Origin of the sequence: Burkholderia sp. HI2500 (assembly GCF_002223055.1) — a bacterium.
Lineage (GTDB): Bacteria > Pseudomonadota > Gammaproteobacteria > Burkholderiales > Burkholderiaceae > Burkholderia.
On sequence record NZ_NKFL01000006.1, the window covers coordinates 2,626,543 to 2,739,438 of the forward strand.

At 65.4% G+C, this 112,896-nt stretch carries 107 protein-coding genes and 6 pseudogenes (2 of these 113 cut by a window edge); 53 read left to right on the forward strand and 60 right to left on the reverse strand.

All coding sequences use genetic code 11. The features are described from left to right. Positions 1–1,117 carry the 3' portion of an EAL domain-containing protein gene (locus CFB45_RS29535; RefSeq protein ID WP_089428585.1) on the forward strand. The gene continues 458 nt to the left of window position 1, outside the view, so only the last 1,117 of its 1,575 coding nucleotides appear in the window; its start codon lies beyond the left edge, outside the window; the stop codon is at positions 1,115–1,117. A gap of 89 nt (positions 1,118–1,206) precedes the next feature. On the opposite strand, the gene CFB45_RS29540 is transcribed toward CFB45_RS29535, so the two are convergent. The 10 genes and pseudogenes from CFB45_RS29540 to CFB45_RS39835 all read right to left on the reverse strand — a co-directional run. Beyond that, entirely contained in the window at positions 1,207–1,500 is a 294-nt protein-coding gene (locus CFB45_RS29540) for a hypothetical protein (RefSeq protein WP_144025241.1), read from the reverse strand. 67 nt (positions 1,501–1,567) lie between these two features. Further along, entirely contained in the window at positions 1,568–1,774 is a 207-nt protein-coding gene (locus CFB45_RS29545) for a hypothetical protein (protein WP_089428587.1), read from the reverse strand. A 9-nt stretch (positions 1,775–1,783) separates the two neighbouring features. Continuing rightward, positions 1,784–1,996 (reverse strand): 30S ribosomal protein S21, encoded by a 213-nt coding sequence (rpsU, locus tag CFB45_RS29550; RefSeq protein WP_006754722.1) that lies wholly within the window; start codon positions 1,994–1,996, stop codon positions 1,784–1,786. A 33-nt stretch (positions 1,997–2,029) separates the two neighbouring features. Beyond that, positions 2,030–2,239: a hypothetical protein gene (locus CFB45_RS29555; RefSeq protein ID WP_089428588.1), complete on the reverse strand. Its 210-nt coding sequence runs from the start codon at positions 2,237–2,239 to the stop codon at positions 2,030–2,032. A gap of 47 nt (positions 2,240–2,286) precedes the next feature. Then, a complete protein-coding gene (locus CFB45_RS29560; RefSeq protein ID WP_089428589.1) occupies positions 2,287–2,565 on the reverse strand; it encodes a hypothetical protein in 279 nt (92 codons plus the stop codon). A 402-nt stretch (positions 2,566–2,967) separates the two neighbouring features. Next, the gene (locus CFB45_RS39190) at positions 2,968–3,123 is read right to left on the reverse strand and encodes a hypothetical protein (RefSeq protein ID WP_174975490.1); all 156 of its coding nucleotides are present in this window, start codon (positions 3,121–3,123) and stop codon (positions 2,968–2,970) included. Between the two features lie 233 nt (positions 3,124–3,356). Further along, complete coding sequence (locus tag CFB45_RS29570; protein WP_089428591.1) at positions 3,357–3,560, reverse strand: cold-shock protein; 204 nt, start codon at positions 3,558–3,560, stop codon at positions 3,357–3,359. Positions 3,561–3,833: 273 nt separating this feature from the next. Then, a complete protein-coding gene (locus tag CFB45_RS29575; RefSeq protein WP_089429199.1) occupies positions 3,834–4,118 on the reverse strand; it encodes a hypothetical protein in 285 nt (94 codons plus the stop codon). 307 nt (positions 4,119–4,425) lie between these two features. After that, positions 4,426–5,343 carry a hypothetical protein gene (locus tag CFB45_RS29580; protein WP_089428592.1) on the reverse strand — a complete coding sequence of 306 codons (918 nt, stop codon included), beginning with the start codon at positions 5,341–5,343 and terminating at the stop codon, positions 4,426–4,428. A gap of 116 nt (positions 5,344–5,459) precedes the next feature. After that, positions 5,460–5,751, reverse strand: a pseudogene (locus CFB45_RS39835) (DUF6396 domain-containing protein); the annotation flags it as partial. Between the two features lie 270 nt (positions 5,752–6,021). On the opposite strand from CFB45_RS39835, the gene CFB45_RS29590 reads away from it, so the two are divergent. The 4 genes from CFB45_RS29590 (at position 6,022) to CFB45_RS29605 (ending at position 10,774) form a co-directional block, all read left to right on the forward strand. Continuing rightward, complete coding sequence (locus CFB45_RS29590; RefSeq protein WP_306427044.1) at positions 6,022–6,441, forward strand: hypothetical protein; 420 nt, start codon at positions 6,022–6,024, stop codon at positions 6,439–6,441. A gap of 140 nt (positions 6,442–6,581) precedes the next feature. Next, entirely contained in the window at positions 6,582–8,966 is a 2,385-nt protein-coding gene (locus CFB45_RS29595; protein ID WP_089428594.1) for a DNA polymerase II, read from the forward strand. An 87-nt stretch (positions 8,967–9,053) separates the two neighbouring features. Next, a complete protein-coding gene (locus CFB45_RS29600; protein ID WP_089428595.1) occupies positions 9,054–10,175 on the forward strand; it encodes a J domain-containing protein in 1,122 nt (373 codons plus the stop codon). 275 nt (positions 10,176–10,450) lie between these two features. Next, entirely contained in the window at positions 10,451–10,774 is a 324-nt protein-coding gene (locus CFB45_RS29605; protein WP_089428596.1) for a DUF4148 domain-containing protein, read from the forward strand. A gap of 109 nt (positions 10,775–10,883) precedes the next feature. Here CFB45_RS29605 and CFB45_RS29610 read toward each other — a convergent pair whose 3' ends face one another. Further along, positions 10,884–12,260 (reverse strand): pectin acetylesterase-family hydrolase, encoded by a 1,377-nt coding sequence (locus CFB45_RS29610; RefSeq protein WP_089428597.1) that lies wholly within the window; start codon positions 12,258–12,260, stop codon positions 10,884–10,886. Positions 12,261–12,326: 66 nt separating this feature from the next. Then, entirely contained in the window at positions 12,327–13,043 is a 717-nt protein-coding gene (plcR, locus tag CFB45_RS29615; RefSeq protein WP_089428598.1) for a phospholipase C accessory protein PlcR, read from the reverse strand. 430 nt (positions 13,044–13,473) lie between these two features. Here plcR and CFB45_RS29620 point away from each other — a divergent pair, with 430 nt between their 5' ends. From CFB45_RS29620 to CFB45_RS29640, 5 genes are all read left to right on the forward strand, one after another. Next, a complete protein-coding gene (locus CFB45_RS29620) occupies positions 13,474–14,700 on the forward strand; it encodes an amino acid deaminase/aldolase (RefSeq protein WP_089428599.1) in 1,227 nt (408 codons plus the stop codon). A 75-nt stretch (positions 14,701–14,775) separates the two neighbouring features. Then, positions 14,776–16,194: a D-arabinono-1,4-lactone oxidase gene (locus CFB45_RS29625; RefSeq protein ID WP_089428600.1), complete on the forward strand. Its 1,419-nt coding sequence runs from the start codon at positions 14,776–14,778 to the stop codon at positions 16,192–16,194. Next, complete coding sequence (locus CFB45_RS29630; protein WP_089428601.1) at positions 16,191–17,381, forward strand: MFS transporter; 1,191 nt, start codon at positions 16,191–16,193, stop codon at positions 17,379–17,381. The genes CFB45_RS29625 and CFB45_RS29630 overlap by 4 nt, the downstream gene beginning before the upstream one ends. A 135-nt stretch (positions 17,382–17,516) precedes the next feature. Continuing rightward, positions 17,517–18,713 carry a porin gene (locus CFB45_RS29635; RefSeq protein ID WP_089428602.1) on the forward strand — a complete coding sequence of 399 codons (1,197 nt, stop codon included), beginning with the start codon at positions 17,517–17,519 and terminating at the stop codon, positions 18,711–18,713. A 99-nt stretch (positions 18,714–18,812) separates the two neighbouring features. Beyond that, positions 18,813–19,835, forward strand: a complete 1,023-nt coding sequence (locus CFB45_RS29640; protein ID WP_089428603.1) for an AraC family transcriptional regulator — start codon at positions 18,813–18,815, stop codon at positions 19,833–19,835. A 61-nt stretch (positions 19,836–19,896) separates the two neighbouring features. Here CFB45_RS29640 and CFB45_RS29645 read toward each other — a convergent pair whose 3' ends face one another. The 5 genes from CFB45_RS29645 to CFB45_RS29665 form a co-directional block, all read right to left on the reverse strand. Further along, positions 19,897–20,256 (reverse strand): BON domain-containing protein, encoded by a 360-nt coding sequence (locus tag CFB45_RS29645; protein WP_089428604.1) that lies wholly within the window; start codon positions 20,254–20,256, stop codon positions 19,897–19,899. A 41-nt stretch (positions 20,257–20,297) separates the two neighbouring features. Then, on the reverse strand, positions 20,298–21,356 hold the full coding sequence (locus CFB45_RS29650) for a porin (protein WP_089428605.1): 1,059 nt from the start codon (positions 21,354–21,356) through the stop codon (positions 20,298–20,300). Positions 21,357–21,511: 155 nt separating this feature from the next. Further along, positions 21,512–22,858 (reverse strand): PhoPQ-activated protein PqaA family protein, encoded by a 1,347-nt coding sequence (locus CFB45_RS29655; RefSeq protein ID WP_089428606.1) that lies wholly within the window; start codon positions 22,856–22,858, stop codon positions 21,512–21,514. Further along, entirely contained in the window at positions 22,855–24,201 is a 1,347-nt protein-coding gene (locus tag CFB45_RS29660) for an MFS transporter (protein WP_089428607.1), read from the reverse strand. The genes CFB45_RS29655 and CFB45_RS29660 overlap by 4 nt, the downstream gene beginning before the upstream one ends. Further along, complete coding sequence (locus tag CFB45_RS29665) at positions 24,198–25,310, reverse strand: CaiB/BaiF CoA transferase family protein (protein WP_089428608.1); 1,113 nt, start codon at positions 25,308–25,310, stop codon at positions 24,198–24,200. The genes CFB45_RS29660 and CFB45_RS29665 overlap by 4 nt, the downstream gene beginning before the upstream one ends. A gap of 172 nt (positions 25,311–25,482) precedes the next feature. Here CFB45_RS29665 and CFB45_RS29670 point away from each other — a divergent pair, with 172 nt between their 5' ends. Next, positions 25,483–26,457, forward strand: coding sequence for a LysR substrate-binding domain-containing protein (locus CFB45_RS29670; RefSeq protein WP_089428609.1), 975 nt, complete (start codon positions 25,483–25,485; stop codon positions 26,455–26,457). 100 nt (positions 26,458–26,557) lie between these two features. On the opposite strand, the gene CFB45_RS29675 is transcribed toward CFB45_RS29670, so the two are convergent. The 6 genes from CFB45_RS29675 to CFB45_RS29700 all read right to left on the reverse strand — a co-directional run bounded on the left by CFB45_RS29675 (position 26,558) and on the right by CFB45_RS29700 (position 32,117). Further along, positions 26,558–27,463 (reverse strand): LysR family transcriptional regulator, encoded by a 906-nt coding sequence (locus CFB45_RS29675; RefSeq protein WP_089428610.1) that lies wholly within the window; start codon positions 27,461–27,463, stop codon positions 26,558–26,560. A gap of 76 nt (positions 27,464–27,539) precedes the next feature. Next, entirely contained in the window at positions 27,540–28,784 is a 1,245-nt protein-coding gene (locus tag CFB45_RS29680; RefSeq protein WP_089428611.1) for an acyl-CoA dehydrogenase family protein, read from the reverse strand. A 33-nt stretch (positions 28,785–28,817) separates the two neighbouring features. Beyond that, a complete protein-coding gene (locus tag CFB45_RS29685; protein ID WP_089428612.1) occupies positions 28,818–29,576 on the reverse strand; it encodes an SDR family NAD(P)-dependent oxidoreductase in 759 nt (252 codons plus the stop codon). A gap of 7 nt (positions 29,577–29,583) precedes the next feature. After that, positions 29,584–30,348 (reverse strand): SDR family oxidoreductase, encoded by a 765-nt coding sequence (locus CFB45_RS29690; protein ID WP_089429201.1) that lies wholly within the window; start codon positions 30,346–30,348, stop codon positions 29,584–29,586. Positions 30,349–30,391: 43 nt separating this feature from the next. After that, positions 30,392–31,423, reverse strand: a complete 1,032-nt coding sequence (locus tag CFB45_RS29695; RefSeq protein ID WP_089428613.1) for a phosphotransferase — start codon at positions 31,421–31,423, stop codon at positions 30,392–30,394. A gap of 19 nt (positions 31,424–31,442) precedes the next feature. Beyond that, on the reverse strand, positions 31,443–32,117 hold the full coding sequence (locus CFB45_RS29700) for a histidine phosphatase family protein (protein ID WP_089428614.1): 675 nt from the start codon (positions 32,115–32,117) through the stop codon (positions 31,443–31,445). A 208-nt stretch (positions 32,118–32,325) separates the two neighbouring features. Between CFB45_RS29700 and CFB45_RS29705 the strand changes: the two genes are divergently transcribed. Continuing rightward, on the forward strand, positions 32,326–32,481 hold the full coding sequence (locus CFB45_RS29705) for a DUF3309 family protein (protein ID WP_089428615.1): 156 nt from the start codon (positions 32,326–32,328) through the stop codon (positions 32,479–32,481). A gap of 350 nt (positions 32,482–32,831) precedes the next feature. On the opposite strand, the gene CFB45_RS29710 is transcribed toward CFB45_RS29705, so the two are convergent. Further along, positions 32,832–33,332 (reverse strand): GNAT family N-acetyltransferase, encoded by a 501-nt coding sequence (locus CFB45_RS29710; protein ID WP_089428616.1) that lies wholly within the window; start codon positions 33,330–33,332, stop codon positions 32,832–32,834. Between the two features lie 218 nt (positions 33,333–33,550). On the opposite strand from CFB45_RS29710, the gene CFB45_RS29715 reads away from it, so the two are divergent. From CFB45_RS29715 to CFB45_RS29740, 7 genes and pseudogenes are all read left to right on the forward strand, one after another. Beyond that, positions 33,551–34,288 carry a response regulator gene (locus CFB45_RS29715; protein WP_089428617.1) on the forward strand — a complete coding sequence of 246 codons (738 nt, stop codon included), beginning with the start codon at positions 33,551–33,553 and terminating at the stop codon, positions 34,286–34,288. 1 nt (position 34,289) lies between these two features. Further along, the gene (locus tag CFB45_RS29720; protein WP_089428618.1) at positions 34,290–35,375 is read left to right on the forward strand and encodes an ATP-binding protein; all 1,086 of its coding nucleotides are present in this window, start codon (positions 34,290–34,292) and stop codon (positions 35,373–35,375) included. A 238-nt stretch (positions 35,376–35,613) separates the two neighbouring features. Further along, entirely contained in the window at positions 35,614–35,763 is a 150-nt protein-coding gene (locus CFB45_RS39195) for a hypothetical protein (protein WP_174975508.1), read from the forward strand. Positions 35,764–36,141: 378 nt separating this feature from the next. Continuing rightward, a pseudogene (locus CFB45_RS39645) lies at positions 36,142–36,345 on the forward strand (PAAR domain-containing protein); the annotation flags it as partial. 345 nt (positions 36,346–36,690) lie between these two features. Then, positions 36,691–37,995 (forward strand): DUF6402 family protein, encoded by a 1,305-nt coding sequence (locus CFB45_RS29730; protein WP_089428619.1) that lies wholly within the window; start codon positions 36,691–36,693, stop codon positions 37,993–37,995. Next, entirely contained in the window at positions 37,992–38,630 is a 639-nt protein-coding gene (locus CFB45_RS29735) for a hypothetical protein (RefSeq protein ID WP_256976832.1), read from the forward strand. The genes CFB45_RS29730 and CFB45_RS29735 overlap by 4 nt, the downstream gene beginning before the upstream one ends. A 51-nt stretch (positions 38,631–38,681) precedes the next feature. After that, positions 38,682–38,933: pseudogene (locus tag CFB45_RS29740) on the forward strand (transposase); the annotation flags it as partial. Between the two features lie 141 nt (positions 38,934–39,074). Here the strand turns inward: CFB45_RS29740 and CFB45_RS29745 are convergent. Further along, on the reverse strand, positions 39,075–39,761 hold the full coding sequence (locus CFB45_RS29745) for a hypothetical protein (protein ID WP_089428621.1): 687 nt from the start codon (positions 39,759–39,761) through the stop codon (positions 39,075–39,077). Positions 39,762–39,963: 202 nt separating this feature from the next. Between CFB45_RS29745 and CFB45_RS29750 the strand changes: the two genes are divergently transcribed. Next, positions 39,964–41,241: an MFS transporter gene (locus tag CFB45_RS29750; protein WP_089428622.1), complete on the forward strand. Its 1,278-nt coding sequence runs from the start codon at positions 39,964–39,966 to the stop codon at positions 41,239–41,241. Positions 41,242–41,658: 417 nt separating this feature from the next. On the opposite strand, the gene CFB45_RS29760 is transcribed toward CFB45_RS29750, so the two are convergent. Beyond that, positions 41,659–42,606: a LysR family transcriptional regulator gene (locus tag CFB45_RS29760; RefSeq protein WP_089428624.1), complete on the reverse strand. Its 948-nt coding sequence runs from the start codon at positions 42,604–42,606 to the stop codon at positions 41,659–41,661. Between the two features lie 115 nt (positions 42,607–42,721). On the opposite strand from CFB45_RS29760, the gene CFB45_RS29765 reads away from it, so the two are divergent. The 6 genes from CFB45_RS29765 (at position 42,722) to CFB45_RS29790 (ending at position 49,319) form a co-directional block, all read left to right on the forward strand. Beyond that, positions 42,722–43,777, forward strand: coding sequence for a 4-hydroxythreonine-4-phosphate dehydrogenase PdxA (locus CFB45_RS29765; RefSeq protein WP_089428625.1), 1,056 nt, complete (start codon positions 42,722–42,724; stop codon positions 43,775–43,777). 67 nt (positions 43,778–43,844) lie between these two features. Beyond that, positions 43,845–45,017: an L-rhamnonate dehydratase gene (locus CFB45_RS29770; RefSeq protein WP_089428626.1), complete on the forward strand. Its 1,173-nt coding sequence runs from the start codon at positions 43,845–43,847 to the stop codon at positions 45,015–45,017. A gap of 8 nt (positions 45,018–45,025) precedes the next feature. Continuing rightward, entirely contained in the window at positions 45,026–45,943 is a 918-nt protein-coding gene (locus tag CFB45_RS29775) for a dihydrodipicolinate synthase family protein (RefSeq protein ID WP_089428627.1), read from the forward strand. Between the two features lie 122 nt (positions 45,944–46,065). After that, positions 46,066–47,358 (forward strand): MFS transporter, encoded by a 1,293-nt coding sequence (locus CFB45_RS29780; RefSeq protein WP_089428628.1) that lies wholly within the window; start codon positions 46,066–46,068, stop codon positions 47,356–47,358. A gap of 52 nt (positions 47,359–47,410) precedes the next feature. Further along, positions 47,411–48,358 carry a YncE family protein gene (locus tag CFB45_RS29785; protein ID WP_089428629.1) on the forward strand — a complete coding sequence of 316 codons (948 nt, stop codon included), beginning with the start codon at positions 47,411–47,413 and terminating at the stop codon, positions 48,356–48,358. Between the two features lies 1 nt (position 48,359). After that, positions 48,360–49,319: an amidohydrolase family protein gene (locus tag CFB45_RS29790; RefSeq protein ID WP_089428630.1), complete on the forward strand. Its 960-nt coding sequence runs from the start codon at positions 48,360–48,362 to the stop codon at positions 49,317–49,319. A 131-nt stretch (positions 49,320–49,450) separates the two neighbouring features. Here CFB45_RS29790 and CFB45_RS29795 read toward each other — a convergent pair whose 3' ends face one another. Both CFB45_RS29795 and CFB45_RS29800 read right to left on the reverse strand, forming a co-directional pair. After that, the gene (locus tag CFB45_RS29795) at positions 49,451–49,816 is read right to left on the reverse strand and encodes a DUF1493 family protein (protein WP_089428631.1); all 366 of its coding nucleotides are present in this window, start codon (positions 49,814–49,816) and stop codon (positions 49,451–49,453) included. Positions 49,817–49,819: 3 nt separating this feature from the next. After that, positions 49,820–50,211, reverse strand: a pseudogene (locus CFB45_RS29800) (STM2901 family protein). 308 nt (positions 50,212–50,519) lie between these two features. Between CFB45_RS29800 and CFB45_RS29805 the strand changes: the two are divergent. The 8 genes and pseudogenes from CFB45_RS29805 to CFB45_RS29840 all read left to right on the forward strand — a co-directional run bounded on the left by CFB45_RS29805 (position 50,520) and on the right by CFB45_RS29840 (position 59,377). After that, positions 50,520–51,782, forward strand: a complete 1,263-nt coding sequence (locus tag CFB45_RS29805; protein WP_373558427.1) for an ABC transporter substrate-binding protein — start codon at positions 50,520–50,522, stop codon at positions 51,780–51,782. Continuing rightward, positions 51,766–52,734, forward strand: coding sequence for a carbohydrate ABC transporter permease (locus CFB45_RS29810; protein ID WP_241022388.1), 969 nt, complete (start codon positions 51,766–51,768; stop codon positions 52,732–52,734). The genes CFB45_RS29805 and CFB45_RS29810 overlap by 17 nt, the downstream gene beginning before the upstream one ends. Continuing rightward, the gene (locus CFB45_RS29815; protein ID WP_089428633.1) at positions 52,722–53,561 is read left to right on the forward strand and encodes a carbohydrate ABC transporter permease; all 840 of its coding nucleotides are present in this window, start codon (positions 52,722–52,724) and stop codon (positions 53,559–53,561) included. The genes CFB45_RS29810 and CFB45_RS29815 overlap by 13 nt, the downstream gene beginning before the upstream one ends. Positions 53,562–53,571: 10 nt before the next feature. Beyond that, positions 53,572–54,606 carry an NAD(P)-dependent alcohol dehydrogenase gene (locus tag CFB45_RS29820; RefSeq protein ID WP_089428634.1) on the forward strand — a complete coding sequence of 345 codons (1,035 nt, stop codon included), beginning with the start codon at positions 53,572–53,574 and terminating at the stop codon, positions 54,604–54,606. A 3-nt stretch (positions 54,607–54,609) separates the two neighbouring features. Then, positions 54,610–55,803, forward strand: coding sequence for an ABC transporter ATP-binding protein (locus tag CFB45_RS29825; protein WP_089428635.1), 1,194 nt, complete (start codon positions 54,610–54,612; stop codon positions 55,801–55,803). A gap of 30 nt (positions 55,804–55,833) precedes the next feature. Then, positions 55,834–56,769 (forward strand): AraC family transcriptional regulator, encoded by a 936-nt coding sequence (locus CFB45_RS29830; protein ID WP_089428636.1) that lies wholly within the window; start codon positions 55,834–55,836, stop codon positions 56,767–56,769. Then, on the forward strand, positions 56,766–58,232 hold the full coding sequence (gene xylB, locus CFB45_RS29835; protein WP_089428637.1) for a xylulokinase: 1,467 nt from the start codon (positions 56,766–56,768) through the stop codon (positions 58,230–58,232). Before CFB45_RS29830 ends, xylB begins: the two co-directional genes overlap by 4 nt. A 119-nt stretch (positions 58,233–58,351) precedes the next feature. Then, a pseudogene (locus CFB45_RS29840) lies at positions 58,352–59,377 on the forward strand (MerR family transcriptional regulator). Positions 59,378–59,393: 16 nt separating this feature from the next. Here CFB45_RS29840 and CFB45_RS38665 read toward each other — a convergent pair. Next, the gene (locus CFB45_RS38665; protein WP_143329857.1) at positions 59,394–59,831 is read right to left on the reverse strand and encodes a hypothetical protein; all 438 of its coding nucleotides are present in this window, start codon (positions 59,829–59,831) and stop codon (positions 59,394–59,396) included. Between the two features lie 431 nt (positions 59,832–60,262). Then, positions 60,263–61,675 (reverse strand): MocR-like pyridoxine biosynthesis transcription factor PdxR, encoded by a 1,413-nt coding sequence (pdxR, locus tag CFB45_RS29845; protein WP_089428638.1) that lies wholly within the window; start codon positions 61,673–61,675, stop codon positions 60,263–60,265. 84 nt (positions 61,676–61,759) lie between these two features. Here pdxR and CFB45_RS29850 point away from each other — a divergent pair, with 84 nt between their 5' ends. Together CFB45_RS29850 and CFB45_RS29855 are read left to right on the forward strand one after the other, a co-directional pair. After that, positions 61,760–62,209 (forward strand): GNAT family N-acetyltransferase, encoded by a 450-nt coding sequence (locus CFB45_RS29850; RefSeq protein WP_089428639.1) that lies wholly within the window; start codon positions 61,760–61,762, stop codon positions 62,207–62,209. Next, complete coding sequence (locus tag CFB45_RS29855; protein WP_089428640.1) at positions 62,209–62,829, forward strand: FMN-dependent NADH-azoreductase; 621 nt, start codon at positions 62,209–62,211, stop codon at positions 62,827–62,829. Before CFB45_RS29850 ends, CFB45_RS29855 begins: the two co-directional genes overlap by 1 nt. Positions 62,830–62,915: 86 nt before the next feature. On the opposite strand, the gene CFB45_RS29860 is transcribed toward CFB45_RS29855, so the two are convergent. Together CFB45_RS29860 and CFB45_RS29865 are read right to left on the reverse strand one after the other, a co-directional pair. Continuing rightward, a complete protein-coding gene (locus CFB45_RS29860; protein WP_089428641.1) occupies positions 62,916–63,731 on the reverse strand; it encodes an alpha/beta hydrolase in 816 nt (271 codons plus the stop codon). Positions 63,732–63,744: 13 nt separating this feature from the next. Beyond that, complete coding sequence (locus CFB45_RS29865) at positions 63,745–65,040, reverse strand: MASE1 domain-containing protein (RefSeq protein ID WP_089428642.1); 1,296 nt, start codon at positions 65,038–65,040, stop codon at positions 63,745–63,747. A 308-nt stretch (positions 65,041–65,348) separates the two neighbouring features. Here CFB45_RS29865 and CFB45_RS39770 point away from each other — a divergent pair. Then, positions 65,349–65,903 (forward strand): annotated as a pseudogene (locus CFB45_RS39770) (hypothetical protein); the annotation flags it as partial. A gap of 194 nt (positions 65,904–66,097) precedes the next feature. On the opposite strand, the gene CFB45_RS29880 reads toward CFB45_RS39770, so the two are convergent. Further along, positions 66,098–66,988 (reverse strand): LysR substrate-binding domain-containing protein, encoded by an 891-nt coding sequence (locus tag CFB45_RS29880; RefSeq protein WP_089428643.1) that lies wholly within the window; start codon positions 66,986–66,988, stop codon positions 66,098–66,100. Between the two features lie 228 nt (positions 66,989–67,216). On the opposite strand from CFB45_RS29880, the gene CFB45_RS29885 reads away from it, so the two are divergent. Next, entirely contained in the window at positions 67,217–68,254 is a 1,038-nt protein-coding gene (locus CFB45_RS29885) for an LLM class oxidoreductase (RefSeq protein ID WP_373558422.1), read from the forward strand. Between the two features lie 117 nt (positions 68,255–68,371). Here the strand turns inward: CFB45_RS29885 and CFB45_RS29890 are convergent, their stop codons facing one another. Then, positions 68,372–68,872, reverse strand: coding sequence for a lipocalin-like domain-containing protein (locus CFB45_RS29890; RefSeq protein WP_089428645.1), 501 nt, complete (start codon positions 68,870–68,872; stop codon positions 68,372–68,374). A gap of 162 nt (positions 68,873–69,034) precedes the next feature. Here CFB45_RS29890 and CFB45_RS29895 point away from each other — a divergent pair, with 162 nt between their 5' ends. Together CFB45_RS29895 and CFB45_RS29900 are read left to right on the forward strand one after the other, a co-directional pair. Further along, positions 69,035–69,940, forward strand: a complete 906-nt coding sequence (locus tag CFB45_RS29895) for a LysR substrate-binding domain-containing protein (RefSeq protein WP_089428646.1) — start codon at positions 69,035–69,037, stop codon at positions 69,938–69,940. Positions 69,941–70,070: 130 nt separating this feature from the next. Continuing rightward, a complete protein-coding gene (locus tag CFB45_RS29900) occupies positions 70,071–70,508 on the forward strand; it encodes a GNAT family N-acetyltransferase (protein WP_089428647.1) in 438 nt (145 codons plus the stop codon). A gap of 33 nt (positions 70,509–70,541) precedes the next feature. On the opposite strand, the gene CFB45_RS29905 is transcribed toward CFB45_RS29900, so the two are convergent. The 3 genes from CFB45_RS29905 to CFB45_RS29915 form a co-directional block, all read right to left on the reverse strand. Further along, the gene (locus CFB45_RS29905; protein WP_089428648.1) at positions 70,542–71,381 is read right to left on the reverse strand and encodes a peptidylprolyl isomerase; all 840 of its coding nucleotides are present in this window, start codon (positions 71,379–71,381) and stop codon (positions 70,542–70,544) included. A gap of 353 nt (positions 71,382–71,734) precedes the next feature. Continuing rightward, a complete protein-coding gene (locus tag CFB45_RS29910) occupies positions 71,735–73,669 on the reverse strand; it encodes an SMP-30/gluconolactonase/LRE family protein (protein WP_089428649.1) in 1,935 nt (644 codons plus the stop codon). Between the two features lie 544 nt (positions 73,670–74,213). After that, positions 74,214–75,518 carry a dicarboxylate/amino acid:cation symporter gene (locus CFB45_RS29915; protein ID WP_089428650.1) on the reverse strand — a complete coding sequence of 435 codons (1,305 nt, stop codon included), beginning with the start codon at positions 75,516–75,518 and terminating at the stop codon, positions 74,214–74,216. 605 nt (positions 75,519–76,123) lie between these two features. Here CFB45_RS29915 and CFB45_RS29920 point away from each other — a divergent pair. From CFB45_RS29920 to CFB45_RS29930, 3 genes are read left to right on the forward strand one after another with little or no spacing between them, the layout of a single operon-like run. Further along, positions 76,124–77,269 (forward strand): glycosyltransferase family 4 protein, encoded by a 1,146-nt coding sequence (locus CFB45_RS29920; RefSeq protein WP_089428651.1) that lies wholly within the window; start codon positions 76,124–76,126, stop codon positions 77,267–77,269. Beyond that, a complete protein-coding gene (locus tag CFB45_RS29925) occupies positions 77,269–77,835 on the forward strand; it encodes a hypothetical protein (RefSeq protein WP_226207417.1) in 567 nt (188 codons plus the stop codon). Before CFB45_RS29920 ends, CFB45_RS29925 begins: the two co-directional genes overlap by 1 nt. Positions 77,836–77,858: 23 nt before the next feature. Next, complete coding sequence (locus CFB45_RS29930) at positions 77,859–78,593, forward strand: polysaccharide deacetylase family protein (RefSeq protein WP_089428652.1); 735 nt, start codon at positions 77,859–77,861, stop codon at positions 78,591–78,593. Positions 78,594–78,599: 6 nt separating this feature from the next. Here CFB45_RS29930 and CFB45_RS39650 read toward each other — a convergent pair whose 3' ends face one another. The 3 genes from CFB45_RS39650 to CFB45_RS29945 form a co-directional block, all read right to left on the reverse strand. Beyond that, positions 78,600–78,722, reverse strand: coding sequence for a hypothetical protein (locus tag CFB45_RS39650; RefSeq protein ID WP_256976831.1), 123 nt, complete (start codon positions 78,720–78,722; stop codon positions 78,600–78,602). A 208-nt stretch (positions 78,723–78,930) separates the two neighbouring features. Next, a complete protein-coding gene (locus CFB45_RS29940) occupies positions 78,931–79,815 on the reverse strand; it encodes an alpha/beta fold hydrolase (protein ID WP_089428654.1) in 885 nt (294 codons plus the stop codon). 29 nt (positions 79,816–79,844) lie between these two features. Continuing rightward, positions 79,845–80,900, reverse strand: coding sequence for a sugar phosphate isomerase/epimerase family protein (locus tag CFB45_RS29945; RefSeq protein WP_089428655.1), 1,056 nt, complete (start codon positions 80,898–80,900; stop codon positions 79,845–79,847). A 110-nt stretch (positions 80,901–81,010) separates the two neighbouring features. Here CFB45_RS29945 and CFB45_RS29950 point away from each other — a divergent pair, with 110 nt between their 5' ends. Further along, a complete protein-coding gene (locus CFB45_RS29950; protein ID WP_089428656.1) occupies positions 81,011–81,616 on the forward strand; it encodes a TetR/AcrR family transcriptional regulator in 606 nt (201 codons plus the stop codon). Between the two features lie 125 nt (positions 81,617–81,741). On the opposite strand, the gene CFB45_RS29955 is transcribed toward CFB45_RS29950, so the two are convergent. After that, positions 81,742–82,824, reverse strand: coding sequence for a porin (locus CFB45_RS29955; protein WP_089428657.1), 1,083 nt, complete (start codon positions 82,822–82,824; stop codon positions 81,742–81,744). 32 nt (positions 82,825–82,856) lie between these two features. Here CFB45_RS29955 and CFB45_RS38670 point away from each other — a divergent pair, with 32 nt between their 5' ends. From CFB45_RS38670 to CFB45_RS29970, 4 genes are all read left to right on the forward strand, one after another. Further along, positions 82,857–83,288 (forward strand): hypothetical protein, encoded by a 432-nt coding sequence (locus CFB45_RS38670; RefSeq protein WP_144025242.1) that lies wholly within the window; start codon positions 82,857–82,859, stop codon positions 83,286–83,288. A gap of 363 nt (positions 83,289–83,651) precedes the next feature. Further along, a complete protein-coding gene (locus CFB45_RS29960; RefSeq protein ID WP_144025243.1) occupies positions 83,652–86,378 on the forward strand; it encodes a LuxR C-terminal-related transcriptional regulator in 2,727 nt (908 codons plus the stop codon). A 217-nt stretch (positions 86,379–86,595) separates the two neighbouring features. Next, positions 86,596–86,790: a hypothetical protein gene (locus CFB45_RS29965; protein WP_089428659.1), complete on the forward strand. Its 195-nt coding sequence runs from the start codon at positions 86,596–86,598 to the stop codon at positions 86,788–86,790. Between the two features lie 204 nt (positions 86,791–86,994). Continuing rightward, complete coding sequence (locus CFB45_RS29970) at positions 86,995–87,447, forward strand: glycine zipper domain-containing protein (RefSeq protein WP_089428660.1); 453 nt, start codon at positions 86,995–86,997, stop codon at positions 87,445–87,447. Between the two features lie 1,401 nt (positions 87,448–88,848). On the opposite strand, the gene CFB45_RS29980 is transcribed toward CFB45_RS29970, so the two are convergent. The 10 genes from CFB45_RS29980 to thrS form a co-directional block, all read right to left on the reverse strand. Continuing rightward, positions 88,849–89,973, reverse strand: a complete 1,125-nt coding sequence (locus CFB45_RS29980; RefSeq protein WP_089428662.1) for a porin — start codon at positions 89,971–89,973, stop codon at positions 88,849–88,851. 572 nt (positions 89,974–90,545) lie between these two features. Further along, positions 90,546–91,436, reverse strand: a complete 891-nt coding sequence (locus CFB45_RS29985) for a gamma-glutamyl-gamma-aminobutyrate hydrolase family protein (protein ID WP_059791126.1) — start codon at positions 91,434–91,436, stop codon at positions 90,546–90,548. A gap of 10 nt (positions 91,437–91,446) precedes the next feature. Then, complete coding sequence (locus CFB45_RS29990; protein ID WP_089428663.1) at positions 91,447–91,833, reverse strand: GFA family protein; 387 nt, start codon at positions 91,831–91,833, stop codon at positions 91,447–91,449. Positions 91,834–91,869: 36 nt separating this feature from the next. Beyond that, complete coding sequence (locus CFB45_RS29995; RefSeq protein WP_089428664.1) at positions 91,870–93,024, reverse strand: trans-sulfuration enzyme family protein; 1,155 nt, start codon at positions 93,022–93,024, stop codon at positions 91,870–91,872. Beyond that, positions 93,021–94,232, reverse strand: a complete 1,212-nt coding sequence (locus CFB45_RS30000) for an MFS transporter (protein WP_059791125.1) — start codon at positions 94,230–94,232, stop codon at positions 93,021–93,023. Before CFB45_RS30000 ends, CFB45_RS29995 begins: the two co-directional genes overlap by 4 nt. Positions 94,233–94,236: 4 nt before the next feature. After that, positions 94,237–95,610 (reverse strand): peptide ligase PGM1-related protein, encoded by a 1,374-nt coding sequence (locus CFB45_RS30005; protein ID WP_059791123.1) that lies wholly within the window; start codon positions 95,608–95,610, stop codon positions 94,237–94,239. Beyond that, on the reverse strand, positions 95,603–96,526 hold the full coding sequence (locus tag CFB45_RS30010; RefSeq protein WP_174976016.1) for a fatty acid desaturase family protein: 924 nt from the start codon (positions 96,524–96,526) through the stop codon (positions 95,603–95,605). The genes CFB45_RS30005 and CFB45_RS30010 overlap by 8 nt, the downstream gene beginning before the upstream one ends. A gap of 2 nt (positions 96,527–96,528) precedes the next feature. Continuing rightward, a complete protein-coding gene (locus CFB45_RS30015) occupies positions 96,529–97,305 on the reverse strand; it encodes a hypothetical protein (RefSeq protein ID WP_059791120.1) in 777 nt (258 codons plus the stop codon). A 233-nt stretch (positions 97,306–97,538) separates the two neighbouring features. Next, on the reverse strand, positions 97,539–98,228 hold the full coding sequence (locus CFB45_RS30020) for a helix-turn-helix transcriptional regulator (protein ID WP_174976017.1): 690 nt from the start codon (positions 98,226–98,228) through the stop codon (positions 97,539–97,541). Positions 98,229–98,419: 191 nt separating this feature from the next. Continuing rightward, positions 98,420–99,628, reverse strand: a complete 1,209-nt coding sequence (gene thrS, locus CFB45_RS30025; protein WP_081053821.1) for a threonine--tRNA ligase — start codon at positions 99,626–99,628, stop codon at positions 98,420–98,422. Between the two features lie 1,471 nt (positions 99,629–101,099). Between thrS and CFB45_RS30030 the strand changes: the two genes are divergently transcribed. Both CFB45_RS30030 and CFB45_RS30035 read left to right on the forward strand, forming a co-directional pair. Further along, a complete protein-coding gene (locus CFB45_RS30030) occupies positions 101,100–101,714 on the forward strand; it encodes a LysE family translocator (protein WP_089428667.1) in 615 nt (204 codons plus the stop codon). A gap of 110 nt (positions 101,715–101,824) precedes the next feature. Next, complete coding sequence (locus CFB45_RS30035) at positions 101,825–102,073, forward strand: hypothetical protein (protein WP_089428668.1); 249 nt, start codon at positions 101,825–101,827, stop codon at positions 102,071–102,073. A 59-nt stretch (positions 102,074–102,132) separates the two neighbouring features. Here CFB45_RS30035 and CFB45_RS30040 read toward each other — a convergent pair whose 3' ends face one another. The 7 genes from CFB45_RS30040 to pobA all read right to left on the reverse strand — a co-directional run bounded on the left by CFB45_RS30040 (position 102,133) and on the right by pobA (position 109,075). Further along, positions 102,133–103,491, reverse strand: a complete 1,359-nt coding sequence (locus CFB45_RS30040; protein ID WP_089428669.1) for an MFS transporter — start codon at positions 103,489–103,491, stop codon at positions 102,133–102,135. 183 nt (positions 103,492–103,674) lie between these two features. Further along, complete coding sequence (gene pcaC / locus CFB45_RS30045; protein WP_046548861.1) at positions 103,675–104,061, reverse strand: 4-carboxymuconolactone decarboxylase; 387 nt, start codon at positions 104,059–104,061, stop codon at positions 103,675–103,677. A gap of 10 nt (positions 104,062–104,071) precedes the next feature. Further along, on the reverse strand, positions 104,072–104,857 hold the full coding sequence (pcaD, locus tag CFB45_RS30050) for a 3-oxoadipate enol-lactonase (RefSeq protein WP_089428670.1): 786 nt from the start codon (positions 104,855–104,857) through the stop codon (positions 104,072–104,074). Then, entirely contained in the window at positions 104,857–106,230 is a 1,374-nt protein-coding gene (locus CFB45_RS30055) for a 3-carboxy-cis,cis-muconate cycloisomerase (protein WP_089428671.1), read from the reverse strand. Before CFB45_RS30055 ends, pcaD begins: the two co-directional genes overlap by 1 nt. An 88-nt stretch (positions 106,231–106,318) precedes the next feature. Then, positions 106,319–106,975 carry a CoA transferase subunit B gene (locus CFB45_RS30060; RefSeq protein WP_034189746.1) on the reverse strand — a complete coding sequence of 219 codons (657 nt, stop codon included), beginning with the start codon at positions 106,973–106,975 and terminating at the stop codon, positions 106,319–106,321. Between the two features lie 11 nt (positions 106,976–106,986). Continuing rightward, positions 106,987–107,700 carry a 3-oxoacid CoA-transferase subunit A gene (locus CFB45_RS30065; RefSeq protein WP_011356717.1) on the reverse strand — a complete coding sequence of 238 codons (714 nt, stop codon included), beginning with the start codon at positions 107,698–107,700 and terminating at the stop codon, positions 106,987–106,989. A 142-nt stretch (positions 107,701–107,842) separates the two neighbouring features. Then, on the reverse strand, positions 107,843–109,075 hold the full coding sequence (gene pobA / locus CFB45_RS30070; RefSeq protein WP_089428672.1) for a 4-hydroxybenzoate 3-monooxygenase: 1,233 nt from the start codon (positions 109,073–109,075) through the stop codon (positions 107,843–107,845). A 116-nt stretch (positions 109,076–109,191) separates the two neighbouring features. Here pobA and CFB45_RS30075 point away from each other — a divergent pair, with 116 nt between their 5' ends. From CFB45_RS30075 to CFB45_RS30085, 3 genes are all read left to right on the forward strand, one after another. Then, on the forward strand, positions 109,192–110,118 hold the full coding sequence (locus CFB45_RS30075; RefSeq protein ID WP_069250399.1) for a LysR family transcriptional regulator: 927 nt from the start codon (positions 109,192–109,194) through the stop codon (positions 110,116–110,118). Between the two features lie 94 nt (positions 110,119–110,212). Next, positions 110,213–110,845 (forward strand): GTP cyclohydrolase I FolE, encoded by a 633-nt coding sequence (gene folE, locus CFB45_RS30080; RefSeq protein ID WP_089428673.1) that lies wholly within the window; start codon positions 110,213–110,215, stop codon positions 110,843–110,845. Further along, entirely contained in the window at positions 110,845–111,648 is an 804-nt protein-coding gene (locus CFB45_RS30085; protein ID WP_089428674.1) for an SDR family oxidoreductase, read from the forward strand. Before folE ends, CFB45_RS30085 begins: the two co-directional genes overlap by 1 nt. Before the next feature lie 44 nt (positions 111,649–111,692). Here the strand turns inward: CFB45_RS30085 and epsC are convergent, their stop codons facing one another. Both epsC and CFB45_RS30095 read right to left on the reverse strand, forming a co-directional pair. Continuing rightward, complete coding sequence (epsC, locus tag CFB45_RS30090) at positions 111,693–112,613, reverse strand: serine O-acetyltransferase EpsC (protein ID WP_046548857.1); 921 nt, start codon at positions 112,611–112,613, stop codon at positions 111,693–111,695. Positions 112,614–112,750: 137 nt separating this feature from the next. Continuing rightward, on the reverse strand, positions 112,751–112,896 hold the 3' portion of the coding sequence (locus CFB45_RS30095; RefSeq protein WP_011356723.1) for a hypothetical protein. Its footprint extends 88 nt past the window's final position; the window shows 146 of its 234 coding nt (coding positions 89–234); the start codon falls outside the window, past its right edge; its stop codon occupies positions 112,751–112,753.

Here is a 112,896-nt window from a genome sequence, read left to right on the forward strand (position 1 = left end):
CATCCCGGTGCTGCCCGTGTTTTACGCGACCGCACCCGGCGCGGGGGTGCTCTACCTGATCGAAGGCGACTACGTGGCCGACGCGCTCGCGCATGGCGCCCGCTACGGGACGGAAACCGCGACGCTGTCGATCGCGGGTTCGGGCCATCTCGACCAGCACGGGAAATTCACGCCGGAGTCGGCCACGGAGCCGGTCGTTGGAAGCACGATCGTGTCACCCCGCTGGCCGTTCACGGTGCGGGTTGCCGCATCCACGCACTATGCGTCGCAGGTCCGGCAGCACTATCGGCTGATCGCCATCACGATCGTGCTGCTGGCGGACGGCCTCGTGATGGCGGCCTACCTGCTCGCGATGGCGCCGCGCCGGCTGCTGCTGAAGGCCGTGCGCAACGCACTCAGGCGCGACGAGCTCCACGTCGTGTACCAGCCGATCGTCGATGTCGAGACGCGCATGACCGTCGGCGTCGAGGCGCTGTTGCGCTGGCAGCACCCCAAGTGGGGGGCCATCAGCCCGGCCGTGTTCATCCCGCAGGTCGAATCGAGCGCGGTGCTGCCGAAAGTGACCGAATTCGTGCTGCGGACAGCCGTGTCGGAACTGTCCGCGCTGACGCCGTGCGCGCCGCTGCGCATCGCCGTCAACATCGCGCCGAAGGATCTCGAGCGCACGGGGTTCGTGTCCGTCGTCGAGGAGGCGATCCGCGCGCTGCCGCCGGGCTTTACGCTGGTGCTCGAAGTCACCGAGCGCATCCTGCTCGAGAAGAATGCGCGCACCACCGCGATGTTCCATGCGCTGCGAGCGAAAGGCGCGAAGTTCGCGATCGACGATTTCGGCACGCATCACAGCAATCTCGACTTGCTGTCACGCTTTCCGTTCGACTACGTGAAGATCGATCGCCAGTTCGTCTCGCAACTGAACGGCGGCAGTGCCGGGTTGATCGAAGGGATCGCGTCCGTGGCGCATCACTACGACCTGAAGATCATCGCGGAAGGCGTGGAAACGGAAGCGCAGCATCGCGCGCTGCATACGGTCGGGATTCAGTATGCGCAGGGGTATCTGTATCAGCGGCCGCAGCGGCTGGAGCATTTGAAACAGGATTTTGCGTGGGTAGCGGTGTAGCGGCGTAGTCGCATGCACGATCCCGCCTGACTGACGCCGGCTCGACGCCGACCGGCACCCGCGTGCCGCCCGTGCGAGCGCGGCCACGCTCAGACATGCTCCCGCAGGTAGCGGATGCACTTCATCCGCAAACTCAACCGGTCTGCCAGCGCATCCCGTGGCGCGCCCGTCCCCGTCGATTCAGCGTCGTCGACCGGGCGGGCCGCCTTCGCGATCTGAAGGGAAGCATGACCTATCCAGACACGATCGCGCCAATCGCATTTCGCACGATGGATAACCAGCCAGCCTTGCAGCGATTCGACGAGTTGAAACGACGACAGCCACTCGTGCGTCTTCCGTTGCGTCACGAGTTGCAATACAACGAGGAAATGGAGCAGATCCACGTACTTCGTCGTGACACGCATGGTTCGCCCTTGGGTTGTCGATGCTCGCGAGCGTGTCGTCGTCAGCTCATCCCTGGACGCTGAGCGCCTTCTCCAGCGCGGCAATCAACTTGAACGCATCGTCGCGTCCGATCAGAAAACCGCGGCTGGTGTACTCGCATCCGAACGCATAGAAGCTCGGCAGCAGCGTCACCATGTCCGTCTGCCGATCGAGATCGACCTGGCATTTGGTCAGCGGGAAAAACGGCGGCGCCTCGGCCGGCATGGTGTACATGATGCCCTCCTAGTACATTTTGCGCGGCGGCAACATGCGCTTCGCGCGCAAGCGCTGTCTGGCCACGGCGCTCGCCTTTTTCCGCTTGCGTTCCGTCGTGGGCTTTTCATAGCCCGTGCGACTGCGCAACTCCCGAATCAGCCCGGTTTTCTCGATATCGCGCCGAAATCGTCGCAGCGCGACATCGATCGGTTCGTTGACCTTCAGCGTAACGGTTGTCATGGTGATCCTGTTTTCGAATGGTTGAACGGCACACTAGCCGAGTCGTGTCATGACGGCACTCGCGATCTCGTCGGACTCGAACTCCGAATATCCGGCTCCGATCGACAACGCGCGTACCGCCACGAACATTTGCAGTTCCTGCTGATGGCACCGCGCCGAATCGCCGATTCCGGTGGGCAGGACGGCGTCGGTCCTGATGACCTCATGCCGCCTGATCAGGCCGAGCAGTTCATCGATGATCATTTCGTCCTCCGAATTGACAACACATCGCGTTGCCTTGGCGGTTTGCCTCAAGGCGTGCCGGAAAAGAAGCCTTGTTTGTCGCGATTGTCGTCGATGATGTTTTCCGCGTAGCGCAGCGAAGCACGACGTGCATCGCCCGCACTGCCGAACGGGGCGTTGTCGCGCAACCTGAAAGTCTGGCTGTGCGTCAGCGTATCGCCGCGCAGGCAAATCTTGACTGCCGCATCGAAACCGGCATCGTAGTTGTGCGGGCTGCCATCCAGCGCCGGCGCGTGAGGGTAAATCAGTGGATAGATCTCGAATCCACGGTAGATATGCATGCTCATGACAAGCTCCTGGCGTCCGGCCGCGACGAATCGCACGGGCGAACAGGGCCGGCCAGCATCCCCGTTACGGGGCGGGCCAGTGAGGTGAAAGGGACAACGTTGCAGCGCGGAGGCGGGGCGATGCAGCAAACGGGTAGGTGGAGGAGCGAGCGACCGGCTTACCAGGGTCGATCGGATGAACCCATCATACGCGCATCATTTGCCGAGCGCCCAACTTATTCCGGATGACGCACAAAACCCATGGACGCGCCGCAGGTGCACGATGTCGGGTTGCGAGGTGTCGCGCGGAGCGCGTCGCCTGGTCCCGACGAAGACGGTCGCGATCGGGCCGGCGTCGCCAGAATCGCTCTCCTGGCGACGCAGCCGGTTGCCGCCTCTCGACTGACGGAATGATCCGGATCGCTATTGCGGAGCCGGCGTGCGCTTTTTCGGACCCGATTGCGTATCCAGGGCCGGCTTCGGCGGCACCCAGTTCAGTGCCGTGCCGAGCTTGGGCAGCACCACGGCCGGCTTGACGCGCGGCGGCGCCTTGTTGCTGCGTGACTGACTTCGGGTCATGCGATTCTCCTGCTGCGCGGTGTACACGATCCGATGAGCGCTGCTCGTCCGATCGTGTACATGCTACGAAAGCGGTTGGCGCGCAGGTGTGCACGCGGGCTCGACATCCCGATGCGCAACGGCTGGCCCTGCCGGGCCTGCATCGGCACACGCGGCGCCCGCGACGGCGGCACGTAGCGCAAGAAGCGGCGATTGCGCGCCGCTCCGTGAACGAGGCGGACAGCTCCGGGCGATTACAGCGGGGTGATGTTCGATGCCTGCAGGCCTTTGGGGCCGCTCTTCGTTTCGTAGCTGACTTTCTGGCCTTCGGCGAGGGTCTTGAAGCCGTCGCCGCGAATCTCGGAGAAGTGCGCGAACAGATCGTCGCCGCCCTTGTCGGGCGTGATGAAGCCGAAGCCCTTGCCATCGTTGAACCACTTGACGGTACCGGTATCCATGTTAGATCTCCTGAAAATGAACGTGCGTAACGCACCCTGACGGGTTCGGGAAAGAATCAAGGAGGGGGAGGACAACGAATACCGCAGGCTACGGTCGATGATGAGCAGCAATCGCGCTTCTTGAATACTTCACCGACCGACAGTACGTGCCATCACAGAGCGTGTCAAGCGCTTTCGGCGCAAGGGCGGACTGCGCCGCCGCCGTCCGGGCGTCACCAATCGACGATCCGTCGGGACGCGCATTCGTCGACCACGGCCATCCCTGCGGCGACATCAGAGGGTGGCCAGCAAACACAGTTGATGCTCTGTCTCGGTTCCATTGATCAGCGCAAAGAACCCGGTCTCCCGACGCTCGACCACAGAAAGGCCCTCGGCGGCGGAGAAGACGTTCCACGCGACGTCATCGACATGCGCGAACCCTCCGCGCGCGCGTGCGAACGCGCGCAACATCGGGCTCGCTTCGCGGCGGAGCACCAGGCGGTCCGCATTCAATACATAGGGGGGCCAGCCGGCGCGAAGGACGAGGTAGCAGGGAATGGAGCTGCGATCGATTTTCATGGGGGCGCCGTTTAGTCCGGATCCGGTTCGTGCAAGCCAGGGCACTGCCTGCTTCAAAGTCGACGACACATCCACCATGCCGACCCGGGGCATCGATGCCCCCGCACGCCCCAACGCCCGGACGATGTCACGCCTGAATACGAGGACTGTTCCATGGAACCGGCGACAAGGCTAGCCCCACTATACGCGCTGCCGCCGTCGCGCACACCTTCGCGGCGACCCGGCAGGAAGGAACCCGTGCGATTCAGTTTGTCATGGTTCCGATTCGATCCGGCCCCTCAAACGACTCGCGCGCGACAACCTGAAGCTACGGCGACGGCATGCCCTGCGGGGTTTCAACCGTGACGCGGCTCACGGACGCGTAGAACACGCGGAACCACACCCAACAAGCCACAAAGGCACTGCCAAGAACAACGATCGCCATCATTCCGGACAACACGCCCGCCCCCAGCATGCCGCCAAGCAACTGCACCGCCAAATAGAACACCACCGAAGTGGATGCCATCGCCGCGAGCGACGCGCCCAGCAGACGCCAGCCGTGCAGTCGCACGAGGTCGCGAGGCAGGCCGAGTCGCGTTCCCGCAAAGACCAATGCCGCGGGAACGGCAACCGCGCCAACGTAGCCGAACATCATGCGCGCGAGGTCGTCGTCAAAATAGTCGAGCAACATCGGCACCGTCGTCGTCATCAAGAGCAGACATACGCTGGCGAACAGCCACGCCGCGAGCCCGGCAACGGGCCGCGCCGCGCGACCGCGCGGCGCCTCGGGGAGCGCATCGTGGCGAAACATGCGCGTGACGAGCCGCCATGCAAACCAGGCTACGAGCGCATAAAGGGCGGCGCTCACCGGCGCGATGAGGTTCACGATGACCGTCAGATGGGTGCCATTTCTGACCAGACTCAGCAGCGCCACCTGGACGATGAATATCTGTGCGATCTGCCAGACCAGCAGGCATAACGCATAGCTCGCGAGCAGCCTCGCGGGGCGACGGAACGCAAGCTGATCGCGATGCTCCCCGTGCCATCGGACAATCAGATAAACCAGGCCCGTTCGAAATACCAGGTTCTGGATGAAACTGGCCAGTTGCAACGCCAGCATCTGCGTGTCCATCGAGAACCCCGTCCACTGCGCGTAGAGGCCGGACAGAAACAGCGCCGTGATGATGAACGCTGCGACGAGTGCGGCGGCACCGGGTAACGAGACGGGCCGAGTGGGTGAATTCATGTGGACTCCGGGGTCGATGAAGTTGTCAGTTGTACGGCGCCGGACCTGCCGGCCTGTTCTTGAGAAACCGGCGCTGCGTATCGTCAGGGTGTCGCGCACTTTATGCCGGGTTGCAGTCAGGTCTGATCGATCTGCGCGACCGTATCCAACCTCAAACGGGATGCGACGTCTGCTGGTGGGTCAGTCTCATGAGGCCTTGTCCGCCGATCCCGAAAGCGGCAGCCCCGTCGCGGGATCGAGATCCCTGGCTTTCGCCATCTTGTTGATGAGTTCGTCCGAAGGCTTCAGCGGCGGTGTCGCCGCATGCCGATCCTTTTTCCATTGGAATGTGCCGTCCCATGGGGGATGCTTTGCGGGTGGCAGTGGAACGATCTTGTCGATGTCGGGAACCTGCGGGTGACGGCCATCGCGCGCGTAACGAAACAAGCTGTCAGCTTGTGGATCGAGTGGCGGCAAGGTGTCCGCTTGATGCGTGCAGGTGAATACCAGATTGGCGCGCACGGCACTCGTGTCGGGCAATGACGTCGCCAAGGGCTCCCGTTTCGTGCACGCACACGACAGAACAGCCAACACGACAACCCAGAGGTGTCGGTTCATGGCTCAATCGCGACCACCAGACAGTGCGCAACCATGGCGTCTCTCTCAGAATGATATTGTTCTTGATCGGCGATTCTACGAATGATGATTCCGTGGCGTCAATCGGGCGCCATTCAAATCGTTGAACGCCTGGATTTGCCCCTCGTATTCGTGAATGCCGCCAGCGGTCCCCCCTGCCGCACCACGACGTCCGGAGTGCTTTCGATGCCCACCGCCCTGCTGCTCCGCGCAACCCGTTCACACCTGTACCCCGGCAGCATCGTCACGCTCGACCACGACGCGCCGCGCTCCGGGAAGCCGCACCCGGCCGTGGTCGAGTTCGCCGATGGATCAGGCGCGACCGCGACGCTCGTGCGCATCGATGGCGAAGCGCTCGAACTCGCCGTCGACGCATACGTGACGCAAAAACGGCACGCGGTAGCGGCGCGACGCTGGTTGCTCAAACCTTCCGGTACAGCGCGCACCGAATGGCGCGTCGCGCAACGGCTCGCCGCTGCCTGATTCCGCGCGGGACGGCGGGCACTCACCGAATGCACACCGGGGGCGAGCGAGACGCGCACAATGTCGTGCATGCCATTCCGGCAAGCCCCCCGCCCAAGCGCTAAAATCCGCCGCCTGGGCATCCACCACGAGCAAGCGTTTTGACGGCGTTCGAGCAGGGTTTCATCCTCACCCGCCACTGGCGGGACACCGCATCCGGCATCGAGATCGAGTTCTGGCTGGCAACCGAACACGGTCCGCGCCGCGTACGGCTGCGCCCGCAGGAAGCCATCGCGTTCATTCCGGCCGAACAGCAGGCGCTCGCCGAACGCGCGCTGGCCGGCGAGCGCGAGGCCGAGTTGCGCCCGCTCGCGCTGCGCGACTTCCGGCAGCGTCCGGTCGTCGGCCTCTATTGCAAGCGCTATCGCCATCTGTCCGGACTGCAGAAGCGTCTCGCGGCAGCCGGCGTCGACGTCTACGAAGCCGACGTGCAGCCGCCCGACCGCTACGCGATGGAGCGCTTCATCACCGCGTGCGTGCAGTTTCGCGGGCAGCCCGGCCCCGACGGCACGCTGGCCGGCGCCGAGCTGAAAACCGCCGACGGCTATCGCCCGGCGCTGCGCTGCGTGTCGCTCGACATCGAAACCAGCGTGCACGGCGAGCTGTATTCGATCGCGCTCGAAGGCTGCGGGCAACGGCAGGTCTACATGCTCGGGCCGCCGAACGGAGGCGACGGCGACGACGCAAACGCCGTCGACTTCAACCTCGACTACTGTGACAGCCGGCCCGCGATGCTCGCGCGGCTCAACGAATGGTTCGACGAACACGATCCCGATGCGGTGATCGGCTGGAACCTCGTGCAGTTCGACCTGCGCATCCTGCATGCCCATTCGGAGCAATACGGCGTCCCGCTGAAACTCGGCCGCGGCGGCAGCGTGCTCGACTGGCGCGCGCACGGCCAGCAGCCCGACCACTTCTTCGCGGGTGCGGCCGGCCGGCTGATCCTCGACGGCATCGACATGCTGAAATCCGCGACGTGGACGTTCCCGTCGTTCAGCCTCGAATACGTGTCGCAGGCGCTGCTCGGCGAAGGCAAGTCGATCGACAACCCGTACCAGCGGATGGACGAGATCCAGCGCCGCTTCGATCACGACAAGCCGGCGCTCGCGCGCTACAACCTGAAGGACTGCGAGCTCGTCACGCGCATCTTCGACAAGGCCGACCTGCTGTCCTTCGCGCTCGAACGCGCGAGCGTGACCGGTCTCGCGGCCGATCGCACCGGCGGGTCGGTCGCAGCCTTCACGCATCTGTACCTGCCGCGCATGCACCGGCTCGGCTATGTCGCGCCGAACCTCGGCGACGTGACAGGGCAGAACAGCCCCGGCGGCTTCGTGATGGATTCGCGCCCCGGGCTGTACGACTCGGTGCTCGTGTTCGACTACAAGAGCCTCTATCCGTCGATCATCCGCACCTTCCTGATCGATCCGGTCGGGCTGATCGAAGGGCTCGCGCATCCCGGCGACGACGCGTCGGTGCCCGGCTTTCTCGGCGCGCGCTTCTCGCGTACCGCGCACTGCCTGCCCGATATCGTGCGCCGCGTGTGGGAAGGCCGCGACGACGCGAAGCGGCAGCGCAACGCGCCGCTGTCGCAGGCGCTGAAGATCATCATGAATTCGTTCTACGGCGTGCTCGGCTCGACGGGCTGCCGCCTCTTCGACCCGCGCCTCGCGTCGTCGATCACGATGCGCGGCCACGAGATCATGCACCGCACGCGCGAGCTGATCGAAGCGCAGGGTTACGAAGTGATCTACGGCGATACCGATTCGACGTTCGTGTGGCTCGGCCGCGTGCACGACGACGACGCAGCCGGCACCAAGGGCCGCGCACTCGTCGAGCACGTGAACCGCTGGTGGCGAACGCACCTGCGCGAAACCTTCGGGCTCGAGAGCGCGCTGGAGCTGCAATACGAGCGGCACTACCGCCGCTTCCTGATGCCGACCGTGCGCGGCGCGGAAGAAGGCAGCAAGAAGCGCTACGCGGGGCTCGCGGCGGCGGCCGACGGTGGCGAGGACCTCGTCTTCAAGGGGCTCGAAACGGTGCGCACCGACTGGACGCCGCTCGCGCAGCAGTTCCAGCGCGAGTTGTACCGGCGCGTGTTCAGCCGCGAGCCGTACCAGGATTTCATCCGCGACACCGTGCGGCGCACGCTGGCCGGCGAATTCGACGACCAGCTCGTCTACCGCAAGCGCGTGCGCCGGCCGCTGCGCGAGTACGAGCGCAACGTGCCGCCGCACGTGCGCGCGGCGCGGATCGCCGACGAGTTCAACCAGGCACAGGGCCGGCCGCTCCAGTATCAGCGCGGCGGCTGGATCAGCTACGTGATGACGACGGCCGGCCCCGAGCCGCTTGAAACGATGCGTTCGCCGATCGACTATGCGTTCTACCTGAGCCGCCAGTTGCAGCCCGTGGCCGACGCGATCCTGCCGTTCCTGCGCGACGACTTCGAGCGCGTGATCTCCGGGCAGGGGCAGTTGTTCCTGGAGTAGCCGCGCCACGTCGGGCAAGGAAGACACGGCGGGCCGGTTAAAATACCGCGCTGCTGCGCGTCCTGCCGCAGCCGAAGGAGATTCATCATGACCGCACGTCGCGGAACAGCGGTCGCCATCGCGCCCGGCCACGAGGCAGCCAGCCTGTCGAACGCCCAGAAAGCATTCAATACGCTCGTCCAGCAGATCGAGAAGCGGCGCGAGCGGCTCGGCGCGTGGGAAGCCGCGATGCCGGCCTTCCAGAAGAAATTCGTCGACGAGCTGTTGCCGCTCGAACAGACATCCACAGCACTGCGGATCCAGTTGCTCAATCAGCTCGACGACGCGTATCTGCAGAAAGGCTTGAGCAAGGCGGAACAGCACACCCTGTCCGGGATGATCGCCAGCATGGCGCGCGACTTGCTCGACTTCAGCGACGACGCGCAGCTGAAGGCCATCCATGCCCGGCACGGCGCCGCCGATCACGGCAGCAACGCAGCAGCCGAGCCGGAGCCGGAGCCGGAGCCGACGCCGGAATCGACGCCCGGCGTGACGAAGGAAGACGATCTCGACGCGCTGTCGCCCGAGGAGCTCATGGCACGCATGCAGGCCGAACTGGACGCGCAGTTCGAGCGGGACATGGCCCAGCACGCGGCCCGCGAGGCACAGCGCGCCAAGCGCAAGAAAGCGCCCCGCCAATCGGCCGCGCTGGCGAAGCGCGAAGCCGAGCAGGCCGAAGCGAGCCGGTCGATCCGCGAGGTCTACCGGAAGCTGGCGAGCGCGCTGCACCCCGATCGCGAAACCGATCCCCAGGAACAGGAACGCAAGACCGTGCTGATGCAGCGGGTCAACCACGCTTACGCGAACGGCAAGCTCCTGCAACTGCTGGAGCTGCAACTGGAGATCGAACAGATCGACCGGCACGCGATCAACGGCCTCGGCGAGGATCGGCTCGCGCGCTACAACGGCATCCTGGAAGATCAGCTTCGCGAGCTGGACCAGGAGATCCAGGACGTCGAGACCGGTTTCCGGCGGACTTACGGGATCGCGCCGTCGGTCAAGGTCGCGCCCGATACCATCATGCGCATGCTCACGCGCGACATCGCGGGCACGCAGCGCAGCATCCACGACCTGAACCTGACGCTGCGCGAGTTCGACGATCCGGCGAACGTCAAGGAATGGCTGAAGGACATGAAGCGCCAGCGGGCTTTTCCGCGTTTCGACGACTAGCCGTGCCCGGCAGGCATGCGTCTGCTCGCCGGGCATCGCGTGCGTAGCCGGTCTGACGGAACGGCGGCGTGCCCCGCATCGATCGGCATTCCACGCGAATCAACCCACCCAGAATCGGACACCAAGGACGCCGTATTCGCCCCACTGTCACGGATTCAGGAACACAGTTGGACAGGAATCGGCATTTATCCGGCCGATCCGGGTTCCTAAACTTGTCTCGTCGGTTCAGCCAGCCGCCATCGCGCCGAACCGCAACGAAACCGTCTGAGGAAACCGTGAAATCCATCATCGTCACCATCGCCACCGTCGCCGCTACCGCCACCGCCCTCCTCGCCGCACCGGCCGTGTCGTACGCGCAGTCGTCGCACTCGACGCTCACGCGGGCGCAGGTGCGCCAGGAATTGTTCGACCTCGAATCGGTCGGCTACGAGCCGATCGCCGCTGATGGCGACAACTATCCAGGTGACATCGTCGCCGCGCAGGAACGCCTGGCCGCCAAGCGGCTGGCCGAGCGCAAGAGCGCCGAAGCGGCCTACGGGTCGAACGGTGTGCCCGGCACGGATTCAGGCGCGCCGGCGGTTGCGGTGGTGAAGCCGTAACGTAACGCCGCTCCTCCGCACGGCCACGCATCGACGCAGGCGAGCGGCCACGACACCCGGCCGCCGCACTGCGCCGCGCTCGCCCGCTCGGGCGAACCGCCGCCTCCCTTCACGCCCGATGCCCCGAGATCGGCCCCGCTTCGCCGGTCAGGTTGAAGATGCTGTCGATCCACGCCAGAAACGTCGAGAACGTGAAATCCGACCCCTGCTGCGTGCGGAATGCCTTCATCACCGGCGTCTCAGCCGGGTCCTGCTGGTTCAGCAGGTTGTCGACGAAGGTGCCGATATTCGCGTCGATGCCGTGCTCGTGGATCCCCGACCCGGTGAAGCTGACCGCCGTCACCTGGTGGTTGGCGATGAAGTCGTTGCGTGCCCACGGCATGAAATAGCCGAAGTTCGGCAACGGGTTCAGCGTCTGCTTCAGCCCGTCCAGCTCCTGCTCGAACATCGCGAGCGACAGTGAATCCTTCGTCGCGTCGTCGGGCGCCGCGATCACGGCCGGCACGAACGCGCGATAGTGATACGCGGCAATGATCTTGTCGCGCTGGTAGCTCGAGAAGCCGAAGCGGTCGTGCGGGAATGTCGCCGACAGCGCCGCGTACGCGCTCCCCATGTTGCCCGGATCGAAATGGCGGGTCAGCCGGCTGTTCACGGTGATCATCCCGTCGGGGCCGGTCATCCCCCACTCGGTGCGCACGCGGTCGTACAGGCCGACCGACGGATGCGTGGCCGCGTCCGCGTCGAACGGCGTGTTGAAGACCGTGCCGGCGTCGTCGAGCAGCGAGCTATGCGCCTGCGGCTGCAGCGTATTGCGCAGCGTCGCGTAGTTCGCGAGCGTGCCGTAGCCGCCCGCGCTCATCCCGTACACGAGCAGCCGGTTCGGCTTGCCGAAGCCGTGCGACGTCAGCCACTGCGCGACGGCCTGGATGTTCTTCAGCCCGCTGTAGTGCTGCAATCGCCAGTCGCCGCTCGGCGACGTGTAGTTGCGCACCGCGCTGCCCATGTGGATATCTCCGGTGCAATAGGGCACGAAAACCTGTGTCCACTGCTGCGTCTCGACCTTCGGTTCCCCGACGAGAATATGCGCGAGATCCATCCGCGTGAGCAGCGGCGACAGGAACGACGACAACAGGCTCTGGTTCGCGGTGCCGTTCATGTAGTTGTGCGGGATGCCGTCCGGGTTGAAGCCGCCGAGGCCGGCCTCGGCGCCGGTCGACGTCTGCGTGCAGGTGCCGTAGTCCCAGCACGCGCCGCCCGGCTCCATCATGTACAGCAGGTTGTCCGACTGCGCGCGATTGACGTAGAAGCGCATCGGCGTGCCGTTGCCGCACGATGCACCGGTGCTCTCCGGCAACGTCACTTCGTACCACGAATAATACGGAATCGCCGGATCCGGCATCGTCGTATCGGCGGCGTGACCGTTCAGTGCCGCGCAACCGAGCAGCGTGGCAACGGCCGCGCGCAGCAGGCTTCGTGCTGTGGACATCTCCCCTCCTTGTCGATGGACATGACGCGGCCGCCGGGCTTCGCCTCGGCGTCGCGGATTCGGCGCTCAGTGCACGCCGGACGATGAAGCGCCGTCGAACAGCTGGACCCGCAACGCCTGCAGGCGCTGCGCGATTGCGGCTTGTTGCTGGTCGGGATCGGGAATGCTCGCCTGAACCTGCCGGACGACGTCGCGGCTCTGCTGTTCGTACGAGCGATAGCGCGGGTCCTGCGCCGGCGACGGGCCGACCGTCTGCCGCGCATAGGCGTCCCATTGCGCGCGCATCGACCGGATCGCCGCGCCGCGCGTCGCGGGATCGGCTTCGGTATCGGTGAGCAGCGCCGCGCTCAGCGCCTCGGCCTGCACCGGCACGATCTCGTTGCGCGCGACATGGTCGGGGAGTGCGTCGAGAATCCGGCGCGCGAGCGCGGCACGCTCGGCTTGCGGCATGCTGTTGCGGCGATCCCCATACGCGGCAACCTCGTCGCGAAAGCGCGCGAACGCGACGATGCGCTGCACTTCGGCATCCGCGTCGGGGCGCCCCGCGAGGCTGCGGCGCAGCGCGTCGACGTCGAGCCGCCGCTCCTCGGGGCCGGGCGCCGCGGCGCCGGTGCCGAACGTATCGGCTGTGCCTGGTTGCGCGCTCGCCATCGTGGTCGCTGCTGTGTCGGACGACGCGGCTTGCGCCGGCGTTGCCGCTTCATATCGCCAGACTGCAACGACGACCACGCCGATCGCCGCGATCGCGCCCGTGCGCCGCCAGCGTGCCCTGTTCTTCTTCACGTCGCCTCCTCGTCACGTCATGCCGTTCTTCGCCGGTGCATCCGCGAGTAGGTTCTAGGTCGAATCCGGCATCCCGTCAAAAGCGGCACTAGAACGCCGGCACTAAACCTGCTCGCAGCGGCCACGTCCCGCCAGACGTTTGAAACGCATTACGTGGTCGCTCGACCAAGCGCGCCATGTCGCGCGTCACGCCCGTCCGGCGGCGGTTCGGGCCGATACGTACCGTGTGCGCCGCGACACCAAGCAAGCAGCGATCCAGCCGCACGGCGCGCGGTGGTCACACATCGGCGTGACCGATACGGATGGCCGGATAAGACCCGTCGAACGACCCGCTGAGCGCTTGGTCGTGATTTTGGCCAGCCCTATGCTGGTTTCCGACACGCGCCGAACGGTCGGCGCGACGCCCACCCCATCCAGCCGAGCCCGTTCCATGAGCCGTGCAGACCTTCCGCATCGCGCATCCGCCGCCATCCACGACTATCCGACCTATCGCGACGCGCTCGCGGGGCGCCGGCTACCTACCGCCTTCGTCGACCTCGACTGCCTCGACGCGAACCTCGCCGACCTGAAGCGCCGCGCACGCGGCCTGCCGATCCGGCTTGCGACGAAGTCGGTGCGCTCGCGCGAACTGATCGGCGCGGTGCTCGCCGCCGGCCCGTTCATGCAGGGGCTGCTGTGCTACTCGGCCGCGGAAGCCGCGTGGCTCGCGGACGGTGGGTTCGACGACATCGTCGTCGCGTATCCGGCCGTCGAGCCCGACGACCTGCGCGCGGTGGCCGCCCAGCTCCGGCGCGGCCGCTCGATCACGCTGATGGTCGACGCCGCCGTACAGGTCGACGCGATCGACCGCGTCGCCCACGACGAACGCGTGACGATCCCGCTCGCGATCGATCTCGACATGTCGTCCGCGTATCCGGGCCTGTACTTCGGCATGTACCGCTCGCCGGTGCGCGACGCGGCCGGCGCACTCGCGCTCGCGAACCACATCGGCGAGCGACAGCACGTGCGGCTCGACGGGCTGATGGGCTACGAAGGACAGATCGCCGGCGTGGCCGACACGGCGCCTGGCAGCAGCGCCCGCAACGCGCTGGTGCGGCACCTGAAGCGCCGCTCGGCGCGCGAGATCAACGCGCGCCGCCAGGCGGCCGTGCAAGCGCTCGCGGCGGCGGGCCACGCGCTGCGCTTCGTGAACGGCGGCGGCACCGGCAGTATCGAGAGCACGCTCGGCGACGCGTCGGTCACCGAGCTTGCGGCCGGCTCCGGCCTCTACGCGCCGGCGCTGTTCGATCACTACGCGGCGTTTCGCGCGCAGCCGGCCGCCGGCTTCGCGCTGCCGGTCGTGCGGATTCCGCAACCGGGCATCGTGACCTGTTCGGGCGGCGGCTATGTCGCATCGGGGCCGGCCGGCAAGAGCCGCCTGCCGCGGCCGTGGCTGCCGGCCGGCTGCACACTGATCGACAACGAAGGCGCGGGCGAGGTGCAGACGCCCGTGCGCGTGCCGCGCGGCGTCGCACCGGCGATCGGCGATCCGATCCTGTTCCGACACGCGAAGGCCGGTGAACTGTGCGAGCGCTTCAACACGCTGCTGCTGATCCGCGGCGGCCGCGTGGTCGGCGAGGCGCTCACTTATCGCGGCGAAGGCAAGAGCTTTTTCTAGCGGGCCGCGCGGCCCGTCGTTCAAAACCGGTCAACCCGTTCAATCCATTCAAACGACAACCACGGAGACAAAGCCATGTGGCGCAACTGGTCGGGATATGTCTGCAGTCCTGATGCAACCGTGTCGACGCCTGCGTCGCCCGCCGGGCTCGCGGCCGTGCTGCGCGACGCGGCGGCCGCCGGCGCCACCGTGCGCGCGGCCGGTGCCGGTCATTCGTTCTCGCCGCTCGTGCAGACCGACGACGTGATCCTGTCGCTCGACGCGATGCAGGGCGTGATCGACGTCGACCGCGACCGGCGCGTCGCGCGCGTGCAGGCCGGCACGCGGCTGTGGGCGCTGGGCCCGACGCTCGCCGCGCACGGCCTCGCGATGGAGAACCTCGGCGACATCAACGTGCAGTCGATCGCCGGCGCGACCAGCACCGGCACGCACGGCACCGGCATCACGCTCGGCAACCTGTCGACGCAGATCGACAGCCTGACCTTCATGTGCGCGGACGGCAGCGAGATCCGCGCGAGCGCCGGCACGCATCCCGACCTGTTCGCCGGCGGCCGGATCGGGCTCGGCGCGCTCGGCGTGCTGACGGAGATCGGCCTGCGCCTCGTGCCCGCGTTCAAGCTGCGCCTCGAGCGCGGCGGGATGCAGCTCGACGACTGCCTCGCGCAAGCGGATGCGCTGATCGCGAAGCATCGCTCGTTCGAGTTCTACTGGTTCCCGCATACGGACACCGTGCTGACCAAGGCGTGGGACATGACCGACGAGCCGGCCGACGCGGTGCACTGGGCAAGCCGCGCATCCGAGTCGTTCCTCGAGAACACGGTGTTCGGCGCGCTGTGCGGGCTCGGCCGGCGCGTGCCGTCGCTGTGCCCGGCGCTGAGCCGGCTGTGCGCATCGACGGTGTCGGCCGGCCGCCACGTGGATGCGAGCTACGCGATGCTGTCGACGGTGCGCCGCGTGCGCTTCAACGAAATGGAGTGGTCGGTGCCGGCCGAACGCGGCGCCGATGCGCTGCGCGAGATCCGCGCGTTCATCGCGCGCCGCAGCTTCCCGCTGATGTTCCCGCTCGAATACCGCTGGGTGCGTGGCGACGATATCTGGCTGAGCCCGGACTACGGCCGCGACAGCGTGCGCATCTCGGTGCACCAGTATCGCGGGATGCCGTTCGACGCGTACTTCTCGGGCGTGCAGGCGATCTGCCGCAATCACGGCGGGCGGCCGCACTGGGGCAAGGTGCATGCGATGAAGGCCGCCGAGCTGGCGGCGTGCTATCCGCACTGGGACGATTTCCTCGCGCTGCGCGAACAGATGGACCCGCATGGCCGCTTCCTGACGCCGTACCTGCGCACGCTGTTCGGCCTGCCGCAACGCGCAAGCGCCAGTGCAAGCGTAGCCTCAGCCGCGTGCGCCACGCCGGCCCGCCGAGGGACACACCCGATGCCCGAAACCGCCGGCATCGTACAAGATCGGCCGCGATCCAACCAGGAGGCCTCGTGAGCACCGCCACCCTGCATGCCGCCGCACAGTCGCGCCCCGATCCGTCGACCGGCGCCGTCGTCCGCCTTGCGTTCGCGTTCGCCGCGGCCACCAACGGCCTGATCCTGTCGCCGTTCCTCGTCGCGGCCGTGATGACGCGCTTCCGGCTCGACGAAGGCACCGCGACCGCGCTCGTCAGCGCCGAGATCCTCGGCATCGCGATCAGTTGCGCGCTGCTGTCGCACCGGATCGCGCGCGCCGCGCGGCCGTTCACGCTGGCCGGCCTGGTCGGCACGATCGCCGGGCAGGCGCTCAGCGCGGTCGCGCCCGGCATCGTGTCCGCGGCGCTCGCGCGCGGGATGACGGGGCTGTTCGAAGGGATGCTGTTCGTCGTCGTCGCGTCCGGCGTGTCGCAGCGCGCGTCGACCGACCGCCTGTGGGGGCAAATCAACCTGCTCGCGGGCGGCATCAACGGCGGCATCCTCGTGCTGATCTCCGCGTTGCCGGCCACCTGGCTCGGGCGCGGGGTGTTCGCGCTGCTGGCGGCCGTCGTCGCCGTGCTGGCGCCCGCGATCCGCGGCATCGACGCATTCGCGAGCGCCCCCGCGCAGACCCACGTGCGCGCCGGCACGCTGCCGTGGCGGCCGGTGATCGCGATCTGGGTCGTGACCGCGCTCATCTACGGCGTGCAGGCGTCGCAATGGGCGATCGCCGGCTTCGTCGGCGAGCGTGCCGGGCTGTCGCCGACGACGATCGGCGTGCTGCTGTCGGTGTCGTCGCTGCTCGGCTTCGTCGGCGCGGCGATTCCGTCGCATCCGGCCAGCCACAAGCACCGCCTCGCGCTGATCTGGGCCGCGCAGCTCGCGATGATCGCGTCGATCGAATGGTTCTTCAGCGCGCGCGGCGGCAGCGCGTACTTCCTGAGCCAGTTCGTGCTGAACAGCGCGTTCTTCGTGATCGTGCCGTTCCTCACCGGGATGCTGTCCGACGTCGACCCAGACGGCTCGCTGGTCGCGCGCACGCTCGTCGTCACGTTCTTCGCGGCCGGCATCGGCACCGCGCTGTCGGGCGCGCTGCTCGGCCGCTTCGGCGGCGCGCGCGTCGCCCACGTGCTGTGCGTGGCCGTGCTGGCCGCCGCCCCGTTCGTGCGGCTCGCGCTGCGCCGCGCGGCGCCCGGCGCGGTGGCGCGCGCGTCGCCGTCGCCCTGACCGCAGTGCGACATGGCGTGGCCGCGACGCACCACGCGAATGGCCGCCGCGGCCGTGGCCCGTGCAAATTTGGCTTTCACCATTCGTTTCCGGCGGTCCGAGCCGCCACCCCTTTTCGATGCGGAGTCCAGAACAATGAATCGTCACGATAGCGTTCGCGCCGCGTGCTGCGCGATGATGATCCTGGCCAGTACCGGTGCGCACGCGCAAAGCAACGTGACGCTGTACGGCGTGATCGATGCGGGCATCCGCTACGAAACCCACGGCGTGTCCTACGGCGCCGACGGCGCGCCGGTGTCGACGGGCCGCAAGATCTCGATGGCCGACGGCGGCGGCCTGACGGAAAGCTATTGGGGCCTCAAGGGGCAGGAGGATCTCGGCGGCGGGCTGTCCGCGCAGTTCAACGTGGAAAGCCACTTCGGCCCGAACAGCGGCGCGATCGTGCCGGCCGGCGCGCCGAACTTCTTCGAGGTCGCGTACGTGGGGTTGACGTCGACGTCGCTCGGCCAGCTCGCGCTCGGGCGCCAGTACAACGTGCCGTTCGAGATGGTGTCGCTGACCTACGGCTCGAACCTGTGGGCCGGCCCGCAGGATCCGTACTTCAACCTGTTCAAGCCCGAGCAGACGATGCTCGCGGGCTCGCGCACCAGCAACATGATCCAGTACGGCGCGCAGCTCGGCAGCCTGTACCTGCTCGCGCAGTACGCGCCGGGCGGCCATGCGGGCGGCGGCGTGCTCGGCGGCCAGGCCGGTGCGGCGATCGCGTACGCGCCGGACAAGGGGCCGTTCACGGTCGGCGCGTCGTTCATGCGCAGCTGGGACGACGTCACGCATGCGAAATTCGACATCTACGGCGGCGGCGGCTCCGTCACGCTCGGCAACGCGACCGTCAACGCCGGCTATATCGAGAACGCGCGCGACAACGACTTCACGTCGTTCGCGAACGGCCCGTTCAGCTCGACCGATCTCGCCGCGCTCGGCATCATCTCGCCCGCGCAGGTGGTCGATCCGTCGACGCCCGGCGGGTTCCGGCGCCGCAAGATGGCGCTCGCGGGGCTGACCTACCGGTTCACGTCGGCGTTCACGGCCGCCGTCAACGCATGGTGGACCACGCAGTCGGGCTACACGCCGGACTTCGACGGCCGCGCGCGCCAGTTCCAGGTGATCGCCGGCTACAGCCTGTCAAAGCGCAGCATGCTCTATGCGGAAGTCGACTACGCGATCTATCGCGGCGGCCTGGTCGGCGCGCAGCTGGTCGGCATCAATGGGCAGTCGCCGAGCACGAGCACCACGCAGCTCGGCGCGACGGTCGGCCTGCGCCACTATTTCTGACGCGGAGCCGCGCGGGATGTGGGCAATCGCGGCCGGGGCGGCACCGGGTTTCCGGCCGGGCGGGACGAGTACAATCCATGGAAAAAATACGGAGCATCCATGGACGAACCCGACCGTTATACGACGGCGAATCTGCCGGTCCATCTGTTGCGGTGCCTCGCGGAGACAAGCAAGGAACTGGGCATCGACCCCACGCGGCTGTGCCTCGGGCTCGGCTTCGACGTCGCGGACCTGTCGAATCCGTCTTGCCGGATTTCCTTGCGCCAGGCGAGCACGATGATCCGCCGCGCGCTCGAGATGGCGCCGGGGCGGGCGCTCGGCCTCGAACTCGGCACGAGCGAGACGATCGCGTCGATCGGCCTGGTCGGCTACGCGATGCTGACGAGCCCGACGCTGAAGGACGCAATCGCGGTCGGGATGGAACTGCAGCGCCACACGGGGCCGCTGTTGCGCTTCGACGTGACGTCGGATGCACGCACGCTGTCGATCCGCGCGACCAACGTCTTCCTCGAACCCGACATCGAGGCGTTCCTCGTCGAGGAAGCGTTCGGCAGCTTCATGAAGATCGGGCGCTCGCTCGTCGGCCCCGCGTTCCAGCCGAAGGGCGTCGATCTCAGCTACCCGCCGCCGGCCTATGCGGAGCAATACGCGCGTGTGTTCCCGTGCCCGGTGCGGTTCGAACAGGAGCAGAACCTGTTCTCGTGCGACGCGGCGCTCGGCAACCGTCCGATCGCGACACACGATCCGCTCGCGCATCGCCAGACGCTCGAATTCCTGCAGGACGCGCTGCCGCCCGAACCCGAAGGCACCGAATTTCTCGAATCGATCGAACGGATCATGCGGCGCGACCTGCGGCACGCGCCGTCGCTCGCGGCGATCGCCGCGCAGCTGTGCATGAGCGAGCGCACACTCCGGCGGCGGCTTGCCGATCAGGGCGTGTCGTATCAGACGGTGATCGACACGATCCGCCGCAAGCGCGCATTCACGCTGCTGAGCAACCCGCGGCTGTCGATCGAGGACGTCGCGCACGAAGTCGGGTTCAGCGACGCGCACAACTTCCGGCGCGCGTTCAAGCGGTGGACGGGGCATGGGCCGAGAGAGGGACAGCGCACGCCCGCTTGAACGTCACGCGTGGCTGCGCGGGCCCCCTCCGATCGTTCTGTATCGGAGCGGCCCGCACCGATCACGGCATCTGCTCACCCAGGCGAAGCTGGTTCGTCACCTGCGTCACCCCGTCGACTTGCCGGGCCGCCTCCACGGCCATCGCGGCCTGCTGACCGTCGCTCACGCCACCGCGCAGCGTCACGACGCCGCTCCGGACGCGCACCATGATGCGCGTCGCATTCAGCCCGCGCGTGCGAGCGAGTGCGGCGCTGACACGACGCGTCAGGCGCCGGTCTTCGGCCCGCCGCGCGTTGTCCGCCGATACCCCGCTGGCAACGGTTGTCGACGCCGGATCCGATGCCGCTCGCGCGGCGCCGGCGACGGCCACGATGCCGAGTGCCACGACGATCGCGCCCCATCCACGTTGCAATGCTTTCATTGAGTCTCCCTTCACATACGGAAAATGACGGCGACCGACGCTCAGAACTTCGTCATCAGGCCAATCGATGCCCCCGTCATCCCGCTGCCGCCCGACCGCAAGCCGATGGCCGCGATATTGGTCGGATCGGTGCGGTACGCACCGGAGAAGCCGTTTCGATCGAACTCCGCATAGATCTCGGTGCGCTTCGACAGGAAGTATTCGACGACTGCGTACGTGGTGAGCTTGTGCCCGTCCGCGTCGCGCCGGTTGCCGAGATTGCTGCCGATGTCGTCGTACATGCCGGCCGTGAACTGCAGGAACGGTGTGGCCTGATAGACGACACCCAGCGCGGGAATCTTGTCGCGGCGATGCGGCCGATTCGCGTTCGCGCTCGATACGTCGAGGGCCGAGTAGCTCGCATAGAGCCGGCCGGCACCGATCTGCCAGGTCCCGCCCGCCATCCAGGTCTGCGCGTACTGCGTCGCGTCGGCGCTGTACGTCTTCGCGTAGGACGCGCCGCCGAGCACCGTCTGGTACTGGTACATCGCCGCAGCAGAAAAATTGGTTCCGGCGCGCATATTGCCCGCGACGCCGCCGGGCGAATAGCTCGCCGCGACACGCAGGCCGCCCAGTTCGCCGATGTACTTGATCGTGTTGTTGAAGCGGGAATCGAGCGTGAACGGATTGCCGCTCCACAGCACGCCGGGCTCGATGGCAAGCGACTGGCCGCGCCCGCCCGCCGGATCCACAATGATCCCGAAGTCGGTCGCCGCGTTGAACTGGCGCCCGAACGTCAGGCGCCCGAAGCCGCCCGTCACGCCCACGTACGCCGCCTGCGAAAACAGCGTGCCGGACGTCTTCAGTGCGCCGGTGCCGCTGCTGAAGGAACCATCGAGCACGAACAGCGCCTTGAACCCGCCGCCCAGGTCCTCCCTTCCCCGGATGCCGAAATCGTTGCCCGCGATCAGGTTGTTGTTGTACCCCACGGCGCCCCCGCCTTGCATGCCGTTGGTCCATCGAATCCCGCCGCCGATCTGCCCGTAGAGGGTCACGCTCGACTGCGCCATGCCGATGCCCGGCAATGCGCCGAGCAATGCCACCCATGCGAATGTCCTCATCCGTCTCCTCCTGCCAGTGCCTGGCCTTATGTGTTCGTCACCGCCTCACTTCATCATTCGCACACCGAAACGATTCACCGACAGCCACCGCGGGTTGCTACCGGTTACTGCCGGGATCGGCGTTCCGCACGTTCGCCGATTCCCGTCTTCCTGGATTACTCGGCGAGCTGCCCGACGTTCTGCACGAGCGAGCTGACGTATCCCGGCCCGCCCGCGCCGTCGTGCTCGACCTCGACATACCACGCGAGGTTGTAGCCCGCCCGCAGGTTCAGCGCGGCGTGCCACGCGCCGTCGCGCACCGCCATCGGCGTCGATTGCCACGTGGCGCTGCGCCAGTCCTGCGACACCGGATGAGACGCGTGGAACAGCCTGACACCCGACACCTGCTCCGGCTCGACGCGTGCGGCCACGTCCAGCCTTTCACCGGCAATCTCATGCCGGACCACCGGCGTGCCGGGAACGCGACGGCCGGCAAAGGTGCGGGCGAGCCACATCCGCCACGCCGCCAGATGCTTCGTGGAGACCCACGAATGACGCACGTTGTCGATAGCGAGATAGGCCTTGTCGCCCGCCATGTCGGTCATCATGCTGTTGGGCGCGCCGAGCGCGAAGAACTCGTCGTTCGTGCCGAGCGCGACGAGGTACGCAGCCTTGATCCGGTCACGCCACAGATACGGATCGAAATGCATCAGCATCTGGAAGCCGACCGGATTGTTGAGTGCACGCAGCATCGTCTCCGCCCCCTGGAAGCCAGGCCCGGCACGTGACTCCGACGGCCCGGCGACGTACGGCCCGAACTCGGCAAACTTCGTCGCAAGGTGATACAGGTTGTTTCCGCCGTGGTAGCCGCACACCATCACGCCTGCCACCCGGTCCGGATCCGCGCCCGACGCAATGGCCACGCCGACCCCGCGTTTCGAATGGCCGAGCAGGACGGCCCGCTTCGTCCCGATGCCCGCGAGCGAATGCAGCAGCGTGATGGCGCGCAGATATGCCTTGGCGATCGGGTAGTACCCGTTCCAGGTCAGGTCGCCGGTCTCCAGCATCTTCTTCAGCGCATAGCCGGTGAAATCCGATTCGTCGAGGCCGAACGGGCAATCGGCCGGATTCGCGAAGATCATGACCGGCATCCCGAAGTCGAGCGCGGTGCCTTCCGCGTATTCGCCCTCGGTATCGAGCGTCGAGCCGGGAATGACGCGCCGCGCCCACTCCCCGGGCTCGAAGGTCTGGCGTTCCGTGCCGATGATGCCCGCCGCGCCGTCGCCGTCGTAACCGTCAGGCACATAGATGCGGGCGGGATGCCGCCAGACGAGCCCATGCCATTGCTGGCTGGTGAAGGTCAGCTCGATGACGCGAACCCGGCGCCCGGCGCGATGCCGGCTCTCGCGCACGTCATCCGAGACGATCTCGGGCTGCAGCGTCGATTCGTCGAGCAATTCGGCTTGGTCGAAGAAGGGGGCCGGCCCCAGCACCGGCTTCGTGGCCGTGAAGGTCTGATTCATGAGCGTAGTTCCTGGTTGATGAGTGCCGCTTCGGCGGCCTTGGGGCGGATGACGCAGGCGAACAGCAGCACCACGGCGACGAGCGCGAGCGCGACGAGATAGAGCGCCGGGTCGAGGCTGCCTGCCCGCACGCGAATCGCGCCGAACAGCGCGGAACTCACGCCGGATGCCGCGCCCATGCTCGAGATCAGCGCGACGCCGGCGGCGGCGGCGTCGCGCGGCAACAGGCGCGTCGCGATCGCCCAGAGCACCGGATAGGCGGACGCGATGCCGCAGGTCGCGACGATGGCGCCGGCCATGACGCCGGGCAGCGCACCGTGCGAGACGGCCATCGTGCACAGTCCGGCAATGCCCGCGCCGACCGCGACGATGAAATGCACGTGACGCTCGCGGCGCCGGTCCGAACGACGGCCGTACCAGACCATCGCGATCGTGCCGGTCAGGTTCGGGATCACGACATACAGGCCGACGTGCTGCAGGTTCGTGACGCCGGTCGCCTCGATGATGGACGGCAGCCAGAAAATCAGCAAGTTGGTCGCGCACCCGAGCGAGAACGTCGTGAAGCCCAGCAGATAGACGCACGGCTCCCGCAGCGCGGCGCGCAATGGATGACCGGCGGCATGCGGACCCTCGGGCGCACCCAGTGCCTGCTGCACGATGCGGCGCTCGTCAGGCGACAGCCAGCGGGCCTGTTCGGGGCCTTCGGGCAGCACCCGGTACGCGAGCACGCCGAGCACGACGCTCGGCACGCCTTCCAGCAGCATCAGCCATTGCCAGCCGCCGAGGCCGGCCACGCCACCCATCGAGTTCAATACCCAGCCCGACACCGGCCCGGTCACGAGCCCGGCCGCGGCGGCGGCCGTCATGAACAGCGCAATGACCTTCGCGCGGCGCTCGGCTGGAAACCAGAACGTGAGATACACCACGACGCCGGGGAAGAATCCCGCCTCGAACGCGCCGAGCAGGAAGCGCAGCGTGTAGAACTGGGCAGGTGTCCTGACGAACATCGTCGCGGCCGCGACCAAGCCCCACAACACCATGATCCGCAGCAGGGTGCGACGCACGCCGACCCGCCGCAGCATCAGGTTGCTTGGCAGTTCGAACAGGAGGATCCCGACGAAGAACGCCGAAGCCGCGACCCCGTATACCGCGTCGGTGAATCCGAGCGCCCCCTGCATCTGCAGCTTCGCGAGGCCGATGTTGTTGCGATTGACGAACGCGGCCAGGTAACACAGGAACAATAGCGGCACGAGACGCCTCGTGATGCGCGCGTACACCCGATCCGCCTCACTGCGCGCGGCCGTGCCGCCGCCGTCCGTCGAGCATTCCGTTCCGGTGTTCATGCCGATGCCCCTCCGTCAGGACACGATGCGTGCACGCGGTAGCCCAAGCCCGGCGACAGCACGCTGCAGTCGCCGTCGGACAACATGACGGATTCGAGCGCGTCGTGGTTCATCGCGTCGTCGACGAACTCGACGATCGTGCGCACCTTCGCGCAGGCAACGCCGACGCCGGCGCACGCTTCCTCGAGATCGGCCGCGCGCCATTCGCGGATCGCGGTGGCCAGGGCGGTGCGCAACGCCGCCGGGTCGCTGGCGCGCAGGAACGCGGCCGGCCCGCCGGCATCGAGCGGCGGATCGAAATAGCGGGGATCGCGTGCGATGTCGGCGCGCCCCAGTACGCCGAGCGCGGCAGCCAGTTGCCGTGGTGTGTTGGCGCCCAGCGCGACCCAGCCGTCCCGGGTGGCGAACAGATCCGCCGCCGGACTGCCCGAGTAGCCCTGGTTGCCGACCCGTGGCGGCGCCACGCGGCCCGTGAGCGCCTGGCAGGCGAACGGATACATCAACTGCAACGCGGCGCCGGTCATCGACACGTCGAGATAGCGCCCGAGACCGGTTGTATCCCGCTCGCGCAGTGCGGCCAGGATCGCCATCGCGGCAACGAGCCCCGTCCCGGCATCGACCACCGGAAAGCCCGTCTTGACCGGCGGCTCGCCTTCGCGGCCGGCCATCAGCGTCATGCCCGTCGCAGCCTGGACGACGTGGTCGTAGGCGGGCCGGTCCCGCCATGAGCCGGCGTTGCCCCAGCCGCTGATCGCGCAATACACGAGCCCGGGATTCAGCGCGCGCAGCGGGCCATCGCCCAGACCGAAGCGGTCGAGCACGCCCGGTCGCAGGCTGTCGACCAGCACGTCGGCTTCGCGTGCGAGTTCGAGCGCCTGGTCGCGGTCGCCTGCGTCGCTGAGGTCCAGTTCGATGGAGCGCTTGCCGGCGTTCAGCGCAACGAAGCCCATCCGGCCATTGCCGCGGCGCATCACGTCGCCGCCGTTGCGATTCTCGACCTTGACGACCTCGGCGCCCAGTTGTGCCAGATGGAACGTCGCCAGCGGGCCCGCGATGACGTGCGTGAAATCCAGCACGCGAATCCCGGTGAGCGGTTTGAATGCCGTCATGTCCGCCCTCCCGTCGCCCCTTTCGCCCCTTTCGCTGCCGCCCGACGGCTCGGCGACCCGGCCGGCTGCCGTTGCCGGTTCCTTGCTTGCCCCAACCCCTTGCGCATGTCTCTCTCCATTAGGTCGAGTCGCTATTGTGGGTAGGTTGCGCTTTCATGAAAATTGAAGATTCATGAACCAGCCTTCCGAAAACATGAATCCTGACCTGATTTCCGGACGACGCAATGCAGGCAATTTCCTGCGGCTGCGGCACTTGCGCATGCTTGAGCTGGTCGCGGACGGCGGCTCGCTCGCCGCGGCCGCCCGCACGCTGCACCTGTCCCAGCCGGCGATCACGAAAATGCTGCAGGAGATGGAAGCGGTGTTCGGCACGATGCTCGTGACGCGCGGCGCACGCGGCGGACGGCTGACCGCCGACGGCGAAGCCGTCCTGCAGCGCCTGCGGATCGCACTCGCGCAATTCGACGTCGCGCTGGCCGGCGACGGCAACGACGAAGGCCGGCCGCTGCTGCGCATCGGCATGCTGCCCGTGGTCAGTGTCGCGCTGTTGCCGCAGATCATGCGGCACCTGACACGGGACGCTCCGGCGCCCCGGCTCACGGTCATGGAATCGAACGTCTCGGGGCTGCTGGACGCGCTGTCCGCCGGGCGGATCGACTGCATCATCAGTCGCCCCGACGCGGAAGCGTTATCGAAGCTCGACGGGCTCGATGTGACGATCCTGCCCGTGTACGAAGAACCGCTGGCGATCGCGTGCCCGCTCGCGCATCCGTTCGCCGATGCGCGACGCATCTCGACGGAGCAGTTGCAACGCGAAGCCTGGATCATCCCGCATGCCGGCACCGACACGCGCCGCGCCTTCGACGCGCTGTTCGTCGATCACGGCCTGATGCCCCCGCGCCCACTCGTCGAATCGATGTCGTTTCACACGAACCTGCAGATGGCCGACGCGCTCGGCGCATTGACCGTCGCGCCCCAGTCGGCCGTGCTGCACTACGCGCGCATGGGCGTGATCCGCAAGGTCGTCGGTTTTCCGGTCATGCCGGTGGGGGAGATCGCGCTGATCCATCTCGCGACGATGGCCGGCCTGCCCGCGCTGCAGCGATTTCGCGACGCGGTCGAAGCGGCCGCGCAAGCGCGTCGTTGATGCGCGGTTATCGCGGGGCGGCTTGCATCCGCGTCATCAAGAGGGCCACTCGATGTGCAGTCGGCTCACGCCGAAGTTGCCAAGGGTCGCTGCACACGCATCACTGCGCGTCGCCGATCCCGCCCATCAGCATCACCAGTTGCTCGCGCAGCCACCGGCTGCCCTGGTCCTGATCGGCGCTGCGATGCCAGTAGCAGAAGTATTCGAGGCCCGGCATCTCGAACGGCAGTTCGAGAATCCGCGCCGGATAGCGTTGCAGCAGCCGCAGCGGCGCGGTCAGCGCGAGATCGCCGCGCATCGCGATCAGCGGCGCGACCATGTAGTGCTGCACGCGCATCTGGATCGTGCGGCGCAGCCCGAGCCGCGTCAGCTCCGCGTCGACGTGCCCGCTGCCCTTGCGGCGGCTCGACACGTGGATGTGCCCCATCGCAAGGTAGTCGTCCATGGTGAGCGTGTCGCCCTTGAACGGGTGATCGTCGCGGATCATGCACGCATAGCGGTCGCGCACGAGCAGCGCCTGGTGCAGGTGCGGATCGCCGATCAGCGGCGCGTCGATCGCGAGGTCGACGGAGCCGTTCGCGAGCGCGGTCGCGACTTCGCGGCGGTCCATCGTGTAGCTGCGCACGTGCATGCCGGGCGCATGCGTCTGCAGCAGTTCGCCGAGCGCGGGCAGCAGCAGCGCCTCGGTCAGGTCGCTCATGCTCATCCGGAACACGCGCGTCGACGACGCCGGATCGAACACGTCGCCTTCGTGCGCGCTTGAATCGAGCAGCTGCATCGCCTCGCGCACGCGGCCGACGATGTTCTCGGCCAGCGGCGTGGGCATCATCCCGGCCGGCGTGCTGACGAACAGCGGATCGTTCAGGGTCTTGCGCAGCCGCGCCAGCGCGTTGCTGACGGCCGGCTGCGTGAGGTTCAGCACCTCGGCCGCGCGCGTCAGGTTGCGCTTGGTGTAGATCGCGTCGAATACGACGAACAGGTTCAGGTCAATCTTCGAAAGGCGCATCGCCGGATCTCCTTGCCGGCATCTTACGGCGTGCGCCTCTCGTTCGTCCACGGCCCTGCGCATCGTGGCGCGATGCTCAGCCGCGCAGCGGCGGCGTCAGGTACGCGGCCGTCGAATCCGGCTCGCCGTCCTTGATTTCCATCCGCGCGATCGCCTGCAGGTGCACCTCGTCCGGGCCGTCGGCGAAGCGCAGCGCGCGGCCCCAGGTCCAGTGGTCGGCGAGCGGCGTATCGGGGCTCAACCCCGCCGCGCCGAACACCTGCATCGCGCGGTCGCACACGTCCGTATAGACGGTCGGCACCAGCGCCTTGATCATCGAGATTTCCTTGCGGGCAGCCTTCGCGCCGACCTTGTCGATCATCCACGCGGCCTTCAGCACCAGCAAACGCGCCTGCTCGATCTCGATGCGCGAGCGTGCGATCCATTCGCCGACCGTGCCGTGCTTGTTCAACGGCTTGCCGAACGCGACGCGCGATTGCGCGCGGTCGACCATCAGCTCCAGCGCAAGCTCGGCCGCACCGATCGAGCGCATGCAGTGGTGGATGCGGCCCGGCCCGAGGCGGGCCTGCGCGAGCGCGAAGCCGCTGCCTTCCTCGCCGAGCAGGTTGCGCGCCGGCACGCGCACGTTGTCGAATGTGATCTCGCAGTGCCCTTCCGGCGCGTAGTGATTGACCACCGTGATGTTGCGCACGATCGTCACGCCCGGCGTGTCGCGCGGCACGAGGATCATGCTCTGCTGCTGGTGCGACGCGGCCTCGGGATCGGTCTTGCCCATCACGATGAAGATCTTGCAGTTCGGATGCGCGGCGTTCGTGATGAACCACTTGCGGCCGTTGATCACGTACTCGTCGCCCACGCGCTCGATGCGCGTCGTGATGTTGGTCGCATCCGACGACGCCACGTCGGGCTCCGTCATCGCGAACGCCGAGCGGATCTCGCCGCGCAAGAGCGGCTTCAGCCACTGTTCGCGCTGCTCGGGGGACGCGAACATGTGCAGCAGCTCCATGTTGCCGGTGTCCGGCGCGTTGCAGTTGAACACTTCCGACGCCCAGCCCACCCGCCCCATGATCTCGGCGAGCGGCGCATATTCGAGGTTCGTCAGGCCCATGCCGGGCTCGTCGTCCTTCAGGTGCGGCAGGAACAGGTTCCACAGCCCTTCCGCCTTCGCGCGTTCCTTCAGCTCCTCCATGAACGACACGGGATACTGGCCCGCATGCACTTCCTCGTTCCACTGGCGAATGCGCGGCACGATGTGCGCGTCCATGAATGCGCGCACGCGGCTGCGCAGTTCTTCCACTTTCGGGGTGTAGCCAAAATCCATGATCGACTCCTCGATTCCGTTCGTCCGGTTCGGTCAGAAGGCCGAGACACCGCCGTCGACGGCGACGGCCTGCCCGGTCAGATAAGTGTTTTCCTTCGCGCACAGCGTCAGCATCGTCGCGACGATTTCCTCGGGCCGGCCGAGCCGCTTCATCGGCGAGCCCTGCGCGAGAAAATCCTGGCGGTCGCCGATATCGCTGTCGGTGACCATCGGCGTCGTGCTGTAGAACGGGCATACCGCATTCACGCGGATGCCGTGGCGCGCGTATTCGATGGCCGCCGTCTTCGTGAGCCCGACCACCGCATGCTTGGACGCCGCGTAGGCCGCCAGCTTCGGCGCGCCGCCGAGCCCGGCCATCGACGCGACGTTCAAGATCACGCCCGAGCGCTGCGCGAGCATCTGGCGGATCTGGTGCTTCATCCCGAAGAACACACCCTTCGCGTTCACCGCGAAGCTCAGGTCGAGATCGGCTTCGTCGGTGTCGATCAGCGCCTTCATCGGCGGTGCGATGCCCGCGTTGTTGATGCCGACGTCGAGCCGGCCGAACCGCTCGGCGGCCGCCTGTACCAGCGCGGCCACCTCCGCCTCGACGCGCACGTCGCAGCGTTGCGCGATCACGTCGGCGCCGGCCGCGCGCAGCGGCGCGGCCACGCGTTCGAGCGCTTCGCCGTTCAGGTCGCCGAGCGCGATGCGCGCGCCCATCGCGGCCAGCTCGCTCGCGAGCACCGCGCCGAAGCCGCTCGCGGCGCCGGTGATCATCACGGCTTGCCCGGCATAGCTGTCGATCTTCATCGCGCGCTCAGATCGTCAGGCCGCCGTCGACGACGATGCATTCGCCGTTCGTGTAGCTCGCCGCGTCCGACACGAGATACAGCACCGTGCCGGCCATTTCGCGCGGCTCCGCGTGGCGGCGCAGCGGGATCTTCCCCATCCAGGTCTCGTAGATGTCCTTGTCGGCGAACAGCGCGCCCGCGAACTTCGTCTTCGTGAGACCCGGCAGCAGCGCGTTCACGCGGATGCCGAGCGGACCGCATTCCTTCGCGAACGCCTTCGTCATGTTGACGACCGCGGCCTTCGTGATCGAGTAGATGCCCTGCCGGTCGCCCGGCTGCAGCGCGTTCACCGACGCCGTGTTGACGATCGCACCGCCGCCGTGCGTCTTCATCAGCTTGCCGGCCTCGACCGACATGAAGAAGTAGCCGCGGATGTTCACGTCGACCGTCTTCTCGTACGCGGCGAGGTCGGTATCGAGGATGTGCCCGAAATACGGGTTCGCGGCCGCGTTGTTCACGAGGATGTCGAGACGGCCGTGCTTGCTGCGGATGTGCTCGAACGTCGCGGCGATATCCTCGAGCCGCCCGACGTGGCAGGCCAGCGCCTCGGCGCGGCCGCCTGCCGCGACGATCTCGTCGGCGACGGTCTGGCAGTCGGCGAGCTTGCGGCTCGACACGATCACGTGCGCGCCCTGCTCCGCGAGCAGTTTCGCGATTTCCTCGCCGATGCCGCGGCTCGCGCCCGTCACCAGGGCGATCTTGCCCGTCAGGTCGAACAGATTCGTTGCCATGTTGCTGTGCTCCTCCATTGATGTGGTGTCCTGCCCGGCCGCTTCAGCGATGCGCGTCGATCACGCCGACGGCCAGCTCGGCGAGCCGCCCGGCCATCGCGCCGACGCGCAGCGCCTGCTCGCTCGACGCATTGCCCTGCAGCGCGCGCGCCTTCACGCCCTGCGCGATCGACGCGAGCCGGAAGAAACTGAACGCGAGGTAGAAGTGCCAGTCGCGGATCGGCTCGATGCCGCGCAGTTCGCAATAGCGCGCGACGATCGCCGCTTCGTCCGGCACGCCGAGTTCGGCGCGATCCTGGCCCGCGAGCCCGCGCACCTGCCCGCCGGACGGTAGCCGCAGGCACATGCAGAGATACGCGAGATCGGCGAGCGGATTGCCGAGCGTCGACAGTTCCCAGTCGAGCACGGCCTGCACGCGGTAGCTGTCGCGCGCGAACATCAGGTTGTCGATCCGGAAATCGCCATGCACCAGCGTCGGCCGGCCCGTGTCCTCCGGGCACGCCTTCGGCAGCCAGTCGATCAGCGTTTCCATCGCGTCGAGGCGCTCGGTTTCCGCCGCGCGGTACTGCTTCGTCCACACGCCGATCTGGCGCTCGAAGTAGTTGCCGGGGCGGCCGTAGTCGGTGAGGCCCACTGCCTCGACATCGACGTCGTGCAACGCGGCCATCGTCTGCAGCAACGCGTCGTAGCAGGCCGCGCGATCGGCCTTCGGCAGTTCCGGCAGCGCGGGGTCCCAGAAGATCCGGCCGTCCTCGTAGCTCATCACGTAGAACAGGCTGCCGATCACGTCGCGGTCTTCGCAGAGGTGAACCGGATGCGCGACCGGCACCGCGGTGCCCGACAGCGCGGTGAGCACGCGGAATTCGCGGTCGACCGCATGGGCGGACTTCAGCAGTTCGCCCGGCGGCTGGCGGCGCAGCACGTAGCGGCCGCTCTTCGCGTGCAGCAGGAAAGTCGGATTCGACTGGCCGCCGGCAAACTTCTCCGTGTCGACCGGGCCTTCGAAGCCCGGCACGTGCGCTTCCAGATAGCGCGTGAGGCGGGCTACGTCGAGTTGCTGGGTAGGGTTCGTCATCGTCGCGATCGTTCGTGGGTCAGCCGTAGGTTCGCAGCGCGTGTCGTTCGGAATCCTCCAGATGCGGGATGCCGTTGAACGACGCGAGGTGGAACGCATCGGCGTTGAAGAAAAACTGCGAAAGACTGCTGTTGCGGATCTGCAGGTTCAGCGCGATCGCGCTCGACGGCGGGGCGGCCAGCACCTGCTGCACGGTGACCGCGATCGGCCCGCCGGAGCTCACCGCCAGCACGCGCTGGCCGCCGCCGTGGCGAATGGCCGCGCGGGCGTCGGCCACGCGCTGCTGGAAGTGCGCCCAGGTCTCGGGGGCCGAATCGCCGAGCTTGTCTTCCGACCAGAGCTGCAGCACCTGCCGCAGCGCGCGGAAATGCTCTTTCATCGAGCCGGCCGCGAGGCGGGCGATGTCGGGGTAGTCGTGCGCGGCGGCCGCGAACAGCCCGTGGAAGTCGTATTCGTTCAGGCCCGGGTGGCGGTCGACCGGCGCGCCTTCGCGGCCCATCCCGCGCAGGATCGCGTCGACCGTCTGCGCGTGGCGGTTCAGCGTGCCGCAGATCACGCGATCGAATGTGAGCGCTTGCTGCGCGAAGTATTCGCCGAGCCAGACGCCCTGCTGCTCGCCCGCCGCGGACAACCGGTCGTAGTCGTCCGTACCGAAGGACGCCTGCCCGTGCCGTACCAGAAATAGTTCAGCCATCGCATGCCCGCCAGATCAGAAGAATTCAGCATAGGGGGCGAGGACGCATTTTTAAACTTTATTTTCTGAATCCGGGGGTATTCATTCCGTGAATCCGCCCCCCTGCGGGCCTTGCCGCTGTTCGGCGCGCGCCGTCGCGGCACGCGCATTGCTCCCCTCACTCTCGGCGGGAGAACCGCGAAGTCCAATCCGTTCCAGGAGGGGTGCGATGCTCGGTACGATCCTTATCATCATTCTGATTCTCCTACTCATCGGTGCATTTCCTGCATGGCCCCACAGCCGAAGCTGGGGCTATTGGCCCTCGAGCACCGTCGGGCTGGTCGTCGTCATCGTCGTGATACTGGTGCTGATGGGCCAGATCTGACGCAGCCGCGCGCCAGCCGGGCAGGCAGAGGCCCGTTTGAAACAATCGCTGCCGGCCCGGCCGGAACGTGCGCATACCCGCACCGGGAGGGCCGGCAGTCGATTCACGGGCATGACGTCCATCGCACGTCATTGATCACCATGATCCGCGAGACAGCCACGCCATGACCTCCGACAGCGAAACGAAGCCGGACCAGGCGCCAGGTTTGGCCGGGGGTGCACGTTCGACAATCCGTCACGCGAGTGCGATATCCATCACGCCCGCATCCCGGCCGAACTCGAAATCGCAATCCACCCCGAGCATAGGTGAGTTGCGGCGGCCTCCGTTTCCACGGATCGAGAAGCGGTGTGCTACCGGATCGTGCGCTGCATGACGATCACGTCGCCGGAAAACCTCGGATTCACCGTGCGACGAATTTCATCGAAGCCTTCGCGCTGCCAGAAGGCCTGGGCGCGAGGATTGGTCGATATGACGGCCAGTTGCGCGGTGCGGTAGCCCCATTTCCTCGCCATGTCGACGAGCATCCCCAACGCGGCCTTGCCGTAACCGCGCCGCTGATGCGCTTCCGAGAGCAACAGCAGACCGATCCACAGGCAGTCGTCGTCCGGATAGGCCCGGATGACATCCGCGCAGCCGATCATGTGCTCGCCGACGCACAACCCGAACACCGATTTGTCGGCCGCCGCCTTGGCGGCTGGCTTGCCGTCGAAAAAATCGTCGACGTCTTCCTGGGTCGGCAAACGGCCTTCGACGCATTGCACGTACGAAGGCGCTTCGGTGAAGACACGCCAGACGTCGGCGCGGTCGCTGGCCGACTCGCCGGAAAGTGGGTGAAGGGTGAGCATCAGCATCGGATGGCCGCTGGAGACAGGAGAGCCGATTTTAGGGCGAACGGCATTCCTTACGCGTTACGCTTCCGGAACACACCGCAGCCCGCTTGCACCCAGCCTCCGCGCCCGCCGCTGCCCACCGCGCTCGACACGCGATGACCACCGCCCGACCTCTGCTCGACGGCGTTTCCCATGCGGTAGTATGGCGACTCGATGGAAACCCCGATGGACTCACACGAATGGCCCTGCCTGATCTCCCGCCCCCTTCCAGCGCCGGCCAGGACGCCCAGGCGCTCGTCCTGATCGCCGAAGACGAACCCGAGATCGCCGAGATCCTGACCGCCTATCTCGCGCGCGGCGGCCTGCGCACCGTGCACGCGGCCGACGGCCGCCGCGCGCTGGAACTGCACCTGCAGCTCAAGCCCGACCTCGTGCTGCTCGACGTGCAGATGCCGCACGTCGACGGCTGGAAGGTGCTCGCCGAAATCCGTCATCGCGGCGACACGCCCGTGATCATGCTGACCGCGCTCGACCAGGACATCGACAAGCTCACTGGCCTGCGCATCGGCGCCGACGACTACGTGGTGAAGCCGTTCAATCCCGCCGAAGTCGTCGCGCGTGCGCAGGCGGTGCTGCGCCGTTCGATGGCCGGCGCCCGCCAGGAAGAGCAGCGCGTGCTGCGGGTCGCGCCGTTCGAGATCGATCTCGAACGCCATGAAGCCACGCTCGAAGTGGGCAGCGAACGGCACACGCTCGTGCTGACGCTCACCGAGTTCAAGCTGCTCGCGCAGCTCGCGCGCGCGCCGCGGCGTGTGTTCAGCCGCGCCGAGCTGATGGCCACCTGCCTGCCGGAAGGCGACGCGCTGGAGCGCACGGTGGACAGCCACGTCAGCAAGCTGCGCAAGAAGCTGGACGACCTCGGCGTGCAGGGCGTACCCGTCAGCGTGCGCGGCGTCGGCTACAAGCTCTGGAGTTGACGTGAAGCTCGACGGCCTGAGCCGGCAGATCGCGCTGACGATGGCCGGGATGGTGTTCGGCGTGACGCTGCTGATGGTGCTCACCGCCATCCTCTTCTACTACGTCGCGTTCAATTACTGGCCCGCGCATTTCAACACGAAGAACTGGCTGCCGACCGCACCGGAATGGCTGTGGCTGATCGCGACTACGTCGGTCGGCCTCGCGCTGTCGGTCGCAGTCGCCGTCAATCTCGCGCGCCGCATCCTCGTGCCGCTCAATTCGGTCACGGACAGCATTCGCCGCGTCGCGCGCGGCGATCTCGACGCGCGTGCCGTGGCAGGCGACCGCTCGCTGCATGAAGCCGCGCTGCTCGCCGACCACTTCAACGCGCTCGCCGACGAGCTGAAGCGCGTGACCAACGAACAGGCGATCTGGAATGCCGCGATCGCGCACGAGCTGCGCACGCCCGTCACGGTGCTGCGCGGGCGCCTGCAGGGGCTCGCCGAAGGCGTGTTCAAGCCCGACGAAGCGCAGTTCCGCAGCCTGCTCACGCAGGTCGAAGGGCTGACGCGGCTGATCGAGGATCTGCGCGTGGTCAGCCTCGCGGATGGCGGCCACTTGAGCATCGAGATCCGCGACGCCGACCTTGCCGCCGACGTGCGCGCCGTGGTCGACGTGTTCGCCCATGCGCTGCAGGCCGCCGGCCAGCATCCGGTGCTCGATCTCGACCCGCGGCGCATGCGCTGCGACCCGGTGCGGATTCGTCAGGCGCTGCTCGCGCTGCTGGAAAACGCACGCCGCCACGCGGTGCCCGGCGCGATCCGGATCCAGACGCGCATCGAAGATGGGATGTGCCGGCTGCGCGTCGAGGACGACGGCCCCGGCATCCCGGCCGATTTCGCGCCGCACGTGTTCAAGGCGTTTCGGCGCATCGACGAGTCGCAGCCCGGCGGCAGCGGCCTCGGGCTCGCCGTCGTCGCGGCGATCGCCCATGCGCACTACGGCGAAGCCGTCTGCGTGCCGACCGGCGCGGGCGGCACGCGGTTCGAAGTACAGTGGCCCGAGAATCTCGCGCCGACGGCGGAACACGCGCGCTTCCCGGCCTAGTAAATGACCTGACATCCATCGAGTTCCATCAAGGAACGCAAATACCCTTGATACCCGCACGAATCCTAGGTTTCTCGCATATCAAGTTCGCGACCTGTAGCTGGCGATATTTCCAACAGGCGGCATGGTCTAGCGCTACCGCTACAGACTGACCGGCAAATACGAGAAGCTCACGCTGGACAAGTACCCAGCGCTTACGCTCAAGCCCTCAAGACTCATGCGCGATGGCGCATCGCAAATGGCAACAGTTGGCGAGTCGTCCGCACAGAAAAAACAGCGCGCCAAGGTCGCCGGCCCGGAAAGCACCACATTGAATCAGTTTGCCGAACGATACTTCAAGGAGATTCAGCGGCGCGACCGCAAGAACACTACGATGTCGCGCCGCTAGTTCGACTCAATATGGGCCGATAGGAAAACTGATGTTCGGATGCAATCAAACGTCAGCGCACTCATGTCGAAACCAGCATGCAGAAAATAACGATCAACAAAAAACGATATTCGTACGAAAAACTGGCGAATCCCGTATTTTTTCATACGCATCCCATATTCAAGCGCCCATCAAATGTGACAACCTAAATCCGCAATACTCGCCAAAACGACTTGCACTCAGAAATCTGGCTAGTGGCTACGGCGGAGATTTTTCTCAATAATTGGAGATTCATCGATGAACATGCGCGCAAACATAAACGGAAAATCTCAGATCGTAGTTGGAGATCTTACGCCCCATGGAGGGGTCACCATCTCCTGAAATCCTTTCCATACTTGGAATGACATTCCCACTGTGCGAATCGGCGACATTGTCACATGCCCAGAATGTTCGCCCCACATTTTCAAGGTCGCTCAAGGAGTGGCAAGCTTCACCGACAATGAGTTACCAGTGGCTACAGAAGACCACCTACAACTTGCGGCGCGAAGCTCATTGCACGCGCTGCTCCTGCTAGCCCGGCAATTGCCCATACCGCCTTTGTAAGCGGTTCGGGATACGACGAACAATTCATCTTGCACGATCTGGACAGCAATCCAATTCCGGATATGCCATATAAAATCACACAGCAGGCTGTTATTTATTGGAGAGATTTTTGAAATACAACAAAAAAAACTACAAGAGGAAAATCAAATTGACGACCAATATTGAACAAGCAACCAAGACAGAGGAGAAGGGGAAGAAATACTTCCTCGAAGGTCGTTACCCGCTCTTGAGCCATGTTCCGACGAGACAATCCGCGCCGTATAGATAGATGCTAGACTGCGCTCAGCCCGAGATTTTTCACCATTTGAATGGTGGATTATTTCCCCAAAATATACAGCCAAGAATATGGCAAATGTCAAAAGACTGCCTTACTACGAAATCAGTCCTGCGGTGCTTCCCTTTGCTACGGCGACGTGGAAAGCTCATGTTGGTTCGCAAGGATGTGTGCCTATCAACACGCCTCAATGCATCTCATACGCTCGGCTTGCGCCAGGTGAAGCCCCCCCACCACCGCCACCTAAGCCCACCCCTGAACAGGTCGAGGCTGAGGCTGCGTTCAAGAAGCTGCTTGCGGCACAACCCAAAGCATCTCCCAAGCCTCCTGCACCTCCCAAAGAGGCTGCTGATGCTGAGGATCATGACAAGATTCCTGAGTTTGACTTGCAGGATGTCCCTGTTGGTATGGAAAAAATGGGTTGGTTCATGGCGGCCAAACTTGCCAGAAGATGGTTTGCCGGTCCCAGTCATATCTACAACGACAAACCTGACTCCGAACAGCCTTTAGATGACATCAGCATCACGCTTAACTGGGCGTTGAAGTATGGCAAGGTAAAAAGCAGATTAAATGAGTTATTTTCAAAAGACATTTATTCTGAAAAAGCACTTGCCCTCATCAAAAAGAAAATTCTTCAGCACGTCACTACCGCGTTCACTGAAACAGCAAGCCAAAGTCCAAACCTCAGCTTCGACATAACCATTGGAACTGACATCAGGCAGTTTCATATAAATTGGCAAATTCAAAGGAAGAAGATCACTACCTTTGACACCCTTAGCGGAACCACCCTAACCGATCTATCAGCCACGCTGGGAAACTTCCTCATCTACGCTGCCATTGGTAGGGTTGAAGTCACGAATGAAAAATTCTTCAAATATGAAAAGCAATCCCACGAATACTGCATTGATTCAGTGGCGAAGCTTACCCATATTTACATCTACATAAAGGATAACTACTCATTCAATGACGACGACCCATCAAAGAGTCAATACCTCGGTCATTGGAATAAAGCAGGCATGATTACCTCATATTTAGAAGCAGCCAATGATTTACTCGGTCAAGTTAAGCCCGAGCTAAAAATTAGGATAAGCGGTGATAAAATTGAAGAGGATGAAATTGACTGGGACTACCTCTCAGTCAAGAAAGAGACCGATAAACCAGTTGATACACGCCGTGGATTTTTTGGGAAACTGGTAAAGAAAAACGTATACTGGCCCGTTTACAACCGAACCTATAATGAGTGGCGCTCGAAGCATAATAGAGGCGAAGATTTTATGATTTACAGTAAGCCTCAACTGTTCAAGCTCACGAAACCCATCACCATCAAACTGGGAACCATATGCCGTCCGTACGACAGTATTTCTATCGGTCAGTGAAAAATGTCTTTCTGATCGCCGGATCAATTGCTGCGCTGATTATTGCATACTTAGCCATCGATTGGCTTTTACCAAACAGCATGCACAATGGACTCGTCATCGCCTCTCTTTACTTCATCAAAGAGATCGGCGTTACAATTCTCTTTTTGATTGCACTGTTTTTTGGATACAGAGCATACCGCATTTATAAGACGGAAAAATCGTTCCCCCATGAACTTCTCAAGATGCTGCCAATCATCATTTTTTGGCTCGCCATTGTTATTTTTGGGGCAAACTTCTTTATGGGAAGCGACAGCTACAACTGCACAAAGCACAACTACAATCAGCAACTGAATGGTGGCATCAAAGAATTTCAAGGGGAAAAATATACTATCAACATCTGTGGAAGCGGGGTTAATAATAGCCACTTCCTCGGCGATAACATGGATTCCGTTCAATTGACCGTGCTCGATGCACAAGGTCAAGTTCAGGTCAAAAGGAATTACAAGGTCTTTTGGGATGGGCAGCCGGGTCATGAACCTCTGACCATCGGACCAAACAGCATTACCTACCAAGATGATGATAAGCAAGCGGACTATACGATCACCATGCCACCGACTTTAATCGAAAAACTCAAGGCGCGACTGCCATTTTAGAGTCGCTAACACAACCTGGACATGAGACTGCGAACGTCATATCGTCGCGGCATGGCGACACGCAAAATCAGTAGCGAGTTGTGGGCGACGCTGGAACCGTTGATTCCGAAGTTCACGCCACCTCCCAAGGGTGGACGGCGGCGCACGATCGATGATCGAGCAGCGCTGAACGGCATCCTGTATGTACTGCAGACCGGTATTCCTTGGGAAGACCTCCCTCAGGAGTTGGGCTTTGGCAGTGGTATGACGGGCTGGCGACGTCTACGAGATTGGCGGGACGCCGGCGTATGGGAGCGGCTGCATCTGGCGATGACATGAATCCATGTCCAAGTTTATGTCCAAGCGTCTAAATCGACATCGAGAAATCGCTTTAAATGCAATAGTGTAGGCGGCTTTCTCTTGCTTCTGCATCGAGACGCCGCACGCCTTTACGTCGTTAAACCATCACCCGCCCGGTTCGCGCCCGACCTGTTCGAGCGGCGGGTTGAACCCGAGCACCGTGTACTCCCGCACGGACACCGTTCCTTTCCCCGCCGCGCCCTGCACGACGACCGCGCGCACCGCACCGGCCCGGTCGAATGTCAGGCGGGTGCCGAGGGTCGCGTTGCGCAGCGCCTCCAGTTCCTCGATGCGCGCGATCGCCAGCTTGCGCACCGCGCCGGACACGTACACCGGCAGGAACACCAGCGCGATGAAGATCGACACCGCGTCCTTCCAGGCGGTGTCCAGCACCGGCTGCCCCGACAGCACGAGTGACAGCGAGGTCGCCGCGACGAAGATCGCGAGCACGGTCGCGCCCACGCCGAGCGACGAGAACCGCTCGGACGCCTTCTTCATGCGCGCCTTCACGAGCGCACGCGTGGTCGCGGCGGGCACCAGCCATTCGCGCTGCGCGCCGTAGTACCCGGCGAAGCCGAGGAACAGCGTCGCGACGGCGCTGATGCCGATGGCGGTGTACAGCGCGTCGAACAGCATGCAGACGAATTCGAGCACGAACACGATCACCGGCGGCCACAGCAGCAGACGGAACGAATAGCCGTCGCGGCCGTGCCCGCGGATCCACCATTTCACCGGCGGCAGGTCCCAGAAGCGGCTCTCGCGGCGGAGTGAAAGTTCTTCGTCGTCGGTCAATTCTTCACCTGTGGTGCTCCGTTGCGTCGGGTTCGGCTGATGCAGATGATGCGGCTGATGCCGCTGAAACGGGAATGAATACCTGGGGTTATCGATTGATCCCAAAGATTCATTAGACAGTGTCTCCGCCGCCGCGCGATGCTGGCCCGGCCAGTGAACGCGGCGTCATTGTCACGCCGCGCACGAGAATGGAGTGAGACACATGCCTAACGACCACCGTCAACGGCGCCACACGCTGTGGCTGCTGTGCGCGCTTTCTTTCATCCTCTACGTCGACCGCGTCAACCTCGCGACCGCGGCCGGCGCGATCAAGGCCGAACTCGGCCTGTCGAATACCGAACTCGGCGTCGCATTCTCCGCGTTCGCGTATTCGTATGCAATCTGCCAGATCGGCGGCGGCTGGATCGCCGACCGGTTCGGCGCCCGCATCACGCTGATCGGCTGCGGGCTGATCTGGGTCGTGTCGACCTTCGCCACCGGGCTCGTGCACAGCCTCGGGCTGCTGTTCGCCGCGCGCCTGCTGCTCGGCATCGGCGAAGGCGCGACGCTGCCCGCCCAGGCCCGTGCGATCACCCACTGGTTCCCGCGCGAGCGGCGCGGCGTCGTGCAGGGCTTCACGCATTCGTTCTCGCGGCTCGGCAACGCGGTCACGCCGCCGATCGTCGCCGCGCTGATGACCTGGCTGTCGTGGCGCGCCGCGTTCTTCGTGATCGGCGCGGTCACGCTGGTGTGGCTCGCATGGTGGATCGTCGGCTTCCGCGAACATCCGCTCGGCGACGAAGCCGGCACCGGCCGCACGCGCACCGCCCGCCCTGCGCCGCCCGCCGGCCCGACGCCGTGGGGGCCGCTGTTCCGCCGGATGGCGCCGACCATCTTCGTCTACTTCTGCTACGGCTGGACCGCGTGGCTGTTCTTCACGTGGCTGCCGACGTTCTTCCTGAACGGCCAGGGCCTGAACCTGAAGTCGACCGCGCTGTTCGCGTCCGGCGTGTTCTTCGCGGGCGTGGTCGGCGACACGCTCGGCGGCTGGCTGTGCGACCGGATCTACCGGAAGACCGGCAACCTCGCGCTGTCGCGCCAGAGCGTGATCGTCGCGAGCTTCGTCGGCGCGCTCGTGTGCCTGCTGCCGCTCGCGGTCGTGCATTCGACGGCCGGCGTCGCGCTGTGCCTGTCGGGGTCGTTCCTGTGCCTCGAACTGACGATCGGGCCGATCTGGGCCGTGCCGAGCGACATCGCGCCGACCCACGCCGGCATCGCGAGCGGGATGATGAACGCGGGCTCCGCGATCTCGGGGATCCTGTCGCCGATCCTGTTCGGCTATCTCGTCGATCGCACGGGGAGCTGGACCGTGCCGTTCATCGGCTCGGTCGCGATGCTGCTGATCGGCATCGTCGCCGCGCTGCGGATTCGCCCGGATCGCTCGTTGGCGGAATCGAGGTCGGCGCTCGCTGACGCGCCTGCGGCGCCGTCGGTGCACTGAGGCGGGTCGTCGCGGTTTCGCCTGCGTCGGCCGTCTCGCCGGCATCGCAATCACGCTTCGTTGCGTTCCGCGATGGTGGTGCATGACCGACTCGGCTTGCGCGGTTAGCTTGGTTAGCTTGGTTAGCTTGGTTGGCTTGGTTGGCTTGGTTGGCTCGGTTAGCTCCGCTGATCCGGCTGGTTCGGCTGGTTCGGCTGGTTCGGCTGGTTCGGCTGGTTCGGCTGGTTCGGCTGGTTCGGCTGGTTCGGCTGATCCGGCTGATCCGGCTGGCTCGGCTGGCCGGGGTAGCGCGGCTGGCCAGGTTGACTCGGCCTGCTCGGCTGGTTCGGCCGGCTGGGCTGATTCGGCCAACGCGGCTGATTCGGCCACCTCGGCCGGCGCGGCTGGCTCGGCCGCCTTGGCTGGCAAACCGCGCCGTTACTCGCCGCCATCATCTCCGGCTCCTTCGCGGTGAAACAGCGCAAGAAACTGCTGCGCAGGGATACTCAGCGGCCGGTCGCGCCGCACAAGGCTGCCGTACGACGGCAGCTTCTGTTCGAGCGTGTAATCGATGATCGCGACGAGCCCGTGCTCCGCATTGCGCTGCGCCACCGTCAGCGGAATCACGCCAAGCATCGTCGAACGGTCGACGAGGTTCATCGTCGTCAGGATCGACCCCGTTTCGACCAGCCCACGCGGCATCGGCTGGTGCCGCGCGTTGAACTCGCGCTCGACGACCTCGCGCGCCGGGCTGCCTGCCGGCTGCAGGATCCACGTGTAATCGAGCAGCGCGTCGAACGCCACGGGCCCCGCGCCCGCGAGCGGATGGTCGCGGCCCGCGATGATCGCGAGCGCCTCGTCATCCACCACGCGGAAATCGCAATCGGTCCCGACGTGGCGCCCGATCACCACTTCGAGCACGCCTTCGCGCAGCTGCGGCATCAACCGGTCGCTCGTATCCACCGCGATGTCGATCGCCAGCAGCGGGTAACGCGCCTTCAACTGCACCAGCGCCTCGGTGAGCCGCCCCGGCGACGCCGCCATGATGCTGCCGATCGCCAGCCGCCCCGCGCTGCCGAGCTGCAGTTCGCCGAGCTCGCGGTTCAACGCCTCCACACTGCCGCGAATGCCGCGGAAATAGCCGAGCACGCGCTCGCCGGCCGGGTTCAGCACGAGCCCGCGCCCGACGCGATCGAACAGCCGCTGGCCGAGCGCGCTCTCCAGCTCGGCCAGCATCTTCGTCGCGGCCGGCTGCGTGAGGCCCATCTGGTCGGCCGCCGCGCGCAGCGTCGAGCATTCGTCCACGGCCAGCAGCAGCGCGATCTGCCGCATGCGCAGCCGGTTCAGCAGCTGCGGCGTCGAGTCTCGTCGGTCGATCGAGCCCATCTTTGATTACTCCAGGTTATCGATTCATCAAGAGTTTTCAATTTACCGACTCATTCCGTCTACCTAGCATGAACCCGATAGACAAACGGCCAAGCGCCGCCACCGGAGACACCGCATGAACACCCCCTCGCCCGCCGCCGCCCTGCCCGTCGTCGCGCTGACGCTCGGCGACCCCGCCGGCATCGGCGCCGAATTGATCGCGAAACTGCTCGCCCGCCCCGACGCCACTTCCCGCGCGAATCTCGTGCTGATCGGCGATCGCTGGCTGTGGGAAGCCGGCCAGCGCGTCGCGGGCGTGACGGTCGACGTCGAACCCGTCGAATCACTCGCCGCCGCGCGCGGCCGGCCGTCGACCGAACGCGCCGCGTTCGTCGCCCTCGACACGATCGATCCGGCCGACGTCACGGTCGGGCAGCCCGGCGCGGCCGGCGGGCGCTCGACGCTGACCGTGCTCGACCTGTGCCTTGACGCCGCGCTCGCGGGCGAGATCGACGCGATCTGCTTCGCGCCGCTGAACAAGTACGCGATGAAGCTCGGCGGGCTGAAGCACGAGGACGAGCTGCACCACTTCGCCGAAGCGCTCGGCGTGACCGGCTACTTCTGCGAATTCAACACGCTCGGCGAGCTGTGGACCGCGCGCATCTCGTCGCACATTCCGCTGAAGGATGCGCCGGGCTACCTGAGCATCGAGCGGATTGAACAGGCATCCGAACTGATCTACCGGTCGCTGCTCGCGAACGGCGTCGCCGCGCCGAAGGTGGCGATTGCCGCGTTCAACCCGCACGGCGGCGACGGCGGCAGCTGCGGCCGCGAGGAAGTCGACATCATCGAGCCGGCGGTGCGCAAGCTGCAGGCGCGCGACTGGCCGACCGACGCGCCGTTCCACGGCCCGTTCCCCGCCGACACGATCTTCCTGAAGGCGCAGGCCGGCGACTACCAGGCGATCGTCACGATGTACCACGACCAGGGGCAGATCGCGATCAAGCTGCTCGGCTTCTCGCGCGGCGTAACGGTGCAGGGCGGGCTGCCCGTGCCGATCACGACGCCCGCGCACGGCACCGCCTACGACATCGCGGGCCGCGGCACGGCCGACGTCGGCGCCACCTGGCAAGCGCTGCAGATCGCGTGCCGGATGGGCGCCGCGCGCCGCGCACAGCCCATTTCCGCCTGACCCGACGGCCCCGCCGGCCGACCGCTTCTCAACACGACAACATCACACCGAACTCCGGAGACACCCGATGAAGATCCGATCCGTGCGCGCCCGCGTCTTCCAGTGGAAAGGCAAAACCGTGCCGCCCCAGGGCAACTTCTGCTCGAACGCGATGGACCTGCTGTACGCGCCGCAGGAAACGATGAGCACGTTCCGCTTCCATTCATGGACGGTCGTCGAAGTCGAGACCGACGACGGCATCGTCGGCCTCGGCAACGTCGCGCTCGCGCCGCACGTCGCGAAGGTGATCATCGACCAGTACCTCGCGCCGCTCGTGATCGGCCAGGACCCTTGGGACTACGAATACCTGAACCAGCGGATGTACCGCGCGACCCACGCATGGGGCCGCAAGGGCATCGGCATGGCCGCGATCTCGGCGGTCGACATCGCGATCTGGGACATCCTCGGCAAGAGCGTCGGCAAGCCCGTGTTCAAGCTGCTCGGCGGCCGCACCAAGGAAAAGGTCCCCTGCTACTACTCGAAGCTCTACCGCACCGACCTGAAGGAGATGCAGGACGAGGCGCAGCGCTACCTAAAGGAAGGCTTCCGCGCGTTCAAGATGCGCTTCGGCTACGGGCCCGCGCACGGGCAGCAGGGCGTGACCGAGAACCTGAAGTCGGTCGCGGCGATCCGCGAGGTGATCGGCTACGACAACGACCTGATGCTCGAGTGCTACATGGGCTGGAACCTCGAATACGCGAAACGCATCCTGCCGAAGCTCGAGAAATACCAGCCGCGCTGGCTGGAGGAACCGGTGATCGCCGACGACATCGACGGCTACGCGGAGCTGAACCAGCTCACGCGCATCCCGATCTCCGGCGGCGAGCACGAGTTCTCGCTGTACGGCTTCAAGCAGTTGCTCGATCGCAAGGCCGTGTCGGTCGTCCAGTACGACACGAACCGCGTCGGCGGGATCACGATGGCGCACAAGATCAACGCGCTGTGCGAGGCGTACAGCGTGCCGGTGATTCCGCATGCGGGCCAGATGCACAACTATCACCTGACGATGAGCACGCTCGCGTCGCCGATGAGCGAGTACTTCCCGATGTTCGACGTCGAGGTCGGCAACGAGCTGTTCTATTACATCTTCGACGGCGAGCCGGTGGCCGAGAACGGCTTCGTGCAACTGCGCGACGACGTGCCGGGCCTCGGCCTCACGCTGAAGACCGAATTCCTCGACCAGTTCGACATCGTCGAGTGAGGCCCGCCATGCACGCACGCTACCAGGGCGTCTTTCCGGTTGTGCCGACGATTTTCGACGCGACCGGCGCGCTCGATCTCGACGGCCAGCGCCGCTGCCTCGAATTCATGATCGATGCCGGCTCGCAGGGCCTCTGCATCCACGCGAACTACTCCGAGCAATTCGCGCTCGGCGACGACGAACGCGACCTGATCACGCGCGCCACGCTCGAGCACGTCGCAGGTCGCGTGCCGGTGATCGTCACGACGTCGCACTTCAGCGCGCGGATCTGCGCGGAACGTAACCGGCGCGCTCAAGCACTCGGCGCGGCGATGGTGATGGTGATGCCGCCGTATCACGGCGCGACGTTCCGCGTGCCGGAGGCGCAGGTGCGCGCGTTCTTCCGCGAAGCCGCCGACGGCCTCGACATTCCGCTGATGATCCAGGATGCGCCCGCGAGCGGCGTCGCGCTGTCCGCGCCGTTCCTCGCGTCGCTCGCCCGCGAGATCGACGCGGTGTCGTACTTCAAGATCGAGACGGCCGGCGCCGCGTCGAAGCTGCGCGAACTGATCGCGCTCGGCGGCGATGCGATCGAGGGGCCGTGGGACGGCGAGGAAGGCATCACGCTGCTCGCCGATCTCGATGCCGGCGCGACCGGCGCGATGACGGGCGGCGGCTATCCGGACGGGATTCGCCAAATCACCGACGCGTATTTCGCCGGCCGTCGCGACGAAGCGGTCGAACAGTACGCGCGCTGGCTGCCGCTGATCAACTACGAGAACCGTCAATCTGGATTCCTGACCGCGAAGGCGCTGATGCGCGAAGGCGGCGTGATCGCGTGCGACGCGCCGCGCGCACCGTGGCCCGAGCTGCATCCGCAGGTGCGCGCCGGCTTGCTCGACGCGGCGCGGCGGCTCGATCCGCTCGTGCTGCGCTGGGGGCGCTAGGCGCGAGGCACCCGGCATCGGTTCACCCGTGCAACGCCGCAAGGCGTTGCGCACCGGCGCGTCACGGCGTGACAGCGGTCCATCAGAAGACCGCCGCCGCCATTACCAAGATTGGAGACACCATGACCCTGTTGAACCCGGCCACCCCGGCCTACGAAGCCGGCGAAGCCATTCCGCGCCGCCGCTGGCTGCGCGTGATCCCGCCGCTGCTGCTCGCCTGCATCATTTCGTACATGGACCGCGTGAACATCGCGTTCGCGATGCCCGGCGGGATGAACGCCGATCTCGGCATGGACGCGACGATGGCCGGCCTCGCCGGCGGCATCTTCTTCTTCGGCTACCTGTTCCTGCAGATTCCTGGCGGCCGGCGCGCGGCGCTCGGCAGCGGCAAGACCTTCATCGCATGGTCGCTCGTGAGCTGGGCCGTGCTGTCGGTGCTGACCGGGCTCGTCACGCACACCTGGCAGTTGCTGACGCTGCGCTTCCTGCTCGGCGTGGCCGAGGGCGGGATGCTGCCGGTCGTGCTGACGATGGTCAGCCACTGGTTTCCCGACCGCGAGCGCGGCCGCGCGAATGCGATGGTCATCATGTTCGTGCCGCTCGCCGGCATGATCACCGCGCCGCTGTCCGGCTTCATCCTGGCCGCGTACGACTGGCATCACCTGTTCTTCAGTGCGGGCGCGCTGTCGCTGCTGTGCCTCGTCGTGTGGCTGATGTTCGCCGACGACGGCCCGGAGACCGCGCGCTGGGTGTCGCCGCGCGAGAAGGCCTACATCCTCGACGCGCTGCGCGAAGAACAGGAACGCAAGCGCGTGGCCGGCACGCCGGCGGCCGCGTCGTTCGGCGAGCTGCTGCGCAACCCGACGATCTGGCTGCTGATCGCCATCAACTTCTGCTATCAGGTGGGCATCTACGGCTATACGATGTGGTTGCCCACCCTGCTGAAAAACCTCACGCATACCGGGATGGGCAAGATCGGCCTGCTCGCGATGCTCCCGTATGTCGCGATGGTGATCGGCATGTTCGTCACGTCGTATTTGTCTGACCGAACCGGCAAGCGCCGCCTGTTCGTGCTGCTGCCGCTCGTCGGCTTCGCCGCATGCCTGGCGCTGTCGGTGCTCACGCATGCGTCGATGGCCGTGTCGTTCGCGTTCCTGATCGGCTGCGGCTTCTTCCTGCAGGCGGCCGCCGGCGTGTTCTGGGCGATTCCGCCGAAGCTCTGCAGCGTCGAGACGGCCGGCAGCGCGCGCGGCCTGATCAACGCGCTCGGCAATCTCGGCGGCTTCTGCGGCCCGTATGCGGTCGGCGTGCTGACCCAGCACGTGAGCGCGGCGGCCGGCGTGTACAGCCTCGCGATCACGCTCGCGGTGGCCGGCCTGCTCGCGCTGACGCTGCCGAAACGCTGCGAGGACTGACACCGGATACACGAATACGCAGGCTTGCTGACGAATCGACGGAGACCCCACCATGAACGACATCCTGTTGCTGGTGCAGAAATGCGCGCACACCTTCAGCTTCTACGACCTCGACACCAAGACCGCGCTCAAGCACGTCGTGCTGCCGAACTTCCCGCACGAGTTCACCGTCGACGTGAACGAGCGTTTTGCTTACGTCGGCATCTTCGGGATCGAGACCGCGTGGTCACGCGGCCATGACGGCGATCACCGGATCGCCGAGATCGATCTCGTCGAACGCACGCATACGCGCATGCTCGACCTGTGGCCGTACTACCGGCCGCACGGGATGGCGAGCGACCGAGACGGCCGGCTGTACGCGATGAGCGAGGCGCACGACATGCTGCTCGTGTTCGACGAGCCGACCCGACAGCCCGTGCCGAACATGGCCGTGCCGTCCGGCGGCGTGAAGACGCACCTCGTCACGCTCACGCGCGATGCGAGCCGCGCGTACGGCGTGCATCTGCTGTCGAATACGGTCACGCAATTCCATCCGCGCGACGCGACGGTCGCGCCGCGCGCGGTGATGCCCGGCCCGCGCCCCGAAGGCAATGCGCTGTCGAGCGACGAACGCACGCTGTTCGTCGCGAATCGCGGCGACGATACGCTGGTCGAGATCGACACCGACACGATGACCTGCGGCCGCCGCGTGAAGACGCGCAGCGATCCGAACCGCATCTACCGCACGAGTGCGCCCGACGGCCGTGACCTGCTGCTGCTGACCAATTCGGGCGAGCGGTCGATCTCCGTGTTCGATGCGCGGCAGCTCGAGGAGATCGAACGCATCGCGCTGCCGGCGAACCCGACCGCGCTGTCGTTCCATCCGTCGCGGCGCGTCGCGTACGTGTCGTTCCAGGACGACTACGTGCGCGAGCTCGATCTCGATACGTGGCGTTTCGTCGGCGCATTGGCAACGCTGCGCGAGCCCGATGCGTCGTACGTGCTCGCGGGAGCGCGCTGACATGCACGACGCGTCACCGCCCGACGGCATGCCGGATGCGCTCGTCGATGCACATCATCACCTGTGGCGACTCGATGCCGGTGCGCACTATCCGTGGCTGCAGGAGGACTACGATCCGGTGCGCTTCATGTTCGGCGACTACGCGGTGCTGTGCCGCGATTTCGGGGTGGACGCGCTCCGGCACGCGGCGCAGGGCGCACCGATCGTCGCGAGCGTGCACGTCGAGGCCGAACGTGCGCGTGATGAGGCGCTGGCGGAAACGCGCTGGCTGCATGAAGTCGCCGAGTCGCATGGGCTACCGTCGGCGGTCGTCGCGTGGGTCGACCTGCTCGCGGATGATGCGGATGAGCGGCTTGCCGAGCAGGCGGCGTGGCCACGCGTGCGTGGCGTGCGCTTCAAGCCGCGCGCCTCGGCCGCGCCGAACGTGTCAGTCGACGGACCGGGCACACTGCGCGATCCGCGCTGGCCGGCCGCGCTGGCGCGCCTCGCCGCGCATGGGCTGTGCTGGGATCTGCGCGTGCCGTTCTGGCATCTCGAGGAAGCGGCTTCGATGCTCGCCGATGCACCGGATGTCGACGTCGTGCTCGAACATGCAGGGCTGCCGTGGGATCGCTCGGACGCGGGCCTCGCGCGATGGCGACGCGGCATGGAGGCGCTTGCCGCGTCGCCGCGCGTGGCCGTGAAGATCTCCGAACTCGGCCTGCGCGACGCGGTGTGGAACGAAGCGGACAACGCACGGATCATCCGCGACACGATCGCGATCTTCGGCGCGCAGCGCTGCCTGTTCGCCAGCAACTTTCCGGTGGCGGGGCTGCGTGTGTCGTATCCCGCGCTGCTGCGCACGTTCGCTCGTGCGATGACGCATCTCGATGATGCCGAGCGCCGCGCGGTCTGGCATGACAACGCAGTGCGGGTGTACCGGATTGCGCTCGACGTGCCACACGGGCCGACGCGCGGATGAAGCCGCGCGCGCGACAAATGCACCGGCTCAAGCGCAATAAACAGGTAGGTGGAGAAAATTCGCGTGGCGTAATTGTGTTTCCGCCAGCGAAAAGGGCCGGTCAGTACATCGACCGGCCCTGCGATATACGATCACTGCCCCGCAGCAGCCTCGATCACGTCCGTGTCCCACTTCCCACGTCGCGTTGCCTCGGCCAGCATCCCCAAGGTCAGCGGCCGCCGCTCAGGGTGCCGGAGGCGCTTGACGAACAACCCGATAAGTGACGACAGCAGTTCCTGACCTTCGGGGCCAAAATAGCGCCGGTACGGGAATCCTTGGGCGTCGACGCCGAATGTCTCTGCCCACCTGTCGATGAACTCCACCCCATCGAGACCCGTGACGCCGAGATCCTGCTCAAGCCGGGATTCCGGCTGCAGGTTCAGCTTGCCACCGAGCAGCGGTCGACCGAGTTCTTCGCGTGTGAAGGCTTCCAGGCGTTCCCAGGTATCGTCTTTCATGGTTCAGAGCACCCGGTCCTCGGGCTTTACGAATCGGTTGTAGGTCGACACGGTGTTGCGCATGATCAGGTAGGCGTCGCGCGCCAGGAACACCTCACCCACGACGGGGATCGCCCGACCGACCCACGCGCCGAGGCGGCGAGTGAAGGCGATCCGAATACCGGACAAGCCGACACCCATGATCATCGGCAGGCGAAACGGCAACGTTTGAGGAAACAACTTCCGAGCTGCAAGGGAGGCGACGGACGTGCCCGGCGTAGCGCCAGCGAACTTGCCAGGGACGGGGACGTCGGCCTGACCGAGAAGCATCGCCGACGCAGCGGCGAGATCGTCCAGGCCGAGCTGCTTGCGTGTCTCGTCGAACGCGACCAAGGCGAACACGTCGACGGCCGCAAATCCCGCCAAGTGCCGTACGTGTACCTGTTTTCACTCTTTCATTTTTCTCCTGATCCAGCAAGGGCGCTGCTCTCTCAGCGGGTGCCCCTGCGAAGGCGACACTTTACCGCATCGCCTGAAACAGCCTGACCAGCCGGGTTCCCCGCCCACCACCACATTTTGTGCATCGCACGACCAACCCTGAGCAAAAAGTATCGGTTGGCGTTTTCTTTTGATGTGGTGCCCGCATCGCCCCCGTCACACCATTGTTCCTGCCGTCATCGACGGCATTCGAACAAGCAGAATCAAGGAGACACGGGTGAACAAGATGCGAATCGTCGCAGCCGGCCTGCTGCTCGGCGCCTGTCTGCCGGGCGTCGCGGCCGCGCAGGTCTGCAAGGTGCCGACCCTCCGGGTGCTCGCGCAGAAGAGTCTCGGCCTGTCGGTGATGGAGAAGTCGCTGGCCGACTACGAGAAGAAGAGCGGCACCAAGGTCGAGATCAGCTATTTCGGCGAAAACGACCGCCGCGCGAAGTCGCGGCTCGACGCGTCGACCGGCGCGGGTTCCTACCAGATCTACTACGTCGACGAGGCGAACGTCGCCGAATTCGCGTCGGCCAACTTCGTGCCGCTCCTCAAGTACTACCCGAAGGAATACGACTACGACGACTTCCTGCCCGGCCGCCGCGCGGTCGCGAGCTACAACGGCGTCGCGTACTTCGCGCCGCTGATCGGCGGCGGCGACTTCCTGTTCTACCGCCGCGACCTGCTCGACGCCGCGCACATCCCGGTGCCGAAGACGCTCGACCAGCTCGTCGCCGCGATCAAGAAGCTCAACGCGCCGCCGAAACTGTACGGCTGGGTCGCGCGCGGCCAGCGCGGCTCCGGAATGAACGTGTGGCGCTGGTCGCCGTTCATGCTCGGGATGGGCGGCGCGTGGACCGACAAGGGCGGCCAGCCCGCGTTCAATTCGCCGGCCGCCGTGAAGGCCACGCAGCTCTACAGCGACCTGTTCAAGTACGCGCCGCCGGGCGCGGCGACCTACGACTGGAGCAACGCGCTCGAAGCGTTCCGCTCGGGCAAGGTCGCGTTCATGATCGAGTCGACACCGTTCGCGGACTGGATGGAGGATGCGAGCAAGTCGAGCGTGGCCGGCAAGGTCGGCTACACGCGCCCGCCCGCACCGCTGCCGTCGGCCGCCTATGGCCACGGCTTCGCGATCTCGGCGGTCGGCGCGAAGGAAGACTGCACGCGGATGGCCGCCGGCCGCTTCATTGCGTGGGCGACCAGCAAGGACCAGGAGCAGGCGCGGCTGCGCAACGGCGTGTTCAGCGACTACAACCGGTCGAGCACGATCGCGAGCCCGTACTTCAAGCAGCACGTCGCGCCGCAGATCCAGGCCGGGCTGAACGACACCAACCCGGTCACGCAGGTGACGATCTGGCGCACGCCGCAGTGGCCGGATATCGGCGACAACCTCGGCATCGCGCTCGAGCAGGTGTTCACCGGCACGCAGACGGACGTGCGCGGCACGCTCGACGACGCAGACCAGTACGCGAAGGACGCGCTCGAACATGGCGCTCGCAAATGACGGCGCCGGCGGACGCGCGCTCGGCGTCCGTCCGGCCCCTGCCCCGCCTTCCGCACCGTCCGCCCGGCGCGGCCGCGCGCGCCGCGACCGCACGAGCCTGCCGTGGGTGTTCCTCGCACCGACGCTCGCGCTGCTCGCGGTCCTGAGCCTCGTCCCGACGGTCGCCGCGATCAATCTCGCGCTGCGCAACCGCGTGCTGCGCTATCCGGACAGCGAATACGTCGGCCTGCGCAACTTCATCCGGCTCGCGTCCGACCGGCGCTTCCTGAACGCGATCGAAGTGTCGGTGCTGTGGGAAGTCGTCACGGTGGCCGGCGCGGTGCTGGTCGGGATCGCGCTGGCCGTGTTCCTGTTCGAGCGCGTGCACGGCCGCTGGCGCCGCCTCGCGTCGCTGGTGCTGATCATGCCGGTGCTGCTGCCGCGCGTGTCGGCCGCGTTCATCTGGAAATTCATGTACGCGCCGCTCACCGGCATCCTGAGCTGGCTGCTCGGCATGCTCGGGATCGAGAACACCGCGTTCCTCGCCGATCCGCATCTCGCGCTGTACGCGGTCGCGCTGGTCGACGTGTGGCAATGGGGGCTGTTCTTCGCGGTCGTGATCCTGAAGCTGCTGGAGACGCTGCCGCCCGAGCCGCTCGAAGCCGCGCGGCTCGACTACGCGACCACGTGGCAGGTGCATGCATACATCACGTTGCCGATGCTGAAGGCGCCGCTCGTGAGCCTCGTGTTCATCAAGATGGTCGAATCGCTGCGCTCGTTCGACCTGATCTACGTGATGACCAAGGGCGGCCCCGGCATCGCGACCGAAACGCTCGACCTGTACGCGTACCAGCAGGGCATCGGCCTCGCCGGCAAGGTGTCCTATGCGTCGGGCATGGCCGTGCTGATGATGGTCGCGACCACGCTCGTCTTCACGCTCATCTGGAAGAGGGTCAACAAATGGGACGACTGATGGCCCGCCGCGGCACCGCCGCGACCGTTTCGACCGCAACGACTGTCGCGATCGCCGGCGCGATCCTGCTCGTCGCCGCGTTCCCGCTGTTCTGGGCCGTGCTCAATTCGCTCAAGCACCTGCTCGACATCGTCACGCCCGTGCCGCGCTTCATCTTCACGCCGACGCTCGCGAACTACGAGCAGGTGCTGTCGAGCCCCGAGGTGCTGATCGGGCTCGGCAACAGCATCGCGATCGTCGGCGCGGCCGTGCTGATCGGCGCGGTGCTCGGCGTGCCGGCCGCGTATGCGATCGCGCGTTACCCGATACGCGGCAAGCGCGACATCCAGTTCTTCCTGCTGTCGCTGCGCTTCCTGCCGCCGGTCGCGGTCGCGCTGCCGCTGATCGCGATCTGGGTCGATCTCGGGCTGTACGACACGAAGCTGTCGATGATCGTCACGTACCTGCTCGTCACGCTGTCGACCATCACGTGGCTGTCGATCCCCGTGTTCCGCCGGCTGCCGCGCGAGATCGAGGAAGCCGCCGCGCTCGACGGCTACGGCCCGTACGCGGTGTTCTGGCATATCGCGCTGCCGGTGTGCGCGAGCACGCTGCTCGGCGGCATCGTGTTCAGCTTCGTGCTGGTGTGGAACGAACTGATGATCGCGCTCGCGCTGACGTCGTCGCGCAGCGCGACGCTGCCGGTGGTCGCATCCGCGTTCACGTCGCTCGGCCAGGAAGTGCCATGGGGCGTGATCAACGCGTCGACGGTGCTGCTCGCGCTGCCGCCGCTCGTGTTCGTCGGCATGCTGAGCCGCCTGCTCAATTCGATGGTCAAGGGAAAATAAGGAGGATGTGTTGAAAGCACTCGTACTCGAACGCACGCGCGAGCTCGCGCTGCGCGACATCGACCTGCCGCAGGCGGTCGGCCCTGGCGACGTCCGGATCAAGGTGCATACGGTCGGCGTCTGCGGCAGCGACGTGCATTACTACGTTCACGGCGGCATCGGCCCGTTTCGCGTCGACGCGCCGATGGTGCTCGGCCACGAGGCGTCCGGCACCGTCGTCGAGACCGGCGCCGGCGTCACGCACCTGCGCGTCGGCGACCGCGTGTGCATGGAGCCCGGCGTGCCGCGCCTCGATTCGCCCGCGACGCTGCGCGGGCTCTATAACCTCGATCCCGACGTGCGCTTCTGGGCGACGCCGCCCATCCACGGCTGCCTGACGCCGTTCGTCGTGCATCCGGCCGCGTTCACGTACCGGCTGCCCGACAACGTCTCGTTCGCCGAAGGCGCGATCGTCGAGCCGCTGTCGATCGGCCTGCAGGCCGCGAAGAAGGCGGCGATGAAGCCGGGCGACCTCGCGGTCGTGATCGGCGCCGGCACGATCGGCGCGATGACGGCGCTCGCCGCGCTCGCCGGCGGCGCCGCGCGCGTGATCCTCGCCGACGTCGTGCCCGACAAGCTCGCGCTGTTCGCCGGCAACCGCGCCGTCACGACCGTCGACGTGCGCACGCAGTCGCTCGCCGACGTCGTGGCCGAAGCCACCGGCGGCTGGGGCGCGGACGTCGTGTTCGAGGCCAGCGGCAGCGCGAACGCGTATGCGGGCCTCGTCGACCTGATGTGCCCGGGCGGCTGCGCGGTGCTGATCGGGATGCCGGTCGCCCCGGTGCCGCTCGACGTGGTCGCGCTGCAGGCGAAGGAGGGCCGCATCGAATCGGTGTTCCGCTACGCGAACATCTTTCCACGCGCGCTCGCGCTGATCGCGTCCGGCGCGATCGACGTGAAGCCGTTCATCTCGCGCACGTTCCCGTTTTCCGAAGGCGTGCGCGCGTTCGAGGAAGCGGCGAGCGGCCACCCGCGCGACGTCAAGATTCAGATCGAAATGGATTGAGCCATGGCCCAGATCATCTGCAAGGCTTTGTCGAAGCACTACGACGGCGGCCCCGCCGTGCTGCACCCGCTCGACCTCGAGATCGCCGACGGCGAATTCATCGTGCTGCTCGGCCCGTCCGGCTGCGGCAAGTCGACGATGCTGCGGATGATCGCGGGCCTCGAGGCGATCACCGGCGGCGAGCTCGTGATCGGCGACGCGGTCGTCAACGACCTGCCGTCGCGCGAGCGCAATGTCGCGATGGTGTTCCAGAACTACGCGCTGTACCCGCACATGACGGTGTACGACAACATCGCGTTCGGCCTGCGGCGCCTGAAGGTGCCGGCCGACGAGATCGACCGCCGCGTGCGTGACGTCGCGCGCATCCTGAGCCTCGACGCGCTGCTCGACCGCCGCCCGCGCGCGATGTCGGGCGGCCAGCAGCAGCGTGCGGCGATCGCGCGCGCGATGATCAAGACGCCGGCCGTGTTCCTGTTCGACGAGCCGTTGTCGAACCTCGACGCGAAGCTGCGCACGCAGTTGCGCGGCGACATCAAGCGGCTGCATCGGCGCCTGAAGACGACCACGCTGTACGTCACGCACGACCAGCTGGAGGCGATGACGCTGGCCGACCGCGTCGTGCTGATGCGCGGCGGCCACATCGAGCAGATCGGCACGCCGGCCGAGCTGTACGGGCAGCCGCACACCGTGTTCGCCGCCGGCTTCGTCGGCACGCCCGCGATGAACTTCGCGGCGGGCACGATCGAGCGGGTCGGCGCGAACGTGCTGCTCGACTGCAACGGCGCGCGCTGGCCGCTCGCGTCGCCACGCTTCGCCCGGTTGCACGACGGCCAGCAGGTGAAGGCCGCGATCCGCCCGAACCACCTGCGGCTCGTCACCGAACCGGATCCGACCCCGGGCTCGCTCGCGCTGACCGGCACGGTCGAGCTCGTCGAGCTGCTCGGCGCCGAGGCGCTCGTCACGCTGGACTGGCGCGGCCAGCCGTGCGCGGCCCTCGTGCCGGCCCCGATGGCCCCGGCGCCGGGGGCCGTGGTAGCGTTCCGCTTCGACGAAGAAGCCCTGCATCTGTTCGACGCCGGCACCGAGCGCAACGTCACGCTGCCGGACGCGAACCCGATCGCGCACGCGGCGCCGCCGGCGGCCGCGACGCGCACCACGCCGCCCGCCGCGACGGGCTGGTCGATGTCCCGTTCGTAGCACGCCGGCACGCCTCCGACGGAGCACACGATGAACCCGGATCTCGAGATCGTTCCCACCCACCGCGACGAATCGTTCCGCGCGTGGGTCCACGACTATCCGCACTCGGTCGCGAAGTGGCACTTTCATCCCGAGTACGAGATTCATCTGATCCAGTCGTCGCACGGCAAGATGTTCGTCGGCGATCACATCGGCGATTTCGGCCCCGGCAACCTGATCGTCACCGGGCCGAACCTGCCGCACAACTGGGTCAGCGAACTCGCCGACGGCGAACGCGTGCCGTCGCGCGACGTCGTGCTGCAGTTCTCGCGCGACGCGATCGAGAAGATGGTCGGCGCGTTCAGCGAGCTGCAGCCGGTGATCGAGCTGATCGACGACGCGGCGCGCGGCGTGCAGTTTCCCGACCGCGTCGGCCGCGACGTCGCGCCGCTGATGCTCGAACTCGCGAACGCGCACGGCTGCCGGCGCATCGAGATCCTGATGTCGCTGTTCGACCGGCTGTCGTCGTGCCGCGAACGGCGCGTGCTCGCCGGCCCCGGCTACCGCAGCGACGCGCAGCACTACATGTCGTCGACCATCAACCAGGTGCTGTCGTACCTGCAGCAGAACCTGCCCGGCATGCTGCGCGAGACCGACGTCGCCGCGTTCGCCGGGATGAGCGTCAGCACCTTCACGCGGTTTTTCCGCCGCCATACCGGCTCGTCGTTCGTGCGCTACCTGAACCGGCTGCGCATCAACGAGGCCTGCGAGCTGCTGATGTTTTCCGACCTGACGGTGACCGACATCTGCTACCGGGTTGGCTTCAACAACCTGTCGAATTTCAACCGTCAGTTTCTCGCGATGAAGCAGGTGCCGCCGTCGAGGTTCCGCGCGCTGCACCGGCTCAACGAACCGCACGGCCGCGACGACGCGCCGCCCCCGCGACGCACGCCGCCGCGCGCCCCAGACAGGATGCTTCACACGTGACATTTCTCGGCATCGATCTCGGCACATCCGAGGTCAAGGTACTCCTCACCGATTCCCGTTCGGCCCCGCTCGCGACCGGCTCGGCCGCGCTGTCGATCAGCCGCCCGCATCCGCACTGGTCGGAACAGAGCCCGCAGGCGTGGTGGCACGCGATGCTCGACGCGATCGCGGCGGTGCGCGCCGCACACCCGGCCGGCTTCGCCGCGATGCGCGGCATCGCGCTCTCGGGGCAGATGCACGGCGCGACGCTGATCGATCGCGCGGACCAGGTGCTGCGCCCCGCGATCCTGTGGAACGACACGCGCGCCGGCACCGAATGCGTCGAACTCGAGGCGCTGGTGCCGGAATCGCGCGCGATCACCGGCAACATGGCGATGCCCGGCTTCACCGCGCCGAAGCTGCTGTGGCTCGCGAAATACGAGCCCGCCGTGTTCCGCGCGGTGCACAAGGTGCTGCTGCCGAAGGACTACCTGATCTGGCGCCTGTCCGGCGAATTCGTGTCCGAGATGTCCGACGCGTCGGGCACGCTGTGGCTCGACTGCGCACGCCGCGACTGGTCCGACCGGATGCTCGCCGCGACCGAGCTGACGCGCGCGCAGATGCCACGCCTCGTCGAAGGCAACGCGCCCGCCGCGCAGCTGCGCGACACGCTGCGGCGCGAATGGGGCATCGCGGGGCCCGTGACGATCGCCGGCGGCGCCGGCGACAACGCGGCCTCCGCGATCGGCATGGGCGTGACGGGCGCCGGCAGCGGCTTCCTGTCGCTCGGCACGTCGGGCGTGCTGTTCGCCGGCAACGACCGTTTCGCGCCGAACCCGGACGCGGCCGTGCACGCGTTCTGCCACTGCGTCGAAGGGCGCTGGCACCAGATGAGCGTGATCCTGTCGGCCGCCGCGAGCCTCGACTGGCTCGCCCGCGCGCACGGCACCACCGCCGGCGTGCTCGCCGCGCGCGCCGAACGTGCAGAGCCGGCGCGTGCGCCGCTGTTCCTGCCGTATCTCGGTGGCGAGCGCACGCCGCACAACGACGCACACGCACGCGGCGTGTTCTTCGGGCTGTCCAACGAGCACGCCGCGGACGAGCTCGCTTATGCGGTGATGGAAGGCGTCGCGTTCGCGATGGCCGACGGCTACGAAGCGCTGCGCGCGGCCGGCACGACGCTCGACGCGGTGTCGTTCATCGGCGGCGGCTCGAAGAGCGCGTTCTGGGCGCGGCTGTGCGCGAATGCGACCGGGCTCGCGATGCAACGCCACGCGGACGGCGCGGTCGGTGCGGCACTCGGCGCGGCGCGGCTTGCACGCCTGGCCGCGACCGATGACACGCTCGCGGAAGTCTGCGTCGCGCCGCCCGTCACGGAGACGGTCGCGCCCGATGCCGCCATGGTCGATCTGCTGGCGGGGCGGCTGGCGCGGTATCGGCGGCTGTATCGCGCGCTGCGCGACGAATTCGCGGCGGCCGACTGACTGACGCGCGGCGCGGCCGGCGTCTTCGTCGATTCACGTCAACACGCGAACGCGCTTGACCCGGCCCTTGGGATCGCCTTTATGCTGGGCGCAACGAATCGACGACCCGAAGGTGACCCATGAGCGATGTCACGCGCGGCCTGAGCGCATCGGAAGCCGCAATGCGGCTTGGCGTATCGGCCAAGGCGCTGCGGCTGTACGAGCGGCAAGGACTGGTCACGCCCGGGCGAACGGTGGCCGGATACCGCGCCTACGGCCCGGACGATCTGGCGCGTGCGGCCGAAGTCGCGGCGCTTCGCGCGCTCGGCTTGAGCCTGGCCCAGGTCGCGAACGTGCTGGGCGGCGACGCCCGCAGCCTGAGCGACGCCCTGGCGACGCATGAAGCGGCGCTCGGGCGCGACATTCAGGATCTGGTCGGCAAGGTCGACAAGGTTCGCGCGATCCGCGCCGATCTTGCCCGCGGCCGCATGCCCGACGACGGCGAATTGACGCGCCTGCTCGCGCCGGCCGCCGCGGGCGTTGCGTTCAACCTCCCTTGGCCGTAGGACGGTGAATGGTTCGAATTTCGCGATATCCGTCCGTTGAACTACATCATCGGTTCGCTGGGCAGCGGCAAGACCCGTCTCGCGCATCGGCTCGCCGACGCGTTGCCCGGCGCGACGTTCATCGGGCTGGACCGGCTGGAAGACGACGGCGCGGCTGCCTTCGCCGCGTTGCGGGCCGATCCGGCGCTGAAGGCGCGGGTCGAACGCACGGCGGCATGGCTCGCGGATGAAGGCGCCACGGCGTCTGCGGCGCTGACCGTGCTGCTCGCCGGACTCGAGGCAGACGGCGTGGGTGCTTTGGTCGTGGACATGATCGAACAGGATCTCGACCAGCCGACGCAGGCAGCGCTGATTGTGTGCCTTCGGCAGCGTGCCAGAGCCGACGGCATGAGGCCGCTGTTCATGCTGACCCGCTCGTCGGCGATCCTGGACCTGTCGGCCGTCGGCCCCGACGAAGCGATCATTCTGTGTCCCGCGAACCATAGCCCGCCGGCCCGCGTCGCGCCGTACCCCGGCGCACCGGGATACGAAGCCGTGGCTACCTGTCTTGCGTCGCCTGCGACCCGAGCGCGGATCGCACGGCGACCGGAGGCGGGGTAGCGGCATCGCAATTTCGCTACAAATAACTCGTCGTAAACGATGCGAAAACCGCCGAAACACCATCTTGAAAATCGCCGGGAGCTTTGGGCGAAAGAAGTACGGACACGTCGGTGCGCGAGAAAAGTAAGCTTGTACGGTACTGCTCTATCCGCGCAACAACATCATATCTATGCGGTAGATTCCCCGGCTGGTTTGGTCCCGGCCGTGCTCCGACTGCAAATCCGGCGGCGCGAAGAATAACTTCGGCGTCGTCAAATGAACTTCCGAGCGGAATGTAGCGCACTGCGAGCCAAGTAATGTCCCCGGCTTTATCTATCTCTTGGGTCGAGCCGCTTTTGGGGACCTTCTGGTACGCCTTGTCGATTTCAATGCGAAACCTCTTTCCCAGTACTTCGAGGTCTTGCCAAGGGGATGCGAGCGACGCCCAAGGTGCGAGCGCAAAATAAAGCGGCACCCATAATCCCGCGTGTATCGCAGTGCGTCGTTGGGAGACCCGCTTCCGACTTTTTGCCATTGCCACTCCCGATTCGCAGGATCAGTCGCATCGCAACGCGGATGGTTCTCACCGGAACATCGCGGGCGATTGCGTTGGAGCATGCGTCCGTGGAGCCCTGGTGTCAACGTTCTAGCCCCAACTGTTGGAAGACCGCTTGTGGCCGAGAGCCGCCGCCGATGATGCGAACCAGGCCGGTTAAGTCAGCTCGGTCGAAAGGCGGAAAGCATGGTGCCAGCCACCCATGAGGCACGAACTCGGACGACGACATCACGGGGTGTTATCGACCATGCGTAGAACAGTCGCGGTAACTCTGTCACACAATCGCAAAATCGTGGCGCCAGCCGCACGTACTCCGGCGCCCCGCGGGTTCGTCATCCACCACACCCGGTTCACACACGAACGAGCCGATACAGGCGCCGCACCAGCGTCAACGCCTGCTGCGCCGACGTCAGGTTCGTGAAGCCGAGCAGCATGCCGGGTGGCATCCGGCCGCCCGGGCTCCAGTCGTTCAGCGGCTGAACGGACAAGCCCTGCAGGTCGGCCATGCGTGCGACGGCGCGATCGTCGACCGCCGTGCGCCAGTAGGCCACCACATGCAGGCCGCCCGCGCGGGGCGGAACGTGCAGCGCATCACCGAACACCTTACCCAACGCATCGATCAACCACTCGCGGCGGGTGGCATAAAGCGCACGCATTTTCTTCAGATGGCGCGCGAAATGCCCTTGCTCCATGAAATCGGCGACGACGGATTGCATCAGCATCTGGCCGCTACCGCCGAGCCAGCCGGCGGTGTCGCGAAAGGCCGCGACCTGCTCCTCCGGAACAACGAGATACCCCAGCCGCAAGCCCGGATACAGCACCTTGCTGAACGACCCGGTGTAAAGCACGCGCTGGTGGTGATCCAGGCTCTTGAGCGCGGGCAACGGGCGACCGTGGTATCGGAACTCGCTGTCGTAATCGTCCTCGACGATCCAGGCCCGCTGCTGCCTGGCCCAGTCGAGCAAGGCCAGGCGTCTCGGCAGCGACAGCGCGACACCGAGCGGGCTTTGATGGGTCGGCGTCACCACGGCAAAACGTGCATCGGCCGCCCGGCGCAGCCCCGTTTCCACGCACAGTCCGTCGTCGTCGACCGGCACGGACACGAGCCGCATCCCCGCGTGCTCGAGCAGGCGGCGTGCGTGGATATACCCGGGATCCTCGAACCAGCCGGCGTCGCCGGGGCGCAGCAAGGTCCGGCAGATCAGGTCCAGCGCACCGCGATACCCCGCGGTGATGAATATCTGCCCGGCCGAGCAGTCGATGCCGCGCGACACGCCGAGGTACGCGGACAGCGCACGCCTGAGCCCGTCATGCCCTTGCGGCGGCGCGTAGTCCAGCGACGGGGTCGCCATCGCCCGCACGTGACGGCCGGTGAGCCGTATCCACGGCATGCGCGGAAACGCATCGAGCGCGGGAATGCCCATCTGGAACGGCTTCGGCCCGCTCGCCGCCGGATCGCCGCGCGGCGGTTCGTCCGGCCGGGGCGCCATGGCGCGCGGCTGCCGGCCATCCGGCAGTTGGGGCGACACGACGGTGCCGGCCGGCCCATGTGCGACCAGGTACCCTTCGCCGATGAGGATCTGATAGGCCGCTTCGACGGTGCCGCGTGCCAGATTGAGTTCGCTGGCCAAGCTCCGTACCGACGGCACGCGCTTGCCCGGCGCCAGCTTGCCCGTCTCGATCGCCTCGCGGAAGCGCCGGACCAGTTGCCGATAGACCGGCATGTCGAGATGACGGTCCGGCATCAGATCGTCGAATTTCATGTCCCAGTCAAATAGTCACTTTTTGGACCTTCAGGATACGCCATCCGATTCGTACAGTAACGACGTTACCGTGGAGCAATCGTGATGCCAGAGATCCATTTGAAACGCGCCGTGACGGACGCGGATTACCGGTCGACGTTCGACGTGATGCGTGAACTACGCCCGCACCTGACCGATGTCGATGCGTTCGTGCGGCAGATGCACCGCCAGGCCGAACAAGGCTATGTGCTGCTGACCGCACGGCACGGCAGCCCGGACGGCGCGGTCGTCGCGCTGGCGGGATACCGTCACCTCGAAAACACGCTGTACGGGCGCTTCGTCTATGTCGACGATCTGGTCGCGACCGAACACGCGCGCAATCAACGGCTGGGCGAGCGGCTGCTCGATGCGGTGCGCGACGACGCGCGGCAACACGGCTGCCTGCAGCTGGTACTCGATACCGGGCTCTCCAACGCGCTTGCGCAGCGTTTCTATTTCCGCCAGGGGCTGCTGTCCCGCGGCGTGCATTTCAGTCAGTCACTACAGGCGCTCTGATGAACAACCTTCTTTTTGTCGATGCCAGTCCGCATGGCAGTCATTCGCTGGGCGCACGCATTGCGCACGAAGCCATCGCGCAATGGCGGGCGGCCCGCCCCGATGCGCGGGTCGTGTCGCGCAGCCTCGGTCAACCCGGATTGCCTTCGCTATCGGCCGACTATGCGCATGCGGTAGTCGCGAGGCAGCCGGATGCCGATCCCGTACTGGCGTACTCCGAACAACTGATCGCGGAGGTGGAACACAGCGACGGCGTGTTGATCAGCACACCGATGCACAACTTCACGGTACCTGCCGCGCTGAAGCTGTGGATCGATTTCGTGCTGCGTATCGGCCGCACGTTCACGGCCACGCCGGAAGGCAAGTTCGGCCTGCTCGCCGATCGCCCCGTGCTCGTGCTGGTACGCTCGGGCGGCATCTGCACCGGCGCAGCGGCACGGCAGCCCGATTTCCTGACCCCGTACCTGAAGCAGGTGCTGGCCGTCATCGGCCTGTCGACGGTCGATTTCATCTACCTCGAAGGCATTGCGCCGAGCGACGCCGCCATCGATGCGGTACGCGGCCAGTTGGCCGCATCGAACCTGCTGGCGCGACGCGCGACGGAAACGGAAACGGCATGAATTCGCCACGCCGCGGTACGCATGCAAGACCCGATGCGTACCGGGGGCAGCGAATATCGCGCATCCCGCGCCGCGCACGTCGCCCGTCAGGATGCCAGCCGTCCCATCCGGCGCGCCATCGCCGGGCTCACCGCATGCACCTGGTCGAACCCGAAGAAGTCGAGCACGTGGCGCGCGACGTCGTCGCGATCGTTGTCCGCGCAGATCATGTGATAGCTGTTCTCGAGCACGATCCCGCGCGCATCGGGCATTGTCTCGAGCAGGAAATCGGCCGAGCGCAGGCTCGTCAGTTCGTCCTCGCGCGCATGCAGCACGAGCGTCGGGCACGGCGTGCCGGCCGCGGCCTCGAGCGCCCAGTCGCGCATCCGGTCGACCTGCCGCACGCATGCGAGCGGCACCCATGCGTAGTGGAAACTGTCCTCGCGCTCGAACTTCTTCTTCACGATCGCGCGGATCGTCGCGTTCTTGATGCCGAACGGCTCGCCTTCTTCCACACGCATCCGCTCCGCCACCCCCGGCACGCGGTACAGCACGTGCCGCAGCGCGCGGTACCACGGCGTCGACCACCCGTCGATGAACACCGGCGTGGCCAGCAACGCGAGCCGGCCGCGCGCATGCTGCACGCGGTGGCATAGCAGCAGCGCGACCAGCGCGCCCATGCACATGCCCGCGACATGCAGCGTGTCGTACTCGTTTTCGAGCACGCGATACTGCTCGGTCACCGCGTCGAGCCACGCCTCCGCGCGCACGCCGACCAGATCCTCGGGGCGCGTGCCGTGCCCCGGCAGCGTGATCATGTGCGTGTCGGCACCCGCGCGCCGCATCGCCTTGTGCAACGAACCGAGATCGTATTGCGTGCCGCCGAGCCCGTGGATCAGCAGGACGCCCGTGCGGCCCGTCATGACGTGCGTTCGCTCATTCGTCCGCCGCCGGCCACACGCGCTCGAGTTGCCAGACACCCGCCACCACCGTCACGTCGACATTCGAATCGAGCAGCGGCGCGCCATGATCGGTGATCGTCTGCGTGCCGCCGTCACGCTGCACGATGCGCAGCGACAGCGACGCGCGATCCTCGCCCGCGATCTCCGCATCCCAGTAGTCGCGCAGCGCATCGCGGTCGCCCGGCTGCACGCGTTCGAGCACGAGCGGCACGCTCGCGATCTGCGATGCATCCACGCCGACGCCGAACACGCGCTCGACGTCGCCGCTCCACTCGATCCGCCCCGACTCCGGATCGAGCACGTACGCGATCTGGCCGGCGCTCGCGAGCGCGAGCTCCATGTTGTTCTGCAGGACGGCCGCATGCTCGTGCACGCGTTCGCGCGTCGTCTTCAGCGTGCTCGCCGTCAGCACCAGCAGCGACGCGACCGCCAGATAAAGCTGCGCCTCGAGCAGCGCACTGCCGTAATGCTCGTGAAACGACGCGAACGGGCCGTCGCCCTGCGCGGTCTGCTCGATCACGATCAGCGCGAGCACCAGCACCGACGACGAGCCCGCGCGGCCGCCGAGCAGCAGCGTCACCGCGACGGTGAGGAACAACGGGATATACGTCAACGCGAAGCCCGCGCCGGTGCCGAATTTCCGCGACGTGTCGCCGTCGAAGATCACGAGCGCGACGCCCACGACCAGCACGAACGAGACCATGCCGAGCACGAGGTCGAAGCGCTCGTGATCGCCCGAGCGGTGCGCGCGAAAGCGCGACCATGATGCGAGCACCGGCGTGACCAGCAGCACGCCGACGAAATCGGACGCGGCCCACACCGACCACACGTCGAAGAACGGCGCGCCCTTGACCACCGTGTACCAGGCCGCGCCGCCGATCGCGCCGACCACGCCCGCGATCAGGCCGGCGAGGATCACCGAGCGCAGGAAATACAGCCCTTCGAGCGAGAAGCGCACGCGCTGGACGAGCCATACCGCGAGCGCGGCCGCGCCGACCTCGTCGACCGTGAACAGCACCGCGTTGACCAGGCTGGCCTGTTCGATGGCGCTCAGCGCGAGCTGCCCGACCAGGAACGCGCCGGCCAGCGTCAGCCATTCGCGCATCGGCCGCAGCATGAACGCGCCGACCGTCACGCCGGCCGGCAGCCAGATGTAGCCCGTCAGCCGGACGGGGCCGTTGAACCGGTGCGAGATGTAGCCGGTCGCGAGATACAGCGTCGCCCAGAGCAGCGCGGCGACGAGGCCCGGCCGCGATCGTTTGGTGTCCATCGAGAATCCCTGTGTGCTGCGCCCGCGGTCGGCAGGCGCGCGATGTGCGAATGATATGCGGACGGGGCGGGCCGGGGAATACCGGGGCCGGAAGCACTTGCGAGGCGCCGGCGCGCCCGCGCGCTGGCGGTTGTGACCGGGCCGGGATCGGAAAAGTTCGGCGTGTGCCGGGTACGGTCGGGACACGTCAGAACGTCGTCTTGGCCGGACGGCCAAAATCGCCCGCGGTCGGTGGATCGCATCTAGCATGAAAGATATTCGAAAGCATCTGCTTCAAGTATCGTCCACGTCATCCGCCCACTTTCCGCATGACCCTACGCCATGAAAACCGTACCGGCCCGGCCGATCCCGGCCCCCTCTGCGCCATGAGCCGTTTTCGCGCCACCTACGACGGGCTCGCGCTCGAATCGTCGGAAATGGACGTGCGCGAACTCGCGCCCGCGCTGCTCGCCATCGGGGATCTGCTCGACGCATCGACCCGCGCGCTGTGCGGCAATCAGGTGCGGCCGCGGGTGAACGTGCGCGGCAGCTTCAAGACCGGCAGTTTCGGCATCGACTTCACGCTCGCGACGTCACTGCTCGGCCGCATGCGCGACATGCTGAGCGGCAACGAAGGCACGGCGCTCGCCAATGCGGTCACGATCCTGACCGCGCTCGGCATCGCCGCGCCGAAGGCGGGAAAGGGGCTCTTCGCCGTCCTCAAATGGCTGCGCGGGCGCGAGATCCTGCAGGTGCAGATGCAGGACCACACCGCCATCCTGCACGTCGAAGGCGACACCCTCGAAATAGACCTGCCCGTCCTCACGCTGCTGCGCGACGTCGGCGTGCGCCATGCGACCGAGCAGGGTTCGCCCTTCGCGCGTGCCACCCCGAATGAACGCGCTCGCGTGATGGCAGACGCAATCCGCCTGCGCCCGGCGTCCGCTGCCGGCCTGCCATTCCTGCGGACGCTGCGCCGGCTCACGATGAACGCGCACCTGCAACGGGTCGGCACACCGACCGACGACACAGCGCACGACCACCTCATCCGCTGATGCGGTACACGCGCCGGCGCCCTTCACGCGTCGCCGGCCGACTCCTCGACGATCCAGTCCATGAACGCCTGCACTTCCGGTCGTTGCGTGGCACCGGGCCGCGTGACCGCGTAGTAGGCGAACCGCGCGGGCCACGGTAGATCCAGCACCTGCTCGAGTCGCCCCTCGGCAATTTCGGCACGGGCGTATTGCTCCGGCACCAGCGCCAGGCCCTGCCCGGCTTCCGCGGCGCGAATCAGCAGGAAGTCGTCCTCGAAGGCTGAGCCGCGCGCGGCACGCGGCTCGTCGGCCACACCGTGCGCGGCAAACCAGAGCGGCCAGTCGGCCCGGTCGGCGTCATGCAGCAGCGGATATTTCAGGCAATCGCCGGGCGCCTTCAACCCGGCGCGCTTCGGGATCAGCCCGCGACCGGCCACCGGCACCAGCACGGGCGCCATCAGCCGCTCGACGTCCAGCCCCGGGTAGTCGCCCAGGCCGTGACGCACAGCCACGTCCACGCGATCGCGTCGAAGGTCCGCCAGCGCGGACGTCGCCTCAACATGCACCTCGATATCCGGATGCCGCTGGTTGAAGCGCCCGAGGCGAGGGACCAGCCACGAGGCGGCGAAGGTCGCCACGGTGCTGACGGTCAGCGTCCGGCGCCCCTTGCTCGCTTCCAGCGTCTCCACCGCCGCGTCGATCCGCGCGAACGCATCACGCAACGACGGATGAACACTCGTGCCGGCTTCCGTCAGGCGCAGCCCTTGTCGCGTCCGCTCGAACAGCGTCACGCCGAGCCGGTCTTCCAGCAACCGGATCTGCTGGCTGATCGCGCCGGGCGTGACATGAAGCGCCTCGGCGGCAGCCTTGATGCTGCCGCGCTGGCCGACTTCGACAAAGGTACGCAGCGCCTGCAACGGGGGAACAGCGGTCATGGGATTTAGCCTGCCTAAACTCATCGGGCATAAATTATCGCTTTTCCCGTTGCAACGCGTAGCCGAACATTCCGCAAGCGCACACGAAACACGCGCGCCATCAGATTTAGTCCGTCTAAATCAAAACCGCCATGATCGATCCCGGCGTCGGCCGGTCGCCCGACAGCGTCAACGCAGCGACCGCGCGCCAGGACTCGCTCTTCCCGAACCGCCACACCGTCACTGACCATGCATGCCATGAATGCCTCGCAAGCGCCTACCGGCGCGGTGAATCCGGCCTTTTCCGCCCACCCCGGTTATCGGCGCATGTTCGCCGCGAACCAGCTGACCCTCGGCATCTTCCTGCCGCTGCGCGCCTACGACGGCGACATGCGCGTCCTGACCGGGCAGGCCGACCTCGTTACGGAAATCGACCGCCGCGGCTTTGCCGCCGTATGGGTACGCGACGTGCCGCTGTTCGACCCGTCGTTCGGCGATGCGGGGCAGGTCTTCGACCCGTTCACCTACCTGTCCTTCCTCGCCGCCCGAACCACGCGCATTGCGCTCGCCACCGGCAGCGCAATCTTTTCACTGCGCCATCCGATCGACCTGGCCAAGGGCGCGGCCACCATCGACCGGTTGTCGGGCGGCCGTCTCGTCATGGGCATCGCGTCCGGCGACCGGCCCATCGAGTTTCCCGCCTATGGGCTCTCGCATGCATCGCGCGGCGAACGGTTCGCGCACGCAGTCGCCTATTTCCGCAAACTGATGCGATCAGGAAACCTGACGATCGAATCACCGCTCGGCAGCTTCGACGGTGCGGAACTGCTCCCGAAGGCAACCACCGGCGCGGTACCGCTGATCGTCACCGGCGCATCGGGCCAGTCGCTCACGTGGATCGCCGAGCACGCGGACGGCTGGCTGACCTATCCCGGCGATTCGCACACCGGCGCCGGCCCGCTGCGACTCGCAGAAAAAATCCGCGCGTGGCGCGCACTGATTCCCGACGGTGGATTCCGGCCGCACATGACCAACGAATGGATCGACCTCGTGGACGATCCCGATCACCCGCGCACGCCGCTGCGCGGCGGGTTCATCCTGCGGACCGGCCGCAACGGGCTCATCGCGCTGCTGAACGAATGGCGCGAGGCGGGCGTGAATCATGTCGCGCTCGGTATCCAGTTCTCGCAACGGCCCGCGGCGGAGATCATCCAGGAACTGGCCGAGGAAGTACTGCCGCACTTTCCGTCCCATGACGGGCCGGCAGCGATCACGACGGCGTGGTAGCCGGGCGCGCGCCGGCCAGCACGGCGATCGGCTCCGGCCTGCGCCGGCAATCGGTCAATGCGGGCTGGCCGGCTGCGATCGCGCCCGCATGCCACCCGCGTCGGCCGCCCACCGACCTCAATCCACTCGCCGCCACACCGAGATCGGTATGTCGCCGTTCGCACGCGGCGGCACGCGGTAGCTCAGCTCGCTGTCCTTCAATTGATAGCTTCGCGTCTGCGTTTGCCCGATCCAGTTCGGGTACGACGAATTGACGATGTGAAACGCAAGCTTGTCTTTCGCGGGATCGACGGTCAGCGTGCCGTAGTGGGTGCTCGAGCCGAGCACGGCGTCACGGAATTCGTCCGGCGTGCCGGTCGCCTTGTCGTTCGACGCGAAGCGCGGGCGCTCCGACTTGAAGATCTGCAGCGAGTAATTCCCGTGCACGTCGATCAGCAGCAGCCCCTTCGGATCGGCGCCATAGTCGCGGCCAACCGTGCCGTCGGGATGCTGTACGTCCGCCGCGACCAGCGTCCATGTCCCCGCGAGCAACGGCGCGGCCGATGCGTCGCCGGGAATCATCGAAACGGCCAGCAGCATGCCGGGAAAGCCTTGGCGGAATATCGAGCGGATGTTCATTCACTGTCCTCGTGAGAAAGAAGGGAAGCAACCTCACGGGCATCCGCAGCCGCGTACGGCGCGCATCCCCGTGAACCGGAACGACCGGTTCACTTGATGGTAGCGACGGGAATATGCAATAAATACGATAATTCGAAATCGATTTATAAGAAAAACCGAATCATGACGCTCCCGAATCTCGACATGGATGCGCTGCGCACGCTGATCGCCGCGGATCGGCTCGGCAGCCTCAACCGCGCCGCCGACCGGATCGGCCGCTCGCAGTCGGCGGTTAGCCAGCAGATGCGCAAGCTCGAAACGCAGATCGGCCAGCCGCTGTTTCGCCGCCAGGGGCGCGGCCTCGTGCCGACCGAGGCCGGCGAACTGATGCTGTCCTATGCGCGCCGGATTCTCGAACTGAACGACGAGGCGGTCGGCGCGATCCGCGGCGCGGCGATCGAAGGGGCCGTGCGTTTCGGGCTACCGGGCGACTTCGCCGAATCGTGGCTGCCCGTCGCGCTCGGCCAGTTCAAGCGCACGCACCCGGGCGTGCGCGTCGACATCGTCGTCGACGGCAACGGCGTGCTGCTCGACCGGCTCGACGGCGGCGAACTCGACGTCGTGCTCGCGATGGGCCGCGGGCATCGTGCCGACGCCGAACATCTGGTCACGCTGCCGATGGCGTGGATCGGGCCGCAAGGCATCGACGTGCGTCCGCGCGCGGGCACGCCGCTGGATCTCGCGCTGTACAAGCCACCATGCCTGTTCCGCAAGGCCGGCACCGATGCGCTCGACAAGGCCGGGATCCCGTGGCGACTCGCTTACACGACCGGCAGCCTGCAAAGCCTGTGGGCCGGCGTCGCGGGCGGATTGGGCATTACGGCGAGAACGATGGTGGGTGTGCCGCCAGCACTGCGGCAGCTTGGCGAGCGCGACGGGTTGCCGCCGCTGCCGTCAGTGGACGTGTGCCTCCATGCGGGTGGAGGCGATGCGCCTTCCGCGCTCGCGAGCCTGAAACGCGTCGTGGTCGACACGCTGATCGCCAATCTCGCGGATGCGCAGAAGGTGTCCGGCCGGCGTGCCGCATGATCGGCCACGGAGGCGTGCGGGATTCGGCACGGCGCCCTTTGACCTGCGGCCCGTCATCGGGAATGATGCGCTGCGGGGGGGCGACCTTCCCGTCGACGATCCCGCCTTCCCGAACGAACGAGTCCGCCCGATGACACACGCAATCCGCCTGCGCCCGGCGTCTGCCGCCGACCTGCCGTTCCTGCTGACGCTTCGCAAGCTCACGATGACGGAGCACCTGCAACGCGCTGGCATGCCGTCCGACGACGACGCGCACGACCGGCGCATCCGCGCGCATTTCGACGATGCGATGATCGTCTGCGAAGGCGATGAAGCCATCGGCTTGCTGAAGGTGACATGCGCCACCGACGAGTGGCACGTGCACCAGATCCAGATCCTCCCGGCGCACCAGGGTCGGGGCATCGGCGAAGCCGTGCTGAGCGCACTCCTGAACGACGCCGCACGCGCGCACGTGCCGGTGTCACTCAGCGTGCTGCACGGCAACCCGGCGCGGCGGCTCTACGAACGGCTCGGCTTCCACAGCGAGTCGGAATCCGACACGAGCGCGAGCATGATCTGGCGCGCGTGACGTCCGGCGTTTCGACGCCGCCGCGTGACTGCATCACTGCGTGATCTTCGCGTCCTTCAGCAGGTTGCCGATCATCTGCGCACTCGCCTTCTCCACGGCAGCCGCCTGCAGTTGCTGCTGAAGCCCCGGCTTCGCGGTCGCGAAGCCCGGCACCTGCGTCGGCCGCTTCGCATCCAGCTTCACGATCGCCCGCACGCCGTCGACCGGAATCGAATCGTTCGTCACGGCGCCGACCTTCAGTTTCTCGAGCGCCTGCGCGACCGGCAACGGCAAGCCGGACGTCTTGCCTTCCGTCGCCGGCGTGTGGAAGCTCACCCACGGCAGCTCGCCGCCGGTGTCGCGGCTCGGCGCCATGCTGTACTGACGCGCCAGCCCTTCGAACGACTTGCCCGCCTTCAGCTCGCTGAGCACCGTCGCGGCCGTCACCGGGTCCTGGACGATGATCAGGCGCGGCTTGTACTCGTTCTTGCCGAGCGCGGCCACGAGTTCGTCGTAGCGCGCCTTGACCTGTTCTTCGGTCACCGGCTCGGGCTTCACGTTGTCGCGCAGATACAGCTGCACTTCGGCATTCGTTTTCGCCTGCTGCACCGCCGCCTTGACCTCGGGCTTGTCGGCATAGTTCGCCTTCTCGGCGGCCTGCTGAACCAGCACGCGCGTGATCAGCTGATTCTTGATCGCCTGGCGGATCTGCGGCGAGTCCGGTTGCCCGGACGCGCGCAGCAACGTATCGACGTCGGCCTGCGTGATCGGCGTACCGTTGACCGTCGCGACGGTCGCGACGGCCGGCGCCGTCTCTGCGTGGGCAGTCCCGCTCAGCGCGCCGGCCAGCACGGCGATCAGCAACAGGCGGTTCGGGGTGGTTTTCGTCTTCATCTTTTCGTCACTTCGGCTCAAAAAACGCGGCAGGGGTTGCCGCGCACATGCACCGGGGCAGCAATGCGCCGGCGCAACCCGTCAGTCGATTCGGTTCATCGTCGTGGCACGCGCAGTGCCTGCCGATACCGCTGCCATTGTGCCCGGAAGCGATTTTCCGCGTCGTGTGGTTAGGGACAGCCGCCCGGCGGGCGGTGAGGCGCGCGTTGCGCACGCCGGCCATTACGAACGCGTGATGTGGAAATTCTGTGGAAGCGGCATGGAAATCCCGCGAAACCGCGATGAATCACATCATGGCGTCGCGAGCCCGGCCGCCGACCGAGGTCGAGGTGGCCGCGCATGCCTCATCAAAGTCAGGGCGTCCAGCGATACACGGTGATGCTGTTCCCTTTCACGTTGTTCTTCATCACCACGTACTCGCCGTTCGATCGGCGGTATGCGCGGATGCTGTACATCGCATCGATCGCGCTGCTGGTATCGACGGTCGCGGGGCTTGCGTTGACCAGTGTGGTATCGAGCTTGCCGGTGGTGAGATTGAACGCGTCGACGTTCGGCCACAGCGGCCCGCTGCTGCTGAACCAGTAGCCGACGAACAGATGGTTGCCCACCGCGTCGATCGATTTCGCGCCGCTGTGCGGCAGCGTGATCACCGGGTCGGGCTTCGTCGTGTTGCCCGCGCTCCAGCCGTGATACACCTCGATGCGCGTACCGATCGACGTCCAGTCGTTGCTCCCGATGGCGCCCTGCGCGAGCACCATCGTGTCGCTGTCCGCGAGATAGACGATGCGCGTGAGCGGCTGGATGCTGTCGGGCACGCGGGTCGCGACGCCCGGCCCCCACGACGGCTTGCCGCTCGCGTCGAAACCGGTCAGCGGGTAGTGGGTAATCGCGCCGGTCTTGTCGAGGCCGGCCCACACACCGCCCTTGCTGTCGATGCTGAAGCCGCTCGTCACGCGCCGCGTGGTGTTGAACGCGGGGCCCGGAATCGAGCCGTCCGGGATCGCGATATAGCCGTTCGCCGCGTTGAAGTGGAAGAAGTAGAAGACCGGCGGGTTCTGGCCCGCAGCGACGAGAATCCGGTTCGCGCCCACCGACGTGAGCAGCCCGAAATGCTCGTCGCGCTGCGTGTCGCTCAGGTTGATGCGCGGATCGGCCGGATACGTGAACGGATCGACCGTGTTCGCGACGAACGTGCCGCCCGCGCCGCCGCTATACACATGCGTGCCGCCGTAGAACAGCGCGCCGTCCGTGACCGGGTCCGGCGCGGCGATCCCTTCGAAGTTCAGCGACTGCAGCGTCCACCGCAGGCTGCCGGTGCTGCTGTACGCGTGAATGTCGGTCGCGCCGTTGCGGCCGAGATCCCAGCTGCCGCCCCATGGATTGTTGAGCACGTAGAGATTGCCGCCGGTGTCCTTGCCGAGCCCGACGATGCGCGTGAAGCGCTGCGCACCGACCTGCCCCTTGATGCCCGTCGTCGTGTCGAGATAGCCGCCGCGCACGCCGAACGTGCCGGCCAGCGCGGGCCGGCCCGACACCGTATAGCGCTTGATGTTCTGGTCGGGGCCTTCGTCGCCCACCAGCAACTGGCCGGCCGCCGCATCGAAAACCAGCGCCGACGGCTGCGACCCGGCCGGCATCCGGATCGTGTTCAGCAGCGCACCGGCCGGGCTGAAGCCGGCGATCGCGCCCGCGCTCTTCTGCGCGACCCACACGTTGCCCGCGCCATCCACCGCGAGCGCACCCGGCGCCGATACGCTGATGTCCCGCTGCCACACGCCGTCGGTGGTGAATACGCGCACGCGATTGCCGTAGAAGTCGCTCGCGTAGAGCAGCGAGCCGGCCGTCGCGAGCCCGGTGACGACGTCGATGCGCGGCTGGTTGGTCGCCGCGCTGACCTGGATGACAAGGTCGCGATACTTCGTCGCGCGGTTGTAGCGCCCCACCGCGCCGCTGCCGTATGTCTTGCCGGGCTGCAGCGCGACGAACAGCGACGTCGCGTTACCGGTGATCGCGCTGCCCTGGAACTCCGAGTGCGTGCCGATCGAGCCGATGCTCTTGCCGTTCTGGTAGATCGCGACGCCGCCCTCGTCCTCGTCCCACATCGACGCCGTATAGATCACGCCTTCGGGCGCGACCCACATCGCGCGCGCGACGTTGCCGACGTGGGCCGCGAGCGTGCCGTACGTATTCGCCAGCCAGTCGGTGGTGTTGCCTGCGTAAACGGCGGGAGTAATCGCGGCGATCGCTGCGGCGAGAAGCGCAGCCTGAAACCGTTGTCTGGCGACCATGACGGATGCTCTCCTGAATGGTGCGAACATTCACATGAAGGGCCGGCCGGATGGCTTGAAAACCGTAATGCGTAAATTCTTCCCCTGAATCATCCGGCGCAGTCGGTATTACGTGCAGCATGCGTTCGATAATGCGCAGCGCGAGAATAGCGTTATATAAATCGAAAAAAATTGCGAATCGCTCGCGTCATTGCGCTTTTCACGAGTTCGGCTCCAATGGCATTGCCCGTGACACCCAAGCATGCTTATGGCGAGCGCGACTGCGCGACAGTGAATGGTCACTTACACGTCGAATCCGGGATCGGGAAAATCAGGCTTTCGCGTACCTTGGGGGAATATCGCCGTGTGTTCAACGACGACGGATTGAAATGGCGAGCGCCAGGTATCAATCAGGGAATCGAGGAAAACGACCGCGTTCAAGACGGAATCGTCGTCCCAAAAACAAATCGCCGGCCTGAATCCGTTTCGAATCCAGGCCGGCGATTATCCACTACCGGGAAGCAGCCAGCGCACCCCTATCGCTGCGCTGCCGCACTGCTGCACATCATGCCGATGCCGAGGTCTCCGGCGCCTTCACCTGCATCGCGCGTCCATTGCCCGGATCGTTGTCGTCACGCGGGTCGTCGAGCTGCCCTTCCCACTTCGCGACCACGGCCGCCGCGATCGAGTTGCCGACCGCGTTGGTGGCCGAGCGCCCCATGTCGAGGAACATGTCGACGCCCATGATCAGCAGCAACCCGGCTTCGGGCAGGTTGAACTGGTTGAGCGTCGCCGCGATCACGACCAGCGACGCGCGCGGCACGCCCGCCATCCCCTTCGACGTGACCATCAGCATCAGCAGCATCGTGATCTGCGTGCCCAGCGGCAGATGAATGCCGTACACCTGCGCGATGAACAGCACCGCGAACGTGCAGTACATCATCGAGCCGTCGAGGTTGAACGAATAGCCGATCGGCAGCACGAAGCTCGAGATCTTGCGGTTCACGCCGAAACGGTCGAGCGCGTCCAGCAGCTTCGGATACGCGGCCTCGGAGCTCGCCGTCGCGAACGACAGCAGGAACGGCTCGCGGATCAGCCGGATCAGCGTGAACGCACGCTTGCCGAGGAACGTCACGCCGGCGAGCGTCAGCACGCCCCACAGCAGCGCCAGTGCCAGATAGAAGCTCGCCATGAACTTCGCGAACGTGAGCAGGATGCCGAGCCCCTGGGTGGTGATCGTCGACGCCAGCGCCGCGAACACCGCGACCGGCGCGAACCACATCACCGCGCCCGTCACCTTCAGCATCACCTGCGCGAGATCGTCGATCACGCCGGTCAGGCGCTTGCCCGACTCGCCGAGCGCCGACAGCGCGGTGCCGAAGAAGATCGAGAACACGACGATCTGCAGGATTTCGTTGTTCGCCATCGCTTCCGCGATCGACTTCGGCACCAGATGGACCACGAAGTCCTTCAGCGTGAAGGCGCCCGTCTTCAGCCCGAGGGACGCATCGGACGCCGGCAGCGGCAGGCTCAGATGGCTGCCCGGTTGCAGGATCGTGGCGGTCAGCAGGCCGAGCAGCAACGACGTGAACGACGCGATGAAAAACCAGCCGAACGCCTTGACGCCGACGCGGCCCACGGCACTGCCGTCGCCCATCTGCGCAATGCCGACGGTCAGCGTCGCGAATACCAGCGGCGCGATGATCATCTTGATCAGGCGCAGGAATATGTCGGACAGCAACGACACGTAGCCGGCGACCTCCTTCGCCATGTTCGGGTCGGGAAACGCGCTATGACAGGCGTAACCCACTGCGATTCCAAGAATCATCGCGACAACGATGTACTTGGTGATGTTGTGCTTCTTCTTCATTAGTAATCCAAATCACAAAGCGTATGTTGCTAACGGCTGGCACATCTTCCGCGCCCGGCTACGAATCGAAACCCACGTCTCTCTGGGTGCGACGAGTCCGCCATTGGCAGTCGCCATGGCGGACAAGGGGGGGCATTCTAACGCAAATGGCCGCCCGGCTTTCGAATCTGAAAGTCGAGGGGGTTGATCTGCGTCCGGATGCCGTCGAAAAGTCGGGTTTTGTCGCGATCCAGCCCGCTTCCTGCCCCCGCCGACGAGGGTAATCGGGCCGCATCACCGGTCGCGCCGGGCTCGCCACGCTCCATGCACCGGCGACAGGAACCCTATCGCCGGACTCTCCGCCTCCGCGGCGGCATCGCACCGCGTGACGACACGGTGAACGATCGCGACACATGTTCACAAAGATGCGCAGACCTCGACACTACGGTACGTAATGCTTCTGTAATATTTGGAAACGATTCGCGGTGACGCCCCGCCCGGGCGTCGATGCGCGATCCCGCATCGACAACGCGGGACCAGGTTCGAGTCATTGCTTTCAACAGGCGGACACGCTCATTTTCTCAGCAGTCCTGCCCAATGAATGATCGGGGAAAGGCGGCATCGTGATGAACATACTGTATACCAACTTCCACGGCGACTACGGCGGCGGCCAGGACACCTACGTCCGTGATCTCGCCGCCGCGATGAGCCGGCGTCATCGCGTGACCGTCGCGTCACCGGAAGGCAGCCGCCTGTCGCGACTGTTGAAGGACAGTCCCGACGTGGCCATCTTCGACATGGAATTCAAACCGCGCTGGAACCGGCTGTGCCAGGAAATCCTCCGGCTGCGCCAGCGGATCGTCGCCGAGCGCTTCGACGTCATCCATGTGAACGGCTCCGCCGATCACCGGCAGGTAATGCTCGCGCTGCTCGGCTGCCGGTATCGGCCCGCCGTCGTGCTCACCAAGCACAACACCTACCGCGCCGACAGCTTCGGCAACGTGCTGCGCGCACGCCTCGCCACCGACCACACCATCGCGGTCAGCGACTACGTCGCGGGCATGCTCGCGCTCCGGTCGCCGTACGGGAACGTCACGGTCGTCAAGCACGGCGTGCGCCGGCAGGCCGCCGAACGACTGGCCAGCGACGAAATCCGTCGCCGCAAGATCGCGCTGTTCGGGCCGTCCGCCGCGGACGCGATCGTGCTGGGCAGCAGCGCCGGCACCGCGCCGGAGAAAGGCTGGATGGACCTGATCGCGGCGCTGGGCCGCCTGCCCGAACACGAGCGCGAGCGGTTTCGCGTGCTGCTGGTCGGCGCGGAGCCGACCGCCGAGCAACGCGAACAGATCGCGCTGCACCGCATGGCCGCGCGCACGGCTTTCACCGGCCGGCTCGACGACGTGCGGACTCCGTTCTCGATCATCGACGTGTCGTTCGTGCTGTCGTACCACGAGAGCCTGTCGTATGCGTGCCGCGAAGCGATGTCGCTCGGCTGCCCCGCGATCGTGACCCGCGTGGGCGGGCTGCCCGAAAACGTCGAGCCGGGCGTGGACGGCTGGGTCGTCCCGCCGCGCGAGCCCGAAGCGATCGAGGCCATCCTGCGCGCGATCGTGCGCGAGCCCGATTGCGTGCGCGCGATGGGGCGCAGCGCGCGGCTGAAGGGCAAGCGTGAATTCTCGTTCGAACGATTCATCGACGCGACGCTGTCCGTCTATCAGAAATCGATTCGCCACAACCCGTATCGTCGGGTGACATCCATGAGGTCCGTTTAATGGCAATGAATATCTGGAAGAAGTACTGGGACCTGCGCACGCAGGAGTGCCCGTGTGACGTGCACTTCGTCGAATGGCTGGAAACCGCGCGCCTCAACGGCATCCGCATCTATCACTTCGGCACCGGCGGCCATCACCATGTCGGCGTGGAATGCGCGCGGCCGCACCTGAACAACACGGTCTTTGGCGTGACGGCGTCGCCGAAGGAATACAAGTCGTACGTCGATCTCGTCACGCGGCAACCGGAGGTAAGCAAGACCTATCTGGCCTATTTCGGCGACATCTATACGAGCAATTCGGACCTGCTGCCGGCGTTCGACGTCGTCACGCTGTTCCATCTGTGCGAATTCCGCGACGAGTCGAACAGCCGCTACGGCGCGAAGACCGACGCCGAAGTGCTCGACCTGTTCGCACGACACACCGCGCGCGACGGCCACCTGTTGTTCTACAAGGGCTCGTCGGCGTACCGGAAGGCCGAGCCGATCATCGAGCAATGGGCGGCGAATGCCGATTTCGTCGAAATCGGCGACTTCAAGACCCTGCGGATTTTCCGCAAGGCCGCGTAATTCCCCGTTCCCGCGACCCGCTCATGCTGCTGCCCGCCACGCGCTACCCGATCCTGATGTATCACCAGGTCCGCACGCCGCCGCCACCGCCCGACCGGCTGCGCAGCCTGAGCGTCGCGCCCGATGCGTTCCGCCGCCAGATGACGCTGTTCAGGCGGCTCGGCTACCGCGGCCTGAGCGTGCGCGAACTGCAGCCGTACCTGCGGGGCGAGCGCAGCGGGAAGGTCTTCGGCATCACGTTCGACGATGGCTTTCTCAACGTGCTGACGCATGCGATGCCCGTGCTCGATGCGCTCGGCTTCACCGCGACCTGCTACTTCGTTGCCGGCCGGTTCGGCGGCGAGAACGACTGGGATGCGGCCGCCGATACCGCACGCTCGCCGCTGATGTCGCACGCGGACATGCTCGCTTGGCGCGATCACGGCCATGAAATCGGCTCGCATACGCTCGACCACGTCGCGCTGTCGCACGTGCCGGCGCACGTGTCGGAGGTTCAGATCGTCGAATCGAAGCAGCGGCTCGAAGCGTTGAGCGGCCAGACGGTCGAATCGTTCTGCTACCCGTACGGCGATCTGGACCCGCGCGTGCGCGACCAGGTCGCCGCCGCGGGTTACCGCAACGCGACGACGACCCGGCGCGGCTGCGCCGATATGCGCGACGATCGGTTCCTGTTGCCACGGATTACAGTCGCGGGCGGCGTCGGTGCGATGCGGCTGTGGTTCAAGTGTGCGAAGGCGCGGGTTCAGCGGCGCAGGTAGCCCTCGCTATTTCGGCCGCTGCCTGCGGAATGCAAGCAGACCAGTCAGCGCGATTCCCATAAACAGGAACCATCCCGGCGTGAGCGTCGTCCAGCCTGCGGCGACGCTGCCGATGAAGTTGCCGAGCATCCCGCCGATCGCCCACGAAATCGCGCGGACGCCGGACCGTACGACCACGCACGTCATACGTCCCCTTCGTCCATGCGCTCACCGCTGGAAAGCCCTGCGCATCTGCTCGCCAGCCACGTCGAACACCCGACGGGCTGTCGGCGTCACGCCGGCCATATGAATGCACGCATGGATCATCCGGGCAGCACGACGCAATCGACCGGCATGATCAGCGGCTCCGTTCCAGGAACGGCAGCAGATGGCCGACGAACGCGTCGGGCGCCTCTTCCATGATGAAGTGGCCGCAATCGGGCACGACCGCGCCCTGCAGATCCGTCGCGTTGTCACGCATCGTGACCAGCGGTGCATCGCCGGTCGCATGTTCGGCACCAATGGCGAGCACCGGCATTGTCAGCTTCCGCTGCGACCGTGCCTGGTTCTGCCGGATCGTCTCCGGAATCGCGCGGTAATAGGCGAAGCCGCCGCGCAAGCCGCCCGGCGCCGAATAGGCGTCGATGTACACATCGACGGCCACACAATCGCGCCGGAACGACCACCGGTTGAACATGAACTCCAGATAGGCCCGTTCACGTCCCGCAATCAGCGTCTCGGGCAGATCGGCCAGCTGGTTGAACATGAAATGCCAGAGGAAGATGTTCTCTTCCGGCGGAGCGAAAATCGACGGCGCGGGCGCCAGCCCGGGGATCACCGCCTCCGTGAGCGCCAGCGACGTCACGGCCTCGGGGTGATCGCTCGCCAGCGCGTAGGCCACCCACATGCCGACGTCGTGGCCGGCCACCTGGTACACATCGAAGCCAAGCTGCACCATCACGCGATGCAACGTGGCCGCCGTGCGGCCCGTGTCGTAACCCGCATCCGGCCGGTCGGAATAGCCGGTGCCGGGCGGATCGACCGCGACGGCCATGAAGCCGCGCGCGGCGAGCGCCTGCATCACATGACGCCAGGCATACCAGGTTTGCGGCCAACCCGGAATCAGCAGGACCGGGGTGCCCGCGCCGGCCGTGACGCAGTGAATGCGCTGGCCGTCGATGCGCACGTATTGATGATCGAAGCGTTGAGCGTCGGCCGACGACGACTGAAGTTGAGCGGACATATCGATGGTTCCTCGCAGTGGGGGCCGGCTCAGGCGATGCCGAGCATGTCGTGGATCTGCTGTTGATCGACCGCCGCACCGGCGAAGTCGTCGAAGATGCGCTCCGTCACCCGGATGATGTGGTCGTTGATGAACGCAACCCCTTCGCGCGCGCCGTCCTCCTGGTCCTTGAGGCAGCATTCCCACTCGAGCGTCGCCCATCCTGTGTAGTCGTACTGAGCAAATTTCGAAAAAATCGCCTTGAAGTCGACCTGACCGTCGCCGAGCGAACGGAAACGGCCGGCACGTTCGAGCCACGAACTGTAGCCGCCGTAAATGCCCTGACGCCCCGAAGGCAGAAACTCGGCATCCTTCACATGAAACATGCGGATGTGGTCGCGGTAGATATCGATGTACGCGAGATAGTCCAGCTGCTGCAGCACGAAATGGCTCGGATCGAACAGCATCTTGCAGCGCGCGTGCTGGCCGACCAGCGCATGGAAACGCTCGAAGCTGACGCCGTCATGCAGGTCTTCGCTGGGGTGGATCTCGTAGCAAAGGTTGACGCCATTTTCATCGCAGACATCGAGAATCGGCCGCCAGCGGCGCGCCAGCTCGTCGAAAGCCGTCTCGATGAGGCCGGCGGGCCGTTGCGGGAACGGAAACAGGTAGGGCCACGCGAACGAACCCGAAAAAGTGCCCATGTCGGTCAGCCCCAGGCGGCGTGAAGCCCGCGCCGCCAGCTTGAGGCGATCCAGCGCCCACGCAGTGCGCGCGGCCGGATTACCGCGCACCGCTTCCGGCGCGAAGTTGTCGCACATGGCGTCGTACGCCGGATGCACGGCGACCAGTTGCCCGAAGATGTGTGTGGTCAGTTCGCTGATCTCCAGCCCGTGTTCGGCCAGCATGCCCTTCATGTCATCGCAATAGGCCTGGCTTTCCGCGGCCGTCTCCACGTCGAACAGCCGGCCGTCCCATGCGGGAATCTGCAGCGCCTTGAAGCCGACGCCGGCCGCCCATTGCGCGATGCTCGGCAAGCTGTTGAACGGGGCAGCATCGTCGGCGAACTGGGCGAGATGGAGACTGGGGCCTCTGAGGGTACGCATGATCAACTCCTATTGTTTGTTGATCGACAAAGAATAGAGTAACGGAAAGGCGCGTGTCAACACGGCGCGCGATAAAATCGGCGCACGATGTGACGACGGACGAAAGGGATATGGCGGGACGACCGAGAGAATTTGACCGCGACATGGCGCTGAAACGCGCGATGCTCGCGTTCTGGCGACACGGCTACGAAGGCACGTCGATGTCCGACCTGGTCGAAGCGATGGGCATCGCGTCAGCGCGCATCTATGCCGCCTTCGGCAGCAAGGAAGCGCTGTTCCAGGAAGCCGTGTCGCTCTATGAGCAAGGCGAAGGCGGCTTCGCAGATCGCGCGCTCGGCGAGGAAACCGATGTGCGCGCGGCCGTCGAACGGATGCTGCGCGACGCCGTTGCCGCCTACACCAAACGTGGCCAGCCGCATGGCTGCATGGTGGTGTCCGCCGCGACCAACTATTCGGCGGAAAACGAAGGGGTCATGGAATGGCTGGCCGCCCATCGGCGCGCACGCACGCAGTCGATCGTCGAACGCCTGCAGCGCGCGGCCGAGCAGGGGCAGCTCGCGCGGGGCACCGACATCAAGGCGCTGGCCGATTTCTATGCGACGCAGCTGCACGGCATTTCCGTGCAATCCCGCGACGGCGTATCGAAGGAGCGGCTGCTCGCCTCCATCGGGCCGGCGATGATGCCGCTCGCGATGGCGGTGCGGGACGGGGCGTGAGGCGGCGCGACTGACGGATTACCGTATCCGGATCGCCGCCCTGGAACCGTCCTGGGCACACCTTACGCACCCTGCCGGCACGCCGCCGGGTACCCCATCGGCACCGCGACGGCGCAGGCTCCCGCCTAGAACGTATGACGAAGGCCGACCACCGTCCCGACGGTCGTTCCGCGCCCCTCGTGCAGCGCGCCGTTGATCGCGAGCCCGGTATTCATCAGGCCGTGGTTGTGGACCACCCCGACCTGCCCGTACACCGTCGTCGCTTTCGACAGGAAGTACCTCAACCCGATCGCGGTCAGCACCGAACGGTTGCCGGTATCGTTGCCGTCGCTCGTCAGCCAGGCGCCCGCGTCGGCTTCGACCGCGGGCGTGAACAAGTAACTTGCCCCGGCGCCGTACACGCGGCTGTCGAACCCGCCGCTCACTTTGTAGAGCGCGTAGGAACCCTTGACGGTCAGGTTGCCGACACTGTATGCCGCACCGATGGTCCGGCCGGTAAACGGGACGGTGCTGGGAATCGGCGTCCCCGGCGTGCCGCCCGCGTTGCCGTTGTAGAGCGCCGCCGTGACGAGGAATCCGCCTCGCTGGTACTTGAGGCTCGCCGAATACTGCCGCCCCGCCTGGAAATCGCCCGCCTTCCCGCCCAGTCCGAACATCGCGCTACCCTGGAAGCCGGCGATGTCCGGGCTCGTGTAGGACACGGCGTTCTGGTTGAACAGCCCCGTCACCAGCACGCTGTCGACATAGATGACGGCGCCGCTGCCGAAATAGGCCACGTCGCGCGGGTCGGTTCCGATCAGCGACAGCACGAACGGCGAGTATTGCAGGCCGGCCTTGACCGCCCCGAAATCACCGCTCAACCCGATCCACGCCTGACGGCCGAACAGGTTGCCGTTTGAATTGCCCAACGCGCCGCTCGGGATGTCGATGCCGCTCTCGAGGACGAACGTCGCCTTCATCCCGCCGCCCAGATCCTCCACGCCCCGCAAGCCGAATCGCGATGCCGCCGCGGCACCGTCGACCATCGCGAACTTGTGGCCGTCGTTCGCGCCGGTCCTCGTATTCAGCGACTTGTTCGTGTAGAGCACGGCGGCATCGAGCACCCCGTAGAGCGTGACGCTGCTCTGGGCATGCGCCATGCCGGACGTCGCGCCCAGCGACGCAGCAATGGCCAGGCCGAGCGTTCCCTGACGCCATGTCGATTTCATGTCTATCCTCCAAACCCAGATCGTTATTTTCAATGCCGCGTCACGGCGGAATGCCGATCGGCGCTTTCGCTACACGTCACAACCTGTCCGTCACGGCCGGTGCTGGCGCCGAGCGGAGACTTCCCAATCCGGACGCGCCGCGTCCGGCAGAAACTGAGCGCGCGTCGATGCGGTCGACGACGCGTATCGCCTTCATCGACGGCATTGAATGTCGAGTGACAATCAATCGCCACACGCCATCCGGCATTCACCATGAGGCGATCGAACCGTCACGGCTCACGATGACCCGCGCGGGCCAACGATGTGGCTGCGGCGGGCCGATCCCGGCACATGGAGGGAATGGCGTACGCGAATCGCGTCGACCCGCGGCAACGCTCGCGAATGCGCATGTGCGTCAGGCGGCGAACCTCGTCGGCTCCCCGGATGTGGTTCGCAGCAGGCAGGTACAGGTCGAGGACGTCTGACCGACCGGCGATTCGGCATGCACGCAGGACTCCTTGATGAATTTCCGGTAGAGCGCGATTCGACGAAGCACGTCGTTCACGACGTCATGCGAAACGATGATGACCGTATCGCAGCGTCGGACCGACGTGGACTGAATGCAAGACTAAGAGCAGGCCGGGGGGATTCGCCCCCCTCCAAAGGGGAGGCAGAAGTCTGGCGACGGGGGGGGAGCCATGCGATCGCCCCCCTACCGTGGGAAAACCCCCATCGTCGTGGGGGCGACTATCATTAACATGATGTGGTGCATTCCGGACTTTCCCCCCATGAACTTGCCGTCCGAATCCGATGAGCCCCTTTGGAATCTCTCGCTGATACAGACGAAAATGGCGCCACCGCGCCCGCCCCGGTTCCGAGTCGCGCGGCGGACGCTGTCGAAGAAGCTGGCCGCGACGGCCGAACACGCAGTCACGCTGGTCATCGCGCCGGCCGGGTTCGGCAAGACGACGACGCTGTCCGAATGGTGCGAAGTGCTCCGCACCCGCCATCAGCTCGTCGCGTGGCTGAGCCTGGATCATGACGACGACCATCCCGATCAGCTCGGCGCCTACCTCGTTGCTTCGTTGAACCATGGCACGGGCGGCGTCGGTCAGCAGGCAGAAAAGCTGCTGCGCCACGATCCGATGACGCCCGGCAAGACGGTCATCTCCGTGCTGCTCAACGAGATCGCCGCGTGCGGCAAGCCGGTCTTTCTGATCCTCGACGATTTCGACCGGCTCACGTCGCCCCCGGTATGTGCGGTGGTGTCGCGCCTGTTGCGCTACGCGCCGGCGAATTTCCACGTCCTGCTCGGCGCGCGCGGCGAGCCGAGGCTGGCGCTGGCCCAGTTCCGCACGCAGGGCCAGCTTCTGCGGATCGACGAATCGGATCTGCGCTTCTCCGCCGACGATGCACAGGCGTTCTTCGCACGCACCGGCACCGCGCCGCTCGATCGCGGCGCCGTCGAGATGCTGACTGACGCAACCGAAGGATGGATCACGGGCCTGCAACTCGCGTCGCTGTCGCTGAAGGAAGAAACGGACGCCGCCAAGGTCGCGCGCGATCTCGCCGGCAATCGATTCGGCATCGACACCTATCTCGACGACGCCGTTCTGTCACATCTGCCGCGCCCCGTGTATCAGTTCCTGCTGCGGACCTCGATCGTCGATCACCTGAGCCCCGACCTCTGCGACGCCATCATGGGCGCCGGCGCGCGCAGCTGGGAAAAGCTCGACTGGCTCGAGCGTCACAACCTGTTCATCCGCGCGCTCGACGACGAGCGTCAATGGTTCCGTTATCACGCATTGCTGTCCGACGCGCTGAGGCGGCGGGCCGCCCGGCAACTGGCCGATGAATTGCCGCGGCTTCACCAGCGCGCCGGCCAGTGGTTCGCGAATGCGCGGCAATGGCCGGACGCCGTGCGTCACGCGCTCGCCGCCGGTGACACGTTGCAGGCCGCGATCTGGGTCGAGCACTGCGCAGCGGCGTTGATGGATCGCAGTGACGTGAACACGCTGCTGAGCCTGATCGGCAAGCTGCCGCGCCAACTGGTGAAGTCGCGGCTGCGCTTGCGACTGGCGAATGCATGGGCGCTCGCGTTCCTGATGCGCATGCCGGAAGCCGGCGAGGTGCTGCGACACGCGCAATCCGACTTCGCGCGCCATCACGCCGATCGCTCGCGGACAGAAGGCGAACCCGACGCGGCGCTGCCGATCGAGATGATCGCGGTGGATGCGGCGATTTCCGGCTTCGACGACGACAGCTACCGGTCACTCGAACTGGGACGCGAAGTCGTCCTCTCGTCGTTGCCCGCGTCCGCGTGGGTCAGGCGGCTCGGGGAAACGGCGCACATCTTCGGCCTGATCTACGACAGCCGCTTCGACGAGGTCGAGCACCTCAGGCACGGCGCAGCCGCCGTCCCGGCCGACGATCACGACTTCATCTACGCCAACGTCTACCGCGAATGCATGTTCGGGCTGAACCTGCTGGTGAGCGGCCGCCTGCCGGAAGCGATGGTGCTGATGGAGTCGGCGATCGCGCATGCGGAAGCGAACGTGTTCCGCCAGTCGGCGGCGGCGGCGGTTCCGGCGGGCTACCTGGCGGCACTCTGCTACGAGCAGAATGACGTGTCCCGTGCGCGGCAGCTGATCAACGATCGCTCGGCCATCACGGCGGAAGCGTGCCCGCTCGGCTCCCTGTCGAGCTACTGCCGCACCGCGGCGCGGCTCCACGCACGAAACGACGACATCGCATCCGCGCTGCTGTGCCTGCAGCAGGCCGGCGAAATCGCAGCGTCCCGACACTGGTTGCGCATGCGTGCATCGTGTGACGCGGAAATCGTGCGGCTGTGCCTGCAGCAGGGCTGGGTCGATCGCGCAAGGGAAACCGCCGACGCACTGGACGTGCTGATGCCCGAGCAGATCCCGACGCCGATGGGCAGCTTCATCGAGACGTGGGCCAGCTGGTGCGAGATCAAGGCACGCCTCGACATCGCGACAGGCAGGCCGGATCGGGCCGCCGAACGGCTGCGCGAGTTGAGGACCACGCTCTCCCGTGCCGGGATGACCTACCTGGAAGCACGGATGTCGCTGCTGTACGCCATGGCGCTCCAGCAGGAACACGCGCATGAAGCGGCGTCGGCCGCGCTGACGGACGCGCTGCGCTATGCGCAGCAGAACGGCATGATCGGCAGTTTCGTCGACGAAGGCGAACCGATGCTGCGCCTGCTGACTCAGTTGCGGCGTGAAGCGCCCGGACGCGATGCCGTTCAACCGGCCTTCGTCGACCAACTGCTCGCCGCGTTCGACCCGCGTCGCACACCGACGGACGACGGCGACGTGCGCGACGCGCGAAACCTGCTCAGCGCGCGTGAGATCGAGATCCTCAATCACATTGCCCGCGGCATGTCGAACAAGGAAATCGGGCGGGCGCTGCGGGTCGCGCCCGAGACCATCAAGTGGCATCTGAAGAACATCTTCGAGAAGCTCAAGGTCGGCTCGCGCTACGAGGCCGTCCAGAGCGCGCTCGGCGTGACACCGACCGAGCGCGGCAAGGTCAGGGAAGCCAATTCCTGACACACATGCGACGCATCGTATTCGTGACGATCGGAAACCCGTCTCCAACGCTGTCCCATACGGACAACACCCGTCGAAAATCAGCTGCATGACCGCAATGGACCCCGATATTCAGAACATGCTCCGCCGCTATCGCGAACGAGAGATCGACCTGCATCAGTTGCGCGTGTGGACGCACACATTCGCCGCTGTGAATGGCTGAAACTGAGGCGAGGCAGTGAAGCGCAAAGCAACGGTCCGATCGCGCATCTGCTTCCGGCGTGCAATCTGGGCACTGTCCAATGACGAGCGCACCCGCGGCCTCGCGCTGCTGTGCTGCTCGAAGGCGCGGTGCGATCTCGAAATCGACGTGCGTGAAATCGCCGGCGTCCCGCGAGAGCCTGGCGTCGATGGACGTCTTTGTGCGGTTTGATGGAGAAACAATGGATTCGGAATAAAAAAAGTAGCGATGCCGAAGGGGCCTTCCGGGCGCACACAATCTGTTACGACAATGGCGAACCGGGTTTGAATGGGAGTGCTATCTTTCGCCGGCCTTTCGTTGAAATGACTCGTTGAAACGAATCGGCAGCAACGCAAGAAACCGGACTTCAGATTGAGCACAAGGAAGAGCATTCGCATGTTGAAGAAGATCGCCTCCGCATTCATCGTCACCGCGGCCGCGGTGATTTCATTGCCGGCCGCGGCGGACAACTGGGACAACGCGCTCGGCGGTGCGCTGGGCGGTGTCGCCGGCGCAACCGTCGGCGACGCACTGGGCGGCCGCACCGGCGCGGTGGTGGGTGGCGCCATCGGCGGTGGCGCCGGCGGCGCGATCGCGGCGAACCGCGACGAGCGCGACGGCGCAATCATTGGCGGCGCACTCGGCGGCGGCGCGGGCACCGCGGCCGGCCATGCGATGGGCGGCCGCAACGGCGGGCTCCTCGGCGCGGCGCTCGGCGGTGGCGGCGGCGCGGCGTTGGGGGGCAACCTCAGCCGCAACGCGCGGGAGCGTGACGACGCGCGAGACCGCGACAACATGCGCAGGATGCGTCGCAACAAGCATCGCTACGACGACGCGTACTACGACTAAAGCGCTTACCGAACCGTTCATTGACGCCTGGCGAACGCGCATGCGATGAATTGAAATGCGCGTTCCGCCTGTCACGTCACACGGTGCAATTTCGCTGTCGGCGCGCCCGCCGAGTTCGCGCAGACCGCATCATCATTCATGTCGTGTCTTGCACGGGGGAGATGAGCATTGTGCAAGGGAACCGTTTGGTCGACGTGGCCGCACTTCGCGGTAACGGTGGGCTGTGCGGGATCTGTACTGTTGCCAACCGGGATACACATGTCCTGAAGCGTTAAGGCCGGTATCGCGCTCAATTGTCTCTACGGCGAGTGCGGTTAGTAATCGCACATTGCGGGCACCATGTTCCCGCACTGATATTGATCGGCCGAGACTCCCAGACGTGGCCGCGATGGCATTGCCAAGTCAATTTGGTCCGCCGCCCTTGATACTCCGTCGACAAACACAGTCCACCACGGGCGGCCGCAAGCGCTCGCATGTCATCAATTGTCTGACGCAATTTGAGGCCCGTACATTGCCGACACCAGCGTCCGAGCCAAATCTGACTCGCTATTGCCACCCATTCGTGTCCCGCCGCGCAACGAAAAGGGTATTTTTCGGCTGAACCTACATAGGCATCTGCCAAACAAACGCCTCCCTTTTCCCGGGCGGCCGCCTGCAGACGTGCCAAGCCATTGGGATCAACCTGCCTGGAGGAGATCAATTTTGCGCAACGACCACACCAGGTTCCCCGGAAGATATCGTTTGCCCTCGCCTCCCAACGATGCCCCTTTGCGCACTCGAATCGATATAGACGACTTTCGATCGTATAGTTTCCTGAAAGACATTTCCCGTCTCTCTCTTGTGCTTTCGCGTGAAGCCGGGCCAAACCATCCGCACAGCAGCTTCGCCGCGTCGCGTCACCATGCGCACAGCTCGGACACCAACGCCCCTCACTGATCTTCCTTCCCTCCACGCTCCACTCGTGCCCCGCTGCGCAACGAATTTGGTAACGCGCGAATAATCCAATGAATGGACCATTCAGAAGCGTCCCTCCTCGCTCTGCCAATTTCGCCAACCATCTATCACGAATATCTTCCTGCTGACAGGATATGCAGACCGGTGCACCGCCATTTCGATAGAGCAGGGTCAATGCCACGCGCTCGAAAACGTGCCCACGAGCGCAAGCGAACGGATGACGTGAATTGACACCCAGCCACTCGCTCGCCAAACATTGCCAGCCATATTGGGCAACGCACTGTCGCAACCTCTCAAGCATGCTCCCTCACTCCGCCGTCACATTCCCGCCAAAATCGACAATTCTCCATCGTTTCGCAATACTGATGATTTTCAAGAATCCAATTCAGACATCAAAAAAAAGCGCCCGAAGGCGCTTTTTCGGAACTGACTAGCCAGCCGTCACGCTTAGAAGCGGTGACGCAGGCCAACCGTTGCGGCGGTTTGGCTGACCTTCGAGCTCGGGAACGCGTTGATGTCGCCGTTGTAGATCGATGCGCCCAAACCGGCGCCCTTCGTACCACGCTGGTACACCGCCTGAGCGTAGACGTCCGTACGCTTCGACAGGAAGTAATCAGCTTGCACGCCGAACTGATTCCAGTGCGTGCCGTTGCCGTTCTGCTTCGCGTTCGTGTACGTATAGGCTGCGCCCAGGCCGAGGGCCGGCGTCAGGTTGTACTTCGCGTTGACTTCGTAGTTGTCCGCGCGCAGCGTACCCAGGCCGTTCGTCTGGTTGTCGAGACGCGATTGCGTCCATGCCGCGCCGACTTGAGCCGGACCGAATGCATAGGCCGCGGCAATACCATACGTACGCGTGCGGCCCTGAATGCCGAACGCGTTGCCGCTCGTGTCGACGGACGGGTTCACCGCGCCCGACGTGGACAGGCCAGCGTTGTTCGCTTGCGAGTACGCCGCACCCAGCTTCAGGCCTTCAAACTGGTACGACACGCCAGCGCTGTATGCACGGTTGTTCGCAAAGTTCGTGCTGTTCGAGAACGAGTACGTGCCGCCGAATTGCAGGCCGGCATAGTTCACGCTCGTGTACTTGATCGTGTTGTTCAGCGCGACGTCGCCGTTCGTGCTCAGGCGGTCATTGTTCAGCGGGTGCGCGAAGTACGTGCCGCCCCACGAGCCCGTTGCCGTCAGCGGCGCCAGGTAGTCTTGCGTCGCGTCGTATTGCTTACCCAGCGTGACGGTGCCGTACTGGCTCGACAGGCCGACGAATGCCTGGCGGTTGAACATGCCGCCGTTGCCGTTCGCGAACTTGCCGTTACCGATGTTGAAGCCGCTTTCCAACGTGAAGATCGCCTTCAGGCCACCACCGAGATCTTCCGAGCCACGCAGGCCGAGACGGCTCTGGTCAATGCCCGAACCCATCGAGAAGCGCGACTTGCCTTGGCCCGATGCGGTCTGGACGTTGCTTTGGTAGGTGATGCCTGCGTCCAGCACGCCGTACAGCGTCACGCTGCTTTGCGCGTGAGCGACGGTAGCGAACGATGCCGCAGCTGCTGCAACGATCAGGGTCTTGTTCATTCGTGGTGCTCCCTTCTAAAAAGAGGCAGGTCTCGCGACCTTGTTCATAAACGGTCTGCAACCGCCCGGGGACCTTGTTCTGTCGGTCATGCCCGGATAGATGCCCGTTTGGGGAATCGCGAGTGTAAGAGCAGTGAAAGCAACGAGCCCCACGAAGAAATAGAAATTGTGTATTTCTTTTCTCACAACAGAAAACTCATACAAATACGCAAGCCGATGTTATTAAATGATTTTTTGCGTGCCGGCGTGAATATTCATACGGCATCTTTGCCGCGATTTTTCTTATACGAAGGCCTTGACAGTAGTCAAAAAACTACGCCACACAATCTCAACAATTCTCGGGCGCACCGGGTCGCTTGTTCGCGCCCGGCTTGATCGGCTTCATCCCGACGCGCTCACTCGGGAACGGTTGATTCATGCCTCGAGGGTCTGACGGCCTCAGTGGATGAGGAACGCGAGCGAGTGCCGAAAAACTCGACCCCACATGTGGGCTCTCAGAAAAGGTGTCTTTGGCCCCCTAGACAGTTCAAGGACTTGGACATCTTTTCTGAGAAGACTGCCTGTCCTTCGTCTCAGAAAAGATGTCCGTGGCCCCGGATATTCTCGGAAAAGTTGTCTTTGAGAATGTTGCCCGCCCCCGTCGGCGTATCCCGACAGGACTGGGCGTCGAATCGACGGCGCAAATAGGTTGCACATTCGCGACCGAACCGCGCCCAGACTGCACGGTTCAACACACTATCCCGCACATACCACTCAGGATGCCACTGCACACCGAAGATCGGTGCCCTGATATGCGACACCGCCTCGATGGTGCCGTCGTCGGCATATGCATCGACACTCAATCCGTTCGCCAGGGCGGCAATGCCCTGCCCATGCAACGAGTTCACATGAGCGCGCCGACAATCCGGCGACATTGTCCGAATCGCCTCGTCAAGCCAGCCGCCGCTCACCAACTCGACCGCATGAACGTCCCGATAGCGCTCCTCGAAAGCCAGAGTGCGATTCGCCCGGTGATCCCGTCTCCCTGGCTCGTCGTGAAGTGTCGCGCAAAGGGTGCCGCCCAACGCGACATTGATCTCTTGCATGCCGCGGCATATCCCGAACACCGGGCGCCCCGATGCCATGGCCTCCCGGACGACACGAATCGCCATCCTGTCACGTGTCCTGTCGAGCGATCCGACGTGTGGTTGCGTGCCGCCGTAAAACGCAACGTCGACGTTGCTCGCGCCGCCCGGCAGCATGATTCCGTCGAGACGATCGAGCAGCGTGTCGAGACTTCGATCGGATGCAATATCGTCCGTCGAACCGATCAGGAGCGGCAGTACCCCGCCAAACTCCGTCGCAGCCTGCAGATATCGGTCGAACACCGCCTGATGGGAAAGGCACCCCCAACCCGGTATCTCGATATCCTCCGCCGAGCACAGCACGCCGACGACGGGTTTCATTTCCTGGAGTTGTCGCATCGCGGCCGAGTCATTGCGGAAAGGACTGGATGTTTTCTTCCCAGTTCTTCCCGTCAAACGGAACCACATCGAAAGCGTTGGCCCCTGCAAGATCCAGACAGCGCAGATTGACGCTGTAATCGCGGGGATGAGAACGCGGACGATAGAATGGCTTCACGCCGCAAACTCGGCAGAACGTGTGCTCCGCAATCCCCGTATTGAAGCGGTATCGCGTCAATTTCTCGCCACCCTCGAGCAACTCAAAATCGTCGTGCTCGACCGGAACGTGTAGGAAGCCCGATGCAAAACAGATCGAGCAATTGCAATCGATCACCTTGCGCGACGCTGTCGATCGAATGCGAAAGCGTATCGCACCACAGTGGCAATTTCCGTAGATATATTGTGTTGCTTCCGTCATTGATCGCCCCTCGTTTCAGAAAATACACACGGCCTTTCATCGGTGCCCTGCACGCAGCGCAACATCCAGATCCTGTCGAATCATGTCGGGATCTTCGAGCCCGATGCTCAACCGGATACCGATACGCCTGGCATTGTCTCGAGACACCGTGGTCGGACAAGCGACGGACTCGTAACCGCCCCAGCCCCAGCCTCGCCCGATCAGCGAGAGACCGTCGATGGCATTTCTGACCGCCCCCTCGCCGCCATCCTTGAGTACGCATGCAAACACACCGCCCGCACCCGAATACTGTGTTCGCCATGCGGCGTGACCGCTATCGCCGACCAGCGGCGGGTAGTGAACGCTTTCGATCAGCGGATGATCCCGCAACCACGACGCTACATCGCACGCGGACTGAAAATGCCGATCCATCCGGACTGCCAGCGTCCGCAATCCTCGTAAAGCCAAATTCGCGTCGTCCGCACCGACGGCTTGCCCCGTCAAACGGCTTACGCTCTTCACGCGCTCGTACATGTCGAAGCTCGCAAACACCGCTGTGCCGACCATCGAATCGGCGTGCCCGCCGATGTACTTCGACATGCTGTGAATGACGATGCTCGCACCTTGATCGAGCGGATTGAAGAAATACGGCGTGCCCCAGGTGTTGTCGACAACGACCGGAACGGGTCCGGCAATCTCGACGAGGTCTCGTAACACGCACATATCGAAATGCGACGACCCCGGCAGGTCGAGGTAAACCACACACGTCCGTTCATCGAGTTTCGCCGCCAGTTCAGCCGGATCGGCCAGCGAGAATTCGTCGATCGATACACCCTGTCGATGCAGCACCTCGTCGCAGAATTTACGTGCCGCCGGATACGACGAACGCGAGATCAATACCCGCCCCTCGGGAGCCGCCAGCGTCTGCAACACCGTCGCGATAGTGGCCAGTCCCGAACACATCACGAGCGCGGCAACGCCATGTTCGATTTCCGTCATCGCATCGCACAACGCATCCGTTGTCGGTGTCCCCCAGCGTCCGTAGTGATAAGGGGCCGCACCAGGTGCCATTTCGTCGAATGATTCAAAAAGGACTGTCGACCCTCGATATACGGGCGGATTGACGAAGCCGAAATGTGCGGCAGGCGCGCGGCTCACTGTGGTCAGGGCAGTGCCCGTCGCGCCCTTCCCCGTGACAGGCTCGCGATTCATTTATGCCATCTCCAGAATGCAAGTAGACCCATCAGGGAGATGCCCATGAACGCGACCCACCCCAGGGTATGCACGGTCCAGCTTGCCGCGGCGCTGCCGATGAAGTTGCCGAGCATCCCGCCGATCGCCCACGAGATCGCCGATGCGCCAAAATAGCTGCCGGCGTTGCCATCGGTCGTCAGATCGGCGAGCGCGATATTCGATGCAGGAAGAATCAGGCTTTCACCAAACGTGAAGACGACCGCGACGGCAATCAGAATGACCAGCGACGCACCAGCGCTCCAGCCGTGATCGAACAGCAGTGTGGCAATCGCGAAGCAGCAACACATCGCGGCGTGCCCGATGGTCATCATGGATCGCCAGGTCGTGCGCTGAAACCAGCCCATGCCAAACGAAGCTGTAGCAATGCCAACCAGCGCATTCGTTATGTAGAATGGCCTGACGCCGTTATAGCCGCTCGAGCCGTTCGAAAACGTCAGCGGGATGAAGACGTAGATCTGCGTATACACCGTCCAGAACGGAACGAGCGCCCAGCACAGTCGGCGGAACCGTCTGTCTCCAAACGCGATCATCAAACCACGCAGCGGATGTACCGCAGCTGCGTTGCTCGCTCTCCGTCCTGAGATCCAGGGCGCCACGAGCGCAAGCACGGCGAAAATCATGCCGCTTACCAGAAACGGTAACGTCCGGTCCGTGTTCGGCACGACGATCAGCACCGCCGGACCGATCAGCGCGCCGAGATTGAGCGCCAGGTTATTCAGCGCGAACACCTTTGGACGTACCGCGGCATCGAGCGAACCGAAGATCGAATACGCGGTCGTTTCGTAAAGCGCAGCGCCGAGCCCGGACAAGAATGCCCACATCAGCAGTCCGGCAAACGACGGCGTAAGCGCCAGTCCGACAAATCCCGCGGCGCGGCAGATCAGACCAAGTGTTGCCAGCACGCGGCTGCTGAAGCGATCCGTCGACGCACCCAGCACCAGCGGCAACAACCGGCTCGCCAGCAAATTCACCGTCAGTACGCTGGCAACGCTGCCCGCGTCCAGATGACGCTCCAGGTCAAGGAACGCAGCGAGCAGCGGAAGCGACCCGAACACAGACAAATTCACGAGGAACTGAAAACTCAGCAGGATCCGCGTCGAAACCGGCACACCGTCGGCCATGCCGCTGAACCATGCCGAGGGCCGTGTGAACTTGATTGCATCCATCGTTTCACCCCGGTACAGCGACTGATTCTTGAGCCATCTCGAATTCGCGCTGGAACGTGCGCTCGAGCGCAAGCGCACCTGACAAATTGCGCGCATATACCATGTATTCGATCGTGCCTGTACCCGCCATATCTTCCGTAAGGACGACGACACCGGCTTCGTCGCGCTGCTGCGTCAGTCGATGCGAGACAGTCAGCGCAGCACGCAGGTCGCGAGCGGGCACCCTGTTGCGCGTCACGACGGCGTGCGTGGACAGGTAGTCCGGCCCCACCAGTTCGCACAGGATCGCGTCAAGATGGCTGCAACCGCCGATACGCCCGTTGATCTCGGTAAAGACGACTTCGCCGTCGTCGGTCACGATGGCGTCGAAATTTGCGCGCCCGACGAATCCGAGGCGCTGGGAGATCGACGCAAGCACGTCGCCTTGCGCCAGAAATGTGTCGATCACGCCCGGAGACAACTGGCTGGGGATTTGAAATCCGGTCCACATGATCATGCCATTGCCCCGCTTGTCGCCCGAAGCGTCCATCCGCAGGTCGCCATAGCTCACAAGCCGAATCGCGTCCGCACCAATCTCATATTCCGCATACAGGACATCCGAACCTTCGTGGAACCGTTCGACGACCACCTGGCAGTTGCCCGCCGTGTCGGTCTGTCTCGACCACAAGTCACGGGCGAATACGGTATCGACGTCCGACAGGTGCGTCAGCGCATACACCTTGCGGACACCGGGATAACTGGTGCGACGCTCGAGTGTGACTGCGATGTTTCCGTCACCGCCGGCATTGACATCCTGCTTGACAATCACGCTCGCATACTTCGCAAGCATGTCACGCAGCGTCAGGTAGAACTCACCGAACGACCGGCAGACTCGCCCGTCCGCACATCCGACCCGACCCGACGCGAGCGCTCGAAATACGGCCTTTCGGTTCAAAAGTTCAGCACCGGCCTGTTCCATGAAGTGCGATCCATTCGACACGGGCTGCGCGATGTCGAGCTGATCGCAAAGCAACCCGACCGATGACGTATGAAAGTACGGGTAAACCGTCCACCCTGCGCCACCGACGCGAAGGCCACGCAATGCAGCGAGCGTCGCTTCATCGAGCAGGCGGTCGGAAGTCAATACCACCGGATCGGAGATATCGGAAGACGGTGACACGATCTGCGTAGTGGAAAGACTACGCCTCATCACAGCCGATACGTACTCGATCATGGGGACCGATACCGGCGACGGCAGAATCGCCACGTCGTCGCTTGCCATCTGCCATACGAGGCGCCTTGCCGCAATCGCTGACACCTGACGAAGCGGAAGCGATGCACGCTTCGTATCCCCGATCATTGCCTCGTTATCGACGTTGCCTACAATGAGTTTAGCCATGAGTTGCCCCGTGCTCCCGACGTTGGATAAGATCCCGGCAAACGCGCCAGTGCCATTTCAGATAAGACGATTCACGATGAATGCCAACATTCGGGTGCGCCCCGATCCGGGCGAGCAGTGGTGCCGGAGCTCCCGGATAGCGATGATGCTCGGTATGAAAATTCGCGTTCCACATGAAAAACCGGACGATGCCGTTAGTCGTCATCGTTCTCGACGCCAGGTAACGCGGCTGCACCGGTTCACAGCCGTAATGCTCCGGTAGTCCGAAGAACATCAACCAGAAGTAGGCAAAAAACACCGGACCGATATAGGCCGTAACCAATGCCGACGGCCAGGCACAGGTTGCCGCCGCGATGGCGAGCAACCATGCTGCAATGAACCGCGCTTCGTTGCGCGCTCGCACTTTCCGTCGCACTGTTGCGAGATAGGACGGTGCGCCTCCGGCGATCAGATGTACGTTCAGTCGCAGATTCGAAACGAGAAAACCAACACCGCTCATCGCACCCGCATAGGCACGCAACGTGTCGAATCGGGAGGCCGACTCGGTGTCCTCTTCCGTCGCCAAACACCGGTGATGCTTCAGATGCTTGTCGGTATAGGCCGTGAAGTTTACGAACAGGACATTCGCAGCCAGATTGCCGATGATCGCGTTGACGGATTTCGCACTCACCAGGCTTCGATGCAGACATTCGTGGGCGAGATTCAGGAACCCGCTCAACACAAAACCTTCGGCAAGCATCAGGACGATCCGGCCCATTGCGTTTCCGGATCGGCACGCCAACCATGCCACCAAACTAACGACCGCGATCGCGCCAACGACCTTCGCAATCGCAGCTGCATCGCGGAGCCCGCCTCGCCGCGCGCGATATGCGTCGATCTCGAGCAACACCGGATCCGGACCGTATTCGGCGCTCATGTTCATTCAGCCAGCGAAACAAGCGCCGCACACCACGACACGTTGTCGGAAACGGCCTGCGCAACCCGTACGGCGAATTCAGGAATTTCGTCATCGCTGACAAGGAGCTGAATCATTCGTCTCGTCATTTCGACGTGGTACGCCTCGGCAGGATCATCACCGCCAACGTGACATTGAAAATAAACGAGTCCTTGTCGGTCGACACCATAACAACGACTCGTCGACGCCCAAAGTGCGTCGATCATCGCATTCGCGTGCAGTTCGAACGCCACCATGTTCGCGCACCGCTCGAGCGCCGTCTTCGCACCCAGTCCGGCAAGTAGTTTCGTCAGATAAGGCCCCGTCGGTACGCTGAAATTCGGAACCGCGACGCGTCCTGTCAGTCTCTCGATGTCATTTTTCAGGAGGCTCGAGTGAAACCATTTGCCGGTATCGAGAATGCCCTGCAGTCCCTGTTTGCCGTATCGTTCGATGACGTATGCGCCACCCGTCTCGTCCCAACAGAGAAAATTTCCCACCACGCTCGTGATTTCGACGTCTCGCGCCACCGGTCGATTCGATTGAATGGCATCCAGAACGGCGTGAACTTGCGCACCCGCCTGCAGATACGGAAACGCCTGCGACATCGCCAGGTAGTGCGGAAAGATTTTTTCCAGTGCAGCACACGACGACACGTGCCGGAACGGATGATCATCGAGTCCGTCGCGCAGACTGACCATCAGCGAATCGATTTCCCCATCGACGACCGGGTTCAGAATTTCGTCACAAACATCAGCCATGCGTTCACCTCATCTACCATCGCGATTGTGATGGGCCGGCACAAAACGCCTGTGCCGGCCGCCGAGTATGGCGATCAGAAGTCGATCTGGTCGCTTGCGTCGGTACCACTTTGCCGATTTTCGATGCGGTCTCACACTACAAAAGCTTGTAGTCCCCGTGCCGACGTGGCGTGATTTGACGCATCGGCGCGCGCACGGTCCCGGTCCACTTCGCGTCTCGTGTCACCAACGCGTTACAGCAATCCGAATCTGGATGCCATCAGAACGGCTTGCCGGCGTGTCGGCACGTCGAACTTCTTCATGATGTTGCGGATGTGATGAAGCACGCCATGCTCGGTCAACGCGACAATGCGCGAGATATCCCAACTGGACTTTCCTTCGGCGACCCATTTCAGGATTTCGAGTTCACGCGCGCTGAGGCACGGTGCATCGGATTGCAGCGCCTCCAGCCTGCGGCACGTGTCGAGCGTCAGATTCGCGACAAGTGCGCCCCACGACGGAATGGCGAAGGGCAAATCGCCGTTGTCAGACGCCCGCGCCTGTCGAACGAAGCTCACGCACGCCACATCGCCATGCCTGTTGTGAGCCGGAAACGACACTCCGTCGCTTAACCCGTACATGCGACTTCCGTCTCGAAGTTCGCGCTGTTCGGTTGTCGCGAAGATCCGGTCGCACCAGATCAGCGGTGTCAACGACGACATCGCATGCTGCGCGACCGGGTCGATCATCAGGTAAGCCCGCTCCCGATAACGGGACAACCACGCCTCCGGGTAGTTCGACAGTGTGCGGCCGCTCTTCAGTGTCCCGCCCGTCATTCGATAGTCCTGGTAACAGACATGGTCAAATCCCGCCAGGCGTCCGATGTCGACCAGCATCCGGCCCAGTTCGTCCATGCAAGTGCAACCGCCGATCTTGAACACCATCTCAAGCATCCGCTCACCGCACCGACACGATGCGGACTCACGACATCCTTCGGCCCATAGAATGACGCGTTCTCTGGCTTCTCTCATAATTTTTAGAATTACTAATCAATTTATGTTTGAAAATCGATTCGATGAATTCTCAAGGCGCCCTCAATCCGCCTGCGATAGCAGGAAACGGCCCCGTCGTCGAATCAGAACACCCGCGTCGCTGACGGGACGCGCGCATGCTGCTTGACGTACGCGAGCGCATCGTTGATCGTCAGAACGTGCTGCTCCCCGTCCCTCATTCGTAACGACACCTCTCCGGCCAGCGCCTCCTTGCGTCCTGCAATTGCGACGATCGGCGCGGCCAGTTCCCTTGCATCGAAGATCTTGCGCGGCAGGCGCTCGGCGCGGAAATCCCTCAGCACCCGACAGCCGATGTCTTCGAAAGCGAACGCCGCGTTGTCGGCAAATTCGCGGTCATCTTTCCCAATGTTCGCAACGACGATCTGGTCCGGTGCCAGCCAGGTCGGCAACCATCCCTCGTAGTGTTCGAGAAGAATACCGATGAACCGTTCAAGGCTTCCCAGGATCGCGTGGTGCAACATGACGGGCGTTGCCTTCGCACCGTCCTCTGCGACATATGACGCACCGAGCCGTTCCGGCAATACGAAATCGAGCTGGATCGTTCCGCACTGCCACTTTCGTCCTTGGCGGTCGAGCAGATGAAATTCGAGCTTGGGACCATAGAATGCCCCTTCTCCCGCCTGGATCGCGAAATCGAGACCTGCCGCGCGCGCAGCGGATGCCAGCATCGCTTCCGAACGATCCCAGACCGCATCGTCACCCGCACGGACCGCCGGCCTCGTCGACAAAGCCACATCGAATTCGCCAAATCCGAAGTCTGCGTAGATCGTCTTCAGCAACACACAGAATCGTGCGACTTCAACCTCGACCTGATCCTGCATGCAAAGCACGTGAGCGTCGTCCTGCGTGAACGCACGGGCACGCATAAGGCCATGCAACGCCCCGGACGGTTCGGCCCGGTGGACCGCCCCAAATTCGGAATATCGGATTGGAAGATCGCGATACGACCGACTGCCTTTTTTGAAAACCTGCACATGGCACGGACAACTCATCGGTTTGAGACAGTACGGATTGTTGTCACTCTCGAGTGAAAACATGTTTCGCCCGAATTTCTCCCAATGACCGCTCTGTTCCCAAAGATCGCGCGAGACGATCTGAGGCGTCCGCACTTCGGAAAAGCCCGCCTGACGCATCCGGACTCGGATATATTCCTCGACAACCCGATAAAGAACCATGCCGCGCGGATGCCAGAAGACAGCGCCCGGGCTTTCGTCCTGCTGATGAAACAGATCGAGTTTGTTGCCGAGCACTCGGTGATCGAAATCGTCCATCATGTTCTCCGTTGACTTGATACCGGTCGACGGAGCACAAAAAAGCCCCGTCCGTTTCCGGCGGGGCTTAGGGATGGTTTGAGGCACTGACTTACGACGTGCAACCTCCCCCCGGCCCGCCGTTGGCGGTCGTGGTAGTGGTCGCGGTAGTCGTAACGAAAAGTGCGTTCATGGGGCTAATCTAGTCAACCTGCCAACGTCTGTCAACAAACATTCGAGTCCAAATTCAGCGCCAAAATTTTATGATCCGTTAAAAATCCTCAAACGGAAAATAAATGAAATTCACAGAAAGCATAATGAAATACTCTTTAAAGTAAACAAATAATGGTTTTATTCATGGAATGGAAGTTGCGGGCAATCAGAAAAGGCGATCACTAGCAGGCCGTTCCCGAAATCAAGGAAAAGCAAGCCGATGCGAGGCGAGGCGAGGCGAGGACGGTTATAACGAATCGTTGCACAGTCTGGTGGGCACGTGCAAGCCGGGGCAAATGGCCGAGCCGAACGCAACGTTGCCGCGGAGATGTTGCGGGACGTCGCGCGACCAGATCGCCGCATCACAAACATGTGGGCTCGCAGAAAAGGGGGCTTTTGGCCCCTATACAGATCAAGGACTTGGACATCTTTTTTGAGAACACCGCATGCTTCTTGTCTCAGAAAAGATGTCCTTGGCCACGAAAATTCTCAGAAAAGTCGTCTTTGAGAATGTCACAACCCCGCCTAGGTCCCTCGACGAGATCTAGCCACAAGCAGTGCCACAGACAGGCGTACACTCCCAGGACAAGTGTGGGCCGGGTTGCAAAGCAACACAAATAGCCATGGCTCACATCGTCACGATTGGCATGACAATTGGAAGTGTGTGGCGCAGAAAGGCTGCACAGAGCCTCTAGGTCTACTTCGTCAGGTCATCAAGACGATCGACAAAGCCATCCCCGGCGATTCGATCAAGTTCTCGCTAAAGCAAGATCACGACAACCTCCGACTCGGAGCGGCCATAGAAGCCAATCTTGGCGATGCACTCAAGTGCCACATCGACCTGCACGGGGAGGGTTAGACGAACGAGCCGAGTAGCTTCGGCAGATGGCTTGCGCCCTGAACTAAGCATCGACCTCCCCATTGGCTTGTGAAAACACACCCAGACGTGAAACGGCGATTGAGCGTCGTCAATGCGGCGACATCGATCTGACACCATCGACTAAACATTGCGTCGTAGGCCGTCACTGCCAAATATTCTCCGATCATTTCTGCCTATCCATACGGGTTACATGCCCAACGCATGAAAGGTAGCCAATTATTCAAAGACAACTTATTGAGACTGCGGACATCTTTTCCGAGAGACAACAACACAAGCCCGCAATCCCATTCACCCCCTCCCCCGTACCGGCATTCGTCAACCCAACTGTACCGGTACTGTACAGAAAACCGTCGCTAAACTGACCTCCATCCCAGTCCAGAACCGAATGGAGAATCCGCGATGGAATTCCTCACCCTGAGCGCGCTGCCCGCCGGCATGCTGTTCGCGCTCGTCACGTCGATCACGCCCGGCCCGAACAACACGATGCTGCTCGCATCCGGCGTCAATTTCGGTTTCCGCCGCACCATGCCGCACCTGTTCGGCATCAGCATCGGCGTCGCGATCCTGATGCTCTGCGTCGGCTTCGGCCTCGGCGAAGCGTTCAAGCGCATGCCGCTGCTGTACACGATCCTCGAAGCCGCGAGCGTCGCGTACCTGCTGTACCTCGCGTGGCGCATCGGCACGTCGGGCGAAGTGAAGGCGCACGGCGGCAAGCCGCGCCCGATGACGTTCATCGAAGCCGCCGCGTTCCAGTGGATCAACCCGAAGGCCTGGATGATGGTGCTGACCGCCGCGACGACGGTCCGCCTGTCCGCCGACTACGGGATGAACGCCGCCTGGATGGCCGTCGTGTTCATCCTGATCGGTTTCCCGTGCATCTGCCTGTGGGCCGCTTTCGGCCTCGGCCTGCGCCGCTTCCTGTCGAACCCCCGCGCGCTGCGCCTGTTCAACATGACGATGGCCGTGCTGCTGATCCTGTCGCTGTATCCGCTGATCGCGCACCTGCTGGCGTAGTGAGCACTCACCGCGCGCCCGTTGAGATTCGCCCGATGCAGGCGTACCCTTTTGTTACGGGCGCGCGCAGCCGTTTCGCCGGTTGCGCCGCTGCTGCCGGGAGAGTGCCGATGAAGCCATTGCTGAGGGCGGGCGAACACATCGAGGGGATGCACTGGATCGCCGAGTATCGCCCGCTCACGCACGAGATTCGCGTGCTGCGCGAGGACATCGAGATCGGTATCTACAGCGCGCCGCCGACGATGTTCGGTGAAGAGGAAGACATGGGCGCCGCGAACCTCGCCGATCATCGCGGCCGGGAGGCCGCGCTGCGCGCATATCTGCGCAACTTCGTGCGGGAACACGACACGGAAGAATAGCCGGCGGCCCGCCGGCCGCCGTATCAGGGGCCGGCGCATCGCACCGGCCCGCGCTTCGCTCAATGCCCGAGCGATTCGATCTTGCCTGCCGGCTGCGTCACGCCATGCGGCCGCGCCATCTGCTTGATCAGCAGCGCGACACATGCGAGCAAACCCGCGACGGCGATCGTCGCGAACACGCCCGCGAACGAGAAATGCCGGCGCGTCAGCTCGGCGACGAGGAACGATCCCGCAATCCCGCCGAAGCGGCCGACACCGAGCATCCATGCAACACCCGTGCCGCGCCCTTCGGTCGGATAGAACGCGGCGGCGAGCGCCGGCATCGACGATTGCGCGGTATTCATCAGCACGCCGGCGACGAACACGACCAGCACGAGCAGCCCGACGTTACCCGCCGCCTGCCCGATCGCATAGACGCTCACCGCCGTCAGCGCGTAGCACACGGCAATCACACGGTTCGCGTTGAAGCGGTCCATCAGCACGCCGCACAGCACCGCGCCGACGCCGCCGAGCGGGAACAGCGCGGAGATCAGCGTCGCGCTCTTCGGCGTCAGGCCGGCATCCTTCAGCAGGATCGGCATCCAGTTGATCGACGCGTAGAAGATCACGAGCCCCATGAAGTATGCGAGCCACAGCATCACCGAGCCGACGATGTACGAGCGCGACAGCACGACGCCGAGGCCCTTGCTGCCGGTCTGCGGCGCGGCTTCGGTCAGCGCGAACGAGCCGGCGTTCAGCGCATCGCGCGAGATGCGCGCGAGCGTCGCGCGAACCTTGTCGACGGCGTGGTTGTTGGCGACCATGAAGCGCACCGATTCCGGCATCTTCAGCAGCAACAGCACGCCGAGCAGCAGCGGCGTCACGCCGCCGAGGATCAGCACGCTGCGCCAGCCGAAATGCGGGATCATCCATGCGGCGAGGAATCCGCCGAACGCGGCGCCGAGCGGGAAGCCGCAGAACATCAGGTTGATCACGGTCGCACGGCGCTTGTCCGGGCAGAACTCGCCCATCATCGTGACCGCGTTCGGCATCGCCGCGCCGAGCCCGACGCCGGTGATGAAACGCAGGATCGTCAGGTGTCCGATCGTCGTCGAGAAGGCGGACATCAGGCATGCGACGCCGAACAGGAACACCGAGCCGAGCAGCAGCGAGCGGCGCCCGAGCTTGTCGGACAGCGGGCCCGACACGAGCGCGCCGCACGCGAGGCCGAACAGCGCGGCGCTCAGCACCGGTGCGAGATCAGGTTTGGTGAGGTTCCATTCGCCGAGCAGCGACGGCGCGATGAAGCCGATCGCAGCCGTATCGAAGCCGTCGAGCAGCACGATCACGAAACACATGAGGAATACGAGCCATTGAAAACCGCCGAACGGCTGCTCGTTGATGAAGGTCTGGACATCGACCACGGGTGCGCGATTCATCGCGAGTCTCCTGATATATATAAGCGACGCGGCCTCGGAACCACGTCTTGCCTTTGTTCGCGCACCGGCATCCGGTGCGCCGCGCGCCGATGCTCTGCCGGCGCGTTCATTCATCGCCGAAGCCTGCGAACCATCCGCAGGCCTCGGCTCAACATCGGACTACAGGTACTTAACCGGCCGCACCTAGGCGGCCCCATCCTGCTCCTTGAAGATCTTGTCCGCGAGATGAAACGCGGAATTCGCCGCCGGCACGCCGCAATAGATCGCGGTCTGCAGCAGCACTTCCTTGATCTCGTCACGCGTCACGCCGTTGTTGCGCGCGGCGCGCAGGTGCAGCGCCAGTTCCTCGCCGCGGTTCAGCGCCACCATCATCGCGATGGTCAGCAGGCTGCGCGTATGGCGCGGCAGGCCGTCGCGCGTCCAGATCTCGCCCCACGCATAGCGCGTGATCAGGTTCTGGAATTCGTCGGTCACCTCGGTGCGGTTCTCGAGCGAACGGTCGACGTGCGCGTCGCCGAGCACCGCGCGACGCACCTTCATCCCTGCTTCATAACGTTCCTGGTCATCCATCGCCGGTGCCTCACGCGGTCAGGAAATCGAGCAGCGCGCGGTTGAAGCCGTCGGTGCACTCGATGTTCGAAATATGCGCGGCGTCGAATTCGACGTGCTGCGCACCCGGAATCGCGGCGGCCAGCGCGCGGCCCTGGTCGGGCGGCGTCGACATGTCCTTCGCGCCGGTCACGACGAGCACCGGCAGCGCGATGCCCTTCACCTCTTCGCGCAGGTCGGCTGCGTTCAGCGCGTCGCAGTTCGCCGCATAGCCGTCCTGGTCGGTATGCACGAAGGTGTCGCGGATCGCATCGAACAGGCGCGGCTCGCGTTCGACGAACGCGTCGGTGAACCAGCGCGGCAGCACAGCGTCGGCGAGCGCGGTCATCCCTTCGGCACGTGCCTTCTGCGCCCGCGGCGCCCACACTTCCGGCGAGCCGATCTTCGCGGCGGTGTTCGACAGCACCGCGCGAATGATGCGCGACGGGAAGCGTGCGGCCAGCGCCGCGCCCGTCAGCCCGCCCATCGAGATCCCGCAGAAATGCGCGCGGGCGATGCCGACGTGGTCGAGCAGGCCGATCACGTCGCCGGCGAGCTGCTCGATCGTGTACGAACCGGCCGGCGCATCGGAATGGCCGTGGCCGCGCGTGTCGTAGCGCAGGATGTTGAAGTGCTGCGTGAGCGGGCGGATCTGCGGCGCCCACATCTGCAGTTCGGCGCCGAGCGAGTTCGAGAAGACGAGCCACGGCGCGTCGTCGCGCGCCGCACGGTCGATCCGGTAATGCAGTTTCACGCCGTTGACAGTGGCGAAAGGCATCAATGTTCTCCTGGTGATTGCGCGCCCGCGTGCAGCGCGAGCACGGCGTCGACGTAGGCCTGCGCCTCGCCGACGTAATGAGCGGGATCGAGCAGCCGCGCGAGCGCGTCGCGCGACAGGTGGGCCGACACGGTCGCATCGGCGGCGAGCACGTCGAACAGCGTCGCGCCCGTGCGCACGGCTTCCTTCGACGCGTGTTCGACGACGTGATGCGCGTCGAGCCGGCCGATCTTGTCGCCGAGCGCGAGCATCACCGCTTCGCCAAGGATCAGCCCGTGCGTCAGGTCGAGGTTCGCGGCCAGACGTTCGGTGTTCACGTCGAGGCCCGCGACGATCTGCGCGATCTGCGCCAGCGCGCCGCCGGTCAGGCGCGCGAGATCGGGCAAGGCATCCCATTCGGCCTGCCAGCCGCCGAGCGCGCGCTCGTGCTCCTGCACCATCCCCGCGAACACCGTCGCGACGAGGTTCGGCGCACGCACGGCAGCCGTCAGCACGGCTGCGCAGCCGACCGGGTTGCGCTTGTGCGGCATCGTCGACGAGCCGCCCTTGCCGCCGGCGGCCGGCTCGCCGAGCTCGCCGACTTCGGTCTGCATCTGCAGCGACACGTCGCGCGCGATCTTGCCGAGCGTGCCCGTCAGCATCCCGAAGCAGGACGCGGCTTCCGCGATGCGGTCGCGCTGCGTGTGCCACGGCACGGCCGGCGCCGCGAGCTTCAGGTCGGCCGCCAGCGCGGCCGTGACGCCGGCCGCGTGCTCGCGCAGGCTCGCGAGCGTGCCGGCCGCGCCGCCGAACTGCAGCACGAGCGCACGCTCGCGCAATTCGGTGAAGCGCGCGCGATGGCGCAGCAGCGCATCGAGCCATTGCGCGAATTTCAGGCCGAGCGTGATCGGCAGCGCCTGCTGCAGCCACGTGCGGCCGATCATCGGCGTCGCGCGATGCGTGCGCGCGAGCGCCGCGAGCGATGCACATGCGTCGTCGAGCATCGGTTCGAGCACGTCGAGCGTGTCGCGCAACTGCAGCACGGTGGCGGTATCGATGATGTCCTGGCTCGTCGCGCCCCAGTGCACGAACTTCGCGGCCTCGGGGTCGTCGGCCTTCACCTGCGCGGTGAGCTGCTTGACGAGCGGAATCGCGAGATTGCCGCCGAGCGCCGCGCCGTGCGCGAGCGCGTCGGCGTCGAGCCGGCTCGCATCGCACGCGCGTTCGATCGGCGCGACCGCGGCGGCGGGAATCACCTGCTGCGCGGCGAGCGCACGCGCGAGCGCGGCCTCGACGTCGAGCATCCGCTGGATCGTCGCGCGGGGCGACCAGATCCGGTTGAGCGGCTCGGTGCCGCAGATGAGGGAGGTCAGGCGGGCGCTGTCTTCGAGCATGGCATCAGATTGGGGAAACGGCGTGCGCCTATTGTCCACCCAAGCGTGCCGGCCTGCGCGCAAGCGCACGCGCCGGCACGCTCGGGGTTCAGGCAGCGGCCTTTTGCGTCGCGTCGATCAGCGGCACGCCGGTCAGCTTCTGCAGTTCGTCGAACGACAGGTCGGTGAAGATCTCGCTCACCGCGAGGCCGTCGGCCGTCACGTCGAGCACGGCGAGATCCGTATAGATGCGGCTCACGCACTGCACGCCGGTGACCGGATACGAGCATTGCGCGACGATCTTGCTCTCGCCCTGCTTCGTCAGGTGCTCCATCATCACGAATACCTGCTTCGCGCCGATCGCGAGATCCATCGCGCCGCCGACCGCCGGAATCGCATCGGGCGCACCCGTATGCCAGTTCGCGAGGTCGCCGGTCGCGGATACCTGGAACGCGCCGAGCACGCAGTAATCGAGGTGGCCGCCGCGCATCATCGCGAACGAATCCGCGTGGTGGAAATACGCGCCGCCGGTGAGCAGCGTGACGTGCTGCTTGCCGGCATTGATCAGTTCGTCGTCTTCCTCGCCGGGCGCGGGCGCGGGGCCCATGCCGAGCAGCCCGTTCTCGCTGTGGAGGAAGATTTCCTTGCTCGGATCGAGGTGGTTCGCCACCAGCGTCGGCACGCCGATGCCGAGGTTCACGTACGCGCCTTCGGGAATGTCCTGGGCGACGCGCTTGGCCATTTCATCGCGGGTCAGTCGTTTCATGTCGGGTCTCCTCAAGCGGCTTGCGATGCGTGTTCGGCGGCCAGCTCGGCCGCGTGCGCGGCCTGCGGCACCTCGACGATGCGCTGGACGAAAATGCCCGGCGTCACGATGTGTTCCGGGTTCAGCGCGCCAAGCGGCACGACTTCCGACACCTGCACGATCGCGACCTTCGCGGCGCTGGCCATGATCGGCCCGAAGTTGCGTGCCGTCTTGCGATAGACGAGATTGCCCCAGCGGTCGCCCTTGTATGCCTTCACGAGCGCGAAATCGGCGTGGATCGGCGTCTCGAACACATACGGCTTGCCGTCGATCACGCGCGTTTCCTTGCCTTCCGCGAGCTTGGTGCCGTAGCCGGTCGGCGTGAAGAAGCCGCCGATGCCGGCGCCCGCCGCGCGGATGCGCTCCGCGAGGTTGCCCTGCGGCACGAGCTCCAGCTCGATCTCGCCGGCGCGGTACAGCCCGTCGAATATCTGCGAGTCGCTCTGGCGCGGGAACGAGCAGATGATCTTGCGCACCTGCTTCGCCTTCAGCAGCGCCGCGAGGCCGGTCTCGCCGTTACCCGCGTTGTTGTTGACGATCGTCAGGTCGCGCGCGCCCTGTTCGATCAGCGCGTCGATCAGCTCGGACGGCATGCCTGCCGTGCCGAAGCCGCCGATCATGATTGTCGCGCCGTCGTGGATGTCGGCCACCGCCGACTGAAGCGATTCGAAAATCTTGTTGACCATGTCTCTTCCTGATACGAACCCGCGGCTCGATGCGCGGCCTGTCGAGGGGACACGCGCGTGCCGCGTGCCGCGCCGGGGCCGATGTCGATCCCGGTTTTGTTCGTTATTCGAACCTAGATTCGATTAGCGAACGATGGGCCGATCATAGAGTCGCGCACAGCGCGTTGTCAAGGCGGGTTGCCTCGGGGGGCGCTGCGTCGTCGAACGGCAAGCCGACGTAGTTTTCGGCGAGCGCCTGCGCGGCGGCCCGCGAGCGCGTCACGTATTTCAGCTCGGCAAACTTCAGGCGATTGACGAACGGCGAGTCTTCAGGCGACGAATGCAGCATGTTCGTCATGAAGTACGAGAAGTGCTCGGCGCGCCACACGCGCTCGAGGCAGGTCGCGGAATACGTGTCGAGCAGCGTCGCGTCGCCGTGGCGGTAGCGCGCGCCGAGCGCGCGGGACAGCGCGCGGACGTCGGCCACCGCCAGGTTCATCCCCTTCGCGCCGGTCGGCGGCACGATATGCGCGGCGTCGCCGGCGAGGAACAGGCGCCCGTGCTGCATCGTCTCGGACACGAAGCTGCGCATCGGCGTCACGCTTTTCTGCGTGATCCGGCCCTCGGTCGGCGTCCAGCCCGTGTCGTTCGAGAAGCGCGTGTGCAATTCGTCCCAGATCCGCGTGTCGGACCATTCGGTGAGATCTTCGTCGGGCTTGCACTGCAGGTACAGGCGCGTGACCGTCGGCGAGCGCATCGAGAACAGCGCGAAACCATTGTCGTGATGCGCGTAGACGAGTTCGTCGAGCGACGGCGCCGCGTCGGCAAGGATGCCGAGCCACGCGAACGGATAGACGCGCTCGAACGTGTTCAGCCGCTCGGCCGGAATCGTCTGGCGCGCGATGCCGTGGAAGCCGTCGCAGCCGGCGATGTAGTCGCAGTCGATGCGGTCTTCGCGGCCGTCGGCATGCTTGAACGTGACGAACGGCTGCTCGCCCTCGACGTCGTGCAGCGCGACGTCGCTTACCTCGAAGTGCATCGCGTGGCCATGCTCGACGCCGGCCGCGATCAGGTCGCGTACCACTTCGTGCTGGCTGTAGACGGTGATCGCGCGCCCGCCGGTCAGCTCGGAGAGGTCGATGCGATGGCGCTGCCCCGAGAACAGCAGTTCGATGCCGTGGTGTTCGAGCCCTTCGCGGCGCATCCGGTCGCCGAGGCCGGCTTCGTTCAGCGTGTCGACCGTGCCCTGCTCCAGCACGCCGGCACGGATGCGGTTCTCGCAATATTCGCGCGAACGCGCTTCGACGAGGATGGAATCGACGCCTTGCAGGCGCAGCAGATGGGAAAGCAAAAGGCCGGACGGACCGGCGCCGATGATGGCGACTTGGGTGCGCATTGTTCGTCTCCTGAACATTGGTTCGAGTAATGGAACACATTTGAGCGCTTTCCCGACTATGCGGCAACGCGATTCAGGAGATATGTTGTATACGTTTTGACGATACTGTTCCGGCGATGGATGCGCTCGATCTGAACCTCATTCCCTACCTCGTCGCGCTCGACGACACGCGCAACGTGAGTCGCGCGGGCGACCTGCTCGGCGTCAGCCAGCCGCGCGTGAGCACGGCGCTCGGCCGCCTGCGCGAGTACTTCGGCGATCCGCTGTTCGTGCGCACGTCGCGCGGGATGGAGCCGACGCCGCGCGCGCTCGCGCTGCTGCCGGCCGCCCGCGACGCGCTCGCGCAGATCGAGCGCGGCCTCGTCGCGCCGCACGACTTCGACCCGGCCGCGAGCACGCATACGTTCTCGATCGCGCTGTCGGACGTCGGCGAGATCGTGTTCCTGCCGAAGCTGCTGCAGGCGTTCGCGACACGCGCGCCGCACGCGAACCTGCGCTCGGTCTCGCTCGCGCACGACGAAGTCGGGCGTGGGCTCGAAGCCGGTTCGATCGATCTCGCGGTAGGCTACTTCCCGGATCTCGACGGCAACAACTTCTTCCAACAGCGCTTGTTCACGCACCGGTTCGTGTGCCTGATGCGGCGCGGCCATCCGTTCGAGCAGGCGCCGCCGTTCACGGTCGAGCAGTTCCTCACGTGCGGGCACGCGGTGGTGCGCGCCGAAGGCCGCAGCCAGGAAGTGCTCGAGAAATATCTCGCGAAGCAGCGCATGCAGCGCCGCGCAGTGCTCGAGACGCCACACTTCATGAGCCTGCCGTTCATCCTGAGCCGCACCGACCTGATCGCGACGGTGCCGCATGCGATCGGCTACGCGTACGCGGCCGAGCACGCGTTCATCGTGCCGGTCGAACCACCGCTGGCCCTGCCGCGCTTCGACCTGAAGCAGCACTGGCATCGCAAATATCACAACGATCCTCGCACCGCGTGGCTGCGCGGCGTCGTCGCGTCGCTGTTCAACGACGAGCAGGACGAATGGCCGAAGTGAAGTGAGTGCCGGGCCGCACACGCGCCCCGCGAAAGCATGAAACAATGCCCGGATTCCGCGCCGCCCCGGCGGCGGCATTCGATGGAGCAAATAGATGGCTAAAAAGAAGTCCGCGCGGCCCGAGCCGGCCGCATCCCGACCGAGCCGCGAAGAAGCGGAAGACGCGGTTCGCGTGCTGTTGCGCTGGGCCGGCGACGATCCCGCGCGCGAAGGCCTGATCGACACGCCCGCACGCGTCGTGCGCGCCTATGAGCAATTCTTCGCCGGCTATGCGGTGGAGCCGCGCGACATCCTCGCGCGCACGTTCAGCGAAGTCGACGGCTACGACGAAATGATCGTGCTGAAGGACATCCGCTTCGAGAGCTACTGCGAGCACCACATGGTGCCGATCATCGGCCGCGCGCACGTCGCGTATCTGCCGAATCATCGCGTGGTCGGCATCTCGAAGCTCGCGCGCCTCGTCGACGCGTTCGCGAAGCGCCTGCAGATCCAGGAAAAGATGACCGTGCAGATCGCCGACACGCTGTTCGACGTGCTGCAGCCGAAGGGCGTCGGCGTGATCCTCGAAGCCGCGCACCAGTGCATCTCGACGCGCGGCGTGCACAAGCCGGGCGTCGAGATGGTCACGTCACGCATGCTCGGCTCATTCCGCACCGATCCGTCGACGCGGCGCGAATTCCTGTCGATCGTCGCGAATCCTTCTTCCGTGAATCTGACGAATACGTAATGGAGCAGACGAAGCAAGCGGCGCACGCGCCCGTCGTGCTCGTGACCGGCGCCGCGCGCCGGGCCGGGCGCGCGTTCGCCGAGTATTTCGCCGCGCACGGCTATCGCACCGCGGTGCATTACGACCGGTCGGCCGATGCCGCGCAGGCGGCGGCCCGTGCGATCGCCGAACGCGGGCACGATTCGGTCGCGCTGCAGGCCGACCTGTCGGATGCCGCGCAGATCACCGCGCTGATCGACCAGGTGTATGCGCGCTTCGGGCGCCTCGACGTGCTCGTCAACAACGCGTCGGTGTTCTGGCAGGACCATTTCCCGAGCTTCGACCTCGCGGCGTTCGACCAGGCGTGGGCCGTCAACTGCCGCGCGCCGATCCTGCTCACGCGCGCGTTCTACGAACGGGCCCGCGCGGCCGGCACGCAGGGTGTCGTCGTGAATGTGGTCGACCAGAAGATCAAGGAAAACTTTCACCGCGACCATTTCAGCTATACGGTCGCGAAGGCCGCGCTCGGCAACCTCACGCAGATGCTCGCGCTGTCGTCCGCGCCGGTGCTGCGCGTGAATGCGGTGTTCCCCGGGCTGATGCTGCCGAGCGACGACCAGACGCAGGCCGACTTCGAGCACGCGAGCCGCGCATCGACGCCGCTCGCGCGCATCGCGGGCCCCGACGACGTCGCGAGCGCGATCCTGATGCTGACGGGCAACGCGTACAACGGTGTGGATTTCGTCGTCGATGCGGGGCAGAACCTGATCCGCGTCGACCAGGACGTGCTGTACAAGCACCGGGCGCCCGACAGCAAGCACTGACGGGGCGCGCCGTGGCGGCCGGCAGCCGTCGGCCGCGCGCCGCGTTACGGCTTGTCGGCGCTCCCGCCTTCGCGCACCTTGCCCTGCGCGACGCTCGTGCCGGGCGGCACGCTGTGCGTGAGCCACACGTTGCCGCCGATCACCGAGCCCCGCCCGATCGTCACGCGGCCGAGAATCGTCGCGCCCGCGTAGATCACCACGTCGTCCTCGACGATCGGGTGCCGCGCATTGCCCTTGACGAGCGCGCCTTCGCCATCGGCGGGGAAGCTCTTCGCGCCGAGCGTGACGGCCTGGTACACGCGCACGCGCTCGCCGATGATCGCCGTCTCGCCGATCACGACGCCCGTGCCGTGGTCGATGAAGAAGCTCGGGCCGATCTGCGCGCCCGGGTGGATGTCGATGCCGGTCGCCGAGTGGGCGATTTCATTGATGAATCGCGCCAGCAGCGGCACGCCCAGCTGGTGCAGCGCATGCGCGAGCCGGTGATGCATCATCGCCAGCACGCCGGGGTAGCACAGCAGGATCTCGGTGATGTGCTGCGCGGCCGGATCGCCTGCATAGGCCGCCTGGATATCGCTGACGAGCAGCGCGCGGACCGCCGGCAACTGCCGGCCGAATTCGCGCGCGATTTCGAACGCGCGTTCGTCGAGCTCCGCGAATGGCGTATCGGCATGCTCGGGCAGGAACGGCAGCGCACGGCGGATCTGTTCGGACAGAATGCGCAGCGTGCTTTCGAGCGTGTGGCCGACGTAGAAGTCGACGCTTTCGTCGGTCAGATCCGGTGCGCCGTAGTGCGTCGGAAACATCGACGCGCGCAGGCCGGTCACAATCTTGCAGATTGCATCGCGCGACGGCAGTTCGCGAATGCCGCGCGGATGGCGCGTGCGATGGAGTTCCTCGCGCGACTCGCGCAAGCCGGCAACGATTTCTTCAAGGCCCCACTGACGGGCGGGTGATGTCGACATATGCCAATGCAGGCGGCCGCGCTCGGTCGCACGGCCGCTAATAAAGTGACGGGTTCCGCAAGATTACCGCGTTTTCCGTCCGGGAGCGGCACGCCGGGGATCGGCCGGACGGCCGATGCCACGGGATCGCGACGGCGTCAGATCGTGATGCTGCTCGCGTCGATCCATCGCACGGCCCAGTCGCGCGCGTGCGCGATCGCGTCGCCTTCGTCGTTGAACTGGAGTTCGATCGGGAAAAATCGGTTCGCAACGAGTTCCCCGTCGCTCGATCGGGAGATCACGA

Bases quoted from the DNA above. Each gene is read 5' to 3' on its own strand.
- pobA (WP_089428672.1), bottom strand. From the start codon at position 109,075: ATGCGCACCCAAGTCGCCATCATCGGCGCCGGTCCGTCCGGCCTTTTG.
- CFB45_RS30035 (WP_089428668.1), top strand. From the start codon at position 101,825: ATGAAGCCATTGCTGAGGGCGGGCGAACACATCGAGGGGATGCACTGG.
- CFB45_RS29940 (WP_089428654.1), bottom strand. From the start codon at position 79,815: ATGTCCGCTCAACTTCAGTCGTCGTCGGCCGACGCTCAACGCTTCGAT.
- CFB45_RS30000 (WP_059791125.1), bottom strand. From the start codon at position 94,232: ATGGATGCAATCAAGTTCACACGGCCCTCGGCATGGTTCAGCGGCATG.
- CFB45_RS29950 (WP_089428656.1), top strand. From the start codon at position 81,011: ATGGCGGGACGACCGAGAGAATTTGACCGCGACATGGCGCTGAAACGC.
- CFB45_RS29645 (WP_089428604.1), bottom strand. From the start codon at position 20,256: ATGAAAGCATTGCAACGTGGATGGGGCGCGATCGTCGTGGCACTCGGC.
- CFB45_RS29705 (WP_089428615.1), top strand. From the start codon at position 32,326: ATGCTCGGTACGATCCTTATCATCATTCTGATTCTCCTACTCATCGGT.
- CFB45_RS29700 (WP_089428614.1), bottom strand. From the start codon at position 32,117: ATGGCTGAACTATTTCTGGTACGGCACGGGCAGGCGTCCTTCGGTACG.
- CFB45_RS30060 (WP_034189746.1), bottom strand. From the start codon at position 106,975: ATGAAACGACTGACCCGCGATGAAATGGCCAAGCGCGTCGCCCAGGAC.
- CFB45_RS29785 (WP_089428629.1), top strand. From the start codon at position 47,411: ATGAACGACATCCTGTTGCTGGTGCAGAAATGCGCGCACACCTTCAGC.
- CFB45_RS29860 (WP_089428641.1), bottom strand. From the start codon at position 63,731: ATGACGGGCCGCACGGGCGTCCTGCTGATCCACGGGCTCGGCGGCACG.
- CFB45_RS29910 (WP_089428649.1), bottom strand. From the start codon at position 73,669: ATGGTCGCCAGACAACGGTTTCAGGCTGCGCTTCTCGCCGCAGCGATC.
- CFB45_RS29730 (WP_089428619.1), top strand. From the start codon at position 36,691: ATGGCAAATGTCAAAAGACTGCCTTACTACGAAATCAGTCCTGCGGTG.
- CFB45_RS30040 (WP_089428669.1), bottom strand. From the start codon at position 103,491: ATGAATCGCGCACCCGTGGTCGATGTCCAGACCTTCATCAACGAGCAG.
- CFB45_RS29695 (WP_089428613.1), bottom strand. From the start codon at position 31,423: ATGACGAACCCTACCCAGCAACTCGACGTAGCCCGCCTCACGCGCTAT.
- CFB45_RS29945 (WP_089428655.1), bottom strand. From the start codon at position 80,900: ATGCGTACCCTCAGAGGCCCCAGTCTCCATCTCGCCCAGTTCGCCGAC.
- CFB45_RS29555 (WP_089428588.1), bottom strand. From the start codon at position 2,239: ATGATCATCGATGAACTGCTCGGCCTGATCAGGCGGCATGAGGTCATC.
- CFB45_RS29930 (WP_089428652.1), top strand. From the start codon at position 77,859: ATGCTGCTGCCCGCCACGCGCTACCCGATCCTGATGTATCACCAGGTC.
- CFB45_RS29680 (WP_089428611.1), bottom strand. From the start codon at position 28,784: ATGGATTTTGGCTACACCCCGAAAGTGGAAGAACTGCGCAGCCGCGTG.
- CFB45_RS29850 (WP_089428639.1), top strand. From the start codon at position 61,760: ATGCCAGAGATCCATTTGAAACGCGCCGTGACGGACGCGGATTACCGG.
- CFB45_RS29955 (WP_089428657.1), bottom strand. From the start codon at position 82,824: ATGAAATCGACATGGCGTCAGGGAACGCTCGGCCTGGCCATTGCTGCG.
- CFB45_RS29815 (WP_089428633.1), top strand. From the start codon at position 52,722: ATGGGACGACTGATGGCCCGCCGCGGCACCGCCGCGACCGTTTCGACC.
- CFB45_RS30075 (WP_069250399.1), top strand. From the start codon at position 109,192: ATGGATGCGCTCGATCTGAACCTCATTCCCTACCTCGTCGCGCTCGAC.
- CFB45_RS30005 (WP_059791123.1), bottom strand. From the start codon at position 95,610: ATGGCTAAACTCATTGTAGGCAACGTCGATAACGAGGCAATGATCGGG.
- CFB45_RS29620 (WP_089428599.1), top strand. From the start codon at position 13,474: ATGAGCCGTGCAGACCTTCCGCATCGCGCATCCGCCGCCATCCACGAC.
- folE (WP_089428673.1), top strand. From the start codon at position 110,213: ATGGCTAAAAAGAAGTCCGCGCGGCCCGAGCCGGCCGCATCCCGACCG.
- CFB45_RS38670 (WP_144025242.1), top strand. From the start codon at position 82,857: ATGCCGCGTCACGGCGGAATGCCGATCGGCGCTTTCGCTACACGTCAC.
- CFB45_RS29685 (WP_089428612.1), bottom strand. From the start codon at position 29,576: ATGAAGATCGACAGCTATGCCGGGCAAGCCGTGATGATCACCGGCGCC.
- epsC (WP_046548857.1), bottom strand. From the start codon at position 112,613: ATGTCGACATCACCCGCCCGTCAGTGGGGCCTTGAAGAAATCGTTGCC.
- CFB45_RS29710 (WP_089428616.1), bottom strand. From the start codon at position 33,332: ATGCTGATGCTCACCCTTCACCCACTTTCCGGCGAGTCGGCCAGCGAC.
- CFB45_RS29675 (WP_089428610.1), bottom strand. From the start codon at position 27,463: ATGCGCCTTTCGAAGATTGACCTGAACCTGTTCGTCGTATTCGACGCG.
- CFB45_RS29810 (WP_241022388.1), top strand. From the start codon at position 51,766: ATGGCGCTCGCAAATGACGGCGCCGGCGGACGCGCGCTCGGCGTCCGT.
- CFB45_RS30030 (WP_089428667.1), top strand. From the start codon at position 101,100: ATGGAATTCCTCACCCTGAGCGCGCTGCCCGCCGGCATGCTGTTCGCG.
- CFB45_RS29655 (WP_089428606.1), bottom strand. From the start codon at position 22,858: ATGAATCAGACCTTCACGGCCACGAAGCCGGTGCTGGGGCCGGCCCCC.
- CFB45_RS29825 (WP_089428635.1), top strand. From the start codon at position 54,610: ATGGCCCAGATCATCTGCAAGGCTTTGTCGAAGCACTACGACGGCGGC.
- pcaC (WP_046548861.1), bottom strand. From the start codon at position 104,061: ATGGATGACCAGGAACGTTATGAAGCAGGGATGAAGGTGCGTCGCGCG.
- CFB45_RS29625 (WP_089428600.1), top strand. From the start codon at position 14,776: ATGTGGCGCAACTGGTCGGGATATGTCTGCAGTCCTGATGCAACCGTG.
- CFB45_RS29920 (WP_089428651.1), top strand. From the start codon at position 76,124: ATGAACATACTGTATACCAACTTCCACGGCGACTACGGCGGCGGCCAG.
- CFB45_RS29690 (WP_089429201.1), bottom strand. From the start codon at position 30,348: ATGGCAACGAATCTGTTCGACCTGACGGGCAAGATCGCCCTGGTGACG.
- CFB45_RS29890 (WP_089428645.1), bottom strand. From the start codon at position 68,872: ATGAACATCCGCTCGATATTCCGCCAAGGCTTTCCCGGCATGCTGCTG.
- CFB45_RS29970 (WP_089428660.1), top strand. From the start codon at position 86,995: ATGTTGAAGAAGATCGCCTCCGCATTCATCGTCACCGCGGCCGCGGTG.
- CFB45_RS29790 (WP_089428630.1), top strand. From the start codon at position 48,360: ATGCACGACGCGTCACCGCCCGACGGCATGCCGGATGCGCTCGTCGAT.
- CFB45_RS29880 (WP_089428643.1), bottom strand. From the start codon at position 66,988: ATGACCGCTGTTCCCCCGTTGCAGGCGCTGCGTACCTTTGTCGAAGTC.
- CFB45_RS29805 (WP_373558427.1), top strand. From the start codon at position 50,520: ATGCGAATCGTCGCAGCCGGCCTGCTGCTCGGCGCCTGTCTGCCGGGC.
- CFB45_RS29915 (WP_089428650.1), bottom strand. From the start codon at position 75,518: ATGAAGAAGAAGCACAACATCACCAAGTACATCGTTGTCGCGATGATT.
- CFB45_RS29985 (WP_059791126.1), bottom strand. From the start codon at position 91,436: ATGCGACAACTCCAGGAAATGAAACCCGTCGTCGGCGTGCTGTGCTCG.
- CFB45_RS29760 (WP_089428624.1), bottom strand. From the start codon at position 42,606: ATGGGCTCGATCGACCGACGAGACTCGACGCCGCAGCTGCTGAACCGG.
- CFB45_RS29765 (WP_089428625.1), top strand. From the start codon at position 42,722: ATGAACACCCCCTCGCCCGCCGCCGCCCTGCCCGTCGTCGCGCTGACG.
- CFB45_RS29855 (WP_089428640.1), top strand. From the start codon at position 62,209: ATGAACAACCTTCTTTTTGTCGATGCCAGTCCGCATGGCAGTCATTCG.
- CFB45_RS29885 (WP_373558422.1), top strand. From the start codon at position 67,217: ATGCATGCCATGAATGCCTCGCAAGCGCCTACCGGCGCGGTGAATCCG.
- CFB45_RS29715 (WP_089428617.1), top strand. From the start codon at position 33,551: ATGGCCCTGCCTGATCTCCCGCCCCCTTCCAGCGCCGGCCAGGACGCC.
- CFB45_RS29635 (WP_089428602.1), top strand. From the start codon at position 17,517: ATGAATCGTCACGATAGCGTTCGCGCCGCGTGCTGCGCGATGATGATC.
- CFB45_RS29925 (WP_226207417.1), top strand. From the start codon at position 77,269: ATGGCAATGAATATCTGGAAGAAGTACTGGGACCTGCGCACGCAGGAG.
- CFB45_RS29575 (WP_089429199.1), bottom strand. From the start codon at position 4,118: ATGAAAATCGATCGCAGCTCCATTCCCTGCTACCTCGTCCTTCGCGCC.
- CFB45_RS29650 (WP_089428605.1), bottom strand. From the start codon at position 21,356: ATGAGGACATTCGCATGGGTGGCATTGCTCGGCGCATTGCCGGGCATC.
- CFB45_RS29780 (WP_089428628.1), top strand. From the start codon at position 46,066: ATGACCCTGTTGAACCCGGCCACCCCGGCCTACGAAGCCGGCGAAGCC.
- CFB45_RS29900 (WP_089428647.1), top strand. From the start codon at position 70,071: ATGACACACGCAATCCGCCTGCGCCCGGCGTCTGCCGCCGACCTGCCG.
- CFB45_RS29960 (WP_144025243.1), top strand. From the start codon at position 83,652: ATGGCGCCACCGCGCCCGCCCCGGTTCCGAGTCGCGCGGCGGACGCTG.
- CFB45_RS29990 (WP_089428663.1), bottom strand. From the start codon at position 91,833: ATGACGGAAGCAACACAATATATCTACGGAAATTGCCACTGTGGTGCG.
- CFB45_RS30015 (WP_059791120.1), bottom strand. From the start codon at position 97,305: ATGGCTGATGTTTGTGACGAAATTCTGAACCCGGTCGTCGATGGGGAA.
- CFB45_RS29665 (WP_089428608.1), bottom strand. From the start codon at position 25,310: ATGACGGCATTCAAACCGCTCACCGGGATTCGCGTGCTGGATTTCACG.
- pdxR (WP_089428638.1), bottom strand. From the start codon at position 61,675: ATGAAATTCGACGATCTGATGCCGGACCGTCATCTCGACATGCCGGTC.
- CFB45_RS39195 (WP_174975508.1), top strand. From the start codon at position 35,614: ATGGCAACAGTTGGCGAGTCGTCCGCACAGAAAAAACAGCGCGCCAAG.
- CFB45_RS39650 (WP_256976831.1), bottom strand. From the start codon at position 78,722: ATGCTCGGCAACTTCATCGGCAGCGTCGCCGCAGGCTGGACGACGCTC.
- CFB45_RS29750 (WP_089428622.1), top strand. From the start codon at position 39,964: ATGCCTAACGACCACCGTCAACGGCGCCACACGCTGTGGCTGCTGTGC.
- CFB45_RS29545 (WP_089428587.1), bottom strand. From the start codon at position 1,774: ATGTACACCATGCCGGCCGAGGCGCCGCCGTTTTTCCCGCTGACCAAA.
- CFB45_RS29905 (WP_089428648.1), bottom strand. From the start codon at position 71,381: ATGAAGACGAAAACCACCCCGAACCGCCTGTTGCTGATCGCCGTGCTG.
- rpsU (WP_006754722.1), bottom strand. From the start codon at position 1,996: ATGACAACCGTTACGCTGAAGGTCAACGAACCGATCGATGTCGCGCTG.
- CFB45_RS29670 (WP_089428609.1), top strand. From the start codon at position 25,483: ATGAACCAGCCTTCCGAAAACATGAATCCTGACCTGATTTCCGGACGA.
- CFB45_RS29770 (WP_089428626.1), top strand. From the start codon at position 43,845: ATGAAGATCCGATCCGTGCGCGCCCGCGTCTTCCAGTGGAAAGGCAAA.
- CFB45_RS29830 (WP_089428636.1), top strand. From the start codon at position 55,834: ATGAACCCGGATCTCGAGATCGTTCCCACCCACCGCGACGAATCGTTC.
- CFB45_RS30065 (WP_011356717.1), bottom strand. From the start codon at position 107,700: ATGGTCAACAAGATTTTCGAATCGCTTCAGTCGGCGGTGGCCGACATC.
- CFB45_RS29600 (WP_089428595.1), top strand. From the start codon at position 9,054: ATGACCGCACGTCGCGGAACAGCGGTCGCCATCGCGCCCGGCCACGAG.
- CFB45_RS29995 (WP_089428664.1), bottom strand. From the start codon at position 93,024: ATGAATCGCGAGCCTGTCACGGGGAAGGGCGCGACGGGCACTGCCCTG.
- CFB45_RS29775 (WP_089428627.1), top strand. From the start codon at position 45,026: ATGCACGCACGCTACCAGGGCGTCTTTCCGGTTGTGCCGACGATTTTC.
- CFB45_RS29560 (WP_089428589.1), bottom strand. From the start codon at position 2,565: ATGAGCATGCATATCTACCGTGGATTCGAGATCTATCCACTGATTTAC.
- thrS (WP_081053821.1), bottom strand. From the start codon at position 99,628: ATGGACGATTTCGATCACCGAGTGCTCGGCAACAAACTCGATCTGTTT.
- CFB45_RS29895 (WP_089428646.1), top strand. From the start codon at position 69,035: ATGACGCTCCCGAATCTCGACATGGATGCGCTGCGCACGCTGATCGCC.
- CFB45_RS29580 (WP_089428592.1), bottom strand. From the start codon at position 5,343: ATGAATTCACCCACTCGGCCCGTCTCGTTACCCGGTGCCGCCGCACTC.
- CFB45_RS30010 (WP_174976016.1), bottom strand. From the start codon at position 96,526: ATGAGCGCCGAATACGGTCCGGATCCGGTGTTGCTCGAGATCGACGCA.
- CFB45_RS29590 (WP_306427044.1), top strand. From the start codon at position 6,022: ATGATGATTCCGTGGCGTCAATCGGGCGCCATTCAAATCGTTGAACGC.
- CFB45_RS29865 (WP_089428642.1), bottom strand. From the start codon at position 65,040: ATGGACACCAAACGATCGCGGCCGGGCCTCGTCGCCGCGCTGCTCTGG.
- CFB45_RS29795 (WP_089428631.1), bottom strand. From the start codon at position 49,816: ATGAAAGACGATACCTGGGAACGCCTGGAAGCCTTCACACGCGAAGAA.
- CFB45_RS29570 (WP_089428591.1), bottom strand. From the start codon at position 3,560: ATGGATACCGGTACCGTCAAGTGGTTCAACGATGGCAAGGGCTTCGGC.
- CFB45_RS29660 (WP_089428607.1), bottom strand. From the start codon at position 24,201: ATGAACACCGGAACGGAATGCTCGACGGACGGCGGCGGCACGGCCGCG.
- CFB45_RS39190 (WP_174975490.1), bottom strand. From the start codon at position 3,123: ATGACCCGAAGTCAGTCACGCAGCAACAAGGCGCCGCCGCGCGTCAAG.
- CFB45_RS29610 (WP_089428597.1), bottom strand. From the start codon at position 12,260: ATGTCCACAGCACGAAGCCTGCTGCGCGCGGCCGTTGCCACGCTGCTC.
- CFB45_RS30055 (WP_089428671.1), bottom strand. From the start codon at position 106,230: ATGCTCGAAGACAGCGCCCGCCTGACCTCCCTCATCTGCGGCACCGAG.
- CFB45_RS29640 (WP_089428603.1), top strand. From the start codon at position 18,813: ATGGACGAACCCGACCGTTATACGACGGCGAATCTGCCGGTCCATCTG.
- pcaD (WP_089428670.1), bottom strand. From the start codon at position 104,857: ATGCCTTTCGCCACTGTCAACGGCGTGAAACTGCATTACCGGATCGAC.
- CFB45_RS30020 (WP_174976017.1), bottom strand. From the start codon at position 98,228: ATGGTGTTCAAGATCGGCGGTTGCACTTGCATGGACGAACTGGGCCGG.
- CFB45_RS30085 (WP_089428674.1), top strand. From the start codon at position 110,845: ATGGAGCAGACGAAGCAAGCGGCGCACGCGCCCGTCGTGCTCGTGACC.
- CFB45_RS29980 (WP_089428662.1), bottom strand. From the start codon at position 89,973: ATGAACAAGACCCTGATCGTTGCAGCAGCTGCGGCATCGTTCGCTACC.